This is a genomic window from Mesorhizobium sp. M0189, from assembly GCF_040322135.1.
Classification (GTDB): Bacteria; Pseudomonadota; Alphaproteobacteria; order Rhizobiales; family Rhizobiaceae; genus Mesorhizobium.
Genome location: NZ_JAMYSW010000006.1, coordinates 1 through 110,329 on the forward strand (window position 1 = coordinate 1; position 110,329 = coordinate 110,329).

Genomic DNA, 110,329 nt, shown 5'->3' on the forward strand with positions numbered 1-110,329 from the left:
CGCCGTGTGCCCGCCGCTCCGCTAAACACGGGGGCTGCGCGGCGGACACGCCGACGTCACAGCTACTGCCACGCCATTTTTGCAGAACTTGACGCACACAACTCACAAGGGGGGAGATCGGCAGCTTCGCCGGCGCCGCCTGCTCCGAAACGCCCTTCCCCGATCGCCAAACCCCTCAGAACTCTATCCCTTGCTGCGCCTTCACGCCGGCGGAGAAGTGGTGCTTGGTCACGCCCATCTCGGTGACCAGATCGGCTGCCTCGACCAATACCGGCTTGGCATTGCGGCCGGTGACGACGACATGCAGGCCCTCGCGACGCGCCTTCAGCGCTGCGACCACCTTTTCGAGGTCGAGATAATCGTAGCGCAACGCGATGTTGAGTTCGTCGAGCACCACGAGGCTGATCGACGGCTCGGCCATCAGCTCGAGCGCCTTGGCCCAGGCGGCCTCGGCCGCCGCGATGTCGCGCTTCAGGTCCTGCGTTTCCCAGGTAAAGCCCTCGCCCATGGCGTGCCAGACGACGCGGTCGCCGAAGCAGGCAAAAGCATCCTTCTCGCCGGTGTGCCATTTGCCTTTGATGAACTGGACGACGCCGACGCGCTTGCCGTAGCCGAGCATTCTGAGCGCCAGCCCGAAGGCGGCCGTGGTCTTGCCCTTGCCCGGACCGGTGTTGACGATCAACAGCCCTTTCTCGACCGTCTTGGCTGCAACCTCGGCGTCCTGCACCGCCTTGCGCTTGGCCATCTTCGCGCGGTGGCGTTCCTCGTCCTTGGGATCGATGTGGTCGGTATCAGCCATGTCATTTCACCCTGAGCGGCAGCCCCGCCACCATCAAAAGCACGGTGTCAGCGACGGCGGCAACGTCCTGGTTCAACCGGCCGGCCGCGTCGCGAAACCGTCTTGCCAGCGCATTCTCCGGCACGATGCCCTGGCCGACCTCGTTGGACACCACGAACCAGGGTCCACGCGGCCGCGACAGCACATCTGCCAGCCTTCGGCATTCGGCCTCGACATCATGTTCGGCCAGCATATGGTTGGTCAGCCACAGCGTCAGGCAATCGATCAGCACCGGCTGGCCGTCAGGCAGTGCCTCGATCACGCCGGCAAGGTCGAGCGGCGCCTCGATGGTCGTCCAGCCGGCGCTGCGGCGCGAGCGGTGCAGCGCGATCCGTTCGCGCATCTCCTCGTCATAGGCTTGCGCCGTCGCGATATAGCTCCATGGCGCCGGACAGGCACTCACCAGCCTCTCGGCATGCACGCTCTTGCCGGAGCGCGCACCGCCGATGATCAGGGTCAGCGCCCCGGCAGCGCGGTCAGGCAAAGCTGTCGCGCAGGCTGGTCGCCGTGCCGGTGAAGCGGCCGCGCACCACGCCGACGACCGCGCCGAGCACCAGCCAGAACACCAGATTGGTCAGCGTCACCGCCACCACGAACTGATGATGCAGGCCTTCCGGGATTGTCGTCTCGAAGCTGTCGGGCTGCGGCGCGCCGACAATATGCGGCGCCACCATCAACGCCACGGCAAGGACCGCCAGCGGCAGCGATCTGCGGAAGGCGAGCAGGCCGAGACCGGCGGCGGTCGCCACCACCGTTGCCCACCACCAGATCTGGCGTTGGACAAGGTCGGCCGCCGGCATTGCCGGCAATTCCGGCGGCAGGCCGAGGCCCGGCGCCAGCGTGAACACGGCAAAGCCGGCAAGCCCCCAGAACAGGCCCTGGCGCCAATTGCCGATGCCGCCGGCGAACTCCGAAACCGCAACCAGGACCAACGCGAAGCCGATGCCGGTGACGATATTGGCAACGACGCTGAAGGCAAAGCGTTCGAAACCGTCGGCCGGCGCCCAGCCTTCGTCCTCCGCCGGAGCCATTGCTTCAGCCGGTGCCGGCGCGGCGCTGCTTATAGCCATCGTGCCCCCGGCGTTTTCGACCGGTGCCGCAGGTGCCGCGGCATGGTCATGGCCGCCGCCGGCCTGTTCGTAGACTTCCGCGTTCAGGATCAGCGGCACCGTGGCATAGGCCTGCATGCAGGCGAGAACGACGCCGGCCACGAGCCCTGCGATCGCCGCGATGAACACGACGTTGCGAAACAGTGTCATGATGTCAGCCCCTTGTCAGTGGCAGGGAAAGCCCATCGAGTGGCGATAGTCGTGGGCGGCATTGTGGACCGCATCGATGTGCGAGAAGCCGACAAAGCCCATGACGAAAATGCCGAGGAATGCAGCAAGCGCCAGCTGCATGAAACGCGACTGCGAGGAGACGGAAGCGCCGAGCGAGACGGAAGCGGTATTCATGTCTTGTCCTTTCGCCCTCCACCCGAGGGCATAGAAGTCAGTTTCCTGTCGCCGGCAGGTCTCCTGGCTCGCGGATCAGCGCCCTTCCCCACCTTCCCGAAGAAAATCTTCAGTGGCATATGGAGAGGACTACCGCACACAGTTGCGGGGGCAGCCACGGCATTGGGCAAGAATTTCGCCCGCACCGCATTCCCTCTTGGTTCCAAACGGAACCGACGACATCAGCGACTATAGGCAGAATCGCCGCGCCCGGCAAACCAAATTCCGCCGGATCGTGTGGCGAATGCGCCGCCTCGCCAAGCTCGCCGGCCGGCGCCGCAATTGACAATTCTCACAGCCGGGTGTCGGCTGGCGGATGGGGAGGAAGCCGGCATGCAACCCAGCCCGAATGAGCGCGGTCCCTATAACGGCCTGACGCGGGCCGAGCCGACGCTGCCGTCATCGGCCTATTGGGACATCGCAGGCTATCAGCGCGATCTCGAGGCCATCTGGTATCGCAACTGGCTGCTGGTCTGCCGCGAGGCCGACCTTGCCCAGCCGCTGGCATTCAGGACGTTTCGCATAGGCACGCAGGAGATCGTCGTGCTGCGCGACGAGACCGGCGAATTGCGCGCCTTCCACAACACCTGCCGGCATCGCGGCTCGCAGCTTTGCCAGCAGAGCGAAGGACGGCTGAAGGCGCGGCTCATCACCTGCCCCTACCACGCCTGGTCCTATTCGCTGCGCGGCGATCTGGTGCGCGTGCCATCGAAATCGCTGCCGGACGGTTTCGACAAGGCCGATCATCCGCTCTACCGCGTAGCACTGTCGGTGTGGCGCGGTTTCGTTTTCGTCAACCTCGCGCAAGACGCTGCCGGTTCGGCTGAAACATCCTTCGATCCGGCATCCGGCAACCTCGCCAACTGGCCGCTGGAAACGCTGCTGAGCGGCCATGTGCTGCGCAAGGTTATGAACTGCAACTGGAAGATATTTTGGGAGAACTTCAACGAGTGCCTGCACTGCCCTGGCGTCCACAAGGACCTGTCGCGGCTGGTGCCGATCTATGGCCGCGGCCTGATGGGCCGGCACGACGACCCCGAATGGGCGCGCCACGCCGACAATGACGCGCCGGAATTTGCCGGCGGCTTGCGGGCCGGGGCCGAAACCTGGTCGCGCGACGGGCGCGTCCACGGCTCGGTCTTTTCGAGCCTGACGCCGGCCGAGCGTGCTGCCGGGCAGACCTATGCCACCAACTTGCCGTCGATGTTCGTCGTCGGCCATGTCGACTATGTCAGGACCGTGCGGCTGGTGCCGCTTGGGCCGGAGCAGACCGAACTCACCGCCGAATGGCTTTTTTCGCCCGAAGCGCTCGCCGATCCGGCAGCGGATATCGACAACATCGTCGCCTTCGGCACCCAGGTGCTGGAGGAAGATGCTGATATCTGCGAGGTCAACCAGAAGGGCCTGCGCTCGATGCGCCACAAGGCCGGCGTGCTGATGCCCGAGGAATATGACTTGCACCGCTTCCACAACTGGGTGCTCGAGCGGCATGCGGCGCTTGAACATCAAAGCGATTTGGGCAGATAGCGCCAGGTGACGAAGCCGCAGACCGCCGCCAGCAGGCCGAGCGTCGCGAAAACCGCGCCCAGGCCGCAGAACGCCAGCACCACCGAATAGACCAGCGGCGGCGTCAGCTCGGAAAAGTCGAGATAGGTGCGGTAGACCGCCGCCATCTGCGCCCGCTCATACGAGCGCACCGAGCGCATGAACGCGGTCGAGCCCAGCGCATCGAGCGCGATGGTGAAGAAGGCACCGCAAAGCAGCAACGCGCCGGTGACGAGCGGCGCGGCCTCGCCGACGGCGCCGGCCGCCAGCAGCGTCGCCGACATGGCGAAATAGGCAAACGTCATGGTGCGCCGGCCGCCGAAACGCTTTCCCGCCCTGCCCCAGAAGATGGCCATGAACAAAAGCGCATTGCCGGCCGAAATCAAGAGGCCGCCGGCGAGCTTGCCCTCGCCGGTGATCACCATGAACAGCGGCCCATAGACAAAGAACGTCGTCCAGAAGCAGGAACGGCCGAAGGCGATCAGCCAGGCCAGCCTCAGCCTTGGCTGCGCGACGAAGCGGCCGATATTGGCCAGCGGATTGACCGGCCGCGTCTTGCCCGGGCGGATCGACGGGTTGTCGCCAAGCCGGTAGGTCCAGAACAGCGCCAGCAGGGCCATGGCGAAGACGGCCACCGCGCTATGGGCGGCATAGATGCCGAAACGCGTGTAGAGGAAAATGCCGAGCGTCGGCCCGGCGGTCCAGGCAAGCATCGACCACGCCATGCGCAGCGACTCGGCCTGCATGAAATCGGTCTTGCGGATATGGTCCATGATGTAGAGGTTGAGCGTGATCGCCAGCGCGCTGGCGCCGATGACGCGGCAGAGCATGCCGACCGTTTGGCCAGCAAGCGTATGAGTGACGAAGAACAGCGAGCCGACGGCCAGCAGGCAGGCACCGGCGGTATAGACCCAGCGCCGGGCAAAGCGCCGGATCAGCATCGGCATGAACAGCGTCGCCGAGAGGCCGAGCATTGCCACGACCGTGTAGAGGATCGAGACGATCTGCTCGTTGTGCAGGATCTCATAGGCCTGGATCGGGATGACGCTGGAGACGGTGGCGCGCGCGAACGATTCGACCGCATAAAGCGAGGCGAAGGTGCGTGCATCCGCCGGCCGCAAGGCCGCAAGCCAGATAGGATGGCGCACATGGGTAGCCATTGCTTTCCCCGAACAGAATCGCCCAAAGCAGGGTTTGGAGCACAAATCTGCCGCGGCGATTCCTGGCCGGGTAACAGGAAACCGACGCCTTCACGGCAAAAAGCGAAGCCGGCCAAAGGCTTTCCGGCTCTGGCCTAAAGCGAGTTCTAATGCTGACCCGCGCCAACGCGACGCGAGGACTGCTTCTTTTGACGGTGGCAACCGTGATAGTCGTCTTGCCGGGGCTGAACCAAGACAGCGAGACCGATGAGCATCGCCACGCCGACCACCGCCGTTCAGGATCAACCGAAGGCGAAGCGCATCGCCGCCATCGACATCGCACGCGGCATCGCTTTGCTTGCCATGGCGAGCTATCATTTCACCTGGGATCTCGAATTTTTCGGCTACACCGATCCCGGCCTCACCGCCTTCGGCTGGTGGAAAATCTACGCGCGCTGCATCGCCTCGAGCTTCCTGTTCCTGGTCGGCGTCAGCCTCTATCTCGCCCATGGCAAGAAAATCCGCTGGACAGGCTTCTGGAAGCGCTTCGCCATGGTTGCCGGGGCGGCTCTCGCAATATCGCTGGTCACCCGAATCGCCACGCCCGACGGCTTCATTTTTTTCGGCATATTGCACGAGATCGCGCTCGCCAGCCTGCTCGGCCTGGCGTTCCTGCGGCTGCCGGCGCTGCTGACACTGCTTGTCGCGGCGTTTGTCATCGCGGCGCCCTTCTACCTCAGATCCGAGGCCTTCGATCATCCGGCTTTGTGGTGGGTCGGTCTATCGGCGACCAATCCGCACTCCAACGACTATGTTCCGCTGCTGCCCTGGTTCGGCGCCGTGCTTGCCGGCATCGCGGTTACCAAACTCGCCGCCACCTCCGGCGTGCTGACCCGGCTGTCGGCCATGACGCCAGGCCGCTGGGCAAACCCGCTGGTCTTCATCGGCCGGCACAGCCTTGCCTTTTATCTGATCCATCAGCCGCTGCTGATCGGCTCGGTCTGGCTGTTTTCGCAATTCATGCCGGCGCGGGTCGAAAGCAGGGAGGTGAACTTTCTGAAATCCTGCCAAATATCCTGCGAGCAGGCGCGCGACACCGAGTTCTGCTCCAGCTATTGTGCCTGCATGCTGGACACTCTCCAGGGCGAAGCCTCGCTTGACCGGCTCTACAGCGACGACCAGTCCCCGGAGTGGAAGGCGCATATTGGCGAGCTCGCCGGCACCTGCACCGCCCAAACCGAGACGGCGGAACCGAGAACGCGCTAATCGAGGGAGGACAACAATGAGCGACAGTCACCCGAAACCCGTGCAGCAAAATCCTGGGCAGCCGAAGCTGGGGCACATCCCATGGCCGCCGCTGATCTATATCGCCGCCATCATCGTCAGCGTCGCGCTAGGGTTTTTCTATCCACTGCCGTGGATCGGCGATCTTCTCGGCGACATCCTGTTCGCCGCCGGGCTTGTGGGGCTGTTGGCGGTCGCCGCGCTCTGGTTCACCGCGATCCGCATCATGATCCGCGCCAAAACGACGCTTAACCCCAACGGCGTGCCGGACCATCTGGTGACCACCGGACCCTTCGCCGTCAGCCGCAACCCGATCTACCTCGCCAACACATTGCTGCTGGTCAGCCTCGCCTTTGTCTCGGGGATCGCCTGGTTCCTGCCGCTGGCGGTCATCGCGGCGTTCCTGACGCAGAAGCTGACGATCGAGAGCGAGGAGAAGGTGCTGACGGCCAAATTCGGCAAGAAGTACCGGGACTACGCCAAAAGGGTGCGGCGCTGGATTTGAGCCGGGGCTGACACCGCGCTTACGTGGTGACGCCGAGTTCAACCAGCCGCTCGACGCAGGATTCCTCGGCCTGGTCGAGCTCGGCCAGGGTCTCCTCGAGGTCGCGGCGTTTCTGGCGAAGATCCTCGCGCTTTTCCTCGATGCGCTTGATCATCAGCTTGAGTTGGCCGACCTCGCCGGGCGGCTCCCTGTACATCTGGATGATTTCGCGGATCTCGTTGATCGAGAAGCCGAGCCTCTTGCCGCGCATGATCTGGCGGATGAGATGCCGGTCCGACGGACGGAACAGCCGGGTGCGGCCGCGCCTTACCGGCTGCACCAGCCCTTCGTCCTCGTAGAAGCGCAACGTCCGCGTCGACACGTCGAATTCGCGGGTCAGCTCCGTGATCGAATAATATTCCCGCATCGTCACTCCAATGCCCCGGCCACGCCGCGAGTTCCAACTGGCCGGCGCCGCCGGCGCCCAGGCGCGTACCAGAATCGGCGGACAAGGCACCTTTCAAAGCCTCGCATGGCATTTACGTAAAAGTCAATTGAGGTGCCGTTCAGCCTACGCCGAACCACCATGTGGCAAGCCCGAGAAAGGCAAAGAAACCGACGACATCGGTGACCGTAGTGACGAAAACCGCCGAAGCCACAGCCGGATCGATCTTGAAGCGGTCGAGCAGCAGCGGGATCAGGATGCCCGCCAGAGCCGCCACGAACATGTTGATGATCATCGCCGCCGCGATGATGCCGCCGAGATTGCGATCGTGGAACCAGGCAGCCGCGACGATGCCGATCAGGATGGCGAAGATGATGCCGTTGATGAAGCCCACCCCGATTTCGCGGCGGATGATGCGGCCGGCATTGTAGATATCGAGGTCCCTCGTCGCCAGCGCCCGCACGGTGACGGTCATGGTCTGCGAGCCGGCATTGCCGCCCATGCCGGCGACGATCGGCATCAGCACCGCCAGCGCCACGATATGCTCGATGGTGCGGTCGAACAGGCCGATCACCGAAGCCGCGAGGAAGGCCGTCAAAAGGTTGACCAGCAGCCACGGCACACGCGAGCGCGAAGTCGAAAGGATGCTGTCCGAGAGTTCTTCGTCGCCGACGCCGCCCATGCGCAGCAGATCTTCCTCGGCCTCCTGCTGGATGACGTCGACGACGTCGTCGATGGTCAGCACGCCGACCAGCCGCTCGTTCTCGTCGACGACGGCGGCGGACAGAAGATCGTATTGTTCGAATTCGCGTGCCGCCTCCTCCTGGTCCATGGTGGCCGGGATGGCATGCCTGGTCTCATGCATGACTTCTTCGACCTTGACCGAGCGCTTGGTGCGCAGGATCTGGTCGAGGTCGATGGCGCCGAGCAGCTTAAAGCTCGGATCGATGACGAAGATCTGGCTGAAACGGTCGGGAAGGTTGTTGTCCTCGCGCATGTAGTCGATGGTCTGGCCGATCGTCCAGAATGGCGGCACCGCGACGAACTCCGTCTGCATGCGGCGGCCGGCGGTCTCTTCGGGATAGTCGAGCGAGCGCCGCAGCCTGATCCGCTCGGTGAACGGCAGTTGCGACAGGATCTCGTCCTGGTCCTCCTGGTCGAGGTCCTCGAGAATGTAGACGGCATCGTCGGAATCGAGCTCCTGCACGGCCTGGGCGATCTGCGCATTGGGCAGATTGTCGACGATGTCACGGCGGATCGCCTCGTCGACCTCGGTCAGCGCGGAGAAATCGAAATCCTTGCCCAGCAATTCGACCAGGGCGCGGCGCTGTTCCGGGTGCAGCGCCTCGAGCAGGTGGCCGAGTTCCGACTGGTGCAGATCGTCGACTTCGCGCTTCAGCGTCAGCGTATCGCGATCGGCGATCGCGGCACCGATCTGAGCCAGAAACGACGACAGGATGACGCCGTCCTCGTCATAGATGTCGGCGCGGCGCTCCTCGGCGGCCCTGGTGCCGGTCATGTGTTCGTCCTGGCCTTCCACCAGCGCCTCCCGCCATCGGATTTCCGGATAAGGTGCCAGTCAGGTCTAGACCATGATCCTGAAAAGTGGAAACCGGTTTTCCGAAAAGATCATGGTCAAACACAAAAATGGAGCGGCGGCGCGATTGGCTTGAGAATCGGCCTCTCCGTGCGCAACGGACGGATATCAGACGACCTTGCGAGCTGCCGGTTGCCCAAGATTGATAATTCAAGATTGATAATTAGAGCATTCTAATTTAGCATCTCTATAATTACCGGTAATAAAGGGAGGGTGTTTATGGGGAAGTATCTGTTTACCAGTCTTGCGCTGATTTGTTCGGGAATACTTTTGAACCCGATTGCCGCCGATGCAAAGGCCTTCAAATCTTTTCAGGGCAAGGAATGCAAGCCTGACTACAAACGGCTTTGCCCAATGACACCGATCGGCAAATGCGACCTTCAGAGCATGATCGAGCAGTTGTCACCCGCCTGCAAGGCTTTCGTCGAGAAGCACCGGTAATCCAGCTCTGCCATCGCCGCCGACCAACCGCCGGGTAGTCCGCGACAACGCCAGGTGTGGTGTGCCCCGGTCGGGGAATCGGTCGCCCAACAACATTAGTCCCGGTGGTCGGGCAGAACGGCATATGCTGCACCGGGAATGAGGCGAGGCCGACGCTGCGACGGCCTCGCTGGATCGGGCTTAGAGGCCTGCCGATCAGGCAGCGTAGCGTTTGGCCTCAGCCGCGTAGGCGCCAAGGACACCACTCCAGCCACGCTCCGATTCGAAGGCCTGGCGCGCTGCTTCTGCGGTCTCGCCCATGTTCTCCAGAAGCCTGTGCTCGAGTTCCACCCGCGTCGAATTCTCGCCGAGCGCGACAAAGCGGATGTCGACCTCGGTCAGCAATGCCGGATCGTAGCGCCAGTCGGCCCCGATACGCCAGGCGAGCGTCAGCCTCGACGGCGGATCCCAGGCGAGAACCTCGCCCCAATCGCATTGTGACCCATCCTCGCCGATCTCGTACCAGCGGCCGCCGGCTTTCGGTTCGATCACCGCGGTCGTCAGGGCGGATTTGCCGATTGAGTGCGAAGCCGGCCACCACCGTCCGAACCCTGTCGTGAACACATCGAATGCCTTGTCGAGCGGCACCTCCACGGTCACCGACTTCCTGACCGGTGCGGGCTTGATCATAGTCGTCATTTCCTCTTCTCCTTGCTGTTGTCGACTTCCCGTTTGAAGGCGTCGAGCGCATCGCCCCACATGCGATCGAGCCAGGCGCGCATCTCGCCGAGCCCATGCGGGTCGAGATGATAGATATTGCTGGCGCCCTTGGGCTCGGCACGGACCAGTCGGGCTTCCTTCAGCACTTTGAGGTGCTGCGATACCGCCGGCTGCGAGACCGGAAGCACCCGCGTCAGATCGATGACCGAGCGCGGCCGATCGGCGATGAGCTCGAACACCTTGCGGCGTGTCGGATCGGCCAAGGCCACCATTCCTGCGTAATCATAAACCATGACTTATGATAAGCTAAAACTTATGATAGGTCAACCGAGGGAGTGGCGGGCCCGTGTTTAAGCACCGGCCGGTTCGACCCCGAGGCTCCGGGCAATTCCTTCGCGCGGGGCATGGACAGCAATGCGGATGCAAGATTGCTCAGGGAATCAATCCACCGCATGCGAGCCGGCAGGTGTCGACCACCGGGGAAAAGTAAACCTGACGGCAAGGTTTTTACCTTATCGGTGTATATGTCTCTCCGGCGAAACATTAAGAACGGGTAAATTGGCTTGGCCCTAACTACGGAAGCCTCTCGCCACAGGCCCTCAGCCATATGGCAATTGCGCCTCTCCTTGTTTATGGCAATGTACGTGTTAGGTGCATCTGCACTATATCCAGAAGTATTCCGTACATCAGCCCTAATCTATTCTCACAAGTTTCTTATTGGCATGCCGGTCTTGTTTATCGGTGGCGTCTGTTGTGCCGCGCTCATCCATGGCCGACGGCAACCGGTTCGCTACGCCCTGGATTTGGTTCAAGGGCGCTGGCGCGGCTGTCTGTTGGTGCTGCTGTTCTTCTTTGCCAGCTTGACCGCGTTCTCCACCTACAAGATCGCCATCCCGTCCGTCGTCCCATACTATGCCGACCACTGGTTAGCCGACGCTGATGAATGGTTGCACGGGATGCCGCCGTGGGAGATCGCCCATAAGCTCGACAGCAACGGGTGGTCGCTCGTCGTCTTCAACAGCTATGAAGTCATTTGGTTCTACCAGTGGTTCGGCACCATCCTTTTCGTGGCGCTCTGGTCGGACGAGATTGCGCGCATCCGCTATCTCAGCGCGGCAGCGCTGACGTTGTGCATCCTCGGAACTGTCTTGGCTTTGGCGCTGGCATCGGTCGGGCCGGTTTACTACCACCAGTTTGTTGGCGTGGATCGCTTCCACGGATTGAATGCCGCCTTGGACAGACTGGACCATAATTACATGGTGCGGGAACCCGCAGCATATCTCCTGATGGCTTACCGGAGTGGCCGGCCAAGCCTTGGCGGCGGCATCTCGGCCATGCCAAGCATGCATGTCGCCTTTGCCGCACTGAACGCCTATTTGCTGTCCTCGATCAATCTCTGGCTGGGCGCTCTGGGTTGGGCGTTTGCAGCCCTGATCCTGTACGGATCGGTGTACACTGGATGGCACTATGCCCTGGACGGCTACGTATCGATCGCTGCTGTATCTGTGATCTGGTGGGCAACCGGACGCCTGGTGCGCGAATAATTATCCACGCAAACCGCATATATGGCTACGCGCCGATGGCGTTTTCGCATCGGCCAAACTCGCGATCGCAGGCAAAAAAGCCTCGCGCCTGACAAAGACGCTCTTTGCCGTGCTCGAACTCAACGGGGCGCTTTCGAATTTAATGGTGCGGTCGAGAAGACTCGAACTTCCACGGGTTGCCCCACAGCGACCTCAACGCTGCGCGTCTACCAATTCCGCCACGACCGCACGTGGTAGGAGCCAGAACGAACCGGCCCGCGGCGTGTAGCAAATCGTTTCCGGTGAAACAAGTGCGCGGCCAGCAATAATCGGCCGGATATCGGCTTAACTCTGCAAAGCGCCGAACGTGCCCGGAACTGGACGTTTGTACCGATTGCCGCCATATGAGGGGCGAGACGAGATATCATGACAGAACGCAGCCAGATCGCCACGTCGTTCCTGCCCTCGCCCGGCTCGGCGCCGGTCGAATGGCGCATTGAGCCCGGGCTCACCGCCTATCCCGATGCGCTCGCCGTGATGGAGGCGCGCGCCGAAGCAATCCGCAGCGGCGCGGCTGGCGAGATGGTCTGGCTGGTCGAGCATCCGCCGCTCTATACCGCCGGCACCAGCGCCCGTTTCGAGGACCTGATCGAGCCGGACCGCTTCCCGGTCTTTGCCGCCGGGCGCGGCGGCGAATACACCTATCATGGGCCGGGCCAGCGCGTCGCCTATGTCATGCTCGACCTCAAGCGGCGGCGCGAGGATGTCCGCGCCTTCGTCGCGGCACTCGAACAATGGATCATCGGCACGCTGGCCGCCTTCAACGTACGCGGCGAACGCCGCGAGGACCGCGTCGGCGTCTGGGTGGTGCGGCCGGATCGCCCCGCTTTGCCCGACGGCTCGGTCGCCGAGGACAAGATCGCTGCCATCGGCATCAGGCTGAGGCGCTGGGTGAGCTTTCACGGCATTGCCATCAATGTCGAGCCGGATCTCGGCCATTTCAGCGGCATCGTGCCGTGCGGCGTCCAGGATCACGGCGTCACCAGCCTCATCGATCTCGGCCTTCCCGTAACAATGGCCGATCTCGACCTGGCGCTGAAATCAGCCTTCGAAGATGTCTTCGGCCCGGCAGCGCCTTTGCAGGTCGAGGCGGCCCGCAAAGTCGGCTGACAGAACCTCACTGAAGACCGTAGTCCTACGCTGCGCCCCTCGCCTCCGCGAAGAACGGGTCGTCAGCGTTCGAGCCATGTCTTTCAGCGCATCCTCACATCGCGCCGATCCAGATTGCCATGGAAATGAGGAACGTGCTCATGCACACCAGCGAAACGACATCCTGAACAAGATCGGTCATAACTCTCTCCTGTTGTTAGTATGTTCGTATTTTGTTCTAATTTTGTTCGAATGTCAACGATCGCAATCCCGGCATGGCCGGAATTGCGTGCGGTCAATTTCGGCAGGGTTAAGAAAGGGTTGAGAGGCAGATTGCCGACGGTTTCGGGCCGAGAGCGCGCACGAAAAATAGCGGACGGCGCACGCCAGTTCGCAGGCCGGCATCACCTCGGTCTTAGCACACCCTAAAGCGGGACGACCTTGCCGTCGGCAAGCGTCACGCGGCGATCCATGCGCGAGGCAAGCTCGTGATTATGGGTGGCGATCAGCGCCGCCAGGCCGGATTGCCGGACCAGCGCTGCCAGCGCCTCGAACACATAGGAAGCAGTCACCGGGTCGAGGTTGCCGGTCGGCTCGTCGGCCAAAAGCACCAGCGGTGCGTTGGCGACGGCGCGCGCAATGGCGACGCGCTGCTGCTCGCCGCCGGAGAGCTCGGAAGGGCGATGCTGCGCCCGCTTGCCGATCTGCATGTAGTCGAGCAATTGCGCCGCCCGCTCGGCCGCCTCCTTGCGCGCCAGCCCTTTTATCAGCTGCGGCATCATGATGTTTTCCAGCGCCGAGAATTCAGGCAGCAAATGATGGAACTGGTAGACGAAGCCGACATCGTTGCGGCGGATCGCCGTGCGCTCGTCGTCGGAAAGCCGGCCGCAGGCGCGCCCCGCCAGGATCACGTCGCCGGCGTCCGGCCGCTCCAGCAGCCCGGCGGTGTGGAGCAGCGTCGACTTGCCGGTGCCCGACGGCGCCACCAGCGCCACCATCTCGCCACGCTTAAGCGAAAAATCGGCGCCGTTCAGGATGGTCAGCTTGCGCGGCCCCTGCACATAGTGCCGTTCGACGCTCTTCAGCTCGATAATGGCCTCGGCCATCATTCGTACCTCAGCGCTTCGACCGGATCGAGCCTGGCGGCGCGCCACGCCGGAAACAGTGTCGCCAGGAACGACAGCGCCAAAGCCATGAGAACGACCGAGATCGTCTCGCTGGCATCCATGCGGGCCGGCAATTGGCTGAGGAAATAAAGCTCGGGATTGAACAGCCGCTCGTCGGCCAGCCAGGAGAAGAACTGGCGGATGCGCTCGACGTTGAGGCAGATCACGACACCGAGCAGCACGCCGGCGATGGTGCCCACAACGCCGATCGCGGCACCCGTCATCAGGAAGATGCGCAGGATCGCACCCCGCGTGGCGCCCATGGTGCGCAGGATGGCGATGTCGTGGCCCTTGTCCTTGACCAGCATGATCAGGCCCGAAATGATGTTGAGCGCCGCCACCAGCACGATCAGCGTCAGGATCATGAACATGACGTTGCGCTCGACCTGCAGCGCATCGAAGAACGTCTTGTTGCGTTGCCGCCAATCGACAAGGCTGATCGGCCGCTGCGCCGCCTCTTCGACCTTCGGCTTCAGCGCGTCGATATTGTCGGGGTCGTCGGCATAGATCTCGATCGTCTGCGCCCTTCCGTCCATGTTGAAATAAAGCTGCGCTTCCGAGAACGGCATGTAGACGATGGAGCTGTCATATTCCGACATGCCGACCTCGAAGATCGCGGTTATCGGATAGCCTTTCATGCGCGGCGTCGTGCCGAGCGGCGTGACGTCGCCCTCGGGCGAGATCAGCGTGATCGTATCGCCGAGCACAAGGCCGAGATTCTCGGCCATGCGGCTGCCGATGGCGACGCCCTCGCCGGTGTCGAAGCCGACGATCGAGCCCTCCTTGATGTTGTTGGCGACGATGGTGATCTTGCCGAGATCCTCGCCGCGTATGCCGCGCACCAGCGCGCCGGTGCCGCCGCCGACATTGCCTTGCGCCAGCACCTGTCCGTCGATCAGCGGAATGGCGTATTTGACACCGGGCAGGCCGTTGATGCGGCCGGCGACCTGGGCATAGTCCTCCAGCGGCATATCGGACGGCTGCACGATCAGATGGCCGTTGACGCCGAGAATGCGCGTCAGCAGCTCGGCGCGAAAGCCGTTCATGACCGCCATGACGACGATCAGCGTGGCAACGCCCAGCATGATGCCGAGGAAGGAGATCGAGGCGATGACCGAGATCACCGTCTCCTTGCGGCGCGAGCGCAGATAGCGCCACGCAACCATACGCTCAAAGCCGGAAAAGGGTCCTGCGCCCGAAGGTTTGGCTGCTGCCGCTTCGTTCATGCGGCGGCACCGAAACGCTTTTTCACGTCGCCGATCGGCAGCGTCTCGCGCTCGCCGGTCCTGCGGTTCTTGATCTCGACCTCGCCGGCTGCGACGCCGCGCGGCCCCACGATCACCTGCCACGGAAGTCCGATCAGGTCGGCGGTAGCGAACTTGCCTCCCGGCCGCTGGTCGGTGTCATCGTAGAGCACCTCCTTGCCGGCGGCGGCAAAGGCGGCATGCATCTCACCGCAGACGCGGTCGCATTCGGCATCGCCAGCCTTCATGTTGATCAGGCCGATGTCGAACGGCGCCACCGCTTCCGGCCAGATGATGCCGTTATCGTCATGGCTGGCCTCGATAATCGCCGCGACCAGCCGCGACGGACCGATGCCGTAGGAACCGCCAGAGACGAAATGATCCTTGCCGTCCGGCCCGGTCACCTTGGCGCCCATCGGCTTGGAATATTTGTCGCCGAAATGGAAGATATGGCCAACCTCGATGCCGCGCGCCGAGACCTTGTCGGCTTCGGAGAGCTTTTCCCATGCCGCCTCGTCATGCATTTCGTCGGTGGCGGCATAGGGCGTCGTCCATGTCTTGACGATCTCGGCAATCTCGGCGTCATTCGAAAAGTCGGTATTCGCCCCTGGTACATCAAGCGAGAGATAGTCGCGATGGCAAAACACCTGGCTCTCGCCGGTGTCGGCCAGGATGATGAACTCATGGCTGAGGTCGCCGCCGATCGGCCCGGTGTCGGCGCGCATCGGGATCGCCTGCAGCCCCATGCGCGTGAACGTCCTGAGATAGGACACGAACATACGGTTATAAGCGGCCTTGGCGCCTTCATAATCGAGGTCGAAGGAATAGGCGTCCTTCATTAGGAATTCGCGCGAACGCATGACGCCAAAGCGCGGGCGCACCTCGTCGCGAAACTTCCACTGGATATGATAGAGGTTGAGCGGCAGGTCCTTGTAGGACTTGACGTAGGAGCGGAAGATCTCGGTGACCATCTCCTCGTTGGTCGGGCCGTAGAGCATGTCGCGATCTTGCCGGTCCTTGATGCGCAGCATCTCCTTGCCGTAGTCTTCGTAGCGGCCGCTTTCGCGCCACAGCTCGGCCGATTGGATGGTCGGCATCAGGATTTCGAGCGCGCCGGCGCGATTCTGCTCCTCGCGAATGATCCGGCAGACCTTGTCCAGTACCCGCTTGCCGAGCGGCAGCCAGGAGAAGCTGCCTTGCCCCTGCTGGCGGATCATGCCGGCGCGCAGCATCAGCCGATGCGAGACGATCTCGGCCTCGCGCGGATTTTCTTTGAGGATGGGCAGGAAATAGCGCGACAAACGCATGAACTGGTCCGTGAGAGAGGATGGCGGCGCCGGAATCGGCGCAGCGCAGGCTTGCTTGCCCCGGCTTCATAGCCATTTCATGGCGGAATGGAAACCCGGCCCAGGCGCTGCACAGACGCCGCAATTGCCGCACACGGCTTGCTGGGCGTTTCGCAAGCAACGCCTGCCGTACTATTGTGCACTGCAGCACGAGATTGCCTGTTTCCGGGCAAAATTCTTCGTGACATTTTCACCCGCCTTAGGCTAGTGTGCCCCGATAACCGAGAGGGCGGAGAAAAATCTGCCCTCCTACGCGGTCAAAGTCTTGGGAGGATGCGATCTAGGCGCGGTAACTCGCTGCCGCCGGACACCGGAAACAGATCGGACGCGTTTAAATTGCAAGGCCTCGCGCCTTGCATTTTTTTTGTGCAATCATTTGGTTAGCAAGACAGATTGCCAAACTACATGACGTTGCGTCAGCCCAAATCCGGCCCACGGCCTTTACTTGGGTTGACCTTGCTGGCTGAGCTTGATTTCAGGGCGTCGGCATAGGTCTTGGATAGCAGGACATTGGGTAGCCGGCTAATGCGCTGGGCTCTGGTTGAAATCCGGCACGATGTGCGGGATGTCGTCGATGCCGAGACCAAGCCCTCTCGTGATGCCGTAGAAGATGCCCATCAGGACCAGTGTGGCGATCGTCGTGCGCAGTGCGGCGCGCACCATATGCGGTCCGCGCGGCGCGCTCGGAACCGTACCCAGCGTCACATCCTGGTCCTCGTCCTGCGTCCGCATGCTGAACGGCAGGACGGCGAACAACACCACCCACCATGTGGCGAAGAACAGGGCGATGAAAGAGACCCAGCTCATGCTTGCTCCAGTTCGACCAGCGTGCCGAAAAAGTCCTTGGGGTGCAGAAACAATACAGGTTTGCCATGCGCGCCGGTCTTCGGATTGCCATCGCCCAGCACGCGCGCGCCGCTGGCCTTGAGACGGTCGCGCGCCGCAACAATGTCGTCAACCTCGTAGCAGACATGGTGCATGCCGCCGGACGGATTCTTCTCGAGGAATGCCGCGATCGGCGAGCCTTCGCCGAGCGGCTCCAGCAACTCGATCCTGGTATTGCCGACGTCGACGAACACCGCCGTCACGCCATGCTCCGGCAGCGCCTGCGGCGCGGTCACGCGGGCGCCAAGCGTATCCCGATAGGCCGCCGCCGCCGCAGCCAGATCCGGCACGGCAAGCGCGACATGGTTGAGGCGTCCGAGCATTGACTGCGTCCTTAGGGCAGTAAGGCAATAGGGCAGTATGGGAGTAGGGAAAACTACTTTCTCCCCTACTGCCGTACTGCCGTACTGCCCTACTCCCCTATTCCCTTACCGCGTGACGAACACCGTCACCAGCGGCTTCTTGCCCCAGGCTTCGTTGGCCGCGCCGCGCACCGCGCGCCGCACCGCCTCCTGGACCAGGTCGAGGTCTTTTCGGCGCTGGCGGGGGATGGAGTCCACGGCGCCGATTGCCGCATCGATCATCAGGTCTTCCAGGCTCTCGCCGCTGCCATCGGCCTCGGCGACGCCGATGGCGACGAGATCGGGATCGCCGGCGAGTTCGTATTTGTCGTCGAGCACGACATTGACGGCGACGTGGCCGGCGAAGGACAGCTTGCGCCGGTCGCGAATGCCCATCGCCTGGTCGGTGCCGACCAGCCTTCCGTCCTTGTAGATGCGGCCGAACGGCACCTGGTCGATGATCGCAGCCGCACCCGGATAGAGCCTGAGCATGTCGCCATCGCGCACCTGCGCCACCTGGCCGATGCCGGACGTCGACATCAGCGAGCCCTGCGCCACCAGATGCGCCGCCTCGCCATGCACGGGAACGCCGATCTGCGGCCGCACCCATTCATACATCTTGCGCAATTCGCTGCGGCGCGGATGACCGGAGACATGCACCAGCGCATCGCCGTCCTCAATGATCTTGATGCCGAGATCGATCAGGCGGTTCTTGATCTCGAGGATCGCCTTCTCATTGCCGGGAATGGTGCGCGAGGAAAACACCACCGTGTCGCCGGCAGTCAGCGCCACCGACTTCATCTCGTCGCGCGACAGCTTGGCGAGTGCGGCAAGCGGCTCGCCCTGGCTGCCGGTACAGATGATGACGAGGTTTTCGCGCGGGATGAAGCCGTAATCTTCCTCGGCGATGAATTCCGGCAAGCCGTCCATATAGCCGAGTTCATCAGCCACATCGATGACGCGCTTCATCGAGCGGCCAAGCACCAGGCACTGGCGGCCGGCATCCCGCGCTGCCTTGGCGATGGAGACGATGCGCCCGACATTGGAGGAGAAGCTGGTGACGGCGACACGGCCCTTGGCGTTCTGGATGACGCTCTTGATGCCCTCGCCCACCGCCACTTCGGACGGCGATTCCCCTTCCCGCAACGCATTGGTGGAATCGCAGATCAGCGCCAGCACGCCCTTGTCGCCATAGGCGCGGAAGCGTGACTCGTCGGTCATCGGCCCCACCGTCGGCGCCGGATCGATCTTCCAGTCGCCGGTATGGATGACGACGCCGGCCGGAGTGGTGATCGCCAGCGACATCGGCTCGGGAATGGAGTGCGCGACGGGGATGGCCTCGATCTCGAACGGACCGACGGTGAATTTCTCGCCGGCCCGGTAGATCGTCACCGGAATTTTCGGCGCCCCTTGCTCGCCCTGCCGCTTGGCTTCCAGCAGGCCGGCGCTGAACGGCGTCATCCACACCGGCGCCTTGAGCTTCGGCCAGATGTCGTGCAGCGCACCGTAGTGGTCCTCATGCGCATGGGTGATGACGATCCCGCGCAGATTGGCGACATTCTCCTCGATGAAGCGCGTGTCGGGCAGCACCAGGTCGACGCCGGGCAGGGTTGCATCGGGAAAGGTGACGCCGACATCGACGACGATCCATTCGCGCGCATTGGCCGGGCCATAGCCGTAGAGGGCGAAGTTCATGCCGATCTCACCGACACCGCCGAGCGGCACGAAGACAAGTTCGGCGTTTTCCGCTTTCGCCATGATCTTTCCTTCCTTGCCCGTCAAACTCTTGGGCCGGTCAAATTCAAGCTGGTCAAATACAGGCCAGTCAAACGTATTGGCCAGTTAACCGCCGGCCGAGGCAACCGCGCCGAAATGCACGTCGCCGGCGGCGATCGTCAGAACCGAACCTTCATCGTCGCGGATCACGAAACGGCAGTCCTCGTCAATGGTCTCGAAGGTGCCGCGCACCACATTACCGTCAATTCTGACAGCAACCTGCCCGCCAAGCCCCGCCGCACGCGCCAGCCACCGCTGCCTGACGGCGGCAAGCCCACGCCCTTCGTTCCACAGCCGAGCATTCTCGCTCCATGCATCCGACAGCGCCAGAAACAGCGTCTCGGCATCGCAAGCAGACCCCAGCGCGTTGAGCGACGTCGCTGGATAGGGCAAATCCCTGGGATAAGCCACCACATTGACGCCGATGCCGACAGCCACTGCGGAACGGCCCCCCTCCAGCATCGCCGATTCCAGTAGGATGCCGGCGAGCTTGGCGCCCGAGGCAAGCACATCGTTCGGCCATTTCAGCTCGAAACGGTTCTTGCCTTGGCTCGCACCATCGAGGCCGATCGCGATCCTGCCCTTCGGCACGACAGCGTCGAGCGCGTCGGCCAGCGCCAGTCCGGCAACGAAGCCGAGCGTCGCGGCAAGCCGAAGCTCGGTGTTGGTGATCACCAGCAGCGTCGCTGCCAGATTGCCTTCGGGCGTCGCCCAGGCGCGGCCACGGCGGCCACGCCCGGCTTCCTGCTTTTTTGAGACGACCCAGAGCTTGCCCGGATCGCCGGCCCGCGCGTGCTCCAGCGCCAGCGCATTGGTGGAGCCGACCGTGTCGTGCGCCTCGAGCCGGAACCCTTCCGAAGCCGCGGTTGGAGCCAGCCTGAATGTCATTCCGTCAGTAGAAGGTCTTGGCTGCGGCAGCGGCATAGGTTCCGATCGGGCCGCCGATCAGCACATAGAACAGCACGAAGGCGCCGCAGACGCCGAGCACGACGCGCAGTTCGGTCGCCATCGGAACGAAGCCGCCGACCGGTTCGTCGAACCACATGATCTTGATGATGCGCAGATAATAATAGGCGCCCACCACCGAGGCCAGCACGCCGATGATCGCCAGCGCGTAGAGATTGGCATTGATGGCGGCAAGGAACACGTACCATTTTCCCCAGAAGCCGGCGAGCGGCGGGATACCGGCCAGCGAGAACATCAGGATGGTGAGGATCGTCGCCATGATCGGGTTGGTCGCCGACAGGCCGGCGAGATCGCTGATCTGCTCGACATTGCCCTCCTTGCGCCGCATGGCGAGGATGAAGGCGAAGGTGCCGAGCGTCATCACCAGGTAGATCAGCATGTAGATGGCGACGCCGCGCACGCCGTCCTGGCTGTTGGCGGCAAGGCCGACCAGCGCATAGCCCATATGGCCGATGGAGGAATAGGCCATCAGCCGCTTGATGTTGGTCTGGCCGATCGCCGCAAAGGCGCCGAGCGCCATCGACGCGATCGAGATGAAGACGATGATCTGCTGCCAGTCGGCGGCGATCGGCTTGAAGGCGCCCATGGTGACGCGCACCATCAGCGCCATCGCCGCCATTTTGGGTGCCGCCGCCAGAAAAGCCGTCACCGGCGTCGGCGCACCTTCATAGACGTCGGGCGTCCACATATGGAACGGCACCGCCGAGATCTTGAAGGCAAGGCCGGCCAGCACGAAAACCAGGCCGAAGACGAGGCCGAGCTGGCGCTCGCCGCCGCTCAGCGCCGCGGCGATCTCCTGGAAGCCGGTATTGCCGGTGTAGCCGTAGACCAGCGAGATGCCGTAAAGCAGCATGCCCGAAGACAGCGCGCCAAGGACGAAATACTTCAGGCCGGCCTCGGTCGAACGCAGACTGTCGCGGTTGATCGCCGCCAGCACGTAGATCGCCAGCGACTGCAGCTCGAGGCCGAGATAGAGCCCGATCATGCCGTTGGCCGAGATCATCAGCATCATGCCGAGCGTGCAGAGCAGGATCAGCACCGGATATTCGAACTTGTCGAAATGCTCCGCCTGGGCAAAGCGGACCGACATGACCAGCGTCACCGCCGAGCCGATTAGCGCCAACACCTTCATGAAGCGGGCGAACGGATCCTGGATGAAGGCTTCGCCATAGGCGTTGCCCTGCCCCGGGGAAAAGATCAGCCAGGCGCCAGCGATCACCAGCACGGCGACGGCAAGGCCGCTCACTGTGACGGTGGTGTTGGCGCGCGAATAGGCGCCGAGCATCAACAGCGCCAAGGCGCCGATGGCGAGGATCAGCTCTGGCGTCGAGAGCGACAGGCTGGAGAGAAGGTCCGGCGTCATGGTTCGCAAAACCCCAGTCAGTTCGCCGCCGCGGTCTGCGCGGCGCCGATGGATGCAGTGACATTGGTGACGAGCGCCTTGACCGATTCGGCCGTCGCGTCGAAGATCGGCGCCGGATAGACGCCGAAGAAGATGACCAGCGCGACCAGCGGATAGATGATCACCTTCTCGCGTGTCGACAGGTCCAGCAGGCCTTTCAGGCTTTCCTTGGTCAATGCGCCGAAGATCACCTTGCGGTAGAGCCAGAGCGCATAGGCCGCCGACAGGATGACGCCGGTGGCGGCGAAGAACGCCACCCAGGTGTTGACCCGGAACACGCCGAGCATGGTCAGGAACTCGCCGACGAAGCCGCTGGTGCCGGGCAGGCCGACATTGGCCATGGTGAAGATCATGAACACGGTTGCATATTTCGGCATGTTGTTGACCAACCCGCCATAGGCGTCGATGTCACGCGTGTGCATGCGGTCGTAGACGACGCCGACGCAGAGGAACAGCGCGCCTGAGACCAGGCCGTGCGAAAGCATCTGGAAGATCGAACCCTGGACGCCTTCCTGGTTCATCGCGAAGATGCCCATGGTAACGAAGCCCATGTGGGCGACCGACGAATAGGCGATCAGCTTCTTCATGTCCTCCTGCATCAGCGCCACCAGCGAGGTGTAGATGATGGCGACGACGGAGCGCGTGAAGATCAGCGGCGCGAACATTTCGGATGCGATCGGAAACATCGGCAGCGAAAAACGCAGGAAGCCATATCCGCCCATCTTGAGCAGGATGGCGGCCAGGATCACCGAGCCGGCCGTCGGCGCTTCGACATGGGCGTCCGGCAGCCAGGTATGCACCGGCCACATCGGCATCTTCACCGCAAAGGAAGCGAAGAAGGCAAGCCATAGCCAGGTCTGCATATTGGCCGGGAAGTTGTGGGTCAGAAGCGTCGGGATGTCGGTGGTGCCGGACTGGAAGAACATCGCCATGATAGCGAGCAGCATCAGCACCGAGCCGGCCAGCGTATAGAGGAAGAACTTGAACGAGGCATAGACGCGCCGCTTGCCGCCCCACACGCCGATGATAATGAACATCGGGATCAGGCCGGCTTCGAAGAAGACATAGAACAGGACGATGTCGAGCGCGCAGAACACGCCGATCATCAGCGTCTCGAGCAACAGGAAGGCGATCATGTAAGCCTTGACGCGCTTCTCGATCGATTCCCACGAAGCGAGGATGCAGAGCGGCATCAGGAAGGTGGTCAGGATGACGAACAGCATGGAGATGCCATCTACGCCCATATGGTAGGAGATGCCGGAATCCAGCCAGGCAAACTTCTCGACGAACTGGAAGCCGGGCTGCGAATTGTCGAAGCCGGTCCAGATGAACAGCGAAACCACGAAGGTGAAGGCGGTCGTGAACAGCGCAATGGCGCGGATGTTGCGGCGCGCATTGTCGCTGTCGTCACGCACGAAAAGGATGAGCAACACACCAACCAGCGGCAGGAAGGTGACCAGCGATAGGATCGGCCAGGCGGTCATCAGAGCATCATCCAGGTGACGAGTGCGGCAACGCCGATCAGCATGGCGAAGGCATAGTGATAGAGATAGCCGGTCTGCAGCTTGACGACGCGGTTGGTGACGTCGACGACGCGCGCCGAGATGCCGTCCGGCCCGAGCCCGTCGATGATAGTGCCGTCGCCGGTCTTCCACAGGAAGCTGCCGAGGCGCTTTGCCGGCCGCACGAACAGGAAGTCGTAGAGCTCGTCGAAATACCATTTGTTGAGCAGGAAGGCATAGAGCAGGCGATGGTTGGCCGCGACGCTCCGAGGCATTTCCGGCGCGCGAATGTAGAATTGCCAGGCTATCGCAAAGCCGATCAGCATGGCGATGAACGGCGCGAGCTCGACCCAAAGCGGCAGTTCGTGGATCTCGTGCAGGATGTGGTTGTCAGGCAGCGTGAACAGCGACACCTTCCAGAATTCGGCATAGCCCTCGCCGATGAAGGCGCCGTGGAAGATCACGCCGGCGAACAGGGCGCCTGCCGCCAGGATGAACAGCGGCACCAGCATGACCGGCGGCGATTCATGGACATGGTGCATCACCTCATGGCTGGCCCGCGGCTCGCCATGGAAGGTCATGAAGATCAGCCGCCAGGAATAGAAGGAGGTGAAGCAGGCGGCAACGACCAGCAATATGAAGGCAAACCCGGCGACCGCATTGTGGCTGGCAAAAGCGGCTTCGATGATGGCGTCCTTGGAGAAGAAACCGGCCGTGCCGATGATCGTCACCGGGATGCCGACGCCGGTCAGCGCCAACGTGCCGATCACCATCATCCAGTAGGTCGTCGGGATGAGCGTCCTCAGGCCGCCCATCTTGCGCATGTCCTGCTCGTCGGAGACGGCGTGGATGACCGAACCCGAGCCGAGGAACAGTAGCGCCTTGAAGAAGGCGTGCGTGAACAGATGGAAGATCGCCGCGCCATAGGCGCCGACGCCGAGCGCCACGAACATGTAGCCGAGCTGCGAACAGGTCGAATAGGCGATGACACGCTTGATGTCGTTCTGGACGAGGCCAACTGTCGCCGCGAAGAAGGCGGTGAAGGCGCCGATGAAGGTGACCACGGTCAGCGCCGAATGCGACAGCTCGAACAGCGGCGACAGCCGCGCCAGCATGAACACGCCTGCCGTCACCATGGTGGCGGCATGGATCAGCGCCGAGACCGGCGTCGGGCCTTCCATGGCATCCGGCAGCCAGGTGTGCAGCGGCACCTGCGCCGACTTGCCCATGGCGCCCATGAACAGGAGCAGGCAGACGACTGTCATCGCGGCTTGCTTATCAAGCGCATAGCCGAGGAAGGTCAGTACGGCCGGACCCTGCTGCGCGCCTTCGGCCGGAATGAACGTCGCCGCATTGGCGAAGATGGTGCCGAGATTGACCGAGCCGAAAAGCACGAACACGCCGAATATGCCAAGCGCGAAGCCGAAATCGCCGACGCGGTTGACGACGAAGGCCTTGATCGCAGCCGCATTGGCCGACGGCTTCTTGTACCAGAAGCCGATCAGCAGATAGGAGGCCAGACCGACACCTTCCCAGCCGAAGAACATCTGCACGAGGTTGTCGGCCGTCACCAGCATCAGCATGGCGAAGGTGAACAGCGACAGATAAGCGAAGAAGCGGGGCCGGTCCGGGTCGTGATGCATGTAGCCGATCGAGTAGATATGGACCAGCGCCGACACCGTATTGACGACGACCAGCATCACTACGGTCAGCGTGTCGATCCGCAGCGCCCACGACGCTTCGAGGCCGCCCGACTGGATCCAGCGCATCACCGGCACGGTGAACACCTCGCCGCCGCCGAAGCCGACCGAGAAGAAGGCAACCCACGACAGCACAGCCGCGATCACCAGGAAGCCTGAGGTGATGTATTCGGAAGCCTTGGCGCCGAGCGAGGTGCCGAACAGGCCGACGATCAGGAAGCCGAGCAGCGGAAGGAAGACGATGGCCTGATACATGGTGGTTCCGTCAACCCTTCATCATGTTCACGTCTTCGACCGCGATCGAGCCGCGGTTGCGGAAGAAGACGACGAGAATGGCAAGGCCGATCGCCGCCTCGGCCGCCGCGACGGTCAGCACGAACAGTGCGAACACCTGGCCGACCAGATCGCCGAGCGCCGCCGAAAAGGCGACGAAATTGATGTTGACCGCAAGCAGGATCAGCTCGATCGACATCAGGATGACGATGACGTTCCTACGGTTCAGGAAGATGCCGAACACGCCGAGCGTGAACAGGATCGCCGATACGGTCAGGTAGTGCGCGATGCCGACGACCATCTCAGACTCCTTCGCCCGTCTTGACCTTGCGGATTTCCACTCCGGTTGCCGGCGTGCGGCCGACCTGGGCGGCGATCGACTGCCGCTTGACGCCCGGCTTGTGGCGCAGCGTCAGCACGATGGCGCCGATCATGGCGACCAGCAGCACCAGCCCCGCCACCTGGAAGTAATAGAGGTAATCCGTATAGAGGATGTCGCCGAGCGCCGCCGTGTTGGAGCGCGCGGCCAGGTCCGGAATGGGCTTGGCGACCGTCGCCGCCAGTTTCGGCGCGAATGTATAGCCGCCGAGCACGACGATCAGCTCCGCCGCCAGGATCAGCCCGACCAGCGCGCCGATCGGTGCATATTGCAGGGCGCCTTCCTTCATTTCGGCGAAGTCGACGTCGAGCATCATGACGACAAACAGGAACAGCACCAGCACCGCGCCGACATAGACGACGAGCAGGATCATCGCCAGGAACTCGGCGCCGGTCAGCATGAACAGGCCGGCGGCGTTGAAGAAGGTCAGGATCAGGAACAGCACCGAATGCACGGGATTGCGCGCCGAAATGACCATGAACGCCGATGCCACCGCGACAAAGGCGAAGAGGTAGAAAAAGGCCGCCTCTAGTCCACTCAGCATGGGTTCCCCCGGGTTTCCTGTCCGAACAGGACATTCGTCCTGTTTTTTGCCACCGCCTCCGGCCGGCAAGTTGCGTGTTCCTTAAACGAGGCCCCTCGCCCCGTCCATGCGTCAAATATCAGCGGTAAGGCGCATCCAGCGAGATGTTGCGCGCAAGTTCACGCTCCCAGCGGTCGCCATTGGCCAGAAGCCTGTCCTTGTCGTAATAAAGCTCCTCGCGCGTCTCCGTCGCGAATTCGAAATTCGGCCCCTCGACGATAGCGTCGACCGGGCAGGCTTCCTGGCAGAAGCCGCAATAAATGCATTTCACCATGTCGATGTCGTAGCGCACGGTGCGCCGCGTGCCGTCATTGCGGCGCGGGCCGGCTTCGATGGTAATGGCCTGCGCCGGGCAGATCGCCTCGCACAATTTGCAGGCGATGCAACGTTCCTCGCCGTTCGGATAGCGGCGCAGCGCATGTTCGCCACGGAAGCGCGGGCTGACCGGCCCCTTCTCATGCGGATAATTGATCGTCTCCTTCGGCGCGAAGAACTGGCGCATCGACAGGAAGAAAGCACTGACGAAATCCTGCAATAGCAGTGACTTGGCGGCCTGGGACAATGCTGACATCAGGCAAACCCCGTGATCTTGAGGAAGGCGGCGGTGGCGACCACCATGAACAGCGAGATCGGCAGGAAGACCTTCCAGCCGAGCCGCATCAGCTGGTCGTAGCGATAGCGCGGCACGAACGCCTTCACCATCGAGAACATGAAGAACACCAGGCAGACCTTGAGCACGAACCAGATCAGCCCCGGCACCCAGGTGAACGGCGCGAAATTGAAGGGCGGCAGCCAGCCGCCAAGGAACAGGATGGTGGCCAGTGCGCACATCAGGACGACGGCGACATATTCGCCCAGGAAGAACAACAGGAACGGCGTCGAGGAATATTCGACCATATGGCCGGCGACGAGTTCCGATTCGGCTTCCACGAGGTCGAAGGGCGGACGGTTGGTTTCCGCCAGCGCCGAGATGAAGAAGACGATGAACATCGGAAACAGGGACAGCCAATGCCAGTCGAGGAAGGTATTGGGCAGGCCGATCCTCGTGCCCAGCCCATCCTGCTGCGACAAAACGATATCGGTCAGGTTGAGCGAGCCGACGCAAAGCAGCACGGTGACGATGACGAAACCGATGGAGACTTCGTAGGACACCATCTGCGCCGCCGAGCGCAGCGCACCGAGGAACGGGTATTTCGAATTGGACGCCCAGCCGCCCATGATCACGCCATAGACCTCGAGCGAGGAGATGGCGAAGACGTAGAGGATGCCGACATTGACGTTGGCGATGGCCCAGCCCTCATTGACCGGGATCACCGCCCAGGCTGAGATCGCAAGCACCGCCGACACCAGCGGCGCCAGCAGAAAAACGCCCTTGTTGGCGCCGGACGGAATCACCGGCTCCTTGAAGACGAATTTCAAAAGGTCAGCGAAGGCCTGCAGCGTGCCCCATGGGCCGACGACGTTCGGTCCGCGGCGCAATTGCACCGCCGCCCAGATCTTGCGGTCGGCGTAAAGCACATAGGCGACGAAGATCAACAGAACGACGATCAGCACGACCGACTTCAAAAGGATCAGCAGCGCCGGCAGCACGTAGAAGGAGAAGAAGGTGTCCATGTCTACTCCGCCGCCTGCCTGAAGCCGTTCTTCGCCAAAGCCGAGCACTCGGCCATCACCGCGGAAGCCCGCGCGATCGGGTTGGTCAGGTAGAAATCCTTGACCGGCGAGGTGAAGGTGCCCTTGTTCAGCCGCCCGCCGAGCTTGGCCACCCTGGCGATGTCGGCCGGGTCGCCGGCCGCGACATGGTCGATGCGGGCAAGATGCGGGTATTCCGCATAGAGCCTAGCGCGCAATTGCGGCAGCGAATCGAACGGCAGCTTCTTGCCGAGCACATCCGACAGTGCCCGAAGGATCGCCCAGTCCTCGCGCGCCTCGCCGGGCGCGAAGCCGGCCCGGTTGGTCTGCTGCACGCGGCCTTCGGTGTTGACGAAGGTGCCCGACTTCTCGGTATAGGCGGCACCCGGCAGGATGACGTTGGCGCGATGCGCGCCCTTGTCGCCATGCGTGCCGATATAGACGACGAAAGCGCCGCCGGTCTTGGCCATGTCGATTTCGTCGGCGCCGAGCAGGAACAGCACATCGGTCTCGCCCAGCATGCCGGCGACGTTCCTGCCGCCCTCGCCCGGCACAAAGCCGACATCGAGGCCGCCGACCCGCGCCGCCGCGGTGTGCAGTACGGCAAAGCCGTTCCAGTCGGCCCTTGCGGCGTTGACGGCGACGGCGAGCTTCGCCGCCTGGCCGAGCACGGCCGCGCCGTCCGGACGCGCCAGCGCACCCTGGCCGACGATGATCAGCGGATGCGTCGCCTTCTTCAGCAGTTGAAAGAATTTGCCGTTGCCATCGGCAAGATCCTTCAGCGATTCCGGCCCGGCGCCGAGCTGCTCGTAATCATAGCGCGTATCGCCGACATCGCCGATGACGCCGACCGGCAGATTACCGGCCCGCCAGCGCTTGCGGATGCGGGCGTTGAGCAAGGACGCCTCGAAGCGCGGATTGGCGCCGATGATCAGCACCGCATCGGCCTGTTCGATGCCTTCGATGGTCGGGTTGAAGACATAGCTCGCCCGGCCGAGCGACGGATCGAGTGCGGCACCGTCCTGGCGGCAGTCGGTGTTCTTCGAGCCAAGCGAAGCCATCAGAAGCTTCAGCGCGTAGATCTCCTCGACGGCGGCAAGATCGCCGGCAATGGCACCGATCTTTTCGGGTGCGGCATTCGACACCGCTTCCTTGATCGCGGCAAAAGCCTCGGCCCAGCTTGCGGGGGCCAGTCTGCCGTCCTTGCGCACATAGGGCCGGTCGAGGCGCTGCGTGCGCAAGCCGTCCCAAATGAAGCGGGTCTTGTCGGAAATCCATTCCTCGTTCACCGCCTCGTTGGTACGCGGCAGGATGCGCATCACTTCGCGGCCTCGGCTATCGACGCGGATCGCCGAGCCGACGGCGTCCATGACGTCGATGGATTCGGTCTTGGTCAGTTCCCACGGCCGTGCCTGGAAGGCGTAGGGTTTGGAAGTCAGCGCACCGACCGGGCAAAGGTCGATGACATTGCCCTGCAGTTCCGAAGTCATCGCGCTTTCGAGATAGGTGGTGATCTCGGCATCCTCGCCGCGGCCGATCAGACCGAGTTCCGATATGCCGGCAATCTCGGTGGTGAAGCGGACGCAGCGCGTGCAATGGATGCAGCGGTTCATGATCGTCTTGACCAGCGGCCCGATATACTTGTCTTCGACCGCCCGCTTGTTCTCGTGGTAGCGCGAGGAATCGACGCCGAACGCCATCGCCTGGTCCTGCAGGTCGCACTCGCCGCCCTGATCGCAGATCGGGCAATCCAGCGGATGGTTGATCAGCAGGAATTCCATCACGCCTTCGCGCGCCTTCTTGACCATCGGCGTGTTGGTGAAGATTTCCGGCGGCTCGCCGTTCGGGCCGGGGCGCAGGTCGCGCACGCCCATGGCGCAAGACGCCTGCGGCTTGGGCGGCCCGCCCTTGACCTCGATCAGGCACATGCGGCAATTGCCGGCGATCGACAGCCGCTCGTGGAAGCAAAAGCGCGGAACTTCCGCGCCGGCGTCCTCGGCCGCCTGCAGCAGCGTGTAATGGTCGGGTACAGTGATCTCTTTCCCGTCGACCTTGAGCTTTGCCATTTCGCCTCAAACCCCTGCGGACGTTCCGCAATCTTTCCTTCCGGACGCAGCCGAGACCGCGCACGATATTGAATTCACTTTTTGACCCCGGCCAACGCGGCCGCCTGACCGATCCAGCCGTCACGGCCGATGCGGCCCTTCAACGACAGGTAATCTTCGACCCAGGCGATCTCTTGCGGCGTCCACGCGGCGATCTGGGCGTATGTCCAGATGCCAAGGCCGTTCAGCACCTTTTCCAGTTTCGGCCCGATGCCCGATATCGCCTTGAGGTCGGCCGGCTCAGCTGGCCGGTCCATCGCTTTGGGCTGCTTGAAATCTTCCGGCATCAGCCCGGCCGAGGCATCCGCTGCAACGGTGCTCGCATTCGCCAAGCTCCGCGCCGCGGTGCTCGTCGCAATGTCGGTCACGTCATTGGCGAAGGACTGCGCCTCGGCAATCAGGGTTTTGGTCGCTGCGCGCGCCTTTGTCGAGGAGCTTTTGCCGGTCGCGGAAAAGCGTTCCGTCCTGGCCTCGAAATCCTCGGCGACCGGCTGCCAAAGCCGCTGCGAAGTTTCGGCCGCGCCCGAAAGCACGCCCATCCAGATGCCAAAGGCGTGGTTGGCAAGACCGATGCCGAGTGCCGCCATCGCCGCCGCACTCGCGACAGGATGCGCCAGGAGATTGACGGCATTGGCCATCTCCTTCGGCATCATCCTGGTCAGATCCTGGTTCATCTTCAACAACGGGTCCATATCGGGCGTAAAATCGTCGGGTGTCGAAAACAGCGACATAGGTGGTCTCCTGGTCGTTTCCGTCTGCCCCGCGCTCGTTTCCTCGTCTCGGACATTCGCCCGCATTTTTGAATTCTTCTATTCTGCCGCCGCCAGCACCGGTTCGGCGCGGTGTGCGTTGCGCGAAAACTCGTCGATGCGCCGCTCCACCTCGCCGCGGAAATGCCGCATCAGGCCCTGGATCGGCCATGCCGCCGCATCGCCAAGCGCGCAGATCGTGTGGCCCTCGACCTGCTTGGTCACGTCGAGCAGCATGTCGATCTCGCGCTTCTGCGCCTCGCCGCGCACCAGCCGTTCCATCACCCGCCACATCCAGCCGGTGCCCTCACGGCAGGGCGTGCACTGGCCGCAGCTTTCGTGCTTGTAGAAATAGGAAAGCCGCGCGATCGCTTTCACGATATCGGTCGATTTGTCCATGACGATGACAGCTGCCGTGCCGAGGCCCGATTTCAGGTCGCGCAGCGCGTCGAAATCCATCGGCGCGTCGATGATCTGCTCGGTCGGCACCAGCGGCACCGACGCTCCGCCCGGAATGACCGCCAGCAGATTATCCCAGCCGCCACGAATGCCGCCGCAATGCGTCTCGATCAGCTCGCGGAACGGGATCGACATCGCCTCTTCGACGGTGCACGGATTGTTGACGTGGCCGGAGATGCAGAACAGCTTGGTGCCGACATTGTTGGGCCGGCCGAAGGACGAGAACCAGGCGGCACCGCGGCGCAGGATGGTCGGCGCGACAGCGATGGACTCGACATTGTTGACCGTCGTCGGGCAGCCATAGAGGCCGACATTGGCCGGAAATGGCGGCTTAAGCCGTGGCTGGCCCTTCTTGCCCTCGAGGCTTTCGAGCAGCGCCGTTTCCTCGCCACAGATATAGGCGCCGGCGCCATGATGCATGTAGATGTCGAAATCATAGCCGGAGGTGTTGTTCTTGCCGATCAGCTTGGCCGCATAGGCCTCGTCGATGGCGCGTTGCAGCGCCTCGCGCTCGCGGATGAACTCGCCGCGCACATAGATGTAGGCGGCGACCGCGCCCATGGCGAAGCCCGCAAGCAGGCAGCCTTCGACCAGCGTGTGCGGGTCGTGGCGCAGTATGTCGCGGTCCTTGCAGGTGCCGGGCTCGGACTCGTCGGCATTGACGACGAGATAGCTCGGCCGGCCGTCGCTTTGCTTGGGCATGAACGACCATTTCAGCCCGGTCGGGAAGCCCGCGCCGCCACGTCCGCGCAGGCCGCTGGCCTTCATCTCATTGACGATCCACTCGCGCCCCTTGGCGATGATGCCGGGCGTGTTGTCCCAGGCACCGCGCGCCATGGCGCCGGCCAGCGACTTGTCGAAGCGGCCGTAGATATTGTTGAAGATGCGGTCTCTGTCCTGAAGCATTGCTCGTTCCTCAGACCGGCTTCTTGCCGGTCGGCCGGCTTTTGTTTCCGGGCGACGGCGTGGCCGCCTTGGCGGCAGTCTTCGCCGGTTTAACCTTGGCCTCCGGCGCTTTGAACGCAGACGCCGGCTCGGCCTTGTTCTTGGGGCCTTTGCGCTGTTTCGAGACGTCCTCGACCTGCGGCTCGGCCTTGTTGGCATTGGCGGCCGAATGCAGCGGCGCTGCAACGCTCGCCGCCTTTTCCGCCGCGGGCGCGACTTTTGTCGCCGATGGCGATTTCAGCGCCGGACTGGTCTCGACAGCGTCGGTCTTCGGCTTGCTGGCATTCGAGGGCGCAACCGGCGCCGGCGCGGCAGAAGCGGCTGGCGGGGCCGGCGCCGCGGGTGCTGCGGCGGCAGCCGCCGGCGCCGCTTCCTTGGCGGCCTTGGTCGCCGCCCTGGTTTCCCGGTCGCGGGTCGCCTTCAGGATCGCCTTTTCACTCTTGAGGGTCGTCAGGCCACTGGCCGGCTCTGAGGTGACGCGGCCGTTTTGCGGTCCTGGCGTCACCGAAGCACCCTTGCCGGCGTCATAGAGGTCGATGATCTCGGCAAGCCGCTCCGGCGTCAAATCCTCGTATGTGTCCTTGAAGACCATAACCATCGGTGCGTTGACGCAGGCGCCGAGGCATTCGACCTCCTCCCACGACAGCGTGCCCTTGTCGTTGGTGTGGAACTGGTCGTGATGGATCTTCGAGCGGCACACATCCATCAGCGATTCCGAGCCGCGCAGCATGCAGGGCGTGGTGCCGCAGACCTGGACATGCGCGCGGGTGCCGACCGGATTGAGCTGGTATTGCGTATAGAAGGTGGCGACTTCTAGCCCGCGAATATAGGGCATGCCGAGCATGTCGGAGATCGTCTCGATCGCCGCCTTGGTCACCCAGCCTTCCTGCTCCTGCGCCAGCATCAGCAAGGGGATGATCGCGGATTGCTCGCGCCCCTTCGGATATTGCTTGATCCACTGCTTCGCCGCTGCCGCATTCGCCCGGTTGAAGGCGAAGGAGGCTGGCTGGAGGCTGGCTTCTGCGAGACGGCGGACTGACATTTAGCGATCGACCTCACCAAAGACGTATAGGTTCGTCATCTTGCTGCGGCCTCCTTACAAAGTTTCGCCGTACCGTCGAAACATTGGAAAGTCGGCGAATTTGTCATGACAGGCGGGCAAACGCCGGATTTACCAGCCAAGCGAGCAACAAGCCGCGCGAACCCTGTTTTGCCGGAAGCGGCTGCCGATACCTCCGCCTTAGAGAAACTCGCGCCATCCGGCGCTGCGACGCTACACTCGCATGTATCTCTCTTGAAATAGAAAGCATCGACATCGGCGGATTCTGCTGTCGCACTTTCTTGCATGCCAAGCGTGACGTAGCTCAGCTTGAAGTGCTGCTTCACAAGATCGGAAGCATCGATAGACGCTCCGCACTCGATTGCATATGCAGGGTGCATTGCGACAGCAATGACGATTAACATGAGGCTCAGAATGCGATTCACCGATCGACCTCACCAAACACGATGTCGAGGGAGCCGAGAACGGCGGTGACGTCGGCCAACATGTGGCCGCGGCACAAAAAGTCCATCGCTTGCAGATGCGCAAAGCCGGGGGCGCGCAGCTTGCAGCGGTAGGGCTTGTTGGTGCCGTCGGAGACGAGATAGACACCGAACTCGCCCTTCGGCGCCTCGACCGCGGCATAGACCTCGCCGGCCGGAACGCGGTAGCCTTCGGTGTAGAGCTTGAAGTGATGGATCAGCGCTTCCATCGAGCGCTTCATCGCCGCGCGCTTCGGCGGCACCACCTTGCCGTCGAGGTTAGACACCGGCCCGCTGCCCTCCTTACCGAGCAACAGGTCGACGCACTGGCGCATGATTTTCGCCGACTGCCGCATCTCTTCCATACGCACCAGATAACGGTCGAAGCAGTCGCCGTTCTTGCCGATCGGAATGTCGAAGTCCAGCTCGGCATAGCATTCGTAGGGCTGCGATTTGCGCAGATCCCACGGCGCACCCGAGCCGCGCACCATGACGCCGGAAAAGCCCCAGGCCCAAGCGTCGGCCAGGGAGACGGTAGCGATGTCGACATTGCGCTGCTTGAAGATGCGGTTGCCGGTCAAAAGCGCGTCGAGGTCGTCGACCGACTTCAGGAACGGGTCGATCCACTTGCCGATGTCCTCGATCAGCTTCTGCGGCAGGTCCTGGTGGACGCCGCCCGGCCGGAAATAGGCCGCGTGCATGCGCGAGCCCGAGGCGCGCTCATAGAACACCATCAGCTTTTCGCGCTCGACAAAACCCCAGAGCGGCGGCGTCAGCGCGCCGACATCCATCGCCTGCGTCGTCACATTGAGGATGTGCGACATAATGCGGCCGATCTCGGAGTAGAGAACTCGAATAAGCTGCCCGCGCTTCGGCACCTCGATACCGAGCAGCCGCTCGGCGGCGAGCGCAAAGGCATGCTCCTGGTTCATCGGCGCGCAATAGTCGAGCCGGTCGAGATAGGGCACGGCCTGCAGATAAGTCTTGTGCTCGATCAGCTTTTCCGTGCCGCGATGCAAAAGCCCGATATGCGGATCGACGCGATCGACGACTTCTCCGTCAAGCTCCAGCACAAGGCGCAAAACGCCATGCGCAGCAGGGTGTTGCGGGCCGAAATTGATATTGAAGTTGCGAACGGAGGTTTCAGCCATTTACTGCTTTGCCTTCTCATCTCCCGGAAGCACGTAATCCGTACCTTCCCACGGAGACAGAAAATCGAAATTGCGGAATTCCTGCTTGAGCTCGACCGGCTCGTAGATGACGCGCTTGGCTTCGTCGTCGTAGCGCACCTCGACGAAGCCGGTCAGCGGAAAGTCCTTGCGCAGCGGATGGCCCTCGAAGCCGTAGTCGGTCAGGATCCGGCGCAGATCGGGATGGCCCGAAAACAGCACGCCATAGAGGTCGTAGGTCTCGCGCTCGAACCAGTCCGCGCCGGGATATATGCCGGTGATCGACGGCACCAGCGTCTCTTCGTCGGCCTGGACCTTGATGCGGATGCGGATATTCTGCCTCGGCGACAGCAGGTGATAGACCACGTCGAAGCGCTTTGCCCGCGACGGATAATCTGCGCCGCAAACGTCGATGATCGAAATGAACTGGCATTTCGGGTCGTCGCGCAGGAAGGTCACCACCTCGATCAGGTCGCGCGGCTCGACCGAGATAGTGAGTTCGCCATAGGCGAGCACCGCTTCGCCGATCCGGCCGGTCAGCTTCTCGCCAAGATAGGTCGAGAGGTCATTCAACGCCTGGGTCATGCCGCTCACCGTTCGATCGTGCCGGTGCGGCGGATCTTCTTCTGCAGCAGAAGGATGCCGTAGAGCAGCGCTTCAGCGCTCGGTGGGCAGCCGGGCACGTAGATGTCGACCGGCACGATGCGGTCGCAGCCGCGCACCACCGAATAGGAATAATGATAATAGCCGCCGCCATTGGCACAGGAGCCCATCGAGATGACGTAGCGCGGCTCCGGCATCTGGTCGTAGACCTTGCGCAGCGCCGGCGCCATCTTGTTGGTCAGCGTGCCGGCGACGATCATGATGTCGGACTGGCGCGGAGACGCGCGCGGCGCGACACCGAAACGCTCGCTGTCGTAGCGTGGCATCGAGGTGTGGATCATCTCGACGGCGCAGCAGGCGAGGCCAAAGGTCATGAACATCAACGAGCCGCTGCGCGCCCAGGTGATCAGCGCCTCGGTCGAAGTGACGAGAAAACCCTTGTCGGCGAGTTCGTTGTTGATCTCCAGGAAGAACGGATCATCCTCCCCCACCGGTCTGCCGGTGTTGGGGTCGATGAGGCCCTTGGGCTTCGGCGCGACGAGCGTGCCGGAACTGTCGTTCAATCCCATTCCAGCGCTCCTTTTTTCCATTCATAGGCAAAGCCGATGGTCAGCACCGCCAAAAACACCATCATCGACCAGAAACCGAGCATGCCGATCTGACTGAACGACACTGCCCAAGGAAACAGGAAGGCCACCTCCAGATCGAAGATGATGAACAGGATCGACACCAGGTAGAAGCGGATGTCGAACTTCATGCGGGCGTCGTCGAACGAGTTGAAGCCGCACTCATAGGCGGAAAGCTTTTCCGGATCGGGGTTGCGGTAAGCCACCAGGAACGGTGCGGCGAGCAGCGCCAGGCCGACGACCAGCGCCACGCCGATGAACAGGACGATGGGCAGGTACGAACCTAAAAGTGCGTTCATGCTGCAGTTTTCCGTTGGCGGCCAATCCACTCTGATTACAGCACCGGACCCACTTGCGGAAGCGTGACAGATTAACCACTGAACCGTTTTAAGGGGGCTCTATGCTGCAACGCGGCGAGGGTTAGCGCAGCGCTTTCGGCGAAGCAAGTCAAACCTTGTTCAAATCGCGGTGCTGGACGGCATATCCGGGAAAACTGGTCCGATCCGCTCCTGTTTGATTTCCTTCACTTTTCACTCCACTTTTCTCTCCTGACATAGATGCCGCCAAAACCTTGCTAGCATGGGGCGGAATCGCAGGTCATTTTCTCTGTCTAACATCGTCCGGATACCGCCTTCATGAAAGAAAAAATCTCGCTTGCCCTGGCCCGTCGCATTGCGCTTGCGGCACAGGGATTCAATGACCCGCGCCCCAGCGGCACGCCTGACCGCCGGCATCTGGCCCGGGTGCTTGCACGTACCGGCCTGCTGCAGATCGATTCCGTCAGCGCCGTGGTTCGCGCCCATTATATGCCGCTCTATTCGCGGCTTGGCCCCTACAAGCTGGCGCTGCTCGACGACGCCGCGGTGACACGCAAGCGCATGGTCTTCGAATATTGGGCGCATGAAGCCTCGTTCCTGCCCGTCGAGACCTATCCGCTGATGCGCTGGCGCATGCGGCGGGCCGAGCGCGGCGAGGAAATGTACAGCGGACTGGCAAAATGGGGCCGCGAGCACGCCGCCTACATTGAGGACATCTATCGCGAGGTCGCTGAACGAGGCCCGATCGCGGCGTCGGCTTTCGAAGGCCAGAAGGGCTCGGGCGGCTGGTGGGGCTGGAGCCATGCCAAGCATGCCTTCGAATGGCTGTTCTGGGCGGGCCGCATCACCACGGCGCACCGGCGTGGTTTCGAGCGGTTCTACGATCTGCCGGAGCGCGTGCTGCCGCTAACGGTACTCGCTTTGCCAGTTCCGTCCCCCGCGGACGCCCACCGCGAACTGCTGCGCATCTCCGCCCGCGCCCATGGCGTCGCCACGGCGGGCGATCTGCGCGACTATTTCCGCCTCTCGCCCGCCGACATCAAGGGCCGCATCGAGGAACTGGTCGAGGCTGGCGACCTGTTGCCGGTGAGCGTCGAAGGCTGGAGCAAAACAGCCTATCTCCACAAGGACGGCCGTTTGCCGCGCAGGATCGAGGCGCGCGCCTTGCTTGCGCCGTTCGATCCCGTCGTCTTCGAGCGGTCGCGCACCGAGCGGTTGTTCGACTTCCACTACCGCATCGAGATCTACACGCCGGCCGAAAAGCGCCAGTATGGCTATTATGTGCTGCCGTTCCTGCTCGGCGACAGCATCGTCGGGCGCGTCGACCTCAGGGCCGACCGCCCGGCCGGCGTATTGCGCGTCCATGCCGCCTATTCGGAGCCCGGCGCCCCGCCGCAAACTGCCGCCGCCCTTTTCGAGGAATTGAAGCAGATGCAGGGTTGGCTCGGGCTCGAGCGCATCGAGGTGACGGCTGCCGGCGACCTCGGCCAGCCGCTCGCAGATATCGCCGCGTCATAGACGTGCGTTGACACGACTGCCTTCACAAGCCTAAATCCGTTCCAGACGGTCCCCTGCCCGCAACGGCAAGGGCCAAGAGGGAATGCGGTGCGAAATCTCGATTTCAAATCCGCGGCTGTCCCCGCAACTGTAAGCGACGAGCCAAGGCCGAAAACCACTGGGATATTCCCGGGAAGGCGGCACCCAGGCGATGACCCGCGAGCCAGGAGACCTGCCGTCTAGGACATAAGAATCCGATCGCCTGGCGGGTTTTCCGGGCAAGGAGCCTGATTTGGAACGCGACAGCAGTTTTCCGGCTGAGACAGCGGATTTATTGTCCGGCCATGGTGATTCCCCGGCCGGCGTTACCGTCATCGTCTGCTCGTCCTGCCGTGACGAGACCGGTTCGGACGCTTATCCCCGCGCCGGCGAACTGCTCGCCGAGCACACGCGCCGCGCCGCTTCCAGCGAAAACATTAAAATCCGCACCGTCGAATGCCTCGGCAATTGCAAGCGCCGGCTCAGCGCCGCGATGCTGCGCGACGGCTGCTGGAGCTATGTCTTCGGCGACCTGACCACGACCAGCGGCACCGATCTGGTGACGGGGGCAAAGCTGTTCGCTACTTCGACGGACGGCCTCATTCCGTGGCGCGGCCGTCCCGATTGCCTGAAGCGCGGCTTGGTTGCCCGCATCCCTCCCCTCGACCTTTTGAAGGACTTGATATGACTTCCCCAGATTCGGCCGCCAACGTTTCGCGCGTCCCCTGCACCGTCGTCACCGGCTTTCTCGGCGCCGGCAAGACGACGCTGATCCGCCATTTGCTCGAAAACGCCAAAGGCAAGCGCCTGGCCATCATCGTCAACGAGTTCGGCGATATCGGCATCGACGGCGAGATCCTGAAGGGCTGCGGCATCGACACTTGCCCCGAGGAAAACATCGTCGAGCTGGCCAATGGCTGCATCTGCTGCACTGTCGCCGACGACTTTGTCCCCGCGCTCGACCAGATCCTGTCGCTGACGCCGAAGGTCGACCACATCCTGATCGAGACGTCCGGGCTGGCCCTGCCCAAGCCGCTGGTCCAGGCCTTCCAGTGGCCGTCGGTGAAAAGCCGCGTCACGGTCGATGGCGTCATCGCTGTCGTCGACGGGCCGGCGCTGGCTGATGGCCGCGTTGCCAACGACATGGACGCCCTGCAGGCGCAGCGCGCGCAGGACGAGACGCTCGACCATGACGATCCTGTCGAGGAGGTGTTCGAAGACCAGCTCGCTTGTGCCGACCTGATCATCCTGTCGAAGAGCGACCTGCTGGACGCAGCCGGCGCGGCGCGCGCCAATGCCGTCATCGGCAAGCATGTTGCGCGGGCGGTGAAGATCGTGCCGACCTCGCAAGGCAAGGTCGATCCGTCGGTGCTGCTCGGCCTTGGTCTCGCCGTCGAGGACGACATCGAGAACCGCAAGACCCATCACGACGACGAGCTCGACCACGAACATGACGACTTTGACTCGTTCGTCATCGACATTGCGTCGGTGTCCGACCCGGACGAGCTGGCACAACGCGTCGCCACGGCGGCGGAGGAAGAAAACGTATTGCGCGTCAAGGGTTTCGTCGACGTCGGCGGCAAGCCGATGCGGCTCTTGCTGCAGGCCGTCGGTCCGCGCGTCAACCACTATTACGACCGCGCCTGGACCGCTGAAGACGATCGCCGCTCGCGCCTCGTCGTCATCGGCCTGAAAGGGCTGAACCGCCCGGCGATCGAGCGTATCCTCGCCGGCTGATCCCAGGTACGAGCCGCGATGCACATCCTCACCACCACATCCGCCTCGCTCGACGATCTCGCCGAGCCTGTCGATCTCAGGCAAACGCCTGCGGATGTCGTGGCGCTGTCCTTCACCGACAGCGACCTCGCCGGGCTGGCGGCGGCGTGGAAGGCAGATGCGGACCGCCTGCCGTCGATGCGGCTCGCCGCCTTGCGCGACCTGCGCCACCCGATGTCCGTCGACCTCTGGATCGACAGCGTCGCCCGCCACGCCAAGATCGTCCTGGTCCGCATCCTCGGCGGTTACGACTGGTGGCGCTACGGCTGCGACCAGCTTGCCGTTGTCGCGCGAAATCGCGGTATTAAGCTGGCGCTCCTACCGGGCGAGAGCCACGACGAGGATTTGCGGCTGATCGAAGGCTCGACGCTGCCGCGCCAGGAACTTGATGGTCTGCTCGACTATTTCCGCGAAGGTGGCCCGGCGAATATGACGGCGCTGGTGCAGAGGTTGGCAAGTCTCGCCGGATCGGGTGCGGCGGTCGCTGAACCTGTCAGCGTGCCAAAGGCGGGATTTTACGAGCCGGGACGCGGCGTTATAGAAAGAATGGACTTATCAAGCGTCGGCATTCCTTCGCGCCCCCCTCTGTCCTGCCGGACATCTCCCCCACAAGGGGGGAGATCGGCTGTCACTGACCGTCTCGCGACTTCTGCAACATCGAACATTGACGAAGGCGACGATGACCAGGCGATCTCCCCCCTTGTGGGGGAGATGTCCGGCAGGACAGAGGGGGGCGCGACGGAACGCAGCCTAAACCTACCGTCCGCCGAACCCGCCCCCATCATCCCCATCCTGTTCTACCGCTCGATGCTGCTCGCCGCCGATGTCGCGCCCATCGATGCGCTTGTCGAGGCGCTCGGGCAGCGTGGCATAGCGCCGGTCCCCATCTTCGTCTCCAGCCTCAAGGACGCGGCATCGCTCGCCTTTGTCGAACCCGCGTTTGCCGCGCTGAACCCTGCCGCCATCATCACCGCCACAGCTTTCGCCTCGGGCGCCGAACCCGGCGTCGAGACGCTGTTCGACCGCGCCGGAGTGCCGGTGTTCCAGGTCGTCGTCGCGACCACCCGCCGCGACATCTGGCGGAACAACCAGCGCGGCCTGGCGCCCGCCGACCTTGCCATGCATGTCGTCCTGCCCGAGCTCGACGGCCGCATCCTGGCCGGCGCCATTTCCTTCAAGAGCGAAAGCGAGATCGATCCGGCATTGGCCTTCCGCGCCTTCGCCAACCGGCCAGAGCCTGACCGCGTGGCGCAGGTCGCGAACCGTATCGAGGCCTTCGTGCGTCTGCAGCGGACGCCGCGTGCGGAGCGCAAGCTCGCCATCCTGATCCCCGACTATCCGAGCGCGCCCGGCCGCACCGGCTATGCCGTCGGTCTCGACGTGCCGTCCAGCGTGCTGGCGATGCTGCACGACCTGAGCGAACAGGGCTACGCCGTTGAAGGGATTCCGCAAACGCCGCGTCAGTTGCTGGAGGTGCTGGAGCCAGCCGACCAGGGACTGGCTTTGCAGGATTATCTGACCTTCTCGAAGGAATTGCCGCCGGCGGCCATCGCTGCGGTGGAGGCCGCATGGGGGAATACGGATGATGAGACAGGTTCGCGCGAGGCACCCCCCTCTGTGCTGCCGGACATCTCCCCTTCAAGGGGGGAGATTGCGCTGTTGTCTCTGCTTTCGCCAACTACCAAGGGCGTTAAGGGAGAGCCGGCAGCCGAACTGCCAATCTCCCCCCTTGAAGGGGAGATGTCCGGCAGGGCAGAGGGGGGTGTCCAAGCGCCCACCACCGCAAAATTCCCCTTCCGCGCCGCCACCTTCGGCAATATCACCGTAGCCCTCGCCCCTGATCGCGGGCGCTCAGCCGACCGCCGCGCCGACTATCACGACCCGACACTGCCGCCGCGCCATGCACTGATCGCCTTTGGCTTGTGGCTGCGTAAGTCGCTCGGCATCCATGCAATTATCCATGTCGGCGCCCACGGCACGCTGGAGTGGCTGCCCGGCAAGACCGTGGCGCTCAGCGAAAACTGCTTTCCCGAAATCGTCACCGGCCCCCTGCCCGTCATTTATCCTTTCATCGTCTCCAACCCCGGCGAGGCAGCACAAGCCAAGCGACGCATTGCCGCCGTCACGCTTGGCCATCTGCCGCCGCCGCTGACCGGCGCCGGGCTGGACGAAGAGCAGCATAAACTCGAGCGACTGGTTGACGAATATGCCCAGGCCGACGGGCTCGACCGCCGCCGCCGCGACCGCCTGGCGAAGCTGATCGTCGAGACTGCGGAAAAGACCGGCCTCGCCTCAGAGGCCGGCGTCGCCAGGACCGACGCAGCCGACGAAGCCTTGCGCCGCATCGACGCCTGGCTCTGCGATCTCAAGGATTTCGCCATCAAGGACGGCCTGCATATCTACGGTCGCTCGCCTGAGGGCGAAACCGATCCTTTGCGCGAGCAGAGTGCGGCAGCCGAGAAAGTAGCACTCATCGCGGCCCTCGACGGCCGCCATGTCGCCGCCGGTCCGGCCGGTGCACCGGCGCGTGGCCGGCGCGATGTGCTGCCCACCGGCCGCAATTTGTTTACCGCCGACCCACGCACCATGCCGACGCCGACCGCCTATGATCTGGGCAAGGTGGCAGCGGAAGAAGTCGTCCGCAGCTACATGCAATCGCATGGCGACTGGCCGCGCTCGCTGGTCATCGACCTCTGGGGCTCGGCCTCGCTGCGCACCGGCGGTGAGGAGATCGCGCAAGGCCTGGCGCTGATGGGCTGCCGGCCGCAATGGGATTCCGCCACCGGCCGCATCACCGGCATCGAGGTGCTGCCGCCGGCAACGCTCGGCCGCCCGCGCGTCGACGTCACCTGGCGCATATCCGGCCTGTTCCGCGACATGTTCCCAACCCAGATCGCGCTGATCGATGCCGCCGCCAACGCCGTCGCGACCCGCGACGAGGACGATTCGGAAAACCCGCTGGCGGCGAGAACCCGTGCAGACGGCAAGATCAGCCCGCGCATATTCGGCACCTCGCCCGGCACTTACGGCGCCGGCATCGAGGACTTGCTATCAAGCGGCGACTGGGCCGCGCGCGAAGAGATCGGCCGCGCCTATCTCGCCGCCACCTCGCATGCCTATGGCGGCGCCGAGGGCGAAGGCATTTCGGCGCCCGGCGCTTTTGAGGGCCGCATCGCTGAGGCCGACCTTCTGGTTCATACCGGCGACGATCCCGGCCGCGACATCCTCGAAGGCTCGGCCGACGTCGCCTTTATCGGCGGCTTTTCGGCAGCGCTTGCCGCGCTCGGCAAAAACGCTGACGTGATCGTGCTCGACACCACGGATCCGCAAAAGCCCAAGCCACGCTCGGTTGGGGACGCCGTATCCCGCGTCGTACGGGCACGCGCCGTCAATCCGCGCTTCATTGCCGGCCAGATGCGCCACGGGCCGCGCGGCGCCTCGGAATTCGCCGAGACGGTCGACCGGCTTGTCGGCTTTGCCGAGACCACTCATGCCATATCTGGCGCGCTGATCGAGGCCGTGCACGACGCCTATCTCGGCGACCCCGTTGTCCGCGCCTTCATCCTGCGCGAGAACCCGTCGGCGGCGAAGGTCATGGCCGAACGTTTCATGTCGGCACGACGGCGCGGTCTGTGGCATCCGCTGCGCAATTCGATCGATGACGATCTCGCCGCACTGATTGCCGAAGCCCAGGCGCTTGGGGTGGCGGCATGAACGCTTTCTCCCGACGCAGCGCCTGCCCTGCTTTGTCGGCACCGATGCAAACCGGCGACGGGCTGCTGGTGCGGCTCAATCCGGTCGCTGGAGGACTGTTGCCGAAGTCGTTGATCGGACTCTGCGAATCCGCCCTGCGCCACGGCAACGGCATTATGGAAGTGACCGCCCGCGGCAGCTTGCAGATACGCGGCCTGACGCCCGAAAGCGCCCGGCTGCTGGCGATGGAGGTCGATGCGCTGGGTGTTGCCGTTCGCACCGGCGTGCCGGTCGAGACTGGTCCGCTGGCCGGGCTCGACCCGCAGGAAATCGCCGATCCGCGCCCGCTAGCGGAGCGGATTCGGGCGGCAATCGAGGACGCCGGCGTCACGCAGCGTCTTGGCCCGAAGGTCTCGGTGATTGTCGACGGTGGCGGACAGCTGACCTTGGATGCAGTGACGGCCGATGCCAGGCTGGCTGCGGTGCGGACCGATGCGGGGACGCAATGGCAGGTGGCTATCGCCGGCGGCGGTCAGACTGCGACGCTACTCGTCATGGCCGAGGAAGATGCGGCCTGCGACATCGCCGTTGCGATCCTAAGGATGGTTGCCGAAAAGGGGCGCGATGCCCATGCGCGGGATTTGACAGAAAGACAGCTGAGATCTCTGGCAAATTGGCGATCCTTCGCGCCCCCCTCTGTCCTGCCGGACATCTCCCCCACTTGGGGGGAGATTGCGCCCTCATCTCAGCTTTCGCCAATCGATAAGCATGCTAAGAGTGAGCCACCGGCGAAGCTGCCGATCTCCCCCCAAGTGGGGGAGATGTCCGGCAGGACAGAGGGGGGCGCGAAGGATCGCCGGCCCATCGGAGTTTTCGACTTGGCTGCAGCCGGAACCGCCCTCGGCATCGGCCTACCCTTCGGCAGCATGCCGGCGAACCAGATCATCGCTCTCGCGCAGAGCGCGCTGGCCCTTGGCGCCACCGAAATCCGCCTGGCGCCGGGCCGCGCGCTGGTTTTCCTCGGCCTCGCGCCAGCGGCCTGCCCGCCGCTCCACCAAGCCGCCGCAACCCTCGGCTTCGTCACCGACGCCGCCGACCCGCGCACCAGGATCGCCGCTTGCCCGGGTGCTCCCGCCTGTGCCTCCGGCCGCATCGCGACGCGCGAAATCGCCGAGACCATCGCCGTGGAAAACCGCGACATCTTCGATTCTTCCTTGACGCTGCACATCTCCGGCTGCGCCAAGGGCTGCGCCCATCCCGGTCCGGCGGCGCTGACATTGGTCGGTAGCGAAAACGGAGCCGGACTTGTCGTGGACGGGACGGCTAAGATGTTTCCTGCCGGATACAGGCCGGGCAATGACGCCTCGCGCGGCATCGGCGGCATTGCAGCGGCAATCCGCAGAAAACGACTTCGAGGCCAGACTGCCGCCGCCTGCCTTGCAAGGCTTGGCACGGCCGGCGTCGTCAAAGCTTACCGACAGGAATGAGCATGCCCGCCCAGAACCCCATCACCTACGACTATATTCATGATGGCACAGCGATCTATGAGCGCTCCTTCGCCATCATCCGCGCCGAGGCCGACCTGTCGCGCTTTTCCGAAGCCGAGGCCGACGTCGCTATCCGCATGATCCATGCATGCGGCCAGGTCGAGGCTGCGCGGCATTTCGTTTTCTCACGCGATTTCGTCGCCGCTGCGCGCACAGCGTTGAGCGCCGGCGCGCCGATCTTCTGCGACGCACAGATGGTCTCGCATGGCGTCACGCGCGCGCGGCTGCCGGCCGGCAACGAAGTGATCTGCACGCTGCGCGATCCGCGGACCGCCGACATCGCGAGAAAAATCGGCAACACCCGCTCGGCCGCGGCGATCGATTTGTGGGGCGAGCGCATGGCCGGTTCGGTCGTCGCCATCGGCAATGCGCCGACCGCCCTGTTTTATCTGCTGGAAAAGCTGCGCGATGGTGCGCCGAAGCCGGCGGCGATCATCGGTATGCCGGTCGGGTTTGTCGGTGCCGCCGAATCGAAGGATGCGCTGGCCGAAAATTCCTATGGCGTGCCTTACGCCATCGTGCGCGGCCGGCTGGGCGGCAGCGCCATGACCGCCGCCGCACTCAACGCACTGGCGAGGCCGGGCCTATGAATGCGATCGCAAGAGGTCGGCTGGTCGGCGTTGGCACCGGTCCTGGCGACCCAGAACTCTTGACGCTGAAGGCAGTGCGCGCGCTGGCGGAGGCCGATGTCGTTGCGCATTTCGCCAAGCGCGGCAACAACAGCAACGCGCGTGCCATCGTCGGAACCCATTTTCGCCCTGATTTGATAGAGTTGCCGCTGCTCTATCCGGTGACCACCGTGATCGACAAGGATCATGGCGACTACCGCTCGCAGATCACGGATTTCTACGAGCAGTCGGCCGAAAAGGTTGCCGAGCATCTCAGCGCCGGCAGGATGGTTGTGGTGCTCTCGGAAGGCGACCCGCTTTTCTACGGCTCCTACATGCATCTGCATGTCAGGCTGGCGCATCGCTTTCCGACCGAAGTCATTCCCGGCGTCACCGCCATGTCCGGCTGCTGGTCGGCGACCGGCCTACCGATCGTCCAGGGCGACGACGTGCTGACGGTGCTGCCGGGCACCATGAGCGAATTCGAGCTGACGCGCCGCCTCGCCGACACCGATGCCGCCGTAATCATGAAGGTCGGCCGCAACTTGCCCAAGATCAGGCGTGCGCTGGAGGCGACCGACAAGCTGCCGCGGGCCATCTATGTCGAGCGCGGCACCATGCCGGGCGGCGTCTCGATGCGGCTTGCCGACAAAAAGGACGACCAGGCGCCTTATTTCGCCATCGTGCTGGTCGCCGGCTGGTCGGGGCGGCCAAGCGCATTGGGAGCCGAAGCATGAGCGGCCGCCTGACCGTCATCGGCCTGGGGCCTGGCAACGCCGACCAGGTGACGCCGGAAGCGAACCGGGCCGTCGCCGAGGCGAAATTCTTCTACGGCTACAAGCCTTATCTTGACCGGCTTGATCTGCGTCCCGACCAGATTCGCGTCGCTTCCGACAATCGCGAGGAGCTAGCGCGCTCCAGGGACGCGCTGCTGAAGGCTGCGGAAGGCCACAATGTCGCGGTCGTATCGGGCGGCGATCCCGGCGTCTTCGCCATGGCGGCGGCCGTCTGCGAGGCGATCGAGGCGGGGCCGGTCGAGTGGCGCGCGGTCGACATCGCCATCGTGCCTGGCATCACCGCCATGCTCGCCGTCGCCGCCCGCATCGGCGCGCCGCTCGGCCATGATTTCTGCGCCATCTCGCTGTCAGACAATCTGAAGCCGTGGGATTTGATCGAGCTGCGCCTGCTGGCCGCGGCCGGCGCCGGCTTCGTCATCGCGCTCTACAATCCGATCAGCAAGGCGCGCCCCTGGCAACTCGGCCGCGCCTTCGAATGCCTTGCCGCGATCCTGCCGGGCACCACGCCGGTGATCTTCGGTCGCGCCGCCGGCCGTCCCGACGAGCGCATCGAAGTTTTCTTGCTGGCGGAAGCCGATGCGCAAAATGCCGACATGGCCACCTGCATCATCATCGGTTCACCGGAAACCCGGATCATCAAGCGCGGTGAAAAACCAGCGCTGGTCTACACGCCGCGGTCGGCAGCGGGCCCAAGAACATGACCGACCAGAAAATGATCGACCATCGCGGCAAGAGATTCGACCGTCTCAGCCGACGTGACGTCCGGCAACGCCGGCCTGCGGATCATGACCACCTCGATGCCGAGCGCCCGCGCTGCGGCGATCTTGCCGTAGGTCGCTTCGCCGCCGCTGTTTTTGGAAACGACGACATCGATGCGGTGCTCTTGAAGCAGCGAGTGTTCGTCCGGCTCCTGGAACGGCCCGCGCGCCAAGAGATAGGTCGCGTCGGGCACAGTAAGTCTTGGTTCGACCGGATCGACGCTACGGATGAGATAGTGGTGCTGGGGTGCAGCCTCGAAGGCAGTGATCTCCTGCCGTCCGAGCGCCAGGAACACGCGGCGCTGCGCCGATCCCAGCGCCGTCACCGAGCTGGTAACACCGTCGACCAGCGTCCACTGGTCACCTTCGGCAGGCTCCCAGCCTGGGCGCTTGAGCGCAACGATCGGCACGCCGGATCGGCGCGCTGCTTCCGCCGCATTGGCGGAGATCTGCGCCGCATAGGGATGCGTGGCGTCGATCAGCAGGTCGACGTCCGTCTCGTGGAGATACAACGCCAGCCCGTCGACGCCACCAAAGCCGCCAACCCGCACCGGCACGCCTTGCGCGGCCGGGTTTTCAGTGCGGCCGGCCAGCGACAGCGTAATCGCGAGATCGGAGCGCACCGAGAGTATTCCGGCCACCTGCCGGGCTTCGGTGGTTCCGCCGAGGATCAGAATGCGGTGGGTCATCATGCCTGCTGAAGGTCCGCGCGCCGCCGTGCTCACTCCAAAATGGCTCACGATCATCGGCATCGGCGAGGACGGTGTAGCGGGTCTCGGCGACGAGGCCAAGCAGTTGATCGCGGGTGCCGAATTCGTTTTCGGCGGCAAGCGCCACCTGGCCCTCGTCGCATCGCTCGCCAAAGGTGAAGCGCGCGCCTGGCCGACGCCTTTCGATGCCGAAATGCGCGACGTGCTGGCGCTCTCCGGCAGACGCGTCTGCGTGCTGGCCTCCGGCGATCCCTTCTACCACGGTGTCGGCGTCACCCTCGCCCGCAAGGTCGCGGCGGAGGATATGCGGGTGATCCCCGCGCCCTCGGCCTTCTCGCTGGCCGCCTCACGCTTGGGCTGGGCGCTACAGGACGTCGAGACCATTTCGCTGCATGGCCGCCCGCTCGACCTGATCCGGCCGTTGCTGCATCCTTGCACCCGCATTCTGGCGCTGACCTCGGATAGCGATGCACCGGAAGCGATTGCCCGTCTCATGACCGAACTCGGCTTCGGCGCCTCGCGGTTGACGGTTCTGGAGGCGCTGGGTGGGCAGAACGAAAGGCTGCGCTCGGCGAACGCCGGCGCTTTCGACCTCGAAAAGATCAACCCACTCAACGTGCTCGCAATCGAAGTTGATTCGACCCCGCAATCACGCGTCCTGCCGCTGACATCGGGCCTTGCCGATCATTTGTTCGAGCACGACGGCCAGATCACCAAGCGCGAAGTGCGCGCCGTCACCCTGTCCGCTCTCGCGCCAAGGCGCGGCGAACTGCTGTGGGACATTGGCGCCGGCTCCGGCTCCATCGGCGTCGAATGGATGCTCGCGCATCCCTCCATGCGCGCCATCGCCGTCGAAGGCGATCCGGCCCGCGCCGCGCGCATCCGACACAACGCCGCGGCCTGCGGCGTTCCCGGTCTCGCCGTCGTTGAAGGTTCGGCACCGCAAGCTCTTGCCGGACTGGAAACGCCGGCGGCGATCTTCATCGGCGGCGGCGGCAGCGATGCCGGCGTGCTGGAAAGAGCCATCGATGCCTTACCCGCCGGCGGCCGCCTCGTCGCCAACGCGGTGACGCTGGAGATGGAGGCACTGCTGCTTTCCCGTCACGCTGCGCTCGGCGGCGAGCTCACCCGCATCGCCATATCCCGTGCTTCGCCGGTCGGTTCGATGCAGGCTTGGCGGCCGGCTATGCCGGTCACCCAATGGAGCTGGGTGAAGCCATGATGGTCGCGGGCATCGGCAGCCGCAAAGGCGTCAGCGCACGCGACGTGCTTGCTGCGGTAGAAACCGCGCTGGAGGCGCACGGGCTTGCCCTGCCCGCGCTTTCGGCGCTCGCGACCGCGTCTCTCAAGCAGGATGAAGCGGCAATCTTCGCCGCCGGACGCGAACTCCGCCTTCCGGTGATCGTTGTCGAGCAGGACGAACTCAAAGCTGCATCTACAACCAGCCACTCCAACCTATCACAGGAGCACGCCGGCACGCCGTCGGTTTCCGAAGCCTCCGCGCTTGCCGCCGCCGGCAAAGGCGCAAAACTGCTCGGACCACGCACCGTGCTCGGTGCTGTCACCTGCGCCATCGCCATCAGCGGAGATGCGGTATGACCGTCCATTTCATCGGCGCCGGCCCGGGTGCCGCCGATCTGATCACCTTGCGCGGGAGCCGTCTGCTCGGCAGTTGTCCCGTCTGCCTCTATGCCGGATCGATCGTCGCGCCGGAGCTGTTGCAGCACTGCGCGCCCGGAACGATGTTGATCGACACCGCGCCGATGTCACTCGACGAGATCGAGGCCGAATATCTGGCAGCCCACGCGGCCGGCCATGATGTCACCCGCCTCCATTCTGGCGACCTTTCCGTGTGGAGCGCCGTTGCCGAGCAGATCCGCCGGCTGGAAAAGCACGGCATCCCTTACACGCTGACGCCGGGCGTGCCGTCTTTTGCCGCCGCGGCCGCCGCGCTGCGCCGCGAGCTGACCATTCCGGAAGTCGCGCAAAGCCTGGTGCTGACCCGCATCTCCGGCCGCGCCTCGAAAATGCCGCCCGGAGAAACACTGGCCGGCTTCGGCCGCACCGGCGCCACGCTCGCCATCCACCTCGCCATCCACGCTGTCGACCGCGTCGTCGCCGAGCTGACGCCCTACTACGGCGCCGACTGCCCAGTCGCGGTCGTCTTCCGCGCCTCCTGGCCGGACGAGCGGGTGTTGACCGGCACGCTGGCGACCATTGAGGCGCAGCTAGGCGCGGATCCGATGGAACGCACGGCGATCATCTTCGTCGGCCGCTCGCTGGCGGCGGAAGATTTTAGTGAAAGTTCACTTTACGACGCCCACTACCAGCGGCGTTTTCGCGGACGAGACGGATCGTGAGCGGCAGCAATAGAAACACTACTGTCGAGCAGGCGCTCACCCGGCTGAACTTCAAGCCGCGCCAGCTGGAGCCCGGACATGTCTGGCTGGCCGGCGCCGGCCCTGGCGATCCCGGCTGCCTGACGCTGGAAGTGCTGGCCGCCCTCGGACAGTGCGACGCGCTGGTTTATGACGCGCTGGTCTCGCCCGAAGTCGTCGCCGTCGCCGAGGGCGCGGAACTGTTCTATGCCGGCAAGCGCGGTGGCAAACCATCGATGAAGCAGGACGACATCACCGCTCTGCTGGTCCGGCTGGCGCGCGAGGGCCGGCGCGTCGTCAGGCTGAAGGGCGGCGACCCCTATATTTTCGGGCGTGGCGGCGAAGAGGCGCTGGCGCTGGCCGGGGAAACCATCCCGTTCCACATCCTGCCTGGCCTGACGTCCGGCCTCAGCGCGCTGGCCGCCACCGGCATTCCCGGCACCATGCGCGGCATCAACAAGGCGCTGATCCTGGCGACCGGTCACGCCGCCGGCACCGATGACGATCTCGACTGGGCGGCCATCGCCCGTACCGGCCAGCCGGTGGTCATCTATATGGGCATGGCCAATCTGCCGCTGATCGCCGCCTCGCTGCTTGAGGGCGGGCTGGCGCCTTCGACGCCCGCCGCGGTAATTGTCGCTGCGACGACACCGCAGGAACGGATCGTCGTCGCCACGCTCGCCACCATTGCGGAAGAGGCAGCGGCCGCCGGTCTGACCTCGCCGGCGCTGATCGTCGTTGGCGGCATCGTCGCGATGCGCGCGGCATTGGCGGGTGAGTCATGACCCGCGCCATCATCATCGGCGCGCCGCGCTCGGGCTCGGGCAAGACCAGCGTCACCATCGGCATTCTGCGCGCGCTCGCCCGGCGCGGCCTGAAGGTGCGCGGCGCCAAATCCGGCCCGGACTATATCGATCCCGGCTTCCACGCCGCAGCCACCGGCCTGTCCGGCGTCAATCTCGACAGTTGGGCAATGCCGCCTGCCCTGCTCAACGCGCTGGCTGGTGAAGCGAACGAGGATGCCGAATTTATCTTTCTCGAAAGCGCCATGGGCCTGTTCGACGGGATTCCGGCTGCTCCAGGACGGTCCGGCTCGGCTGCCGACCTTGCCCGGCTCTACGGCCTGCCGGTGCTGCTGGTGCTCGACGTTTCCGGCCAGTCGACCACGGCAGCGGCCGTCGCCAAGGGTTTTGCCACCTACGATCCGGATGTGCGCATGGCGGGGGTCGTGCTCAACCGGCTCGGCAGCGAGCGCCACCGCCGGCTATGCGGCGATGCCATCGAGGCACTCGGGCTGCCTGTCGTCGGCGCTATCTTGCGCGATCCCTCGCTCAACCTGCCCGAGCGCCATCTCGGCCTCGTCCAGGCCGGCGAATATGAGAATCTGATGGCGCACCTCGACCGGCTGGCCGACATGGTCGAGCGCTCGCTCGACCTCGACGCCATCATGGCGCTGGCGGCGCCATTCACGCCCGCGCCGGGCAATTTCGGCGACGCGCTGCCGCCCCCCGGCCAGCGCATTGCACTTGCCGAGGACGCCGCCTTCAGCTTCCTCTATCCGCATGTCGCCATGCATTGGCGCAAGGCCGGCGCCGAGATTATTCCCTTCTCGCCACTCGCCGACGAAGCACCAGGCGACAATTGCGATGTCTGTTGGCTGCCCGGCGGCTATCCCGAGCTTCACGCCGGTCGCCTCGCCGCCGCGGCGAATTTCAGAGCCGGCATGGCGCGGTTCGCCGCTACGCGGCCGGTGCATGGTGAGTGCGGCGGCTTCATGGTGCTCGGCGAGGCGCTCGAGGACGCGTCGGGCGAGACGCATCGAATGCTTAGCCTGCTCGGTCATTCGACCAGCTTCGCCAAGCGCAAGATGAATCTCGGCTACCGCGAGGCGCGGCTGCGTTCCGGGTGCCCGCTCGGCAGCCACGGCACGCTGATCCGCGGCCATGAATTCCACTACGCGCAGATGGTTGCGACCGGCAATGACGAACCGTTGGCCGACCTTGCCGACGGACAAGGCAATCCGCTTGGTGCGTCGGGCTACCAGCGCGGCAATGTCAGCGGCACCTTCTTCCACGCCATTGCGAGGGGCGAGAGCATGATCCCGAAAAGTGGTAGCCGGTTTTCGGAATAGATCATGCTCAAACTCCAGATCCCCTCGCAACGGCAGCTGCTCGACGACATCGCGCTTTGCCTCGTCTTCTTTACCCGGCTGCCGCTGCCGAGAGCCGACTTCCGTGGCCGCAGCCTTGCCGCTGCGATCTGGGCTGCACCCGTTGCCGGTCTCGCCGTCGCTCTGGCCGGTGCCCTGGTCTACGCCGTCGGCACGAGGCTAGGCCTAGCCGAGAGCCCTGCTGCAGCGTTGACCCTTGCCGCGATCCTGCTCGCCACCGGCTGCCTGCATGAAGACGGGCTTTCGGATGTCGCCGACGGCTTTGGCGGCGGCAAGACGCGCGACAGGAAACTGGAGATCATGCGCGACAGCCGCATCGGTGCCTACGGCGCCTGCGCACTCAGCATCTCGCTGCTGATCCGCTGGAGCGTGCTCTCTGGATTCGCCGGCCCGGCCCCTGTCTTCTGGGCTCTCATTGCCGCGCATGCCGCCTCGCGCGGCCTGCTCGGCGCCTTCATGCACCTTTTGCCGCCGGCTCGCAGCGACGGCCTCTCGGCCGAAGCAGGCTTGGTTACGACTGAGACCGCTGGCATCGGTGCCGTACTCGGTGCGGTCGCGCTGCTGGCGCTTGGGTTCGGCGCTGCTATCTTCGCGCTCATCCTGCTTGCGCTTTTGTTTGCCGCCTTCCGCGCGCTGTGCCTCAACCAGATCGGTGGCCAGACCGGCGATACGGTCGGCGCGCTGCAGCAGTTGGGCGAAATCACGATCCTGCTTGTCGCTTCCGTTTCCTTATCATGACTCGCTTTCGGAGAAATCTTTCCTATGTCATTCAAATCGCTTGGTGAACTGCGCGCGGCCTGCCTCGATCTGCCTGCCGGCAGCGACACCGCGGCGGCGGCCGTCGCCCGCCGTCAGGATACGCTGACCAAGCCGCAGGGCAGCCTCGGCCGGTTGGAAACCATAGCCGCCTGGCTGGCGCGCTGGCAGGGTCGCGACATGCCGAAGCTTGATCGCGTGAAAGTCTTCGTCTTTGCCGGCAACCATGGCGTCACCGCGCAGGGCGTGTCGGCCTTCCCGTCGGAGGTCACCGTGCAGATGGTGGCTAACTTCGCCGGCGGCGGTGCTGCCATCAACCAGCTTGCCCGCATCGCCGGCGCCGAGCTCGACGTCATCCCGCTCGAGCTCGACCACCCGACCGGCGACTTCACGCAACAACCGGCGATGGACGAAGAAACCTTCCTCGCCGCCGTTTCGGCCGGCTACGGCGCGGTGACCAAGGATATCGACCTCGTCTGCTTCGGCGAGATGGGCATCGGCAACACCACGCCGGCGGCTGCCATTTCAACCGCCCTGTTCGGCGGCGGCGCGGAAAAATGGACCGGGCGCGGCACCGGCGTCGACGATGCCGGCCTGAAGCGCAAGGTCACCGCCATCGAAGCGGGCCTGAAGCGCCACGCAGACGCCCTCGGCGACCCCCTGAGGATCGCCGCAACCCTTGGCGGGCGCGAACTCGCCGCCATCTTCGGCGCGACGCTGGCCGCACGCCGCAACAATGTGCCGGTGCTGCTCGACGGCTTCGTCTGCACCGCCGCCGCCGCACCGCTGGCCAGACTGCACCCCACCGGCCTCGCCCACACCATCGCCGCGCACGTCTCAGCCGAATCCGGCCATCGTCGTCTATTGGAGACGCTCGGCCTGCCGCCGCTGCTCGATCTCGGCATGCGGCTCGGCGAAGGCTCCGGCGCCTGCCTCGCCGTCAACATCGTCCGCTCGGCGCTGGAATGTCATGCGCGCATGGCAAGTTTTGCCGAGGCTGGGGTTTCGGAGAAGTAACCGCTCGCAAAGTTTGGGCTGCGTCGATGAACCAACCTTCACAAATTTTCGGAGACCCCAAACAGGGACTTCGAGATGTTTTTGCGCGGATTGTCAGAGATTTCGATCGCAAGTCCGGGGCCTTTGCCGGGCTGAACTATAGTTCGCCGTGGATGCTGGCCAGAGAGGATTGGGTAGAACGATCGGGCCACACGGTCGAGGAATTGTGTGACATGATTTCTCAGCAGCGGATTTCATACTTCTCAAAAGAACCGGTTGATCCAAGGATCACCCAGATTTTTGAAGATTTACGCCGCGCCGCGGAAGAGTGGAGAACGGAGACAGGCTACAGCGACCCGCCTACACATCTAACTCCCGAGATGACAAAATTCCCCAACTACAAGGAATTGAAAGCACACACCTGGAAGCTGTGGAATTCCATGGGTCTGAAGGAACCATCACACGACTATTTTGCTCGCGACCTCAGTTTTAGTGGGGCGATGGAAGACGTTTTTGGTCATAGGGTTACAGTCAGAATGACCATCAAGTTTGGATATGGCGGGTCAATCCGGTTGTATTTTCGCTTTCCTTATTATGCGAACGACGAGCCAACATTCTTTGACCATTCAATTCTGTCGGGTTGGGGACTGTGTCGCCAGCTTAGGTTGCCAAGGGCTCCTGAACTCGAATGGATCGCCGGCAAAAGCAGGGCAATCTTCACGGAGGTCGATGGCGTGTTGGCTATAACGCGCGCAATTCTAACCTATCTGCGCCCCACCATCCAATAAAGTCAGGTAAACCGATTGCCGCTGGCGGGAGACGTGCAAATCAGCGCCTCACGCTCTCCAGGGTCTTTCCACCAAGTCTTTGAAATCTTTGGTGGGTGCGCACAGGATTGAACTGTGGACCCGCTGATTAAGAGTCAGCTGCTCTACCAACTGAGCTACGCACCCACTCGGCCGGTAAAACCGGCGTCGGCGGGCATATAGCCGCCGATACCAGTCATGTCCAGCCCCGCCGGAATCATTTCCCGACAAATCGCCGAAGTGCCGCACAAGGTCAGATGAACAGCCTGCCCTCCGCCACCTTCACGGCATGGCCGCCAATGCGGGCAGTTGCCAGTTTGCCGCCTTCGACATTGAGTTCGAGGCGGATGCGCGACGGCCGGCCCATCTCCAGCCCCTGCTCGATCCAGAGCTGGGAAACACCGTCCGTCGGGCCGTCGAAATGCATGATTGCGCCGGCAAAGGCGGCGGCCGCCGAGCCGGTCGCCGGATCCTCGTAGGAGGGAGTGCCCGGCACGATCATGCGCGCATGGAAGGCACTGTCGTGGTGCACCGTCTCGCGGCAATAGACAAACGGGCTGGCGAAGGCCCACTCGCTCTTGCGCGGCGCCAGTTCCGACCATGCTTGGTTGTCCAGCCTTATCCGGGCTGCCGCCTCGAGATCGGCGACGGGAATGGTCACATAGGGCACGCCTGCCGACCAAAATGAAACGCGGTGGTTCTCGAAGCCGATCTCGTGCGGCCCAAGGCCAAGGGCCGCACCGATCGCCTCGGGATCGGCCGACAATTCCAGCTGCGCCGGCAGTTTCGCCAAGTCGAACTCGGCAAAGGTCGAACTATCGTGCTTGCTGACAGCGCAGCGCACCGGGCCGATATTCTCCTCGAGCACAAAGATGCCAGCGCCATTCTCGGCCCTTTCGGCCCCTGCCAATTCGGCCAGCGCTATCGCCGAGCCGACGGTTGGATGGCCGGCAAACGGCATTTCATAGTCGGGCGTGAAGATACGGATACGAGCCCGGTGTTTAGGATTATCAGGCGGCAGCACGAAGACGGTTTCGGACAGGTTGAATTCGCGCGCCATGGCCTGCATCGCCGCAAGGTCCAGCCCGTCACAGTCCAGCACGACGGCCAGCGGATTGCCGGCCAGCCGGGTAGTGGTGAATACGTCGTAAAGCAAGTAATTCCGCGGCTGCATTTCAGTAAGTCCTCTGCCTCATTCCCAACATGAGCGAAATTTAATTTGAATTTTGAACCATAAAGCCTGATTTGTGCACTGATGGGATATCACTGAACATAGGGGTCCGGCGTGGACCAGATTGTCAATCTGCCAAAGACGGAATCCGCTTCCGCCATCGAGACGGCGCTCGGGCTTGACCACCAGGGCCTGAAGACAAAACGCCGTCGCGGTTGGCTTTACGCGCTGCTTGCGCTGCTCGCCGTCGCCGCGGCGGTTGTCGGCTACCAGTGGTATTCAGGCTCGCCCGCCAAGATCGAATATACCACGACACTGGCCGCCATGGCCGATCTCACCGTCGCGGTTTCGGCTACCGGCACGCTGCAGCCCCTCACCCAGGTCGATATTTCCAGCGAACTCTCCGGCGTCGTCCGCTCGGTCTCGGTCAACGAGAACCAGCTGGTGAAGAAAGGCGATGTGCTGGCCGCTCTCGACACTGCCAAGCTGGAGGTACAGATCGAGCGCGCCCAGGCTTCCGCAAAGGCAGCAGCGGCGAGCGTCGAGGACGCCACCGTAACCCTCGCCGAAAACGAAATGGGTCTGGTGCGCGCGGTACAACTGACCAAGCGCGGCATGGCGACGGACCAGTCGCTTGAAGCGGCGACCGCCACGCGCGACCGCTCCAGGGCGGCGCTCGACATCGCCAGAGCCAACCTCGCCATCGCCAATGCCGATCTCAAGGCGCAGCAGACGGATCTTGCCAAGAGCACCATCTACGCTCCGATCGACGGCATCATATTGACGCGCTCGGTCGATCCCGGCCAGACGGTCGCCTCCTCGCTGCAGGCGCCGGTGCTGTTCGTCATCGCCGCCGACCTCAGGAACATGGAATTGAAGGCTGCGGTCGACGAGGCCGACATCGGCGCGGTCAAATCCGGCCAGCACGCCCGCTTCACCGTCGATGCCTTTCCCGAACGGCCTTTCGATGCCGAGATCCGCGACATCTCCTACGCCTCCGTGACCACCGACGGCGTCGTCACCTACGACGCGCGGCTCGAGGTCGACAACAACGAGCTTCTGCTGCGGCCCGGCATGACCGCCACCGTTTCGGTCGTCACCAGGCGGGCCAAGGGCGTGCTCACCGTGCCGGCCACCGCTTTCCGCTACCGGCCGGCGCAGACGGCGGAGCGCGGTTGGAGCCTCACCGACCTGTTCACTGGCCGCATGGGACGCCCCGGAGGCAACCGCCAGCGCCAGGCGGCGACGAAGCCCACCGACGGCTCGCGCACGCTCTACGTGCTGGAGAATGGGCGGCCGCATCCGGTCAACGTCAAGGTCGGCTCGACAGATGGCGAACTGACCGAGATCGTTTCCGGCCTCGAGGAAGGCGCGCAAGTCATTACCGCCTCGCAGCAGAGGAGCTGATCGTGGCATCCGGCGCGACCCTCATCGGCTTCGACAAGGTCTGCAAAAGCTATGGCCAGGGCGAAGCCCGGGTGCATGCGCTGGCCGGCGTCGACCTCGCCATCAGGCGCGGCGAATTCGTCGCCATCATGGGCCCGTCCGGCTCGGGCAAATCGACGGCCATGAACATCATTGGCTGCCTCGACACGCCGACGGCCGGGACCTACAGCTTCGAAGGCATCGACGCCGGCCGTCTCGACCGCAACCGCCGTGCTCAGCTGCGCAATCTTTATGTCGGCTTCGTTTTCCAGGGCTATAATCTGTTGCCGCGCACCACGGCGGCCGAGAATGTCGAACTGCCGCTGATCTATCGCGGCGTCGGTGCCCGCGAGCGCCGCGGCCTGGCCATGCAGGCACTTGCCGAGGTCGGCCTTATCGGCCGCGAGCATCATACGCCGGCCGAGCTGTCCGGCGGCCAGCAGCAGCGCGTGGCGATCGCGCGCGCCATCGTCACCAGGCCGACGCTGCTCGTCGCCGACGAACCGACCGGCAATCTCGACACCGCCCGCACGCACGAGATCATGGAGCTCCTGACGCAGTTGAATACCGAGCTCGGTCTGACCATCGCGATGGTCACGCACGAAGCCGATGTTGCCGGCTGTGCGCAGCGCACGATCCGTTTCCTCGATGGCCATGTCGCCTCGGACACAGCCAATCTCGAGATGGCCTAGCCATGATCTGGGAAACCGTTCGCCTCTCGCTCCGCTCCATCCGCCGCAACGTGCTGCGCTCGTTCCTGACACTGCTCGGCATCGTCATCGGCGTCGCCGCCGTTATCGCCATGCTGACCATCGGCTCGGGCACCACCGAGAAGGTCAAGTCCGACATTTCCAAGCTCGGCAGCAACCTGCTCGTCATTCGTTCCGGCCGGCCGGCCGGACCCGGCGGCCCGGGAGGGCTCGACCAGGTGGTCCGGCCTCTTGCCGACAAGGACTTCGCCGCGCTTGTCGCGCACCTGGACGGCGCGCGCGCCATCTCGCCGGCGTCGCAAAAGCAGGTGCGCGTCATTTTCGGCACCGAAAGCCTGACCTCGGGCGTCACCGGCACCGACAGCGCCTATCTCGATGCCCGCGACTGGAAGCTGGTCTCGGGCCGCCCCTTCAGCGATTCGGAAACCCGCTCCGGCACCGGCGTCTGCCTCGTCGGCGAGACGGTGCGCCAGCAGTTCTTCGGCGCCGGCGATCCCGAAGGCGAGATCATCCGCGTCAACCGCACCTCCTGCAAGATCATCGGCCTGCTCGAACCGAAGGGCTATACCGGCTTCGGCCAGGACCAGGACAATGTCGTGCTGATGCCGCTTGCCGCCTATCAGCGTCGCATTGCCGGTAATCGCGACATCGACTCGATCTATGTCGCCGCCGACGACCGTACGCTGACCACGGTGCTGCAGCAGCGCGTCGAGGACATCTTGCGCGACACACGCCGCATCACGCCCGACCGTGACGATGATTTCTCGATCCGCGACATGACCCAGATCGCCGATGCCATGGCCAGCGCGACCACCACCATGACTGGCATGCTCGGCGCCGTCGCCGGCGTCAGCCTGCTCGTCGGCGGCATCGGCATCATGAACATCATGCTGGTGTCGGTAACCGAGCGCACGCGCGAGATCGGCATCAGGCTCGCCATCGGCGCCCACGAAAAGCATATCCTCATCCAGTTCCTGGTCGAGGCAACCGTGCTGTCGCTGCTTGGCGGCATCATCGGCATCCTGATCGGCCTGGCGCTTGCCGGCCTTGCCTCGCTGACGCTGACGATCCCGTTTGCGCCAAGCCCGGCGGTCATCCTGCTTGCGGTCGGCTTCTCCGCGCTGATCGGAATGGTGTTCGGCTTCTTCCCGGCGCTGCGCGGCGCGCGGCTTAACCCGATCGACGCGCTGAGACATGAGTAGGCGTTGCAGCAAGTGTCGCCTCCAGACGCTGCCGATTTTTTATGCAACCTGCCCTTGTCGCAGCACATTCTGCAATGATAACAATGCTGTTGGGGACTAAGGGGGAACAATGGATGAGCAAGAAAGCGCGACTGGCTCTGGCGATTGTGATCGTCGAAGCCGCCTTGGCAGGGCTTTGGTGGAATTTGATCCTTTATGGGATGGAGAATCCCGATCGCGTCACCGCTGACTTCCAGCAGGTAATTGGGCAGACGATGGGAACGGCGATGGGGGCGCTCCTGGGTCTCGGCGTGCTGTTGTATTTTGTCGCCGCCCGCAACGACCGCAAGGCTATTGAAGGCAGGCTACGACGTTAGAGTCGGAAGCCTTGCTCGCTCGCAAAGTGCCATTCGATCAGCGGTCTCATATGCGGCATCAGCCCGTCCGGCAGATCGGCGGCATTGCGGATGATGACGGGGCCTTCGATTTCAGGCTCTGACTCGGCGGCGACGAAAGCGCTGATCCGCTGTGCCAGGTCGTCGGCGGAGGCCGTCTCGCGGTAGCGGCGAAAGATCACCGTGCCGCTTGCCGTCGACAGGGCGTAATGGTGCCTGCCGCGTGCCGCGCCTGATAGGTCGAGGCCGGTCTCTTCCCGCACCTCGCGGATCATGTTGAAGTCGACGTCGACAAGGCCGTCGTGGAAATCGGTTGGCTCGAACGAACCGGCGGCGAAGTAGACGCGCCCGGCATTGACCGTATGCGGCGCCATGCGGATCGCCACCAACGCGTTGTCGCCGGCGACCAGCATGGCGTGCGCGTAGGCATGTTCGGCGCCAGGCACCTGCCTATTGCTGCGCCAAAGCATGAAGGTCGAATAACGCACCGCATGGCAGCGGCCGACGAGGCGATTGTCGCGATAGCTGAGAGCGGAAAGCAGCACCACGGTGCCGTCAAAAAGCGCCGGCTTGGCTGCGGTCTCACGCCGCCAGTTTGCGGCGATCGCCTCGGCATTATCGCGCTCGAACGGATGTGGGCCGGGATCGAGCCTGACGTCGATGGCATCGACCGGCAGGATGACGTTGCGCGGCAGGTCGAAACTCACGCGTGTCTCACGCCATGTCGAGGGCAATTGCTACCGGGCAATGGTCGGATGCCTTGGGCCGGTCCCACCCGGCGCGTGGAAAGCGCTCGACCTCCTGGCCCGCCGGAAATATGGTCCGCCAGGGCTGGCCGTTGCGGATGATATCGGGAACGGCGGTGGCGTTCTGCCTGGCTAGCGCCCTCGACAAAAGGATGTAGTCGAGCTGGCAGAGATGCCGCTCTTCCGGTCCGCGCGTGTGATAGAAAGTCCAGCGATCCATTTCCGGCCGCCGCTCGACCGCGTTTTCGCAAAAACCGCCGGCAGTGAGCACGTCGATGCAGGACCGGGTCTCGTCGATGACCTCGAAGCGATAGCCGTCGACGGCATCGCCGGTAATCTTCACGCGCTGCCGGTAGTCGTTCATGTCGCCGCAGATTGCCCAGCGTTTGTCGGCGGCATGGTCCTTGCCGAAGCGCTCCTCAATGATCCGCCGCACCGCTTGCGCCTCGGCGATGCGCAGCGGCATTGTTGCTTCACGGCCGTCGAGGCCGTTGCGGGGAGAGCCCATCGACTTGAAATGCACGAGATAGAGTGTCAACGGCGCGCCAGCCACCGTCAGATCGATTTCCAGGCAGTCGCGCCGGAAGATGCGTTCATTGGCCTGATGTCCAAGCGCTGCCAATTCCGCCGTGTGCAGCCCGAATTGCTCGAACGTGACATAGGCGTAGCTGGTCATACGCACGAATTCGATCGGCTGGCCCTGCGCGGTCTCGTTGCGCATCATCACGGCGACGTCAATGCCGCGCGAATCATTGCCGGCGGTGGTGTATTTCTGCCGGTAGCCTTGCCCCACCATCTTGAACAGATAGCCATATTCGAAGGCCCTCAGCGCCTCGATATTGTCGACCTCCTGCATGCAGATGATGTCGGCGCGGGTGGCCGCGATCGCCAGTGCCGTCAACTGCCGCGTGTCGTCAGACTGCGCGATCGCCCGCGCCTGCTCGAGCATCTTGTATTCGGCCTCGCTCTGGATGTCGAAAAGCGCCAGCGTGCGATCTTCGTTGAGCTGATTGCGGTATCCGGAATAATCAAACCTGTTCATCAGGTTTTCGACGTTGAATGTGGCAAGGCGCAGCGACATGGCTTTGACCTTTGCCCGCAAGCGCGCTCGAAAACAAGGGCGTAGAACCCAGGCGGCCCCGATTGACCGCGCGCTCGTCATGGTTGATGGAACCTTTTTTGTTCATCCTCCGTTCAGATGGAAAGTTCCATGAATGGGCTCTTCCCTGGGTATTCTGGGCGTGGGGCCTGAATCTTAGGAGAGTGCGATGAAACCGCTCTTTTTATCTTCCGTCAGATCCGGGCTGATGGCCCTCGGTCTGATAGCCGGCCTCTCGGCCCCCTCGCTTGCCGGGCCGATGCCCAAACCCCTGCTGCCGGTGGCGGGCAATGCCGCCGACATCGTGCAAATTCGTGAAGATTGGGCAGGCGGCAACGACAGGCAGATCTGGCGTTGGCGCCATCGCGGCTTTCGGCAATGGCACGGCGACAATGATTGGAGATGGCGGTCCAACAATTTCCGCGGCCGTCATTTTTCGAGACACTGGGACAATGGCGGCTGGGACGACAGCTGGCGTAGGCGCCATTATCGCCGCCATTACCGTGGCGGCTACTATGATGATGGTGGTGCGGGCGCCGCGATTCTTGGCTTGGGCCTGGGGCTCGGCCTTGGCAGCCTGTACAACAACTACAACTACTACGACGCGCCGCCACCGCGGCGCTATTACCGGACACAGCGGCTGTCCAGCGCGCATGTCCAATGGTGTTACAATCGCTACCGGTCGTACCGCGCCTGGGACAACACGTTCCAGCCCTACAACGGCCCGCGCCAGCAATGCTATTCGCCCTATAGCTGAGCAGGCCGACAACAAGCATCATTCGGCGCCGTGCTTCGCGGCGCCTTTTTCTTTCAGCCAGGAATCGCGAAAATCGTCCAGCCTCCACCAGCGATAACGCTATTTTTATCAGCCAGGTCTAATAATCCTCCCGATCAGAACGCCCGAGACGCGAAAGATCGCTGGATTGCGTACGATGGCCGAGGACGAACAGAGGGACAAACGCCGGCAGCGCGTCTTGAAGGGCGCGGCGATCCTGACCGGCATGACCAACTCCGAGGTCACATGCACGCTGCGCAACATGCATGCCGGCGGTGCCGAATTGAAGGTCTCGATCGACGCGCGCGTGCCCGATGAGTTCCTGCTCTACGTTCCAACCGACGGCATTGCCTACAAGGCGGAGGTCCGCTGGCGCCGCGAGGACCGAATTGGGGTGATGTTCACCGGCACCGAACCAAAGCCCAGCTGGCACTACGGTTGAGGTTCCCGGCCCTATCCGGGTGGCAGGACTTGCAGTGTCTGCTCGTCAAACAGCGGCTCCTCCTGGCCAACGCGAATGAACAGAAGCTTTCGCAGCTCGGGTGATTGTACCTCGAAATACTGAATGCCGTCCGGGGCTTCGCCCCATTCGCCGCATGGCGGTTCGCCGACCTCGTCAGGGTCTGCAACGGCTTTCAATTCACTGAGATAAACGGCATCGGGACTGAAGACATACCGCAGGGTGCCCGTGGGCGTGACCCCTTCGGTGTAAGGCATGAGCACGCAACGTGTGCTGACAGCCTTCTCGGTCTTCTGCGAGTATATTCGCTGCAACGCGGCGCCAGCGGCCTCGCCCGGCAGCATATCGAAGACTTCGACGACGGGATCGGCCGGCCCGCCATCGCTGTATTTGATGGCAAGAGCATTGCCGCCAAGCTCGAAATGGATCTGGCGGAATCCGAAATCGCAGCGCTGTACCCAGGCAGCCAGCCCGACATCTCTGTCCGCCAGCCGTTCCCAGGTGCATTTGTCGACAGGCGGACGCGACGGCTTGCTTTGGTCGGCACGCGCCCCGATGGCCATGGCCAGAAGGACCGGCAGGGCGCAGATGCAGGCCGGCAGTCTCTTGCTATTCATCGCTGCAACCCGGCAAGGTAAAGGCATCCCAGGCCGAGCCATCGGGTTGGCTTTGGCGAAATCGGGCCATTCGGTAAAAATCGCGCCAAAGTCAGGCGGCAGCAACCCTGTTGGTGCCGGCGAGGCTTCGAGGGAGCTCAACTGCTCGGCACCGCCTGCGTTGAACGCATAGACCTGCCCATCCCACACTCTGCACAGCCCGGTGCCGTCCTCGAGACCCGCCTCACGATCGTCGTCGTTGCAGGTGTGCCGAATCGTCCCCACAGGAAACGAGTACTTGCCATTGGTCCAGGTGATGTCCGATGGCAGGCGAATGGGGGTATTGGGCACGATCAGCGAAAAGACCTCTGTCGTCAGCGCGGCCGGTTCGCGGTCGATGGGCCGGAACTGTATCGTCGCTCCCGAACGCGGCTCGCGATAGGTCGCGTGGCTGAGCGAACATTCTGTCGCGTTCGCTGCTTGCAACAGGCTCAGCATGCTCAGAAAAATAGCTGCTGCTTTGCGGATGATCATTTGAGTCCCTGGAGCAGCAGCATTGTGAAGTTTAAGCATCGATGCTTTAGCATGGCCCGAGGCCCGGTCGAAAGAAAGAAATCGATGATGCGAAATCTCTTGATGCTCATTTCGATCTTAACATTTTCGTGCGGCAGCGCCTTTGCCACGGAACCCTATGTGGGCACATGGTCCCGGGACAGATCGAACTGTACCGCCGTCGCGGATGTTCAACGCCAGACTGTTTACACATTGTACCCTGAGGCACTGTCGGTTCCTGCTTTCGGCTGCGAACACGCAACGTTTCGCAAGATATCCACGGGCTGGGTGGCGCGGGCCAGCCAATGCTACGGTTCTGATCCCACGATCGAAGAGCCGTTCTCGCGTCTCGTCCATATCGTTGGCAATGGCACGACGGTGAGATTGACCTGGCCTGGCTTCGACAGCGGAGTTCTTGTCAGATGCTGACGACAGGTGCCTTCTTCCGCTGGATATGCAGCATCTAGAACAGCAGCTTCAGATTACGCCTACCAGAAGCGCGGCTCCACCAAGGAAGCCAGCGGCGCAGATCCACAGTAGCCAAAGCCCACGCACCCTGCATTCGAGAACGGCTGCAGCCGGATTGGCGGGATCGTAGTAGACCTCGACCTTGTCGCCCTCGAGGTAGCGCTGCGATTGACCGCTGACGAGGCTCGGCAGCGACGCCGTCACGTTTGCGCCGAAAGCGATGCGATCGGCGGCGTAGCGCTGGCCGGCAACGCTATAGCTGTAGACGATGCGGGATTTGAAAACTGTGTGCCAAGGCCGATAGCCGCCTCCGGACCTGTCGCGGGTCTCGACTTTCTGCAGGCCCGAGGCGTCGATGCGTCCTGCCGTGATGGGCCACTTGGCCGCCTGTTCCGCAAGTGACTTCTGGGCAAAGCCCATGCGCAGGACAAACAATCCCATGAAAAGCAGCAGGGCCGCGGCGCCGAGGTTCTGCGGCTTGGGCAAAAACGGCCGGATCGCTTCCAGGACGCCGCCAACGGAGAAGACCAATACCAGCGCGCCGACCACCAACCCGGCCGAAAGCTGGACCATGAATTTGAAGGAACCGTCGGGCATGGTGCGTTCGATCACGGCCTTGGCTGGATCGGCCGGATTGTAGAAGACGGTTACGCCGGCCCCGTTTGGAAATTTCGCAAGGGTTTCCGCCACCGCAAAGTTTCCAAGGTTCTCCTGCACGCTGTAGTGCGAACTGCGAAACTTCTTGCCGTTCACCTTGTATTCGAAGGTGATCGCCGGGAAGTTGCGCATCTCGGTCGACCCTCTGCTGTCCGAACCGGATCCCGAACTGGTCACCTCGCGAGCCTCGACCCGCGACGAGATGATCTTTCCCTGCGTCGGAGACCAGCGGCTGACCGCCCTCACCTCCCACCACTTCAGCAAGGTGACGAGGGACAGCATGCCGGCAACCGCGCCGGCAAACCCGACCAACAGAAATTTGAGTTCCAACGCTCACCCCCTTGGCCATTTTGTGCCATGCCCTGCACACGCATACCACGACAGCGGGAATAGCGCGCCTGCTGAGAAATCAACGCAAAAAGGCCGGCGGATCGCTCCGCCGGCTTTCTTGATCGACAATGAAATTGCGATCAGTTCTTGGCCTTGTCGACCAGCTTGTTCTTGGAAATTCCCATGCGCCCGCAGGGCGAAGCCCGAGGACGCGTAACGAAACGAACGTGGATTTCCTTCAGTTCTTGGCCTTGTCGACCAGCTTGTTCTTGGAAATCCACGGCATCATCGCGCGCAGCTTGGCGCCGACTTCCTCGATCTGGTGGCTGTCGTTGTTGCGGCGGATGCCCTTGAAGCGCGACATGCCGGCGCGGTATTCCTGCATCCATTCCGAGGTGAACTTGCCAGTCTGGATGTCCTTGAGCACGCGCTTCATCTCGGCCTTGGTCTCGGCGGTGATGATGCGCGGACCCGAGACGTATTCGCCCCATTCGGCGGTGTTCGAGATCGAATAGTTCATGTTGGCGATGCCGCCTTCATAGATCAGGTCGACGATTAGCTTGACCTCGTGCAGGCACTCGAAATAGGCCATTTCCGGCGCATAGCCCGCTTCCACCAGTGTCTCGAAACCGGCGCGGATCAACTCGACCAGACCGCCGCACAACACCACCTGCTCGCCGAACAGGTCGGTCTCGCACTCCTCGCGGAAATTGGTCTCGATGATGCCCGAACGGCCACCGCCGACGCCGCAGGCGTAGGAGAGCGCCAAATCGAGCGCATTGCCCGAAGCGTCCTGGTTGACCGCGACCAGGCACGGCACGCCGCCGCCCTTCTGGTATTCGCCGCGCACCGTGTGGCCCGGGCCCTTTGGCGCGATCATGACGACGTCGACCGAGGCTTTTGGCTCGATCAGGCCAAAATGCACGTTGAGGCCGTGGGCGAAGGCGATCGCCGCGCCGTCGCGGATGTTCGGCGCGATCTCTGATCTGTAGATGTCGGCCTGCAGCTCGTCGGGCGTCGCCATCATCATCAGGTCGGCCCATTTGGCGGCATCGGCCACACTCATCACCTTGAGCCCGTCGGCCTCGACCTTCTTCGCGGTCGCCGAGCCGGCCTTGAGGCCAATGGCGATATCCTTGACGCCGGAATCCTTGAGGTTGAGCGCATGCGCCCTGCCCTGGCTGCCATAGCCGATGATGGCAACCTTCTTGCCTTTGATCAGGTTGAGATCGGCGTCGCGATCGTAATAGACACGCATTTTTCTTCCTTCCCGTTTTGAATTCAGAGGCCCTGCGGCCCGGTTTTTGCCCCGTAAAGAGCGAGAAACTGCTGCGTCGCCCGGACGGCATCGCCGCCGATCGCCGCATCAGTCAATTCCAGCCGGTCGCCGAGCAGCAGGCGGATCTGCACGTCGCGGGCGACCAGCCCGAAAAAGGTGCGGAAAGCCATCTCAGCGTCGGAAAACTCGAGGAAACCAGCTTCCTTGCCTGCCTCCAGCACCGGCTTCAGCCGCCTGGCCAGCGCGAAGCGGCCGTTCTCCAGCACGATGGCGCCGAGATCGTCCTTCCCCGAACTAGCATGGCCGACCGCCACCCGGTTCAGCGCGATCGAGGTGTCGCTCGAAATTACCCTGAGCCAGTCCGAAGCGAAGCGTTCGAGGCTCGCCGTCAGCGAGGCAAGATCGAGTCCCTTGCGGTCGACCGGCACTACCCGCACCTTGGACGCCTGCCATTGCACCGTTGCCGTCAACAGCCCGTCGCGATCGCCGAACCATTTGTAGAGCGTCTCCTTCGAGCAGCTCGCCCGCCGCGCCACGGCGGTCATGGTCAACTGATCGCCCTCTTCGACCAGCAGGCGAAGGGCGGCGTCGAGCACGGCCTTCTGCCGCTCCGTCAGCGTCTCGCTGGTGTCGATGTCGGTCACAGCGTGCAACACAGTCTTTCCTCAGGAGGCGAACTCACCCGCAGTTCAGATACGAACTCGACCGCGTACCGTACGTTACGGTTCGGCTTTATGGCGTATTGCCCGACCCGGCGCAAGCCTTATTTCTGTAGCTTGCTCCATGCGGGGCATTACGGGAGACACGGATCATGCTCGCCGGATTGCTTGCCTTGACCGTTGCCGCTGTGTTTGCAGGCGCGGCTATCTACGTCAGCGTCGCCGAACAGCCGGCGCGGCTTCGCCTCGATGACAAGGCATTGCTGCAGGAATGGCAGCCTTCCTACAAGCGCGGCGCCGCCATGCAGGCCTCGATCGCCGTCATCGCCTGTATTCTGGGCCTCGTCGCGTGGTGGCAGACCGGCAATCTCGCTTATCTGGCCGGCGCCGTGCTGATCATCCTGCCTTGGCCATGGACGCTGCTGGTGATGATGCCGGCAAATCGGCTGCTGGAGGTGATGGACGCTAACACCGTCAATCCTGAGGCTCGGACAATGATCGTCAAATGGGGCAATCTGCATCTGGTCCGCGTCGGGCTTGGGGTTCTGGCGACATTGGCATTCCTTTGGGGCAGTGCCTGACCTCGCAGATCCGCGCCATCTTCGGCACGAAGGCGTGTCACGCCAGGGCGGGCGGATCTCGCAGGCGCCCAAGCAGAGCCGACAGCGTGTCCAGATCATCGTTGGAAAGCTGGGAGCCGACCAACTCCGATATCGAGCGGCCGTAGACGACCCACATGCGGCGGCGCGTCTCGCGCCCCTTGCCGGTGATGCGGATGGTTTGCCCGCGGCCGTCATCGGCAACTGGAAGCTTCTCGACCTGCCCGTCGGCTTCGAGCCGCGCCAGCAGCCGCGAGATGTTGTATTGCGCAAACAGGGTGCGCTCGGTGAGTTGGAACGGCCGCAATCCGCCCTCGCCCGCCTCGGCAAGCTCATGCAGCACGTCGTACCAGGCAAGCGGCGGCAGGCCACTGTCCTTCAGCGCGTCCTCGGCACTTTCCAACAACTGGCGCGAAACCCGCATCAGGCGGGCCCAGGCTTTGATTGCTGGAGGTGAAGGAATCCCGGTCATGATTACATCGTAGGCGATAGATGCAACTGCATCAAGCTTGACGATCGATGCAAATGCATCTATATAGATGCAATCGCATCAATCATGAAAGGCAATTCCGATGAAGCATGAAATCTGCAGGATCGCCGACATTCCGGAAACAGGCAGCCTGATCGCTCCGTTTTTCGGCCGCGAGGTCCATGTCTACCGCAGCGGCGAGCGTATCCGCGCCGCCGCCAACGTCTGCCTGCACTTCGGTGGCCCGCTCGACTGCAAGGACGGCAAGCTCGTCTGCCAATGGCACGGCGCCTCGTTCGACATGGCGAACGGTGATCGCCTCGAAGGCCCAGCGCCGAAGGGCTCCCGCCTGATGTTCCTCTCCACCCGCGTCGAGAACGGCGCCTTGAACTATGTCTGGGGAGAGTGAGATGACCGACAAGCTCATCCTCGTCAGCCACCATCTTTGTCCCTATGTGCAGCGCGCGGCGATTTCGCTTCGCGAAAAGGGCGTGCCGTTCGAGCGCATCGCCGTCGATCTCGCCAACAAGCCTGCCTGGTTCAAGGCGATATCGCCGCTCGGCAAGGTGCCGCTGCTTCGCGTTGAGCATGACGGCCAGGAAACGGTGATCTTCGAATCGCTCGTCATCCTCGAATTCCTCGAGGAAACCCAGCCCAATCCGCTGCATCCCACCGATCCCTATGCCCGTGCCCGACATCGCGCCTGGATCGAGTTTGGCTCGGCAATCCTCAATGCCATCGGCCGCTTCTATTCAGCGCCTACGGAAGCCGCGTTGCTCGCCGAAAGCGAGGCGCTATCGGCGGTGTTCGATCGCCTGGAAGTGGAACTGGCGAATGGCGCGGTTGGGCCGTGGTTCGCCGGTGAGCGCTTTTCACTGGTCGACGCGGTCTACGGGCCGATTTTCCGCTATTTCGACGTCTTCGACCGGATCGGCGATTTCGGCATCCTGGACGGAAAGCCGCATGTCCAGGTGTGGCGCGAGGCGTTGCGCAAACGCCCATCCGTGAAGGACGCGGTCGCTCCCGATTATCCGCAACGCCTCCATACATTCCTACAGGCGAAGGGCTCGCACCTTTCGGAAATCATCCGCCGAAACGATCCGGCCACCGGGCTTCCGCAAGCCCGATCGGCTTGAATGGATTGATCACAGTGCCTGTAATCATCGAGGCAAGGATATTCGTTTCCGGCGGAATGCTTGCCACTGGCCACCAGCCTGTCGCGGACGCAAGCCTCCAGCGCAGTATCGATACGTCCGTTCCGATGAGCGCGTAACTGATCGCCGCGCCGGCAATCGCGATGTCCAGAGAATTGCCCATTTGCCCGACCCGACCCAGGCCGGACAATCCTTCAGCGTTGTCGCTAAATCAAGCCGCTGTCTCGGCCTTGAGACTCAGCCTTCGGCAGCATCGAAAACCTTCCGCGCCTCGCGTACAGCGCCGTGATTGAGCTCGGCCCATTGGATCAGCTGGTGCAAGGGTCCAAACATCGAGCGCCCGAGATCGGTGAGGCTGTATTCAACGCTCGGCGGTTTGGTCGGAAAAACCTCGCGATGCACATAGCCGTCGCGCTGCAGATCGTGCAGCGTCTGGGTGAGCATGCGCTGTGAAATATCGGGCACGAGGCGCCGCAACTCGCCAAAGCGGTACGGCTTCTCGGCCAAGGCCTCCATCAGCAGCGAACTCCATTTGTTGCTTATGCCCTGGATCACGTCGCGAACCGGGCAATCCGCAAGGTTTCCGCCACCGCTGCCTGCTTTGTAGATCTCGAGCTTCGATCTCAGATTGACGATCTTGCCGTCCATGGCTGGTTCCCTGGCTGTGCCTACCTCCCGCAAAACTGCCTTCTTTACGAGGATGGGTCAATTCCTATTTTAGTGCTGGTCTCTTTTTGAGACTAACATATGCACCCGCCGCTCCGGCGCAACGTCAGGACCTTTCATGACCGACACCCTTCTCGTCACCGGCGCCTCCGGCCAGCTTGGCCGCGGCGTCATCAATCATCTGCTTGACACGCTCAAGGTCTCCCCTCAGCGCATCATCGCCGCTACCCGCAATCCGGAAAATCTGGCCGATCTGGCAGCCCGAGGCGTCACCATCAGGACGGTCGACTTCGACGACACCGCATCGTTGGCCAGTGCATTTACCGGCGCCGACAGGGTTCTGATCATTTCGACGAACGAGCTCGCCATTCCGGGCAAGCGCCTGAAGCAACATGAGACTGCGGTCGCCGCAGCAAAAGGCGCGGGTGTTTCGCATCTGCTCTACACATCGATGCCCAATCCGGAGCCAGGATCGCCGGTGCTGTTTGCGCCCGATCACCACGGCACCGAGCAGGCGATCAAGGCGAGCGGTATCCCCTCCACCATCTTCCGCAACGGCTGGTATCAGGAGAACCTGTTCCTGGCGCTGCCGCACGCCATCGCCTCTGGGCAGTGGTACACGTCCGCTGGAGACGGCCGCATTGCCCACGGCGCGCGCGACGATATGGCTGCCGCGATTGCCGCCGGCCTCGCTTCGACCGCAACCGAAAGCACGACATACACGCTGACCGGCCCCAAGGCCCACACGATGGCCGAGATTGCAGCCCTCGTCACCGAGGTCACCGGCAAGCCGATCGACGTTGTCCAGCTTTCGGATGAAGCGCTGACCGAGGGATTGAAGGCAGCCGGCGTTCCCGAAGCTTTTGCGCCCGTGATCGTTTCCTTCGATACCAACACCCGCTCCGGCCGGATCGGCATGGTGACCGACGCGGTCGAGACTCTGTCCGGCAGGAAGCCGCAGCCGCTGAAGGAATTTCTTGAAGCAAACAAGGCGGCTCTGGTGAACTGAGCCTCACAAATGGCCGTGCCCTTCGAAGGGCATGGCCGCTTGTTCAAATAGCCACCTGCGTCCCGATCTCGACGACGCGTCCGGTCGGGATCTGGAAATATTCCGTCGCATCGGCCGCCGAGCGCGCCAGGCCGATGAACAGCTTGTCCTGCCAGACCGGCATGCCGGAATTGGGCGAGGCCTTGAGCGAGCGCCGCGACAGGAAGAAGGATGTCGTCATGATATCGAACTTCCAGCCCTGCTTGCGGCAGATCGCCAGCGCACGCGGGATGTTGGGCTGCTCCATATAGCCGAAGGTCAGCGTCACCCGCATGAACAGTTCGTTGACCGTCTCCATCTTGACGCGCTCGCTGTCGGGCACAACCGGCTGCGGTGCCGTCACCACCGAAAGGATGACATTCTGCTCGTGCAGCACCTTGTAGTGCTTGAGGCTGTGCATCAGCGCGGTCGGCGCGCTCAGCGGATCGCTGGTCAGGAACACTGCGGTGCCCGACACCAGATGCGGCTTCTTCTTCAGCAGATTGCCGGCAAGGAAATCGAGCGGAATCTCGTTCCGGCGGGTCTTTTCGAACAAATAGCGGGTGCCGCGGATCCAGGTCCACATGGTCAGCACAATAACCGCGGCAATGGCAAGCGAGGACCAGCCCCCTTCAAACACCTTGACTATGTTGGCTGCAAAGAAGCCGGTATCGACGAAGGCGAACACCGCCATCAGGGCGACCGCGACGCCGAGCGGCCATTTCCAGATGCGCGTCATTACAACAAAAAGCAGTATGTTCGTCACCAGCATGTTGCCGGTCACCGAAATACCGTAGGCCGAGGCCAGGCGGCTGGATTCGCCGAAGCCGACCACCAGCAACATCACCACCAGCGCCAGCATCAGGTTGATGCGCGGCAGATAGATCTGGCCCGACTGTTTTTCCGACGTGTGCTGGATGACGAAGCGCGGCAGCATATTGAGCTGCACCGCCTGTCTGGTCAGCGAAAAAGCGCCGGAGATCACCGCCTGGCTGGCGATCACGGTCGCCGCCGTCGCCAGCACGACCATCGGAATAAGCGTCCAGCCCTGGTTCATCTCGAAGAATGGATGACCGACAACGCCGCCATTTGCCAGCACGAAGGCGCCTTGCCCGACATAGTTGAGCAACAGACAAGGGAACACGATTGCCAGCCAGGCGAGCACGATCGGCTTGCGGCCGAAATGGCCGAGATCGGCATAGAGCGCCTCGGCGCCGGTAACGGCGAGGAAGACCGCACCAACCGTGACGAAGGCGACGTCGGGCGAGTTGACCAGGAACGACACGATGTAATGCGGGCTGATTGCCAGCAGAATTTCCGGATCGGCGATGATGTGGTTAATGCCGGAAAGGCCGATGGCCAGGAACCATAGCGCCGTGACTGGCCCGAACACCAATCCTACGCCGCCGGTGCCGAACCGCTGTACCGCAAACACGATCGCCAGGATGGCCAGCGTCAGCGGCACCACATAGGGTTGGAATGTCGGCGTGACGACATTCATGCCTTCGACCGCCGACAGCACCGAGATCGCCGGCGTAATGACTGCGTCGCCGAAAAAAAGCGCCGCGCCGACGATGCCGATGCCGAGGATCACCGCCGAGCGGGTCGGGAAACTGTTGCGCGCCAGCGCCATCAGCGACAGCACCCCGCCCTCGCCGCGATTGTCGGCACGAAGCACGAACATGATGTATTTGATGGTGACGGTGATCGTCAGCGACCAGATGATCAGCGAGAGTACGCCCAGGATGTCGCCACGGTTGGCGACGTTGCCACCGGCTGATGCATGCAACGCCTCTCGGAATGCATAGATCGGGCTGGTGCCGATATCGCCGTAAACCACACCGAGTGCGCCCAGCATCAGCACCTTGGTGCTGTGCTGCTCGACCTCAGAATGGCTCGATTGTTCGACAAGTTCTGCCTCGTTACCAGCATTGGTAAGGGCCATGGACGACACTCCGATAAGCGGGCGGTGCTCTACGCTTGCTCGGCTGCAATATCAAGTGCCGTCACGTAATGGCTCCGTCCCGATATTGCGAGTCCTCCACGACTTGGCAGACTCAGTCCCATCGGCAGACTACCTGGAATGTCGCAACGGACACGTTTTCAAATAGCCACCTGCGTCCCGATCTCGACCACCCGTCCGGTCGGGATTTGGAAATATTCCGTCGCATCGGCCGCCGAGCGCGCCAGGCCGATGAACAGCTTGTCCTGCCAGACCGGCATGCCGGAATTGGGCGAGGCCTTGAGCGAGCGCCGCGACAGGAAGAAGGATGTCGTCATGATATCGAACTTCCAGCCCTGCTTGCGGCAGATCGCCAGCGCACGCGGGATGTTGGGCTGCTCCATATAGCCGAAGGTCAGCGTCACCCGCATGAACAGTTCGTTGACCGTCTCCATCTTGACGCGCTCGCTGTCGGGCACAACCGGCTGCGGTGCCGTCACCACCGAAAGGATGACATTCTGCTCGTGCAGCACCTTGTAGTGCTTGAGGCTGTGCATCAGCGCGGTCGGCGCGCTCAGCGGATCGCTGGTCAGGAACACTGCGGTGCCCGACACCAGATGCGGCTTCTTCTTCAGCAGATTGCCGGCAAGGAAATCCAGCGGAATCTCGTTCCGGCGGGTTTTGTCGAACAAATAGCGGGTGCCGCGGATCCATGTGGACATGATCAGCCCCATGGCGCAAGCGACTGTTATCGAGACCCACCCGCCTTCGAGGATCTTGACGATGTTTGCGAGGAAAAATCCGGTATCGATCGTGCCAAACAGCAGTGTGAGCGCCGCCGCCAGTGCAAGCTGCCATTTCCACCGGAACCGCATCACGACAAACAGCAGGATGGTTGTCATCAGCATTTCGCCAGTCACCGAAATGCCATAGGCGGAAGCCAGCGAACTCGAACCGCCAAAGCCGACCACCAGCAACATCACGCCCAGCGCAACCACCAGATTGACGCGCGGCATGTAGATCTGGCCGGATTGCATTTCGGACGTATGCTGCACCTCGATGCGCGGAAGCAGATTGAGCTGCACCGCCTGGCGGGTCAGCGAGAAAGCGCCGGAGATCACCGCCTGACTGGCGATCACGGTCGCTGCCGTGGCCAGCCCAACCATGGGCATCAGCGCCCAATCAGGCAGCATCTGGAAGAATGGATTGGTGGGTTTGCCGCCGTTGGCCAGAACGAACGCGCCTTGTCCGAAATAGTTGAGGAGCAGACAAGGGAACACCACGGAAAACCATGCCAGCACGATCGGCCTGCGCCCGAAATGACCGAGGTCGACATAGAGGGCTTCGGCCCCGGTGACCGCCAGGAACACCGCCCCGACCGTGACGAAGGCACCGGTGGGCGTATTGGCCAGATAAGCGACCGCGTAATAGGGATTGATCGCCAGCAGGACCGACGGGTCGTCCAGCAGATGGTACACCCCGGCGGCGCCGATCGCCAGGAACCACACTGCCGTCACCGGTCCGAACACGGCCGCCACCCTGCCGGTGCCAAAGCGTTGCACGGCAAAAAGCATTGCCAGGATGACCAGCGTGATCGGAACCACATAGGTTTCCAGCGTCGGGGTCACCACTTCCAGGCCTTCGACCGCCGAAAGCACGGAGATGGCCGGCGTTATAATGGCGTCGCCGAAAAACAGCGCCGCGCCGCACAGCCCGATCCCCAGGATGAGCTTGGCTCCATTGGGATAAGCGCTGCGCGCAAGCGACATCAGCGACAGCGTGCCGCCCTCGCCCTTGTTGTCGGCTCTGAGAACGAAAGCGACGTACTTTATCGTGACGATGATCGTCAGCGCCCAGACGATAAGCGACAGCACGCCAAGGACGTCGTTGCGGGCTACCGGTCCCGACGATGCGTGCAGCGCTTCCCGAAATGCATAGATTGGGCTGGTGCCGATATCGCCGTAAACCACGCCCAGCGCGCCCAGCATCAGCACCTTGGTGCTGTGCTGCTCGACGGTGGAGTGGCTGGATTGCTCGATGGGTTCTGCCTCGCTACCGGCGTGAGCAAGGGCCATGGACGACACTCCCATAGACGTGCGGTGCTCTATGCTGCGGGGTGGAAAGGACGCGCTGCCATGCCGGGAACGCACGGCCTATCGGCTCGCCTCTCTCTACCAGCCACAAGCCTTCAGAAACCGCCTGACCGTTGCGGCCATGCCATACTCCAACGCATCGGCTGTCAACCCATGTCCGATCGACACTTCGGCCAATGCCGGGATGCGCCTGGCCAGTGCCGGCAAATTGCTCACCACAAGGTCGTGCCCGGCATTGACCTGGAGCCCTGCAGCAAGTGCGGCATCCGCCGTCTTTCCCAATTTCTCCAATTCCTTCGCCGCTTTTGCCGAATCGGAATGATAGCTGCCATATGGACCCGTGTAGAGTTCGATCCGGTCGGCGCCGGTGTCGCGAGCGGCTTTCACGCCATCGGGATCCGGATCGGAAAAGAGCGATACGCGAAAGCCTCCCTTCTTCAGGCGCTTGACGACCGGTGTCAGGAACGCAGCCCCGGCGGCGAAGTTCCAGCCATGGTCGGAAGTCGCCTGCACCGGGTCGTCGGGCACCAGCGTCACCTGTTCCGGCTGATGCTTTTCCACAAGCGCCAGGAACTCCTCGGTCGGATAGCCCTCGATGTTGAATTCCGCACTCGGGAACTCGTCGTCGATCAGCGCCCTGATCTCAGGCAGATCGGAATGCCTGGTGTGCCGCTCGTCGGGTCGCGGGTGCACCGTCAGCCCATGCGCACCGGCGGCAAGGGCGATGCGTCCGAGCCCCGTCACGCTTGGCCACGGCAGGTCGCGCCGGTTGCGCAGCATGGCGATGGCATTGAGGTTGACGGAAAGCTTTGCAGGCATTTGCACGGTTCCAGGCTGATCTCGGCGCGCATCTATAGCGCCTTTAAGGGGAACAGACAGAGGGTTTCAGGTGTTCCAGGGGAACGAAGAAAATCGAGCGCAAGGAGTTTCCTGTTGAATTTTCTCGATGCCGTGCCGGCGATCCGCCGCATCGATACCGATCGCGAAGACCTCTTCGCCATCGATGTCGTCGGCCATGTCGCAGCGGCTGATGCCGAAAACCTGTTCGGATTGCTGGAGGCAGCCTACGCGCTGCACACGAAAATCGACGTGCTGGTGCGCCTGATCGATCATGAGGGTGTCGACTGGACCGACGTATCGGACGAGACGATCGAACAGGGCATAGCTCACGCGGTGGAGCATATCGGCCGCTGCGCGGCGGTCGGTGAGCCGAACTGGATAGCGGAGGCAAGAGCCTTCTTGCCAGCCTCTTTGCCTATCGAACTCCGGCATTTCGAGGCTAAGGACGAAACCGCCGCCTGGGAATGGCTTGGCGCCAGACCGATCGCCCAGCGCTGATACGGCCGCCCTATCGGACGATCGTCAGCCGTTCGGCCGCGCGCGTGATGGCGGTGTAGAGCCAACGCTGCCGGGTTTCCTTGAATGCCCAGCTTTCGTCGAAAAGCACGATCTCGTTCCACTGCGACCCCTGCGCCTTGTGCACGGTCAGCGCGTAGCCATAATCGAAATCGTCGAAGCGCTTCTTCTGCTGCCAGGGAATGTCGGCGTCCGGATCTTCGAACGCCGCCTTGAGCAGTTTGATCTTGGCGACGCCGCGATCCGGATCGTCTTCCTCCGGCGAGACCAGCAGATTGATGCCGGGCTTGACCGTCTCGCGCGACGAGGTCATCACCTTCCACAGCGAGCCGTTGAGCAACCCCTTGGCTGGATCGTTGCGCAGGCAGACCAGCTTGTCGCCGGCTTGCGGATAATCGGCGTTGAACCCCTTCAGCTCGCGCAGCCGCTGATTATAGCGACGGCGCGTGCGGTTGGTGCCGACCAGCACCTGGTCCGCCTTCAGCACCAATTCCTGGGTGACGTCTTCCTTGCCGATCACTTGCGCCGCGCCATAGTCGCCGCGCATGAACTCGCGGCCCTCGCGCACATCGAGCGCAAGCCGGATGATCGGGTTGTCGCGCGCCTGGCGATGGATTTCGGTGAGCAGAATGTCCGGCTCATGGTCGGTGAAGAAGCCGCCGCCGGAGATCGGCGGCAACTGGCCGGGATCGCCAAGCACCAGGATCGGCGTGCCGAAGCTCATCAGGTCACGGCCAAGCTGCTCGTCGACCATCGAGCATTCGTCGATGACGACGAGCTTGGCCCGCGAGATCGGGCTCTGCCGGTTGAGCGAAAAGGTCGGCGACATCGAGGTTTTGCCGGTCACCTCGTCCGCTACCGATTCCTCGCCTTTCGGCCGGTAGATCAGCGAATGGATTGTGCGGGCATTGACCGCGCCCTTGGAACGCAGCACCTGCGCCGCCTTGCCGGTAAAGGCGGCGAACTGCACCTGGCCGTCGACATGCTCGGCGAAATAGCGCGCCAGCGTCGTCTTGCCGGTGCCGGCATAGCCGAACAGCCGGAACAGCTGCGGCTTGCCGGCTTTCAACCAGCCGGCCACCGCCTTCAGCGCCTCGTCTTGTTGAGGGGAGAATTCCATCAGCGCGACAGACCGGATTCGCGAGGGAAAGACAAGGTGACTGCCGTCACCATCAACTTCATCGCCTGCAATTACGCTGCTGCGACAGGGCCAGGCTATCAGCGACGAAGAGGAACGTAAAGAGAACAACGCCGGGCGACGACAGCTTACCCAGCCCGCTGTGGATCGTTCTCCAGCAGGATCGGCTTGCCATGCGGCGTAGCATGCGCGGCCCGTTCCCAGGCAGCAGCAAGGCTGTCGACGTCGCTCCTACCGGCAACGCCTTTGGCCGAAAGCAGCTTTTCTAGCGCGGCCAGCCAGTGCTTGTAATAGTCATGACCGTCGCGCGCGGCGCCCGGCCGCTTCACCTCGGCCGACAAGGCGTCCGCCCATTCGCTCCACGAAAACAGCCCGTTGTCGTGTAGCGCCACCGTCATGGCGAAGGCCTCTGCTTGCCACGGCTGGGCGAAGACTGGCGCCTCGACACCGGCGGGCAGCGCGATGGCGACTGAGCCCGTCTCACGCCGCTTCAAGATAGCTCTCCCAGGCATCGATCGACACGACAAGTGTCGGGTCGGCGCCCTCGCCCCAGATTTCGCTGCCGGTGAAGGCCACCGTATAGACCCATTGCGGGTTTTCGCCCTGGCCGTGCGCATTGGTGTCGGGAAAAACGAAGCCGTCACGCATGGCCTCGATGACGCCTCGCTTGCCACGCGCGTAACGCGGCAGCCTGGTGTGGCCGGTCGGATGAAAGTTCTTGGTTCGCACGAGGTCGCCTGCCTTGAATCGCGGCGGGACGGCGACCGGCCGGTCGCAAGGCCCGCCCTTGGCCAGCACCGCCGAAACGTCTTGCGCCTTCAGGACCCGCTTGGGTGTCGCTACCGGGTCGACCGCATCGCCCCTGGCCAGATCGCGGTCGCTGACGAAACCATGGCGTTTGAGTAACACCTCCAGCGCCTTGATCTTTCGTAATAACTCGACGCATAGTAGTCGGCCGGGTGCAGCGATTCCCGCGCGTGCCGGCTCTCGTCGATGTTCCAGGCGCCCATGGCGCCGGCGCACAACGTCACGCCCAGCGCCCGCCTTTCCCAATCGGCATGGAAATAGGGTTCGTCCTGTTCAGGCGCGACCGGCCCGAAACCCATCTGGCCGCCGAGATCCTGCGGCCCGTTCATGCCGGTTCCCGCGCCAGCGCCGTGCCGATCATGGCATCGCGCGTCACCAGATCGGCGAGCCGCGCCTCATCCCAGCCCTCTGTGTCCCTGGGCCGCATCGGCACCACCAGATAGCGCAGCTCGGCGGTCGAATCCCACACCCGGATTGCCGTCGTCGCCGGCAAGGTCAGCCCGAATTCGTCGAGCACGCCGCGCGGATCGATCACCGCGCGCGAACGGTAGGGCGGCGCCTTGTACCAGACCGGCGGCAGGCCGAGCACCGACCATGGATAGCAGGAGCATAGCGTGCAGACGACGAGGTTGTGCGTGTCGGCCGTGTTGAACACCGCCTGCATGTGTTCGCCTTGCCGGCCGGTGTGGCCGAGCGATTCGATGGCCGCCGTCGCATCACGCTTCAGCCATGCGGCAAACCCGGGATCAACCCAGGCCTTCGCCACCACCTTTGCGCCGTTGCGCGGCCCGACCTTGGTTTCGTAGGTATCGACGATGACGTCGATCGCCGCTGGATCGATCAGCCCCTTGCGGGTGAGAATCGTCTCCAGTGCGCGCACACGCGCCGCAAAAGCATCAAGCTCGTTGTCGTGGTCGTGATTGTGCAGCATGGCATCAAATTACGATCGCGGACCTCCGGCCGCAAGCACCACGGCTTGGGCCAGTGCTATTCGGCTGCCGCCTTCTGCGGCACCGGTTCTTCCTCGTCGTCGAACAGTGACGGCTGGTCGACCGCCTCGACCGGGCTCGGCTCGCCCCGGTGCCCCGCCCATACGCTGACGAGCCAGCCGGAAAAATGCTCCATGTAGACGTAGATGACGGGCGTGACGAACAGCGTCAGTGCCTGCGAGGCGACAAGGCCGCCGACCACCGCCACGCCGAGAGGCTGGCGCAATTCCGCGCTGGCGCCGGTGCCGAGCGCGATCGGGATGGTACCCATCAGCGCGGCAAGCGTAGTCATCATGATCGGCCGGAAGCGCATCAGGCAGGCCTTGTGGATGGATTCGACAGGCGACATCCCCTCGCGCCTGAGTTCCAGCGCCACGTCGATCATCATGATGCCGTTCTTCTTGACGATGCCGATCAGCATCAGGATGCCGATCACCGCGATCACCGACAGATCCATCCCCGCCAGCCGCAACGCCACCAGCGCGCCGAGCACCGCCGATGGAAGCCCGGTCAGGATGGTGAGCGGATGGATGAAGCTCTCATAGAGCATGCCGAGCACGATATAGATGGTCAGGATCGCGCCGCCGATCAGCAGCCCCTGGTTGGAAAGCGAATCCTGGAACGTCTTCGCCGTGCCCGAGAAGGCGGTCGAGATCGTCGGCGGCATGCCGATCTTGTCCTTCAGCGCGTTGATGTGGCTCACGCTGTCGCCGAGGGCCACGCCCTGCGGCAGATTGTAGGAGATGGTCACAGCCGGAAGCTGGCCGAGCTGGTTGACGGTCAAAGCACCGGCGGTCCGATCGACGCGAGCGAACGCACCGAGCGGCACCAGGCTGCCGCTCGCCGTTCTCACCTTGATGGCCAGCATCCGCTCGGGCGACCACTCGATCTTCGGGTCGAGCTCCATGATCACGTCGTAGCTGTCGGCCGAGCCGAAGATGGTCGACACCTGCTGGGTGCCGAAACCGCCATAGAGACTGGAGCGCAGCGTGTCGGTATCGACGCCGAGGTTCGCCGCCTTGTCGCGGTCGATCACCAGCGTCGCCTGTAGCGCGTTGTTCTGCAGGTCATTGGTCACGTCGGTGAAGGCGGCATGATCGGCGGCCATTGCGTCCGTCAGCCTTTGCGCCCAGACGTTCGTCAGGCCGGTATCGAGGCCCTGCACGGCAAGCTGGTAGGCACTCGCCGAAGAACGCGCGCCGAGCCGCAGGTTCTGCACCGGCTGCATGTAGGTTTCGATGCCGGGCACATTGGCAAGCTGGCGCCGCAGATCCAAAAGCACCTTGTCGATGTTGGGGCGCTGGTCCTTGTCCTTCAGCTGCACAAAGAGCTGGCCCTGGTTGAGCGCATTGTTTCCGCTGCCCGCCGACCAGCCGACATGCGCGACATAGGGCGAATGGGTGAAGACATCAGCCACTTGCCCCTGCAGCTTCACCATGGCGTCGAACGAAATGTCCTGGCGCGCGATGGTCGTCACCGAGACCTGGCCGATATCCTCCTGCGGGAAGAAGCCCTTCGGCGATATCTGGATCAGCCACACCGACAGCCCGGCGGTTACCAGGAAGACAAGGAAAACCAGGAAATTGTGGCGCAGGCAGAATGTCAGCAGCCGGTCATAGCCCCGCATGAAGACGTTTTGTCTATGGCCTTCACCGTGCGCTGCTTTCTGCTCGGCTTTCGATAACGACAATAGCCGCGAGCACAGCATCGGCGTCAGCGTCAGCGAGACGAACATCGATGCCAGGATGGCGACCGTCACCACCACCGCGAACTCGTTGAAGATGCGCCCGATCACGCCGCCCATCAAAAGCACGGGAATGAACACGGCGACCAGCGAGATCGAGATCGAGATGATGGTGAAGCCGATTTCGCGGGCGCCCTTGAGCGACGCCTCCATTGCCGAGAGCCCATCCTCCTCCATATGCCGGAAGATATTTTCCAGCATGACAATGGCGTCGTCGACGACAAGGCCGACCGCCAGCGTCAGTCCCATCAGCGAGATGTTGTCGATGGAAAAGCCGAACAGGTACATCACGCCCAGAGTGGCGATGAGCGAAATCGGCACCGCCACGGCCGGGATCACCGTCGCCGTCACCCGGCGCAGGAACAGGAAGATCACCATCACCACCAGCGCGATAGTGAGCAGGAGCGTGAACTGCACGTCGTCGACCGCCTCGCGGATCGATGTCGAGCGATCGTTGAGCAACTGGATGCTCGCAGCTGCCGGCATCTGACCCTCGAAGGAAGGCAGCATCGCCTTGACGCGGTCGACGACATCGACGGTATTGGCATCCGGCTGACGCTGCACCGCCATGATGATGGCGCGGGTGCCGTCATACCAGCTTGCCGTCGTCGTGGTCTCGACCGAATCGATGACGCGGGTCACCTCGCCGAGCCGCACCGGATGGCCGTTCTTGGTGGCGATGATGATGTTGGAGAATCCCGCCGCGTTGGTCAGCTGCGTGTTCGCCGTGATGGTCAGCTGCTGTTTGTTGTTCTTGAGCACACCGAGCGGCGTGTTGCTGTTGGCCGAGGCAATGGCCGTCTGCAGCTGGTCGATCGAGATGCCGCGTGCGGCGAGCGCCGTCGGATCGATCTGGACGCGGACGGCATATTTCTGTTGGCCGTAGATCGAAACCTGCGCAACGCCGTCGATCGTCGACAGCGACGGCGAAATCACATTCTCGGCAAAGGCATCGAGATCGGTCAGCGGAATGGTGTCGCTGACCAGCGACATCAGCAGGATCGGCGCGTCGGCTGGATTGACCTTGCGATAGCTCGGCGGGCTGGTCATCTCCGGCGGCAATTGTCGTTGCGTGCGTGCGATCGCCGCCTGCACATCGGCGGCGGCTGCATCGATGTCGCGGTTGAGCACGAACTGAATGGCGATCGAGGTCGTGCCGAGCGAATTGGTCGTCGAGATCGAATCGATGCCGGCGATAGTGGCAAACTGCTTGATCAGCGGCGTTGCCACCGAGGTCGCCATGGTTTCCGGCGAGGCCCCAGGCAGCGAGGCCGAGACGTTGACAACCGGAAATTCCGCGCTTGGCAGCGCCGCGACCGGCAGGAATTTGTAAGCAAATAGCCCGCCCAGAACCAAGGCGAACGACATGAGCAGCGTGGCGACGGGCCTGCGGATGCAGAATTCGGAAATCATGGCTGTGTTCCGCCCGTCCTGTCGGCCTCCGCGACCTTCGGAGTCGCCTGGTCGTCGGTACCGGTCGAGGCCTTGCCTTCGCGGACCGCCGCGCCGTTTTTCAGCTTGGTCTGGCCTTCGACGACGACACGCTCGCCGCTTTCCAATCCTTGGCTGATCGCGGTGTTGGCGCCTTCTGTCAGCGCGACCTGCACGGGCCGCATTTCAACGGTGTTGTCCGGCTTGATCACATAGACGAACGGCCCCTTCTGGCTGGGCTGGACGGCGACCGTCGGAACGGACGTCATTTGCGGCATGATGCCGGCATCGAGCACAACATTTACATATTGGCCCGGCCACAGCGAAAGATCGGCGTTGGGCACGCTGGCCCGCGTTGCGATGGTGCCGGATGCCGTGTCCACGCTGGAATCGACGAAATCCAGCGTTCCCTTGCCGATCGGCTTCGGGTCGCCGTCCTTGGTCAGTGTCACCGCGCCTTGCTGCGGCGCCGCCAGCGCCTTGTGCAGTAAGGCAAGATCGCTTTCCGGAAGATTGAAGTTCACCTGCAGCGGGTCGACCTGCGTGATCGTCACCAGCGGCGTCGACGTGCTGCTGCCGTTGCTGGTGGTGACGAGGTCGCCGACCGCGACGCTGACCGCGCCAAGCCTGCCGGAAATCGGCGCTTTGATCGTGGCAAAGCCAAGCTGGACCTCGTCCGCATCGATCGTCGCCTTATCGGCGTCGACAGTGGCCGCGGCGGATTTCTGCGCCGCGACGGCCTGATCATAGGTCTGCTGTGTTCCGGCCTGCCTGGCGACGAGATTTTTGGCGCGCTGAAGATCGGCCGTGGCGCTGGCAAGCAGCGCCTGGTCTTTTGCGAGCGTCGCCTGATCGCGTGCCAATTGGGCCTTCAATGAGCGATCGTCCAGCGAGAACAGAAGGTCGCCGGCCTTCACCATCTGTCCGTCCTTGACCGCGATTGCGACGATCTGGCTTGAGACCCGTGCGTTGATGCTGACCACGGCGGGAGAGGACACAAAGCCGATGGCATAGCGCCGGACCGGGAAATCGGCCGTCGAGGCGGTGGCGGCAACCACCGAAGTCGAACGCGCGGCATTTGCCGCTGCAGCGGGCTTGTCCGCCGCCGCCGTCGTCTGCTTCGCCGACAGCATCTGCTGAAGACCGCTCATTGCGGTGGGCGAATGATAAAGCCACGCCGCCGCGGCAACGCAGGCTGCAGCAATCACCGCAAATACGATCTTTCCGCGCATCGACAAAAGGCCTCTCGATCCGACACGCCGCTATCCGGTGGCCGCAGTCTAGCTCAACTCGCAGCCTCTTGCCGCGCTTTTGCCAGATAATAGAGAATGCCGAAGGCGAAAAAGGGCCAAAAGCCGTCATTACGAAGATTTAATGTGCAGTGCACAATAAAACGGCAGCTAACGCAGCATCGGCCACAGCGTCGCCGCAAGCATCACGCCCATGGCGATGTTGAACCATTTGAGCCGCACCGCATCAGCCAGAAAACCGCGCAGCGCCATGCCGAAACCGGCCCAAGTCGAAATGCTCGGCAGCATGACGACGGCGAAAGCGGCCGCGATCAGCACCACGGACACAAACGGGCGTTCCGGATTGGTATAGACGGCCATGGCCGTAATCGCCATCACCCAGGCCTTAGGATTGACCCACTGGAAAGCCGCAGCCTCGATGAAGCGCATCGGCTGGCCCTTCGCCTCGCCTTCGCCGCCGAGCGAGCGCGACATGGCGATCTTCCAGGCCAGATAAAGCAGGTAGAGGCCGCCGGCGATCTTCAACCCGGTATGCAGCACCGGAAAGGCCGTCAACACGGCCCCAAGCCCGAAGCCTACGGCAAGCAACAGCACGAGGAAGCCGAAGCCGATGCCGAGCATGTGTGGCACGGTCTTGACCAAGCCGAAGTTCACACCCGAGGCCAAAAGCATGAAATTGTTCGGACCCGGCGTGATCGAGGTCACGAAGGCATAAACCAGCAGGGCGAAGAATGCGTCGAAGGTCATGCCGTTCCCCTAATCAATGCGAGCAGGACGATTACATCCCCTGCGGGCCGCGGTTCATCGCCGCCACTCCGGTACGGCAGATTTCGACCAACCCGAGCGGCTTCATGATGGCGATAAACTGATCGAGCTTCGAACCCTTACCGGTGATCTCGAAGATGAAATGCTCGGTGTTGGCGTCGATGACGCTGGCGCGGAATGCATCGGCGAGCCTGAGCGCCTCGACGCGGGATTCGCCGGTGCCGGCGACCTTGACCAGCGCGAGCTCCCGCTCCAGTGGCCGCTCCTGTCCGAATTCCTGCGATCGCACAGTGAGATCGACGACACGATGCACCGGCACGATGCGCTCGAGCTGGTGCTTGATCTGCTCCAGCACGTGCGGCGTGCCGCGCGTCACGATGGTGATGCGCGACAGGTGCTTTTCGTGCTCGGTTTCCGAGACCGTCAGGCTCTCGATGTTGTAGCCACGTCCGGAGAACAGGCCGATGACCCGGGCAAGCACGCCCGGCTCGTTGTCGACGAGGACCGAAAGCGTGTGGTTCTCTGGTTTTTCCGTCTCCTTGGCGATGAAATAGGCGGAGCCGGTCGGTTGCAACTGTGCGTTCATGACATGAATCTCGATTTCAAACTTTTGTGCTAATCTGCTGTTTCCGCACAGCTTCCTTGAACCAGGCTACACCAGTTCCCTGCCCTTGGCGTCGATCGCGTTGGCGACAGCTTCGTCGGTCGCCTCATCAGGCAACAGCATCTCGTTATGCGCCTTGCCGGACGGGATCATCGGGAAGCAGTTGGCGAGCGTCGCCACGCGGCAATCGAACAGGACGGGCTTCTTGACCGCGATCATCTCCTTGATGGCGTCATCGAGCTCGTCCGGCTTGTCGCAGCGAATACCGTGGCCGCCATAGGCTTCGGCGAGCTTGACGAAATCCGGCATCGCCTCGGTATAGGAATGCGACAGCCGGTTGCCGTGCAGCAGCTGCTGCCATTGCCGCACCATGCCCATGTACTGGTTGTTGAGGATGAAGATCTTGATCGGCGCCTCGTGCTGTACCGCCGCGCTCATCTCCTGCATCGTCATCTGCACCGAAGCGTCGCCGGCGATATCGATGACCAGCGCATCCGGGTGCGCGATCTGCACGCCGAGCGCGGCCGGCAGGCCGTAGCCCATCGTGCCCAGCCCGCCGGAGGTCATCCAGCGGTTCGGCTTCTCGAAATGATAGTGCTGCGCCGCCCACATCTGGTGCTGGCCGACCTCGGTGGTGATGTAGGTGTCGAGGTCTTTGGTCAGCGCATAAAGCCGCTGGACGGCATATTGCGGCATGATCACCTCATGGTTCATCTTGTAGGCGAGTGAATCGCGCGCGCGCCATTTGGCGATCTGCTCCCACCACGGGTGAAGCGCCTTCTTGTCGGCCTTGGCGGTTGCCCGCCACAGTCGCACAAGATCCTCCAGCACACGGCCGACATCGCCGATGATCGGCACGTCGGTATGGACGTTCTTGTTGATCGAAGACGGGTCAATGTCGATGTGGATCTTCTTCGAATTCGGCGAAAACGCTGTCAGCCGCCCGGTGATGCGGTCGTCGAAGCGCGCGCCGATGCAGAGCATGACGTCGCAATCGTGCATCGCCATGTTCGCTTCATAGGTGCCGTGCATGCCGAGCATGCCCATCCAGTTCTTGCCCGACGCCGGATAGGCGCCAAGGCCCATCAGCGTCGAGGTGATCGGGAAGCCGGTCAGGTCGACCAGCTCGCGCAGCAGATGGCTCGCCTCCGGGCCGGAATTGATGACGCCGCCGCCCGAATAGATGATCGGCCTCCTGGCGCCGGCCATCAGCTCGACCGCCGCCTTGATCTTCTCCAGGTCGCCCTGGACCTTCGGCTGGTAGCTGGTGCGCGGCGCCGTCTGCGGCGGGACATAGATGCCCTTGGCGAACTGAACGTCCTTAGGGATGTCGACGACGACCGGACCGGGGCGCCCTGTCGTTGCCACATGGAAGGCCTCGTGGATCGTTGCCGCGAGTTGGTTGACGTCCTTCACCAGCCAGTTGTGCTTGGTGCAGGGCCGCGTGATGCCGACCGTGTCGCACTCCTGGAACGCATCCGAGCCGATCAGAGAGGTCGGCACCTGGCCGGTCAGGCAGACCAGCGGGATCGAATCCATCAGCGCATCCTGCAATGGCGTCACCGCATTGGTGGCGCCCGGCCCGGAGGTCACCAGCATGACGCCGGCCTTGCCGGTCGAGCGCGCATAGCCTTCCGCCGCGTGGCCAGCGCCCTGCTCGTGGCGAACGAGGATGTGCTCGACCTCGTCCTGCTGGAAGATTTCATCGTAGATTGGCAGAACCGCGCCGCCCGGATAGCCGAAAACATGCTTGACGCCATTGTCCTTCAGCGCCTGCACCACCATTTCGGCGCCAGTCATCTCGGTTCTTGGCGTTTCGCGCCGCTCATTCTGTCCACTGCTCATCGGTCTGGTCCCGTACTGTTCGCCATCGGGCGATTGCTGGTCGTTTAGTCGTGTTTCGGGCAATAAAAAAGGCCCCCGAGGGAGCCTGTGTCTTGCGCATGGGAGGTCACCGCCTGGCGGTTACACCGCCTTGCCCACGCGCTTTCCTACGAGAATGAGTGCCGTTTTCATGGTCGCGGACAATAGAATTGGTTTGATGGTGCTGTCAACGGCGAATGTGCGCGGGCCGGGACTGTACCAATGCGCTTCCAGTAGATGAGGGTGCCTGTCAGCCCGCCATGCGGCTTCAGCGCATAATCCGGTATTTCGCCGCCCAGCGTGAAGCCGAGCTTTTCATAGAGGCCGGAAGCCCCCTCCTCTTTTGCCGTGTCCAGCACCAACAGCGTGCGGCCTTTCTCCATGGCAACGGCTTCCGCCGCCTCCATCAGGCGGGTTGCGACGCCCTTGCCGCGATAATTGAGGCGGGTCATCAGCTTGGCGATCTCGGCCCGGTGCGGCTGGTTGGGAGGGCAGTCGAGCAGCACGGTGACGGTGCCGATCAGAGCCTCGCCGTTCCAGGCCCCGAGCACCGCCCTTTCGCCTCTGGCGACCGCCTGAAGCGACTTGTTCCAGAAGGCTGCAGCCATCTCCGGCGCCAAGGGATGCATGAAGCTGACCGAGCCGCCCGCGGCAACCGTTCCGATCAGCAAATCGACCAGCATTTTTTTCGTTCCGGCAGTATTGCTGAGCAGGTTGATTTCTATTGAATCCATGTGGTCTCCTCTGCGTGCAACGGGAACGGCAGTGCATCGAGCGGCAGCTTGGCCTGCACCGTCAGCCGAAATGACTGGTCCGCTTCCGCTTCCCGGCTCGGCGGATTTCCCCGATGCGCTCGGCGTCTTCCTCTTGCAGATGCCGCCCGCGTTCCAGCAGTTCGAGCGTGTACTCCTCATAAGTCAGGCCCAGCCGCTCGGCCTTGTCCAGCCGCATCAGCATGATCTCGCGGCTCGGCACTTTCCATGCCTGGGCATGGTCGGTCCGCCAGGCAAGAAAGATATAGGGGTCTCCCTTGCCCCAAGGCGGACGGTCGTGGTCGTCGAGCGGCGGACCGCCATTGTCGGAACGTTTCGGACGGCGCGCCATCGTCTCAGCTCCTGGCCAATGCAACCAGATAGTCGGCGGCGTCCGGCCCCGGAGCGTGGAAGACGCAATCGGATGGCGCGCCGAGCGCCAGGCAGTCGCCGGGCTCGAGCCTGTGAATGACGTCGCCCTCGACGAATTCCAGCTGCCCGGAGATCAGCCAGATCTGTTGTCTGATGAAGGCATAGGAGGCCGCCGGGAAGCTCACCTTGGCGCCCGCCGGCAGTTGGACCCGGATCAGTTCGAGCGGCATGTCCGAAACCGGCGAAAGGTGCCGCCGCACATAACCCGTAGCCGGATCGCGCCAGACCGGCTGGTCACGTTCGCGAAGCAGGCCACCGCCTTGCAACTCCGCCCTTGCGATCAAAGTGGAAAGCGTCATGCCGAACGCGGCCGCAATGCGCACGAGGAGTGCCGCCGTCGGGCTCGTCATGCCGCGCTCGATCGTGCTCAGCATGGCTTTCGAGACATCGGACTGCTCCGCCAAATCCGCCAGGGACCAGTTGCGAGCCACCCTTTCGGCGTGTATCCTTCTGCCGATAGTCGATGAGATATCGTTCGCTATATTATCCATTCATCCACTATAGCGAAATCCGCGCTCGGGCAACGGCCGTTTCATCCAGTTTTCGCAAACCCCTTAACGTCCGCTAAACCATCCGGCCTCACCCCACCTTAACCCCGTCCGCCTAGGCTCATTGTTTGGGAAAAGGGGATCGGCCTGTCCATGCTCGTCGAACGCGAAACCTCCATTGGAGAACCGACTTTGCTGGAGCGCCGCAGGGCGGAGCAGAACGACAAGCGGATTCTGGGCAATGTCGTGCAATGCGATGGCGCGCGCGCCACCATCAGCGCCTATGCCGACGATATCGAAGGCACGGTCACCGGCCTATGGAGCGTCGGCAAGATGATCTCGATCAATCTCGGTACATCACGAACCGTCGGACTGGTCTACGAAATCGGCAAGTCGGATCGTGCCTGGAGCAGCGAGGGCCAGAATCCGATCGAGGTCAGCATCGAATTGATTGGCGAGGTGCGCGACGGCGCCGAACCCGGCGCCAAGCCGGTATTCGACCGCGGCATCACGACCTATCCGCATATCGGCGCCATTGCCCATCGTATCCGCAGCCGCGACCTACAGGCCGTCTACGATCTCGCCGGGCGTCATTCGATTACCATCGGCACGCTGTCGCAGGACGAGGCCATCGACGCCAATATTGCCATCGACGATACGCTGGCGCGCCATTTCGCCATTGTCGGCACGACCGGGGTCGGCAAATCGACCGCCGTCTCGCTGCTCTTGCGCAAGTCGATCGCCGCCCGGCCCGACCTGCGCGTGCTCATCCTGGATCCACACAACGAGTTCGCCGCGTCCTTGCCCGAATATTGCTTTAGGGTCGATTCGACGACGCTCGACCTGCCTTTCTGGATGTTCAAACTCGAGGAATTCGCCGAGGTGCTGTTTCGCGGCCGCGAGACGGTGCCGGAAGAGGTCGACGCCTTGCGCGATCTCATTCCCGCGGCCAAGAACCTCTATCGCAATCCGAACACCGGCAACTACCTGCGGCGCAGCACCGACGCGCTGACCGCCGACGCGCCGGTACCCTATCGCATTGCCGACCTCATCAAGCTGGTCGACGAACGCATGGGATTGCTGGAAAGCAAGAACGATCGTCCAACCCTCAGGTCACTGAAGACACGTATCGAATCGGCGGCATCCGATCCGCGCTACCGTTTCATGTTCAACTCGCGCCTGATCGAGGACACCATTCACGAGACGATCGGCAACATTTTCCGCGTGCCGCATCACGGCCGCCCGGTGACCTGCTTCGAAATGGCCGGTATGCCGTCCGAGGTGGTCAATTCCGTATGCTCGGTGCTGGCGCGGCTGGCGTTCGACCTGGCGTTGTGGAGCGAAGGCCGCTTGCGGCTGCTCTTCCTGTGCGAGGAAGCGCATCGCTATATGCCGGCCGATCCGCGCCTCGGTTTCGCGCCGACCCGGCACGCGCTGTCGCGCATCGCCAAGGAAGGCCGCAAATATGGCTGTTATCTCGGCGTCGTCACCCAGCGCCCGGGCGAGCTTGATCCGACCATCCTGTCGCAGTGCTCGACGTTCTTCGCCATGCGGCTCGCCAATGAGCAGGACCAGGCGATCATCCGCTCGGCGATCGCCGATTCCTCGGCTTCGACGCTGGCGTTCCTGTCTTCCATGGGGCAGCGCGAGGCCATTGCCTTCGGAGAAGGCGTGGCGACGACGATGCGGATGAAATTCGAAAAACTCTCCGAGGATTTGATCCCCGGCACGGCTAAGCGCGAGGACGCCTTGCCCTCCGAAACCGGCGACGAGGTCGACCTCGTGGCGATCGTCGAACGGCTGCGCAACGTGCCGAAATCACAACAGGCAATGCCTTTCGCGGAAGTCGTCGATCCGGGCCGGCAGGCCGGCGACTCGGACTATCGAAAACCGCCGGCCGCACGCACCCAGCGGAGCGACGATTTCGACTTGCGCTACGGCCTCAAGCCGGCGACCTTCGGGCTACGCCCGCAAAACGAATGAGTCGGCGACTTTTAGGCAGACCTCATCGGTGCGGCCGCAGGTATCAAAGCTGAGCTTCGATGGCTGCCCTGTCTATAACTGACCACACCTGGCGAATTTTCCCTCTCTGAAACTCATAGAATACGTTCTCGGCAAACGAAATTCTCTTCCCGCTTACATCAAGCCCAAGGAACGTTCCCCTTGGCGCGCAGTCGAAGCTTAGCCGGCTCGCTATATAAGGCGGATCGGCAACCAATAGCCGAATGTCGAAATAAAGGTCCGGAATTTCATCGAAGTCTCTCTCCAACATTTCGAGGTACCCGGATAATCCGAGCGGCCGACCGTTGTGGATCACTTCATCATGAACAAACTGCCCCAGAATTGGCCAATCCTGCTTGTTCAGACATGCAATATAGCCTCGGTAAAGATCGGAGAGGTCGGATTTGATCACGGCAACACCTCTATCTCCCACAAGCCTTGCAAGGCGCCGTCTCAGCCTACTTGGCGACGTCGGTCTGCGAGCGCCGGAAGCGCAGAAAACGGCACCAGACGGCCAGCATCCCGAATTTCCAGCATCACGAATTTAATGACGGGATTCAGGCGCAGACGCGGTTGCGGCCTTGCCTCTTTGCCTCATAGAGCTGGCGGTCGGCGCGGCGATAGAACTCCTCGGCGGTTTCCTTGCGGTCCCAGACGGCAAGCCCGACGCTGGTGGTGATTTTCAGTCGGACATTGCCTGTCAGCACCGACATGCTGGCGATCGCCTTGCGGATGCGCTCGGCGAATTTGGATAGCAGCTCGGCGTCCATATTGGGCGTGACCACCGCGAACTCCTCGCCGCCCAGGCGCGCCACCACGTCGTGATAGCGTGTCATGTCCTTGAGACAGTTGGCGACGGCCCGCAACACCTCGTCGCCGACATCGTGGCCGTGGCTGTCGTTGACCTGCTTGAAGTGGTCGAGATCGAGGATCATCAGCCCGACTGGTTTTTCGATGCGGCGAAACTCCTCGAGATATTCTTTCAGCGCATCGTCGAAATAGCGCCGATTCTGCATGCCGGTGAGGCTGTCGGTCAGCGCCGCATGCTCCAGCGTCTCCGAGCGCGCACTGAGTGAAACTGTCATCGCGCGCAGCTTGCCTTCTTCCGTCGCCTGCTTTCGGATCAGCGGATAGATGAAGAAAATGCCGAAGAACAGCGCAGTCGCCAGCAGCACGCCGATCGCAAACAGCAGCTTGTTGAGATAGACGATTTCATCGAGTTCCGAAGGCGTATTGCTAATGTCGGCCGCCAGGGTTTGCAGGAGTCCATAGGCGTAAAGCGTCACCAGGCCGGCGGCCAGGATCACAAAAATAAAGACGAAAAACGCTGATTCCGCCTTGTGGAAATGCATCTGCTCCCCGTTGAAAAGTTCCTATCGATCTTATGGCATGCGGGAGCTTACGGACAGTTAACCTGGACAACTTCAACGCGAAATGTCCCCTCGATGTCGACTTTTCAGGTTGCGCTCGAAGGAGGGGGTGAGATCACCCAGTTGATCCCCTCACCGGGACGCAACCTGTGCCATTCCGGACCCAATTGGTGCCTGAACCAGGTCGCCTGCCGCTTTGCATATTGCCGCGTCGCGATCTTCGCACGCTCGATAGCCTCGGGAAAACTGATGGCGCCGGCCAGCGCGGCCTGAAGCTCGCGAACACCGATTGCCTTCATCGCCGGCAGGTCGGGATCGAGGCCGAGCACTGAAAGCTGCTTCACCTCGTCCAATGCCCCCTTGTCCAGCATGCGGTCGAAGCGGCCATCGATCCGCTCCACCAGCGCCGCCCGCTCCGGCTCGATGACGAAAAAGCGCGCGCTGCTTCTGTCGATCAACGGCTGGCCACGCGCGGCCTGCCAGTCCAGGATGGAACGGCCCGACGCGTCGAGCACTTCCAGCGCCCGCACGATGCGCTGGCCATCCGTCGGCTTCAGCACCATGCCGGCCGCAGAATCCTCGCGCAACAGGATGCGGTGCAATCTCACCGCGCCCTGTTCCTGGAGCTCGTAGCGCCAGCGCTCGCGGATCGACTGCGGAATGTCGGGCATCTCCGAAATACCTTCCGTGAGTGCCCGGAAATAAAGCCCGGTGCCGCCGACGAAAATCACTTGCCGCGCCGAAAGCGTGCCGTCGTCGATCAGCTTCATGACATCACGCAACCAGGCGCCGGTGGAATAGGCGGTGGACGGATCGACGTGTCCATAAAGAAAGTGGGGGACGCGGGCGAGTTCGGCAGGACCAGGCCGCGCCGTCAGCACGTCGAGCACCGAATAGCCTTGCATGGAATCGGTGCTGACGATGACACCGCCATTGCGCTCGGCGAGGTCGAGTGCGAGCGCCGACTTGCCGCTGGCGGTCGGCCCGGCTATCAGGATCGCGTTCTTCACGCGGCCTTCGCCCGCCTGTCCGCTGGAATTTTCGATGCTGATCGCCACGCTTCTATCCCATCCCGCCGGCCGCGCATTGACGCCGACGCTAGCGAATATGGCGTCTGGGTCTGTCGGCGCAAGCGCTGTTCGCTGGCTGGCCGAAGGCATCGCCTGCGAGCTCGATTTGCCGGAGACCGCCGAAGCTTCCGAAATAACGGCCCGCCTGCATGCCGCGCTTGCTTCCGAACCCATCGACGTGGCCGTCCAACCGGCTGAGAACAGGCGCAAGAAGGTCCTGATCGCCGACATGGATTCGACGATGATCGAGCAGGAATGCATCGACGAGCTTGCCGACGAGATCGGCGTCAAGGATCGCGTCGCCGCCATCACGGCGCGATCGATGAACGGTGAGATCGCATTCGAGCCGGCCTTGCGCGAGCGCGTGGCGCTGCTTAAGGGTCTCGATGCCGCAATCATCGACCGCATCATCGACAATCGCCTGACGCTTGCCTCCGGCGGTCGCACGCTCGTCCAGACAATGGCGGCCAACGGCGCGTGGACGGCGCTGATTTCCGGTGGTTTCGACATCTTCACCACCCGCATCGCAGCATTGCTCGGTTTTCACGAAAATCGCGCCAATCGGCTGATCGAGCAGGATCGCCGCTTCACCGGCTTGGTCGCCGAGCCGATCCTCGGCCGCGCCGCCAAGGCCGAAGCCCTTATCGAGATTTCCGCCCGCCTCGGCCTGACGCCTGCCGATGCCATTGCCGTGGGTGACGGCGCCAACGATCTCGACATGATCCGTCTTGCCGGCATCGGCGTCGCCTTGCACGCCAAGCCGGCCGTGGCAGCCGAGGCAAAGATCCGCATCGACCACGGCGACCTCACCGCCTTGCTTTATCTGCAGGGTTATCGCCGGGAGGAATTTGTCGAGTGACGCCGATCCGCACCGAACGCCTGATCCTGCGCAACTGGGAAGATCGTGACCGCGAGCTCTTCCATCGCATCAATTCCGACGAGCGCGTCATGGAATTCTTTCCGTTTCGGCGCGACCGTGCCCAGTCGGATGCCAAGATGGAGGAGTTGCGCGCCGCTATCGATCGCAACGGCTTCGGCTTCGCGGCCGCTGAGATCACAGCCACAGGTGAATGCATCGGCTTCGTCGGCATAACCCGAACCGATCATTTGCCATTCCTGCCGCCCGGCACGATCGAGATCGGCTGGCGGCTGGCACCCGAATTCTGGGGCCGCGGCTATGTCATCGAAGCAGCCGATGCCTGGCTCACCTATGGCTTTGAAAGACTTGGCCTCGACGAAATCGTGTCCTTCGCAGTCAAGGATAACAGCCGGTCCACTGCCGTCATGGAGCGCCTGAACATGATCGCCGACCCGGCCTCCGATTTCGACCATCCCGGCGTTCCGGACAGCCACACCGCACTCAGGCGACATGTCTTCTACAGGCTGTCACGCACAGACTGGCAAGCAAGAAAAAGGGCGGCCCGCTAGCCGCCCTTTTTCTTTTCAAGATCAGAGTGTTACAGGCTCTTCCGGACTCAATCCATCCGGATTGTCACAAACCTCAGCTCGCCGGTCTTCGACGCCAGCATCAAAAGCGCGTTCTTGCGCCCTTGCTCCTTCAGCGCGCCGATCCGGTCCATGACGTCCTTGGGCGTGGCGACCGATTCCTGCGCGATCTCGGTGATCACCTCGCCCGGCTGGATGCCGCGTTCGGCAGCGGCTGAATCCTTGGTGACGTCGGTCACGACGACGCCGGAGACGTCGGCGGCGATGCCGAATTTCGTGCGCGTCTCGTCGTTGAGCTCGCCGATCGTCATGCCAAGCACGGCAGCCGTCGAAACGGCAGGCGCCTTGTCGGCATCGTCCTGGTCGGTGTTGCCGTTTTCACCGCCGCTGGCAAGCTTTTCGCCGTCCTCGAGTCGGCCGAGCGTCACCTTCACGGTCTGCTCGACCCCCTTGCGCACGATGATCACGTCGACCGCCTTGCCGACCGGGCTTTCCGCCACGACGCGCGGCAGGTCGCGCATTTCATGGATGTCCTTGCCGTCGAACTTGATGATGACGTCGCCGGCCTGGATGGTGCCGTTGTCGACCGGTCCGCCCTTGATGACGCCGGCGACCAGCGCGCCCTTGGCGGTCGCCATGCCCAGGCTTTCGGCAATGTCGTCGGTCACCGGCTGGATGCGCACACCGAGCCAGCCGCGCCGCGTCTCGCCGAACTGGCGAAGCTGGTCGACGACGCCCGAGGCGAGCTGCGACGGAATGGAGAAGCCGATGCCGATCGAGCCTCCCGACGGCGAGATGATTGCCGTGTTGATGCCGATGACCTCGCCGCTGCTGTTGAACAGCGGTCCGCCGGAATTGCCGCGGTTGATCGCGGCATCGGTCTGGATGAAGTCGTCATACGGGCCGGAATTGATGTCGCGATTGCGCGCCGAGACGATGCCGACCGTCACCGTGCCGCCGAGACCGAACGGATTGCCGATCGCCATCACCCAGTCGCCGACACGCATCGTATTGGAATCGCCGAACTTCACCGCTGTCAGCTTGTGCCCTTTCGGATCGACCTTCAGCACCGCGACGTCGGTCTTGGTGTCGGTGCCGACCAGCGTCGCCTTGAGCGTCACCCCGTCGGAGAAATTCACCTCGATGTCGTCGGCATCGGCAATGACGTGGTTGTTGGTCACCACGATGCCCTGCTCGGCGTCGACCACGAAGCCGGAGCCCAGCGACTGCACCTTTTGCCCGCCGCCGCCCTTGTCGCCGCCGCGGTTCTTGAAGAAATCGTCGAAGAAGTCCTGGAAGGGTGAGCCTTCCGGGAGCTGCGGCATCGGCACGGCGCCCGGACCCTCCGTGCCCTTCACCGTCTGCGAAGTCGAGATGTTGACCACCGCGCCGAGCAGGCCGGCGGCGAGATCGGCAACCGAGGGTGGCCCGTCGGCTGCCACTGTCGGCGTCACGAACGACGGAACGGCAACGGCGCCGACCAGAAGCGCAGCGGCCCCGGCGATGAACGTCCGCCTCGCTGCACGCAGAAGGGTGGTGGATGTCATCGAAAGGCCTCCGGGTGTTCTAAAAAAGCGCTTCGGCAAAAACGCCGCGTCGCGTCATGTTGGCAAGAAATAAGGCACGTTTGCGGCTACGGCTACCGCCAGAGGATAAATCCTCCATTACGCCGGCTTCCCCTGCACCGGCCCTACTGGCCGGTGCCTGGCTGTGCCGCTGGCGCGGCGGGAGCGGGCGGCGCTGGCGGTGGTGCCGCCGGTGCCGCGAGCGTTTCCTTGCTGTTCGGGTCGCGGAAAAAGCGGAAGAACTCGGAATTCGGCGACAGCACCATCGTCGTTCCGGTGCTGTTCAGCGCCGTGCCATAGGCATTCATCGATCGATAGAAATCGAAGAAGGCCGGATCGCGCTGATAGGCCCCGGCAAACGTCGCGCTGCGCTGGGCTTCACCTTCACCACGCAGGATTTCAGACTCTTTTTGCGCTTCGGCGACGATTTCCACCACTTCACGGTCGGCGCGGGCCCTGATCCGCTGCGCTGCCTCATTGCCTCGCGCCCTCAGCCGCTCGGCTTCGGCGAGACGTTCGGCCTTCATGCGGTCGAAGGTCTGCTGCGAGACCTCAGCCGTGAGATCGGTGCGGCGGATGCGGACATCCTCGATCTGCAGGCCAAGCGAGGTGGCGTCGGGCCTCAGTTGATCGCGTACCTCGCGCATCATCACGGCGCGCTCTTCCGAGAGTGCCGCCTCGAAGTCGCGCAGGCCGTAGACGCGGCGCAAGGCGGCGTCGAGACGCGTCCTCAGCCGGGCCTCGGCCAGTTCGATCTGGCCGGAGACCGCGGCGCGAAACACGCGCGGATCCGAGATACGATAGGCGATAAAGGCATCGACCTCATAGAACTTGCCGCCCGAAACCTGGACGCGGATGTTATCGAGGTCGAAGCGCAGGACCCTGTTTTCGATCAGCTGCACGGTGTCGGCATCGAAGAAGGAGAACGGCGCCTTGAAATAGATGCCTGGCTGGTTCTTGACGTCGACGATTTCGCCGAACCTGAGCACCAGCGCCTGCTGGCGCGCATTGACGACGAAGACAGACGAATAGAGCAGGAACAGGATGACCGCGGCGATGACCGCAATGACGGGAAGACGGTTGGCCATCACTGGTTTCCTCCGGCGGCCGGTGCCGGCGCCTTCTGCTGCAATGCGGGCAGCGGCAGGTAGGGAACGACCCCTTGCCCATTGCCTTGCTCGACGATGACCTTGCTCGAATCCTTCAGCACCCTCTCCATTGTTTCCAGGTAAAGCCGCTTGCGCGTCACCTCCGGCGCCTTTGCATATTCGTCATAGACCGAGATGAAGCGCTGCGCCTCGCCTTCGGCCTCCTGCACGACCCGGTTCTTGTAGGCGGCCGCGTCTTCGCGGATCTGCGCGGCAGCGCCGCGCGCCTGGCCGAGCTTCTGGTTGGAATACTGATTGGCCTGCTCGACGAACTTGTCCTCGTCCTGTTCGGCCCGCTGCACCTCGTCGAACGCGTCCGCCACCTCGCGCGGCGGCGCGGCATCCTCGATCGAAATGGCGTTGACGTTGAGGCCGGCCTTGTAGCCGTCCAGCGTCGTCTGGATGATCTCACGCACCGACGCCGCAATTCCTTGCCGGTCGTCGCGGAAAATGTCCTGCGCCGGGCGCCGGCCGACCGCTTCACGCATCGCGCTTTCGGCGACCTGCTGCAGCATGCCGCCGGGGTCGGACACGTCGAACAGATAGGCCTTCGGGTCGGAAACCTGATAGGCCACAGAGAATTGCACGTTGACGATGTTCTGATCGCCGGAAAGCATCAGACCATTGCCGCTGGTGCTGCCGCCACCGATGCTGACAAGCTGCTCGGCGATGTTGGCGGTCTCGACCGTTTCAATGGGCCACCAATGGAAATGCAGGCCAGGCTGCGAGAGTTCCGCCTTCGGCTTGCCGAACCTGAGCTCCACCGCAACTTCGTCGGGCTGCACGGTGTAGACCGCCTTGAACGCCCACAGCACCACCAGCGCCGCAGCAATCAGCCCGAACACCGCCGGGCTCGCGCCACCGCCGCCCGGCAGTGCGCGCCGCAACCTATCCTGCCCACGCCGGATGATATCCTCGAGATCAGGAGGCGAGCCCTGCGGGCCGCTGGGTCCCTTGGGTCCCTGTCCCCAAGGTCCCTGATTGTTGCCGCCGCCCCACGGGCCGCCGCCGCTCTTGTCGTTCCAGGGCATGAATGTCCTTTCGCTTGGAATTCCCTCAAGCGCCGGCTCACCGGCGCAAAATCCAATATTATTCTTCTATAGGGATGCAACGGCACGCTTTCAACGCGATCGGCTGCCGTCACAGTCCGCCTTTGGGTCCATTTAGACCTGTCGCGACGCTTTGTCGTCTTCAATTCACATCGCGGCGCCGCTCGTAAACCGAATAGCGTGTCGCATGGCTGTCCTTCTCACCGGCCTCAACCTCCTGTGAGTAGACTATCCGCCACAGTGCCGGGTCGATCGGCGGGAAATGAGCGTCGCCGTCGACCGCGGCCAGCACATGGGTGACGTGCAGCCGATCGGCCAGCGGCAGCGCCTGAGCATAGATCTCGCCGCCGCCGATGACGCAGATCTCGTCGGCGCCTGCCATGCAGCGCCCGCGCACCGTCGCCAGCGCGATTGCGTCCTCGATCGAGTGCGCGACTTCTACGCCCTCGGCGCGCCATGCCCTGTCCCGCGTCACCACGATGTTGAGCCTGCCCGGCAACGGCCGGCCGATGCCTTCATAGGTCTTGCGGCCCATGATGATAGGCTTGCCCATCGTATCGGCCTTGAACCGCTTGAGATCGGTGGAAAGCCGCCACGGCAACCCACCCTCGCGCCCGATCACGCCGTTCTCGGCGATGGCGACGTAGATCGCGAGGTCCATCAGCCGCCGTTCCCGCCATCGGATGGCTCCAGCAGCAATATGTCAACGTCGCGCTCGGGGTAGAAGTTCTGCGCCTTCATCTCGAACGTCGTCGGTCCGATCTTCCTGACGTTTTCGCCGCAAAACGAGACCAGGTTCTTCGGATCGCCCTTGTCGACGGTCAGCTTGAACGTGCCGATGTTTCCCGACGCCCAGTTGCCGCCCGTGGTCAGGATATAGGCGATGCGGTTCTCGAAATATTTGGGGTAGCCGTCGGGATCGTCCTTGGCTGCCTTGCGCACGGCGTTCTCGAACGTGTCATCCATGCAGTAGCGAGTCTTGTAGGGGGCATACTGGCCCTGGAACTGGCCGTCATAGAAGAAACTGACCGAGGAGGTGCCGCCGACGCTCGGCTTGTAGCGATGCGAGACATGCACCGCCTTGTTGGCCGGAAAGGTCGAGCGCCACCAATAGGTCGAGCGCAATTGCCAGAACGGCGTATAGACGGTCTTCATGCCCGAACCGTCATCGGCAGTGTCTTCGATGATGATGCCGCGGTTGACCCAGTCGTCGGTGACCGCTTGCGGCAGCTTTGCCAGCGCTGCCTTGGCCGCATCGCCGAATGGATAGAAAGGCACGCCCTGCGCCTCCAGGTCGGCGCCGATGTCGATGGCGAGCGCGAACACCTTCTGCTCGAGCTGCGGCTTTGCCGGCACCCCGTCGATCGTCACTTCGAAGCCGAGGAAATTGTCGCTCTGCGCCTCGGGAATCGCCGGTATTTCTTCGGGGTCGCCTTCGATGTCGGGCATCGGAAAGGCGACGATCGCATCGACATCCTTGTCGGTGTTGTTGCGGAAGACGTAATCGACCGTCACCTTTTCCGGCGAGATGTAGAGATCCTCGCTTTCCATCGCCACCGCATCGCTGCGCGACAGGATCAGCCCACCGGTGCCGAGTTCGGCGACCGAATCATTGGCGAGTGCGGGCGTAGCCGAGAGCGCCAAGGCTGCGGTCAGGACGTAACGGAACATGGAAACTCCCCCGGCGAAAATGCCAACATGACTCTAGCCGTTCAATGTGGCGTTTCAAAGCCTTTCGGCAAACGCGCCGGCGCGTGCCGGCTTGTCGTGTCGGTCTAGACACGCCGGTCTCGATCGGGCAGGAGTTCGCTCATGCGCAAGCTTCTTGTCATCGGCATCGGCGCCGGCAATCCGGAGCACATGACGGTCCAGGCCATCAACGGCCTCAATCGGGCCGACGTGCTGTTCATCCCCGACAAGGGCGCGAAGAAGAACGATCTCGCCGAATTGCGCCGCCAGATCTGCGACCGCTTCGTCATCAATCCGAACTCGCGCCGCGTTGAATTCGATGTGCCGGTGCGCGCCGAGCCGGCGCCTTCCTACCGCTCGACCGTCGACGACTGGCACGAGGCGATCGCCGCGATCTATGAAGGCCTGATTCGCGGCGAACTCCCCGAAGATGGCTGCGGCGCCTTCCTGATCTGGGGCGATCCTTCGCTCTATGACAGCGCGCTGCGTATCCTGGAGCGCGTGCGCCTCAGAGGCAATGTCGCGTTCGAACTGGAGGTCATCCCTGGCATCACCGCCATCCAGGCACTCGCAGCCAGTCACAAAATGGCATTGAACCGCATCGGCGACGCCATTTTGATCACCACCGGCCGCCGGCTCGCCGAGGAAGGTCTGCCCGAAAACGCCGGCAGCACCATCGTCATGCTGGACGGCAAATGCGCCTTCAACACGCTGGCCGACAAGGACGTTAGCGTCCACTGGGGCGCCTATCTCGGCACACCCGACGAGATCATCATCTCGGGCCGGATTGGCGACGTCAGCGACGAGATCGTCAGCACTCGTGAGGAGGCCCGCCGGAAAAAGGGCTGGATCATGGACACCTATCTGCTGCGCAAGCCGGGCGAGCCTGAGGAGTGACAGGGATTGAGCGCGGCATGAATTCCGCCGAGTTCACGCAGCATCGATCTCGGCCTGCAGCGCCTCCATATGCGCCGCCGCTGCTGAAGACGCAGCCCGCTCGATGGCGCGGAAGCGGCTGACCACCGCAAGCCCGACCGACGTCAATTGGGCGCCACCGCCTTTCTTGCCGCCCGTCTGTGCCGCAACCAGCGGCTTGCCGAACACGCGGTTCATGTCCTCGACCAGATCCCAAGCGTGCTTGTAGGACATCTCCATGCCGCGCGCCGCGGCCGAAATCGAGCCGAAGGCAGCGATCTGTTCCAGAAGCTCGATCTTGCCCGGCCCGATGCGGCCATCTGGATCGAGATTTATCCGCAAGCTCAGTGACGGCATTTGCTCCTCCGCGGTCACGCCATTCTACAAGTTCTCCAGCGATACCGCTATTCCAACACGATATAGCGAATCATCGGCCGTTCACCCATCCGCCTCGGCGGGGAGGCCGGCGCCGGTATTTGCCCGGTCGAAGCTCACCGTCTTGACCACCGCGAAGACCTTTCGACCAAGCTGGAGCCCTAGCGTCTGCCGCGACTGTTCAGTGATGCGGGCAAGCACGGTTGCGCCATTGCAGTCGATGCCGATCTCGACCGTAGGCCCTTCGCCCGGCTTTATCGCCATGATCGCGCCCGGGAATATGTTGAGCGCGCTGAGGCCAACCGGCTGCTCGGTGGCGATCATCACGTCGCGGGCGCGGATGCGGACGCGCACCGGCGCACCGACCGGCGTTGCCAGAAGCGGCACACGGATCTCGCCCGCCGCCGAGCCAAGCACGGTCATGCCAAACGCCTCGTCGTGGCGCAGAACCGCGGTATCCAGCACGGCACCGCCCTCGCCGCGCTCTTCGGCCGGCAATAGATCCAGACGCTGCATGATCACTCCGGTTGGACCGGAAGCAGCGACCTTGCCCTGCATCAGTACCACGACGTCGCTCGCCAACCGCGCCACTTCGGCGATCGAGTGGCTGACATAGACGATCGGGATTTTCGTCTCGTCGCGCAGCCGCTCGATATAAGGCAAGATCTCGGCCTTGCGCGCCTCGTCGAGCGACGCCAGCGGCTCGTCCATCAGCAGCAATTTCGGACTGGCAAGCAGCGCCCTGCCGATTGCCACGCGCTGCTTCTCGCCACCGGAGAGTTTTGCCGGCCGCCGGTCGAGCAAATGGCCGATCCCGAGCAGTTCGACCACGCCATTGATATCCGCGTAGCGCTCAGCAGCCGGCGTGAACCAGCGGCCATAGCGCAGATTGCTCGCCACGCTCATATGCGGAAACAGCCGCGCGTCCTGGAACACCATGCCGATCCGCCGCTTGTGCTTCGGCATGAACAAGCCGGCATCGCTATCGACCAGCACACGGCCGTCGGCCGCGATACGGCCTTTGTCCGGGCGGATCAGCCCGGCAATCAGGTTGATCAGCGTCGTCTTTCCGGAGCCGGAAGGCCCGAACAGCGCAGTCAGCCGCCCGGCGCTTTCGAAGCGGGCATTGACGGCGAAATCGCCAAGCCGGTGGCTGATGTCGACCTGAACCGTCATTCGATGTCCATCCGCCGGCCGACGCGTCGCGCCAGCACTTCCGAGGCGACCAGTGCCGCCATCGAGATGACGATCGAGATCAGCGTCAGCCTGAGCGCGCCGGCGTCGCCGCCGGGAACCTGCGTGAAAGTGTAGATCGCCGACGGCAGCGTCTGCGTCTCGTTCGGAATGTTGGAGACGAAGGTGATCGTCGCGCCGAATTCGCCCATCGCCTTGGCGAAGGAGAGGATCGCACCGGCGATCAGGCCGGGCAGGATCAGCGGCAGCGTGATCGTGCCGAACACCCATAATGGATTGGCGCCGAGCGTGCCGGCGGCCGCCTCGATTTTGCGGTCGACCGCTTCGATCGACAGCCGGATCGCCCGCACCATCAGCGGAAAACCCATCACGCCGCAGGCGAGCGCGGCGCCGGTCCAGCGAAAGGAAAAAACGATGCCGAAATGTTCGGCCAGGAAAGCTCCGGCCGGACCGCGCTTGCCGAAAGTCAAAAGCAGCAAATAGCCGGTCACCACCGGCGGGAGGATCAGCGGCAGATGCACCAGCCCGTTGAGCAGCGTCTTGCCCCAGAACTGGCCGCGGGCGAGCACAAGAGCGATCGCTACGCCCGGCGGCAGGCTGGCAATCATCGCCACGGTCGCCACCTTGATGGACAGTCGGACCGCATTCCATTCGTCGGGAGCGAGATCCAGCAGCCAGCTCATGCTCAGGGCCGTTCGTCAGTTGCTCGGCGCAAGCACGGTAAAACCTTGCGCCTTGAAGAGTTCGCCAGCCTTGGCGGATTGCAGGCATTTCAGGAATGCCGGGGTATCCTTGCCCTTCGAATCCGCAAGCTGGGCAACCGGATAGATGATCGGCGGATGTGTATTGTCGGGGAAAGTGCCGACCACCTTCACGCCAGGCTCGGCATGCGCGTCGGTGGCATAGACGATGCCGAGTGCTGCCTCGCCGGTCGACACCAGCTTTAGGGCGGCGCGCACATTCTCGGCCTGCGCCACGTTGCCTTCGACGGAAGACCAGACACCGAGCGATTCGAGCGCCGCCTTGCCGTATTTGCCTGCCGGCACCGCCTTGAAATCGCCCATGGCAAGTTTGCCGTCACCCACGAGCCCGGCAAGATCGAAACCCTTTTCAATCCTGGTTTCAACCTTGGAATCCTGCGGCGCGATCAGCACGATCTGGTTGCCGAGCAATTTCACTTCGGTGTCGGGCTTGGTCAGCTCCTTGTCGGAAAGATATTTCATCCAGTCGAGATCGGCCGAGATGAACACGTCCGCCGGCGCGCCGCTTTCAATCTGCTTGGCCAGCGCCGAGCTCGCCGCGTAGGAAATGGTTGCCGCCTCGCCGACACTGGCCTCGCAGGCCTTGTTGACGGCATCGAGCCCGTCCTTCAGGCTCGCCGCGGCAAACACGACCACCTTGTCATCGGCATGGGCCGCCGGCACCGCGGCCATCAGCATGGCAGCGAGACCCGCGATGGCAATCGTCGTCGAACCTTTGCGCGCCAGCATGAACTCTCCTCGTCTCGGATCGCCCGAAGCCGTCCATCGATATATCCATGTGAACATAACAAGGAAAGGCTCTTTACCAGGCGACGGCATTCTGAGCTGCGGTTTTCTCCGCCTGCGATAACCTCCTTTAGATACAGCGGTATCGAGGTCGAAGAAAATATCGCATGGAATCTGTTGCGCGCACCACAGACGTCGGTCGATCAAGATGGATGCTGACAACGTCCGAGGGCGTAGCCGCAGTAGGCAATTTCGATATGCACAGTCAGGTAGGGTGCTAAACCGCGATCGGCGCCTTGATCGTCGCGTCGGCGAAATAGTTGTCGAGCCGGAAATCCTCGAAGCCGAAGGCAAAGAGATCCTTCACCTCGGGATTGATCCATAGCGTCGGCAACGCCTTGGGCGTACGCCGCAATTGTTCGCGCGCCTGCTCGAAATGGTTCGAGTAAAGATGCGCGTCGCCGAGCGTGTGGATGAAATCGCCGGGTTTCAATCCGGTCACCTGCGCCACCATCAGCGTCAGCAACGCATAGGAAGCGATGTTGAAGGGCACACCGAGAAAGATGTCGGCGGAGCGCTGATAGAGCTGGCAGGAAAGCTTGCCTTCCGAAACATAGAACTGGAATAGGCAGTGGCAGGGCGGCAACGCCATGGCCTCTACCTCGGCAGGGTTCCACGCCGAAACGATCAGCCGCCGCGAGTTAGGATTTTTGCGTATCTCCTTCAGAAGATTCGCAATCTGGTCGATGGCGCCGCCATGGCCGTCCGGCCACGAACGCCATTGCTTGCCATAGACCGGGCCGAGATCGCCATTCTCGTCGGCCCACTCATCCCAGATCGAGACGCCGTGATCGTTGAGATATTTGATGTTGGTGTCGCCGGCCAGGAACCACAAAAGCTCATGGATGATCGACTTGAGGTGCAGCTTCTTGGTGGTGGTGACCGGAAAGCCGCGGGCCAGGTCGAAGCGCATCTGGTAGCCGAATATCGAGCGTGTTCCGGTGCCGGTACGGTCGCCGCGATCTGCGCCGTTTTCCAGCACATGCTTCAGAAGGTCGAGATACTGGCGCATCGGCTCCGGTCCGATTCGGGTTGTCAGCCATCATAGCCGAATGACCGTCGGCCGAACACAGCAAAGCGAGACAATTCCAGCAGAAGCCTCGCCAGCATCAGCGGCGAGTTTGTTCAGAGCGAGCCGAGCATGCCCAGATCCTTGGCGACAAGATAATAGAACGTCACCCGGCTCTTGCTGTTGTCGGCCGCCATCGCCTTGCAGGTCTTTTCGATAGCCGCATCCGCCTTGGCGCCGTCGGTGACACCGAGCTTGCCAGCGACCCAGCTGTTCCTGACGCGCTTCAGTTCCTCCGGGTCGGTGCAGGACACCAGCGAGGAATCGCGGTTCCTGAGCGCGATGCCCAGATGCTTGACGATCTTGGCGACCGCGTCGGCATCCGCCGCCGCATCATATTTTTTTACGTCTGCGAGATAATCGGCCATCGAATTTCCCCTCGTCGGCGCCACGGGATCCGGTCGATGAGGATTGTGGCGCGCTGCCGCAACTGTGCGCTGGGTCTCCTCACCGCCACAAAGCTTCGGTTGAGACCGGCTGCAAGTCAACCCCTTGATGATCCACTTTGACACGGACGAAAGTGGCATTCCGGCCTTTCATTTTCCACCGCCAGTCCCTATATTCGCCTCGTCGGCTCGACCGACTATGGTGATAAACAGGCGATGAAATAAGCCGTTCGGACCCGGGGGCGGTACCCGGCGCCTCCACCAAAAACCGCTGCTCAAGAGCGGCTTTTGCTGGGGGCGAAATAGGATCGACGAAGGTGTAAAGATCGTACTTTTGCCCGGCATTGTACCACCGTTATCGGGCTAAACTTATAGTTGCCAACGACAACTATGCGGAAGCACGTCTCGCCGCGTAAGCGGTGCGATAGCTTCAATTCAAGCCCTAGTGGTTCGCACTTCTAGGCGGGGTTCGGAGGTACCTGGCAACAGAAACCTCCATTTCTTCTTTTTTGATATGTGCAGCTGCAGGCCTCGCCGGCTGGGCTTTTTATGCGCCCTGATACGCTCAAGACGCCGCGGCGTTTATACCAGCCCCTGGCTGACCGCGTCGATCGCACCGGCGAATGTTTCACCAGTAGCCTCATCGGGCAACAGCATCTCATTGTGCCCTCTGCCCGTCCGGATCATCGGAAAACAATTGGCGAGCTTGGCAACACGACAGTCGAGGAGCACCGGCCGGTCCACGTCGATCATTTCCTGTATCGCATCGTCAAGGTCGGCTGGTTTGTCACAGCGCAGGCCGACCGCTCCGAACGCCTCGGCCAATTTGACAAAATCGGGCAAGGCCTCGGAATAGGAATGCGCGAGGCGGTTGCCATGAAGGATTTGCTGCCACTGGCGAACCATGCCCATATATCCGTTGTTCAGGATGAATATCTTGATCGGCGCGTCGTACTGGACTGCCGTCGACAGCTCTTTCATGGTCATCTGAACCGACGCGTCGCCGGCGATATCGATGACGAGGCTGTCCGGATGAGCGATCTGCACGCCGAGCGCCGCCGGCAGGCCGTAACCCATCGTCCCCAGGCCGCCCGAACTCATCCAGCGGTTCGGCTTTTCGAAGCCGTAGAATTGGGCCGCCCACATCTGATGCTGGCCGACTTCAGTGGTGATGTATGTGTCGCGATCCTTCGTCAGCTCGTAAAGGCGCTGCACCGCATATTGCGGCATGATCACGTCGTTGTTCATCTCATAGGAGAACGAATTGCATGCGCGCCAGGCGGCGATCTTTCTCCACCAGTCCTGAAGGCGGCTTCCATCCGGTTTCTGAGATAATGCGCGCCATAGACGAACCATGTCACCCAGAACATTGCCGACATCGCCTTGTATGCCGATATCGGCGTGGACGTTCTTGTTGATCGAGGACGGATCTATATCGATATGTATCTTCCTGGAGTTGGGCGAAAAAGCATCCACACGCGAGGTCACGCGGTCATCGAAGCGCGCGCCGATACAGATCATGACGTCGCAATCGTGCATCGCCATGTTCGCCTCATAGGAACCATGCAGACCGACCATCTTGAGCCAGTTCTTGCCGGAGGCGGGGTAAGCTCCAAGGCCCATAAGCGTCGAGGTGACCGGAAAGTCGCTCAGTTGAACCAGCTCCCGGAGCAATGTCGATGCTTTCGGGCCGGAATTGACGATGCCGCCGCCGGCATAAATAACGGGACGGCTGGCATTGGCCATCAGCGCTATCGCCTGGCCGATCTTGTTGATGTCGCCCTGCAGCTTCGGTTGATAATTTTTCAGCGCAGCAACGTCCGAACGCGGCGTGTACATGCCGGACGCAAACAGAACGTCCTTTGGCATGTCGACGAGAACAGGCCCCGGTCGCCCCGACTGGGCGATGTGGAACGCCCTATGGATCGCTGACGCTAAGTCATCGACGTCTTTGACCAAAGAGTTGTGCTTGGTGCAGGATCGCGTGATGCCGATCGTGTCACATTCCTGAAAGGCATCGGAGCCGATCAATGTTGTCGGCACTTGTCCGGACAGACAGACGATCGGCACTGAATCCATCAGTGCGTCCTGCAGGGGCGTCACGGCATTCGTCGTGCCTGGGCCTGACGTGACCAGCATCACGCCGACCTTGCCCGTGGACCGGGCATAACCCTCGGCGGCATGGCCGGCGCCCTGTTCGTGGCGCACAAGGATATGCTTGAGATCGTCCTGCTGGAATATCTCGTCATAGATCGGCAAAATAGCCGCGCCGGGATAGCCGAAAATATGCTCCACACCATTGTCTTTGAGTGCGCGGAGAACGATCTCCGCTCCTGTCATGCGGTTGCTCGTATCCTGAATGGAATTATCGCTTGTCATGGTTCTGTCCCGTAGCGTGATGAGGATGGGTTGACGGGGCATCGCCGAAATCGGGCGTAAGAAGAATTTCGGGCATAAAAAAAGGCCCCCGTCAGGAGCCTGTTTGTCGCGCACGGGTGGCTGTCGCCGGATGGTTACACCATCCTGCCCATGCGCTTTCCTACCACTGCAAGAACCATAGCGATCTTCATGATCATCGCTGCTAACACAGAAAATCGCGCATCGTCAACGTCTCAGGCTAAGGCGTCTCAGGCCGAGGCGAAAACCCAAGGGCTTCCCTTCATCGGAATTTCCGATGGCAGCATTCGTATCTTCCCGTTTCCCTTCTCCCCTGCCTTTGTCGAACAAGGCTTCAGTTTCTCGCCGCGTGTCGGTCACGCCCCGCGAGCTACCTGATGGAGAAAAGATGAACCAGGAAACCACACCAACACCCGAACGCATCCTGATCGTTGGCGGCAGTTCCGGCATGGGGCTGTCGCTTGCCGAACAGCAGCTTGCTGCCGGCGCCGAGGTTACGATCGTCGGCCGCTCCGAGGACCGGTTGTCGGCCGCACGGCAGCACTTGCCTCACCCGGAAAGGCTGAGGACGATCGCAGCCGACGTCACAAGCGAGGACGAGGTCCAGCGCCTGTTCGAGGACGTCGGTACGCTCGACCACATCGTCTCGACCGCCGCAGACATCATCGGCGTCTATGTGTTGCTTCCCGAGATGGACGTCTCGATAGCGCGGAAAGTGATGGATTCCAAAGTCGTCGCGCCGCTTCTTCTCGCCAAACACGGCGCGCCTCGTCTGACGCCCAGGGGGTCGATCACGCTGACCTCGGGCATCGCCGCCTATCGTCCGGCGGCGAAAGGCTCGGTGGTGGCAGCCGTTAATGGGGCCCTTGGCTCACTCGCCTACGCGCTTGCCGTCGAACTGGCGCCGATCCGCGTCAATGTCGTCTCGCCGGGCTGGGTCGACACGCCGATTTGGGATGCCGTCGTCGGCAGCGGAAAGACGGTCGCGCTGGACGCCACGGCAAAGCGTCTGCTCGTCGGCCGGATCGGCCGGGCAGCCGACATCGCTCAAGCCATCACGTCCCTGATGCATAACGGCTTCATCACCGGAACCGTGCTTCATGTCGATGGTGGCCAGCGATTGGTCTAGTGATGGCCAGACCTCGCGAACCATTGCGAGGAACAGCCGCAAGACCGGCGCTTGAATGCGCCGGTGGCGCCATACCATGGTGACCGGCGTCACCGGGCTGCTTCCAACCCAAGGCAGCACGACGATATTGGCATCAGCTGCAGAAGCCACGAGACGTGGGACCAGCGCGGATCCAAGACCGGCTGCAACAAGGCTCCGTATCGCGCCCATGCTGGCGAACTCGCCGACTAGTTTTGGACGGTCAGGCAACGTTGCGGCAAACGTTTCGTCGAACATCCGCCTATAGACGCAACCGGGCTGGGTGACGAGGAAGGCCTCGTCAGCCAGATTGTCGGGCGTTATAGCAGAATATCCGGCCAACCGGTGATTTGCCGGCATTATGATGACGAGCTCTTCTTCTGCCACCTGCTCGCTTCGCAGCTCCGGCGCCGCCATCGGGGCGGCCCCGAAAAGCAAAGACACGTCCAGCGCACCGCTGGCCACGCCGGCACGCAACCGGCTGCTATCGCCCGCCTGGAGGTTCAGTTCCACGTCTGGATAGCGCCGGTGGAATTCGCTCAGCAAGGCTGGCAAGCGCGTAACGCAAAGCGTCTCCAGGCCGCCGACCGTCAGGCGACCGGCAACCGTACCGCTCGCGTCGGCGACAGCGGAACGGGCTTCGTCCGCAAGGTCGAGGAGATCGTTTGCGTAGTCCAGCAGGCGCTGTCCTGCCGCCGTCAGCTTCAAGCCACGCCGTGACCTGTCGAACAGCGACGTGCCCAGATCGGCTTCCAGCGCCTGGATCTGTTCGGTCACGCTCGATTGGGCAAGATGAACCCGCTCGGAGGCGCGCGTGATGTTCAAGGTGGTGGCGACCGCCACGAAGGTCTTGAGATGTCTAAGCTGCATGTCTTGAACCCGTCATATAGGCAAAGGCTGCTTTGAACCGGGACCGCAAACGTGAAAAGGCCGGGAACATCGCCCGGCCTTTTTGTCTCGATAGGTGAAGCTTACTCCGCCGGCGCTTCCGCAACGTCCCGGCTGCGGCCGAGCGTTATCTTGGCCAGTGTG

Annotated in this window: 111 protein-coding genes, 2 tRNA genes, 1 other RNA gene, 3 pseudogenes and 2 riboswitches (1 of these 119 cut by a window edge); of the genes and pseudogenes, 40 read left to right on the forward strand and 77 right to left on the reverse strand. The window is 62.9% G+C overall.

Going from position 1 to position 110,329, the window contains the following annotated elements; all coding sequences use genetic code 11:
• Positions 1-175: 175 nt before the first annotated feature.
• The 4 genes from cobO to NKJ09_RS13315 are packed head-to-tail and all read right to left on the reverse strand — an operon-like array spanning position 176 to position 2,292.
• Complete coding sequence (gene cobO / locus NKJ09_RS13300; RefSeq protein WP_352483070.1) at positions 176-799, reverse strand: cob(I)yrinic acid a,c-diamide adenosyltransferase; 624 nt, start codon at positions 797-799, stop codon at positions 176-178.
• Position 800: 1 nt separating this feature from the next.
• Complete coding sequence (gene cobU, locus NKJ09_RS13305; protein ID WP_352495934.1) at positions 801-1,322, reverse strand: bifunctional adenosylcobinamide kinase/adenosylcobinamide-phosphate guanylyltransferase; 522 nt, start codon at positions 1,320-1,322, stop codon at positions 801-803.
• The gene (locus NKJ09_RS13310) at positions 1,315-2,097 is read right to left on the reverse strand and encodes a CbtA family protein (RefSeq protein WP_352495933.1); all 783 of its coding nucleotides are present in this window, start codon (positions 2,095-2,097) and stop codon (positions 1,315-1,317) included. Before NKJ09_RS13310 ends, cobU begins: the two co-directional genes overlap by 8 nt.
• Positions 2,098-2,112: 15 nt before the next feature.
• A complete protein-coding gene (locus NKJ09_RS13315; protein ID WP_023720718.1) occupies positions 2,113-2,292 on the reverse strand; it encodes a CbtB domain-containing protein in 180 nt (59 codons plus the stop codon).
• A gap of 36 nt (positions 2,293-2,328) precedes the next feature.
• Positions 2,329-2,524, reverse strand: a riboswitch (cobalamin riboswitch).
• Positions 2,525-2,664: 140 nt separating this feature from the next.
• Between NKJ09_RS13315 and NKJ09_RS13320 the strand changes: the two genes are divergently transcribed.
• A complete protein-coding gene (locus NKJ09_RS13320; protein WP_352495932.1) occupies positions 2,665-3,858 on the forward strand; it encodes an aromatic ring-hydroxylating oxygenase subunit alpha in 1,194 nt (397 codons plus the stop codon).
• On the opposite strand, the gene NKJ09_RS13325 is transcribed toward NKJ09_RS13320, so the two are convergent.
• Complete coding sequence (locus NKJ09_RS13325) at positions 3,837-5,036, reverse strand: MFS transporter (protein ID WP_352495931.1); 1,200 nt, start codon at positions 5,034-5,036, stop codon at positions 3,837-3,839. The two genes, NKJ09_RS13320 and NKJ09_RS13325, sit on opposite strands and share 22 nt — an antisense overlap.
• A gap of 246 nt (positions 5,037-5,282) precedes the next feature.
• Here NKJ09_RS13325 and NKJ09_RS13330 point away from each other — a divergent pair, with 246 nt between their 5' ends.
• Together NKJ09_RS13330 and NKJ09_RS13335 are read left to right on the forward strand one after the other, a co-directional pair.
• Positions 5,283-6,281 carry a heparan-alpha-glucosaminide N-acetyltransferase gene (locus NKJ09_RS13330; protein ID WP_352495930.1) on the forward strand — a complete coding sequence of 333 codons (999 nt, stop codon included), beginning with the start codon at positions 5,283-5,285 and terminating at the stop codon, positions 6,279-6,281.
• Positions 6,282-6,297: 16 nt separating this feature from the next.
• On the forward strand, positions 6,298-6,804 hold the full coding sequence (locus tag NKJ09_RS13335; protein WP_352495929.1) for a methyltransferase family protein: 507 nt from the start codon (positions 6,298-6,300) through the stop codon (positions 6,802-6,804).
• Between the two features lie 19 nt (positions 6,805-6,823).
• On the opposite strand, the gene NKJ09_RS13340 is transcribed toward NKJ09_RS13335, so the two are convergent.
• Both NKJ09_RS13340 and mgtE read right to left on the reverse strand, forming a co-directional pair.
• Positions 6,824-7,210: a MerR family transcriptional regulator gene (locus NKJ09_RS13340; RefSeq protein WP_023676566.1), complete on the reverse strand. Its 387-nt coding sequence runs from the start codon at positions 7,208-7,210 to the stop codon at positions 6,824-6,826.
• A gap of 139 nt (positions 7,211-7,349) precedes the next feature.
• Entirely contained in the window at positions 7,350-8,747 is a 1,398-nt protein-coding gene (mgtE, locus tag NKJ09_RS13345) for a magnesium transporter (protein ID WP_352495928.1), read from the reverse strand.
• Positions 8,748-9,044: 297 nt separating this feature from the next.
• Here mgtE and NKJ09_RS13350 point away from each other — a divergent pair, with 297 nt between their 5' ends.
• Positions 9,045-9,266, forward strand: coding sequence for a hypothetical protein (locus tag NKJ09_RS13350; RefSeq protein ID WP_352495927.1), 222 nt, complete (start codon positions 9,045-9,047; stop codon positions 9,264-9,266).
• A gap of 195 nt (positions 9,267-9,461) precedes the next feature.
• Here the strand turns inward: NKJ09_RS13350 and NKJ09_RS13355 are convergent, their stop codons facing one another.
• Both NKJ09_RS13355 and NKJ09_RS13360 read right to left on the reverse strand, forming a co-directional pair.
• On the reverse strand, positions 9,462-9,944 hold the full coding sequence (locus tag NKJ09_RS13355; RefSeq protein ID WP_352495926.1) for an SRPBCC family protein: 483 nt from the start codon (positions 9,942-9,944) through the stop codon (positions 9,462-9,464).
• Complete coding sequence (locus tag NKJ09_RS13360; RefSeq protein WP_023720727.1) at positions 9,941-10,258, reverse strand: ArsR/SmtB family transcription factor; 318 nt, start codon at positions 10,256-10,258, stop codon at positions 9,941-9,943. The genes NKJ09_RS13355 and NKJ09_RS13360 overlap by 4 nt, the downstream gene beginning before the upstream one ends.
• Before the next feature lie 429 nt (positions 10,259-10,687).
• On the opposite strand from NKJ09_RS13360, the gene NKJ09_RS13365 reads away from it, so the two are divergent.
• Positions 10,688-11,509 (forward strand): phosphatase PAP2 family protein, encoded by an 822-nt coding sequence (locus NKJ09_RS13365; RefSeq protein ID WP_023720728.1) that lies wholly within the window; start codon positions 10,688-10,690, stop codon positions 11,507-11,509.
• A 143-nt stretch (positions 11,510-11,652) separates the two neighbouring features.
• Here the strand turns inward: NKJ09_RS13365 and NKJ09_RS13370 are convergent.
• Positions 11,653-11,737 (reverse strand) — tRNA-Leu (locus NKJ09_RS13370).
• 177 nt (positions 11,738-11,914) lie between these two features.
• Here NKJ09_RS13370 and lipB point away from each other — a divergent pair.
• A complete protein-coding gene (lipB, locus tag NKJ09_RS13375; protein ID WP_352483062.1) occupies positions 11,915-12,658 on the forward strand; it encodes a lipoyl(octanoyl) transferase LipB in 744 nt (247 codons plus the stop codon).
• A gap of 404 nt (positions 12,659-13,062) precedes the next feature.
• Here the strand turns inward: lipB and NKJ09_RS13380 are convergent, their stop codons facing one another.
• From NKJ09_RS13380 to NKJ09_RS13490, 23 genes are all read right to left on the reverse strand, one after another.
• Positions 13,063-13,746, reverse strand: coding sequence for an ABC transporter ATP-binding protein (locus NKJ09_RS13380; protein ID WP_023720730.1), 684 nt, complete (start codon positions 13,744-13,746; stop codon positions 13,063-13,065).
• Positions 13,743-15,029 carry a lipoprotein-releasing ABC transporter permease subunit gene (locus NKJ09_RS13385; protein WP_023720731.1) on the reverse strand — a complete coding sequence of 429 codons (1,287 nt, stop codon included), beginning with the start codon at positions 15,027-15,029 and terminating at the stop codon, positions 13,743-13,745. Before NKJ09_RS13385 ends, NKJ09_RS13380 begins: the two co-directional genes overlap by 4 nt.
• The gene (gene proS / locus NKJ09_RS13390) at positions 15,026-16,354 is read right to left on the reverse strand and encodes a proline--tRNA ligase (RefSeq protein WP_352483058.1); all 1,329 of its coding nucleotides are present in this window, start codon (positions 16,352-16,354) and stop codon (positions 15,026-15,028) included. Before proS ends, NKJ09_RS13385 begins: the two co-directional genes overlap by 4 nt.
• 561 nt (positions 16,355-16,915) lie before the next feature.
• The gene (locus tag NKJ09_RS13395; protein ID WP_023720733.1) at positions 16,916-17,200 is read right to left on the reverse strand and encodes a DUF1467 family protein; all 285 of its coding nucleotides are present in this window, start codon (positions 17,198-17,200) and stop codon (positions 16,916-16,918) included.
• Positions 17,197-17,601: a methylmalonyl-CoA epimerase gene (gene mce, locus NKJ09_RS13400; protein WP_352495925.1), complete on the reverse strand. Its 405-nt coding sequence runs from the start codon at positions 17,599-17,601 to the stop codon at positions 17,197-17,199. Before mce ends, NKJ09_RS13395 begins: the two co-directional genes overlap by 4 nt.
• Positions 17,602-17,706: 105 nt before the next feature.
• Positions 17,707-19,377: a ribonuclease J gene (locus NKJ09_RS13405; RefSeq protein WP_023720735.1), complete on the reverse strand. Its 1,671-nt coding sequence runs from the start codon at positions 19,375-19,377 to the stop codon at positions 17,707-17,709.
• Positions 19,378-19,461: 84 nt separating this feature from the next.
• Positions 19,462-20,283, reverse strand: a complete 822-nt coding sequence (locus tag NKJ09_RS13410; protein WP_023720736.1) for a biotin--[acetyl-CoA-carboxylase] ligase — start codon at positions 20,281-20,283, stop codon at positions 19,462-19,464.
• A 4-nt stretch (positions 20,284-20,287) separates the two neighbouring features.
• Positions 20,288-21,724, reverse strand: a complete 1,437-nt coding sequence (gene nuoN / locus NKJ09_RS13415; RefSeq protein WP_352762872.1) for an NADH-quinone oxidoreductase subunit NuoN — start codon at positions 21,722-21,724, stop codon at positions 20,288-20,290.
• Positions 21,725-21,741: 17 nt separating this feature from the next.
• Positions 21,742-23,247, reverse strand: coding sequence for an NADH-quinone oxidoreductase subunit M (locus tag NKJ09_RS13420; protein ID WP_352762873.1), 1,506 nt, complete (start codon positions 23,245-23,247; stop codon positions 21,742-21,744).
• The gene (gene nuoL / locus NKJ09_RS13425) at positions 23,247-25,220 is read right to left on the reverse strand and encodes an NADH-quinone oxidoreductase subunit L (RefSeq protein WP_023720739.1); all 1,974 of its coding nucleotides are present in this window, start codon (positions 25,218-25,220) and stop codon (positions 23,247-23,249) included. Before nuoL ends, NKJ09_RS13420 begins: the two co-directional genes overlap by 1 nt.
• Positions 25,221-25,230: 10 nt before the next feature.
• Positions 25,231-25,539, reverse strand: coding sequence for an NADH-quinone oxidoreductase subunit NuoK (nuoK, locus tag NKJ09_RS13430; protein ID WP_023676620.1), 309 nt, complete (start codon positions 25,537-25,539; stop codon positions 25,231-25,233).
• Between the two features lies 1 nt (position 25,540).
• A complete protein-coding gene (locus NKJ09_RS13435) occupies positions 25,541-26,161 on the reverse strand; it encodes an NADH-quinone oxidoreductase subunit J (protein WP_023720740.1) in 621 nt (206 codons plus the stop codon).
• 118 nt (positions 26,162-26,279) lie between these two features.
• Positions 26,280-26,771, reverse strand: coding sequence for an NADH-quinone oxidoreductase subunit NuoI (nuoI, locus tag NKJ09_RS13440; protein WP_023676622.1), 492 nt, complete (start codon positions 26,769-26,771; stop codon positions 26,280-26,282).
• Positions 26,771-27,814 carry an NADH-quinone oxidoreductase subunit NuoH gene (nuoH, locus tag NKJ09_RS13445; RefSeq protein ID WP_352483051.1) on the reverse strand — a complete coding sequence of 348 codons (1,044 nt, stop codon included), beginning with the start codon at positions 27,812-27,814 and terminating at the stop codon, positions 26,771-26,773. The genes nuoI and nuoH overlap by 1 nt, the downstream gene beginning before the upstream one ends.
• A gap of 2 nt (positions 27,815-27,816) precedes the next feature.
• Positions 27,817-29,898: an NADH-quinone oxidoreductase subunit NuoG gene (gene nuoG, locus NKJ09_RS13450; RefSeq protein ID WP_352483050.1), complete on the reverse strand. Its 2,082-nt coding sequence runs from the start codon at positions 29,896-29,898 to the stop codon at positions 27,817-27,819.
• Between the two features lie 74 nt (positions 29,899-29,972).
• Positions 29,973-30,668, reverse strand: a complete 696-nt coding sequence (locus NKJ09_RS13455; RefSeq protein WP_352483048.1) for a helix-hairpin-helix domain-containing protein — start codon at positions 30,666-30,668, stop codon at positions 29,973-29,975.
• Positions 30,669-30,746: 78 nt separating this feature from the next.
• Positions 30,747-32,051: an NADH-quinone oxidoreductase subunit NuoF gene (gene nuoF, locus NKJ09_RS13460; RefSeq protein ID WP_352496387.1), complete on the reverse strand. Its 1,305-nt coding sequence runs from the start codon at positions 32,049-32,051 to the stop codon at positions 30,747-30,749.
• A 10-nt stretch (positions 32,052-32,061) separates the two neighbouring features.
• Entirely contained in the window at positions 32,062-33,132 is a 1,071-nt protein-coding gene (nuoE, locus tag NKJ09_RS13465; protein WP_352496386.1) for an NADH-quinone oxidoreductase subunit NuoE, read from the reverse strand.
• 35 nt (positions 33,133-33,167) lie between these two features.
• Positions 33,168-33,575 carry a hypothetical protein gene (locus NKJ09_RS13470; protein WP_352483044.1) on the reverse strand — a complete coding sequence of 136 codons (408 nt, stop codon included), beginning with the start codon at positions 33,573-33,575 and terminating at the stop codon, positions 33,168-33,170.
• Positions 33,572-34,762 (reverse strand): NADH-quinone oxidoreductase subunit D, encoded by a 1,191-nt coding sequence (locus tag NKJ09_RS13475; RefSeq protein WP_023720747.1) that lies wholly within the window; start codon positions 34,760-34,762, stop codon positions 33,572-33,574. The genes NKJ09_RS13470 and NKJ09_RS13475 overlap by 4 nt, the downstream gene beginning before the upstream one ends.
• Positions 34,763-35,365, reverse strand: coding sequence for an NADH-quinone oxidoreductase subunit C (locus NKJ09_RS13480; RefSeq protein WP_023720748.1), 603 nt, complete (start codon positions 35,363-35,365; stop codon positions 34,763-34,765). It lies immediately after the preceding gene.
• Between the two features lie 5 nt (positions 35,366-35,370).
• A complete protein-coding gene (locus tag NKJ09_RS13485; protein ID WP_023720749.1) occupies positions 35,371-35,952 on the reverse strand; it encodes a NuoB/complex I 20 kDa subunit family protein in 582 nt (193 codons plus the stop codon).
• Positions 35,943-36,308: an NADH-quinone oxidoreductase subunit A gene (locus tag NKJ09_RS13490; RefSeq protein WP_023720750.1), complete on the reverse strand. Its 366-nt coding sequence runs from the start codon at positions 36,306-36,308 to the stop codon at positions 35,943-35,945. The genes NKJ09_RS13485 and NKJ09_RS13490 overlap by 10 nt, the downstream gene beginning before the upstream one ends.
• Before the next feature lie 336 nt (positions 36,309-36,644).
• Here NKJ09_RS13490 and NKJ09_RS13495 point away from each other — a divergent pair, with 336 nt between their 5' ends.
• The 8 genes from NKJ09_RS13495 to NKJ09_RS13530 all read left to right on the forward strand — a co-directional run bounded on the left by NKJ09_RS13495 (position 36,645) and on the right by NKJ09_RS13530 (position 46,984).
• Entirely contained in the window at positions 36,645-37,844 is a 1,200-nt protein-coding gene (locus tag NKJ09_RS13495) for a winged helix-turn-helix domain-containing protein (RefSeq protein ID WP_352762878.1), read from the forward strand.
• Between the two features lie 29 nt (positions 37,845-37,873).
• Positions 37,874-38,077, forward strand: a riboswitch (cobalamin riboswitch).
• Between the two features lie 38 nt (positions 38,078-38,115).
• The gene (locus NKJ09_RS13500) at positions 38,116-38,550 is read left to right on the forward strand and encodes a DUF1636 family protein (protein WP_023720752.1); all 435 of its coding nucleotides are present in this window, start codon (positions 38,116-38,118) and stop codon (positions 38,548-38,550) included.
• The gene (gene cobW / locus NKJ09_RS13505) at positions 38,547-39,599 is read left to right on the forward strand and encodes a cobalamin biosynthesis protein CobW (RefSeq protein ID WP_023720753.1); all 1,053 of its coding nucleotides are present in this window, start codon (positions 38,547-38,549) and stop codon (positions 39,597-39,599) included. The genes NKJ09_RS13500 and cobW overlap by 4 nt, the downstream gene beginning before the upstream one ends.
• A gap of 18 nt (positions 39,600-39,617) precedes the next feature.
• Entirely contained in the window at positions 39,618-43,352 is a 3,735-nt protein-coding gene (locus tag NKJ09_RS13510) for a cobaltochelatase subunit CobN (protein WP_352496384.1), read from the forward strand.
• Positions 43,349-44,818, forward strand: a complete 1,470-nt coding sequence (cobG, locus tag NKJ09_RS13515; protein ID WP_352496383.1) for a precorrin-3B synthase — start codon at positions 43,349-43,351, stop codon at positions 44,816-44,818. The genes NKJ09_RS13510 and cobG overlap by 4 nt, the downstream gene beginning before the upstream one ends.
• Positions 44,815-45,468: a precorrin-8X methylmutase gene (locus NKJ09_RS13520; protein WP_156948158.1), complete on the forward strand. Its 654-nt coding sequence runs from the start codon at positions 44,815-44,817 to the stop codon at positions 45,466-45,468. Before cobG ends, NKJ09_RS13520 begins: the two co-directional genes overlap by 4 nt.
• Positions 45,465-46,223, forward strand: a complete 759-nt coding sequence (locus NKJ09_RS13525; protein WP_352762882.1) for a precorrin-2 C(20)-methyltransferase — start codon at positions 45,465-45,467, stop codon at positions 46,221-46,223. Before NKJ09_RS13520 ends, NKJ09_RS13525 begins: the two co-directional genes overlap by 4 nt.
• Positions 46,220-46,984, forward strand: coding sequence for a precorrin-3B C(17)-methyltransferase (locus tag NKJ09_RS13530; protein WP_023720758.1), 765 nt, complete (start codon positions 46,220-46,222; stop codon positions 46,982-46,984). The genes NKJ09_RS13525 and NKJ09_RS13530 overlap by 4 nt, the downstream gene beginning before the upstream one ends.
• Here the strand turns inward: NKJ09_RS13530 and NKJ09_RS13535 are convergent.
• Positions 46,948-47,730, reverse strand: a complete 783-nt coding sequence (locus NKJ09_RS13535; protein WP_023720759.1) for a cobalt-precorrin-6A reductase — start codon at positions 47,728-47,730, stop codon at positions 46,948-46,950. The two genes, NKJ09_RS13530 and NKJ09_RS13535, sit on opposite strands and share 37 nt — an antisense overlap.
• 1 nt (position 47,731) lies before the next feature.
• Between NKJ09_RS13535 and cbiE the strand changes: the two genes are divergently transcribed.
• The 8 genes from cbiE to NKJ09_RS13575 are packed head-to-tail and all read left to right on the forward strand — an operon-like array spanning position 47,732 to position 54,839.
• Positions 47,732-48,973 (forward strand): precorrin-6y C5,15-methyltransferase (decarboxylating) subunit CbiE, encoded by a 1,242-nt coding sequence (gene cbiE, locus NKJ09_RS13540; protein WP_352496382.1) that lies wholly within the window; start codon positions 47,732-47,734, stop codon positions 48,971-48,973.
• Entirely contained in the window at positions 48,970-49,350 is a 381-nt protein-coding gene (locus NKJ09_RS13545) for a cobalamin biosynthesis protein (RefSeq protein ID WP_023720761.1), read from the forward strand. Before cbiE ends, NKJ09_RS13545 begins: the two co-directional genes overlap by 4 nt.
• Complete coding sequence (gene cobM, locus NKJ09_RS13550; protein ID WP_352496381.1) at positions 49,347-50,111, forward strand: precorrin-4 C(11)-methyltransferase; 765 nt, start codon at positions 49,347-49,349, stop codon at positions 50,109-50,111. Before NKJ09_RS13545 ends, cobM begins: the two co-directional genes overlap by 4 nt.
• Positions 50,108-50,914 carry a uroporphyrinogen-III C-methyltransferase gene (gene cobA / locus NKJ09_RS13555; protein ID WP_352496380.1) on the forward strand — a complete coding sequence of 269 codons (807 nt, stop codon included), beginning with the start codon at positions 50,108-50,110 and terminating at the stop codon, positions 50,912-50,914. Before cobM ends, cobA begins: the two co-directional genes overlap by 4 nt.
• Complete coding sequence (locus NKJ09_RS13560; protein ID WP_352496379.1) at positions 50,911-52,260, forward strand: cobyrinic acid a,c-diamide synthase CobB; 1,350 nt, start codon at positions 50,911-50,913, stop codon at positions 52,258-52,260. The genes cobA and NKJ09_RS13560 overlap by 4 nt, the downstream gene beginning before the upstream one ends.
• 3 nt (positions 52,261-52,263) lie before the next feature.
• A complete protein-coding gene (gene cobS, locus NKJ09_RS13565) occupies positions 52,264-53,037 on the forward strand; it encodes an adenosylcobinamide-GDP ribazoletransferase (RefSeq protein ID WP_352496378.1) in 774 nt (257 codons plus the stop codon).
• Between the two features lie 24 nt (positions 53,038-53,061).
• Positions 53,062-54,072: a nicotinate-nucleotide--dimethylbenzimidazole phosphoribosyltransferase gene (gene cobT, locus NKJ09_RS13570; protein ID WP_352496377.1), complete on the forward strand. Its 1,011-nt coding sequence runs from the start codon at positions 53,062-53,064 to the stop codon at positions 54,070-54,072.
• Between the two features lie 26 nt (positions 54,073-54,098).
• A complete protein-coding gene (locus tag NKJ09_RS13575; protein WP_352515707.1) occupies positions 54,099-54,839 on the forward strand; it encodes a hypothetical protein in 741 nt (246 codons plus the stop codon).
• A gap of 89 nt (positions 54,840-54,928) precedes the next feature.
• On the opposite strand, the gene NKJ09_RS13580 is transcribed toward NKJ09_RS13575, so the two are convergent.
• Positions 54,929-55,004: transfer RNA gene (locus NKJ09_RS13580), tRNA-Lys, on the reverse strand.
• Positions 55,005-55,110: 106 nt separating this feature from the next.
• Positions 55,111-56,031: a PhzF family phenazine biosynthesis protein gene (locus NKJ09_RS13585; RefSeq protein ID WP_352495194.1), complete on the reverse strand. Its 921-nt coding sequence runs from the start codon at positions 56,029-56,031 to the stop codon at positions 55,111-55,113.
• Positions 56,032-56,142: 111 nt separating this feature from the next.
• Between NKJ09_RS13585 and NKJ09_RS13590 the strand changes: the two genes are divergently transcribed.
• The 4 genes from NKJ09_RS13590 (at position 56,143) to NKJ09_RS13605 (ending at position 59,721) form a co-directional block, all read left to right on the forward strand.
• A complete protein-coding gene (locus tag NKJ09_RS13590) occupies positions 56,143-57,435 on the forward strand; it encodes an efflux RND transporter periplasmic adaptor subunit (RefSeq protein ID WP_352495193.1) in 1,293 nt (430 codons plus the stop codon).
• Between the two features lie 2 nt (positions 57,436-57,437).
• Positions 57,438-58,145 carry an ABC transporter ATP-binding protein gene (locus NKJ09_RS13595; RefSeq protein ID WP_352495192.1) on the forward strand — a complete coding sequence of 236 codons (708 nt, stop codon included), beginning with the start codon at positions 57,438-57,440 and terminating at the stop codon, positions 58,143-58,145.
• A gap of 2 nt (positions 58,146-58,147) precedes the next feature.
• Entirely contained in the window at positions 58,148-59,365 is a 1,218-nt protein-coding gene (locus tag NKJ09_RS13600) for an ABC transporter permease (protein WP_352495191.1), read from the forward strand.
• Between the two features lie 113 nt (positions 59,366-59,478).
• Positions 59,479-59,721, forward strand: coding sequence for a hypothetical protein (locus NKJ09_RS13605; protein WP_023720771.1), 243 nt, complete (start codon positions 59,479-59,481; stop codon positions 59,719-59,721).
• Here NKJ09_RS13605 and NKJ09_RS13610 read toward each other — a convergent pair.
• Positions 59,718-60,446 carry a hypothetical protein gene (locus NKJ09_RS13610; protein ID WP_023720772.1) on the reverse strand — a complete coding sequence of 243 codons (729 nt, stop codon included), beginning with the start codon at positions 60,444-60,446 and terminating at the stop codon, positions 59,718-59,720. The two genes, NKJ09_RS13605 and NKJ09_RS13610, sit on opposite strands and share 4 nt — an antisense overlap.
• Before the next feature lie 7 nt (positions 60,447-60,453).
• Positions 60,454-61,566, reverse strand: coding sequence for an endonuclease/exonuclease/phosphatase family protein (locus tag NKJ09_RS13615; RefSeq protein ID WP_023720773.1), 1,113 nt, complete (start codon positions 61,564-61,566; stop codon positions 60,454-60,456).
• A 187-nt stretch (positions 61,567-61,753) separates the two neighbouring features.
• On the opposite strand from NKJ09_RS13615, the gene NKJ09_RS13620 reads away from it, so the two are divergent.
• Entirely contained in the window at positions 61,754-62,341 is a 588-nt protein-coding gene (locus tag NKJ09_RS13620; RefSeq protein ID WP_352495190.1) for a BA14K family protein, read from the forward strand.
• Between the two features lie 175 nt (positions 62,342-62,516).
• Complete coding sequence (locus NKJ09_RS13625) at positions 62,517-62,801, forward strand: PilZ domain-containing protein (protein WP_352483022.1); 285 nt, start codon at positions 62,517-62,519, stop codon at positions 62,799-62,801.
• Between the two features lie 11 nt (positions 62,802-62,812).
• Here NKJ09_RS13625 and NKJ09_RS13630 read toward each other — a convergent pair whose 3' ends face one another.
• From NKJ09_RS13630 to NKJ09_RS13645, 4 genes are all read right to left on the reverse strand, one after another.
• Positions 62,813-63,949: a hypothetical protein gene (locus NKJ09_RS13630; RefSeq protein WP_352495189.1), complete on the reverse strand. Its 1,137-nt coding sequence runs from the start codon at positions 63,947-63,949 to the stop codon at positions 62,813-62,815.
• A 495-nt stretch (positions 63,950-64,444) separates the two neighbouring features.
• A complete protein-coding gene (locus tag NKJ09_RS13635) occupies positions 64,445-65,422 on the reverse strand; it encodes a DUF3592 domain-containing protein (RefSeq protein WP_352483017.1) in 978 nt (325 codons plus the stop codon).
• Between the two features lie 238 nt (positions 65,423-65,660).
• The gene (gene ilvC, locus NKJ09_RS13640; protein ID WP_352483016.1) at positions 65,661-66,680 is read right to left on the reverse strand and encodes a ketol-acid reductoisomerase; all 1,020 of its coding nucleotides are present in this window, start codon (positions 66,678-66,680) and stop codon (positions 65,661-65,663) included.
• A gap of 23 nt (positions 66,681-66,703) precedes the next feature.
• Positions 66,704-67,357 (reverse strand): TetR/AcrR family transcriptional regulator, encoded by a 654-nt coding sequence (locus NKJ09_RS13645; protein WP_023720781.1) that lies wholly within the window; start codon positions 67,355-67,357, stop codon positions 66,704-66,706.
• Positions 67,358-67,512: 155 nt separating this feature from the next.
• Here NKJ09_RS13645 and NKJ09_RS13650 point away from each other — a divergent pair, with 155 nt between their 5' ends.
• Positions 67,513-67,941, forward strand: coding sequence for an anthrone oxygenase family protein (locus NKJ09_RS13650; protein WP_023720782.1), 429 nt, complete (start codon positions 67,513-67,515; stop codon positions 67,939-67,941).
• 37 nt (positions 67,942-67,978) lie between these two features.
• On the opposite strand, the gene NKJ09_RS13655 is transcribed toward NKJ09_RS13650, so the two are convergent.
• Positions 67,979-68,431: a MarR family winged helix-turn-helix transcriptional regulator gene (locus NKJ09_RS13655; RefSeq protein WP_352495188.1), complete on the reverse strand. Its 453-nt coding sequence runs from the start codon at positions 68,429-68,431 to the stop codon at positions 67,979-67,981.
• A 100-nt stretch (positions 68,432-68,531) separates the two neighbouring features.
• Here NKJ09_RS13655 and NKJ09_RS13660 point away from each other — a divergent pair, with 100 nt between their 5' ends.
• Complete coding sequence (locus tag NKJ09_RS13660) at positions 68,532-68,837, forward strand: Rieske (2Fe-2S) protein (protein ID WP_352495187.1); 306 nt, start codon at positions 68,532-68,534, stop codon at positions 68,835-68,837.
• A 1-nt stretch (position 68,838) separates the two neighbouring features.
• A complete protein-coding gene (locus NKJ09_RS13665) occupies positions 68,839-69,564 on the forward strand; it encodes a glutathione S-transferase family protein (protein WP_036245317.1) in 726 nt (241 codons plus the stop codon).
• A 255-nt stretch (positions 69,565-69,819) separates the two neighbouring features.
• Here the strand turns inward: NKJ09_RS13665 and NKJ09_RS13670 are convergent, their stop codons facing one another.
• The gene (locus NKJ09_RS13670) at positions 69,820-70,230 is read right to left on the reverse strand and encodes a winged helix-turn-helix transcriptional regulator (protein WP_023720786.1); all 411 of its coding nucleotides are present in this window, start codon (positions 70,228-70,230) and stop codon (positions 69,820-69,822) included.
• 136 nt (positions 70,231-70,366) lie between these two features.
• Between NKJ09_RS13670 and NKJ09_RS13675 the strand changes: the two genes are divergently transcribed.
• The gene (locus NKJ09_RS13675; protein ID WP_352495186.1) at positions 70,367-71,257 is read left to right on the forward strand and encodes an SDR family oxidoreductase; all 891 of its coding nucleotides are present in this window, start codon (positions 70,367-70,369) and stop codon (positions 71,255-71,257) included.
• 43 nt (positions 71,258-71,300) lie between these two features.
• Here the strand turns inward: NKJ09_RS13675 and NKJ09_RS13680 are convergent, their stop codons facing one another.
• From NKJ09_RS13680 to NKJ09_RS13690, 3 genes are all read right to left on the reverse strand, one after another.
• Entirely contained in the window at positions 71,301-73,220 is a 1,920-nt protein-coding gene (locus NKJ09_RS13680; protein WP_352495185.1) for a potassium transporter Kup, read from the reverse strand.
• A gap of 158 nt (positions 73,221-73,378) precedes the next feature.
• A complete protein-coding gene (locus NKJ09_RS13685; protein WP_352495184.1) occupies positions 73,379-75,292 on the reverse strand; it encodes a potassium transporter Kup in 1,914 nt (637 codons plus the stop codon).
• 96 nt (positions 75,293-75,388) lie between these two features.
• Positions 75,389-76,129: a pyridoxine 5'-phosphate synthase gene (locus tag NKJ09_RS13690; RefSeq protein WP_023720789.1), complete on the reverse strand. Its 741-nt coding sequence runs from the start codon at positions 76,127-76,129 to the stop codon at positions 75,389-75,391.
• A gap of 114 nt (positions 76,130-76,243) precedes the next feature.
• Between NKJ09_RS13690 and NKJ09_RS13695 the strand changes: the two genes are divergently transcribed.
• Positions 76,244-76,648: a SpoIIAA family protein gene (locus tag NKJ09_RS13695; RefSeq protein ID WP_023720790.1), complete on the forward strand. Its 405-nt coding sequence runs from the start codon at positions 76,244-76,246 to the stop codon at positions 76,646-76,648.
• A gap of 10 nt (positions 76,649-76,658) precedes the next feature.
• Here NKJ09_RS13695 and NKJ09_RS13700 read toward each other — a convergent pair whose 3' ends face one another.
• From NKJ09_RS13700 to NKJ09_RS13755, 12 genes and pseudogenes are all read right to left on the reverse strand, one after another.
• On the reverse strand, positions 76,659-77,786 hold the full coding sequence (locus NKJ09_RS13700) for an ATP-dependent DNA helicase (RefSeq protein ID WP_023720791.1): 1,128 nt from the start codon (positions 77,784-77,786) through the stop codon (positions 76,659-76,661).
• A gap of 146 nt (positions 77,787-77,932) precedes the next feature.
• Positions 77,933-78,298, reverse strand: coding sequence for a nitrile hydratase accessory protein (locus NKJ09_RS13705; RefSeq protein WP_352483010.1), 366 nt, complete (start codon positions 78,296-78,298; stop codon positions 77,933-77,935).
• Positions 78,285-78,940 (reverse strand): annotated as a pseudogene (nthB, locus tag NKJ09_RS13710) (nitrile hydratase subunit beta). The gene NKJ09_RS13705 and the pseudogene nthB overlap by 14 nt, the downstream one beginning before the upstream one ends.
• Positions 78,937-79,542, reverse strand: coding sequence for a nitrile hydratase subunit alpha (nthA, locus tag NKJ09_RS13715; protein ID WP_023720794.1), 606 nt, complete (start codon positions 79,540-79,542; stop codon positions 78,937-78,939). The pseudogene nthB and the gene nthA overlap by 4 nt, the downstream one beginning before the upstream one ends.
• 56 nt (positions 79,543-79,598) lie before the next feature.
• Complete coding sequence (locus NKJ09_RS13720; RefSeq protein ID WP_352495183.1) at positions 79,599-82,757, reverse strand: efflux RND transporter permease subunit; 3,159 nt, start codon at positions 82,755-82,757, stop codon at positions 79,599-79,601.
• The gene (locus NKJ09_RS13725) at positions 82,754-84,007 is read right to left on the reverse strand and encodes an efflux RND transporter periplasmic adaptor subunit (RefSeq protein ID WP_352483005.1); all 1,254 of its coding nucleotides are present in this window, start codon (positions 84,005-84,007) and stop codon (positions 82,754-82,756) included. The genes NKJ09_RS13720 and NKJ09_RS13725 overlap by 4 nt, the downstream gene beginning before the upstream one ends.
• Positions 84,008-84,175: 168 nt before the next feature.
• Positions 84,176-84,772 carry a LysE family translocator gene (locus NKJ09_RS13730; RefSeq protein WP_352483004.1) on the reverse strand — a complete coding sequence of 199 codons (597 nt, stop codon included), beginning with the start codon at positions 84,770-84,772 and terminating at the stop codon, positions 84,176-84,178.
• Positions 84,773-84,803: 31 nt separating this feature from the next.
• A complete protein-coding gene (gene ilvN / locus NKJ09_RS13735; protein WP_023720797.1) occupies positions 84,804-85,376 on the reverse strand; it encodes an acetolactate synthase small subunit in 573 nt (190 codons plus the stop codon).
• 66 nt (positions 85,377-85,442) lie between these two features.
• On the reverse strand, positions 85,443-87,239 hold the full coding sequence (locus tag NKJ09_RS13740) for an acetolactate synthase 3 large subunit (RefSeq protein ID WP_352495182.1): 1,797 nt from the start codon (positions 87,237-87,239) through the stop codon (positions 85,443-85,445).
• A 167-nt stretch (positions 87,240-87,406) separates the two neighbouring features.
• Entirely contained in the window at positions 87,407-87,991 is a 585-nt protein-coding gene (locus tag NKJ09_RS13745; RefSeq protein WP_352483001.1) for a GNAT family N-acetyltransferase, read from the reverse strand.
• 61 nt (positions 87,992-88,052) lie between these two features.
• Entirely contained in the window at positions 88,053-88,361 is a 309-nt protein-coding gene (locus tag NKJ09_RS13750; RefSeq protein WP_352483000.1) for a hypothetical protein, read from the reverse strand.
• 4 nt (positions 88,362-88,365) lie between these two features.
• A complete protein-coding gene (locus NKJ09_RS13755; protein ID WP_352762895.1) occupies positions 88,366-88,932 on the reverse strand; it encodes a helix-turn-helix domain-containing protein in 567 nt (188 codons plus the stop codon).
• A 150-nt stretch (positions 88,933-89,082) separates the two neighbouring features.
• Here NKJ09_RS13755 and NKJ09_RS13760 point away from each other — a divergent pair, with 150 nt between their 5' ends.
• The gene (locus NKJ09_RS13760; protein ID WP_352515709.1) at positions 89,083-90,912 is read left to right on the forward strand and encodes an ATP-binding protein; all 1,830 of its coding nucleotides are present in this window, start codon (positions 89,083-89,085) and stop codon (positions 90,910-90,912) included.
• Positions 90,913-90,955: 43 nt separating this feature from the next.
• On the opposite strand, the gene NKJ09_RS13765 is transcribed toward NKJ09_RS13760, so the two are convergent.
• The 3 genes from NKJ09_RS13765 to miaA all read right to left on the reverse strand — a co-directional run bounded on the left by NKJ09_RS13765 (position 90,956) and on the right by miaA (position 93,358).
• On the reverse strand, positions 90,956-91,342 hold the full coding sequence (locus tag NKJ09_RS13765) for an ester cyclase (protein WP_352495179.1): 387 nt from the start codon (positions 91,340-91,342) through the stop codon (positions 90,956-90,958).
• Between the two features lie 145 nt (positions 91,343-91,487).
• Complete coding sequence (locus NKJ09_RS13770; RefSeq protein WP_023720804.1) at positions 91,488-92,282, reverse strand: GGDEF domain-containing protein; 795 nt, start codon at positions 92,280-92,282, stop codon at positions 91,488-91,490.
• Between the two features lie 104 nt (positions 92,283-92,386).
• Entirely contained in the window at positions 92,387-93,358 is a 972-nt protein-coding gene (gene miaA, locus NKJ09_RS13775; RefSeq protein ID WP_352495178.1) for a tRNA (adenosine(37)-N6)-dimethylallyltransferase MiaA, read from the reverse strand.
• Between the two features lie 49 nt (positions 93,359-93,407).
• On the opposite strand from miaA, the gene serB reads away from it, so the two are divergent.
• Both serB and NKJ09_RS13785 read left to right on the forward strand, forming a co-directional pair.
• Positions 93,408-94,229 (forward strand): phosphoserine phosphatase SerB, encoded by an 822-nt coding sequence (gene serB, locus NKJ09_RS13780; protein ID WP_352495198.1) that lies wholly within the window; start codon positions 93,408-93,410, stop codon positions 94,227-94,229.
• Complete coding sequence (locus tag NKJ09_RS13785; protein ID WP_352495177.1) at positions 94,226-94,798, forward strand: GNAT family N-acetyltransferase; 573 nt, start codon at positions 94,226-94,228, stop codon at positions 94,796-94,798. Before serB ends, NKJ09_RS13785 begins: the two co-directional genes overlap by 4 nt.
• 47 nt (positions 94,799-94,845) lie before the next feature.
• Here NKJ09_RS13785 and NKJ09_RS13790 read toward each other — a convergent pair whose 3' ends face one another.
• The 5 genes from NKJ09_RS13790 to NKJ09_RS13810 form a co-directional block, all read right to left on the reverse strand.
• On the reverse strand, positions 94,846-96,363 hold the full coding sequence (locus NKJ09_RS13790) for a DegQ family serine endoprotease (RefSeq protein WP_023720807.1): 1,518 nt from the start codon (positions 96,361-96,363) through the stop codon (positions 94,846-94,848).
• Between the two features lie 143 nt (positions 96,364-96,506).
• Positions 96,507-97,469, reverse strand: coding sequence for a protease modulator HflC (gene hflC / locus NKJ09_RS13795; protein WP_023720808.1), 963 nt, complete (start codon positions 97,467-97,469; stop codon positions 96,507-96,509).
• On the reverse strand, positions 97,469-98,560 hold the full coding sequence (gene hflK / locus NKJ09_RS13800) for an FtsH protease activity modulator HflK (protein WP_352495176.1): 1,092 nt from the start codon (positions 98,558-98,560) through the stop codon (positions 97,469-97,471). The genes hflC and hflK overlap by 1 nt, the downstream gene beginning before the upstream one ends.
• 160 nt (positions 98,561-98,720) lie before the next feature.
• Positions 98,721-99,239, reverse strand: a complete 519-nt coding sequence (locus NKJ09_RS13805; RefSeq protein WP_023720810.1) for a dihydrofolate reductase — start codon at positions 99,237-99,239, stop codon at positions 98,721-98,723.
• Positions 99,239-100,249, reverse strand: a complete 1,011-nt coding sequence (locus NKJ09_RS13810) for a DUF4424 domain-containing protein (RefSeq protein WP_352495175.1) — start codon at positions 100,247-100,249, stop codon at positions 99,239-99,241. Before NKJ09_RS13810 ends, NKJ09_RS13805 begins: the two co-directional genes overlap by 1 nt.
• Before the next feature lie 141 nt (positions 100,250-100,390).
• Here NKJ09_RS13810 and cobF point away from each other — a divergent pair, with 141 nt between their 5' ends.
• A complete protein-coding gene (gene cobF / locus NKJ09_RS13815; RefSeq protein WP_023720812.1) occupies positions 100,391-101,164 on the forward strand; it encodes a precorrin-6A synthase (deacetylating) in 774 nt (257 codons plus the stop codon).
• Between the two features lie 33 nt (positions 101,165-101,197).
• On the opposite strand, the gene NKJ09_RS13820 is transcribed toward cobF, so the two are convergent.
• From NKJ09_RS13820 to NKJ09_RS13845, 6 genes are all read right to left on the reverse strand, one after another.
• The gene (locus NKJ09_RS13820) at positions 101,198-101,539 is read right to left on the reverse strand and encodes a winged helix-turn-helix domain-containing protein (protein WP_023676697.1); all 342 of its coding nucleotides are present in this window, start codon (positions 101,537-101,539) and stop codon (positions 101,198-101,200) included.
• An 81-nt stretch (positions 101,540-101,620) separates the two neighbouring features.
• Complete coding sequence (gene modC, locus NKJ09_RS13825; RefSeq protein ID WP_023720813.1) at positions 101,621-102,733, reverse strand: molybdenum ABC transporter ATP-binding protein; 1,113 nt, start codon at positions 102,731-102,733, stop codon at positions 101,621-101,623.
• Entirely contained in the window at positions 102,730-103,434 is a 705-nt protein-coding gene (gene modB / locus NKJ09_RS13830; protein WP_352495174.1) for a molybdate ABC transporter permease subunit, read from the reverse strand. Before modB ends, modC begins: the two co-directional genes overlap by 4 nt.
• Positions 103,435-103,449: 15 nt before the next feature.
• Positions 103,450-104,241, reverse strand: coding sequence for a molybdate ABC transporter substrate-binding protein (modA, locus tag NKJ09_RS13835; RefSeq protein ID WP_031194508.1), 792 nt, complete (start codon positions 104,239-104,241; stop codon positions 103,450-103,452).
• 274 nt (positions 104,242-104,515) lie between these two features.
• Positions 104,516-105,310, reverse strand: coding sequence for a thymidylate synthase (locus NKJ09_RS13840; protein WP_352482986.1), 795 nt, complete (start codon positions 105,308-105,310; stop codon positions 104,516-104,518).
• 113 nt (positions 105,311-105,423) lie between these two features.
• Entirely contained in the window at positions 105,424-105,735 is a 312-nt protein-coding gene (locus NKJ09_RS13845; protein WP_023676702.1) for a DUF2853 family protein, read from the reverse strand.
• A 162-nt stretch (positions 105,736-105,897) separates the two neighbouring features.
• Between NKJ09_RS13845 and ssrA the strand changes: the two genes are divergently transcribed.
• Positions 105,898-106,253: a transfer-messenger RNA gene (gene ssrA, locus NKJ09_RS13850) on the forward strand.
• Positions 106,254-106,335: 82 nt separating this feature from the next.
• On the opposite strand, the gene NKJ09_RS13855 is transcribed toward ssrA, so the two are convergent.
• Entirely contained in the window at positions 106,336-108,132 is a 1,797-nt protein-coding gene (locus NKJ09_RS13855) for an acetolactate synthase 3 large subunit (RefSeq protein WP_352495197.1), read from the reverse strand.
• 406 nt (positions 108,133-108,538) lie between these two features.
• On the opposite strand from NKJ09_RS13855, the gene NKJ09_RS13860 reads away from it, so the two are divergent.
• The gene (locus NKJ09_RS13860) at positions 108,539-109,279 is read left to right on the forward strand and encodes an SDR family oxidoreductase (protein ID WP_352495173.1); all 741 of its coding nucleotides are present in this window, start codon (positions 108,539-108,541) and stop codon (positions 109,277-109,279) included.
• A 66-nt stretch (positions 109,280-109,345) separates the two neighbouring features.
• On the opposite strand, the pseudogene NKJ09_RS13865 reads toward NKJ09_RS13860, so the two are convergent.
• Positions 109,346-109,852, reverse strand: a pseudogene (locus NKJ09_RS13865) (LysR family transcriptional regulator substrate-binding protein); the annotation flags it as partial.
• Between NKJ09_RS13865 and NKJ09_RS13870 the strand changes: the two are divergent.
• Positions 109,826-110,017 (forward strand): hypothetical protein, encoded by a 192-nt coding sequence (locus NKJ09_RS13870; protein ID WP_352495199.1) that lies wholly within the window; start codon positions 109,826-109,828, stop codon positions 110,015-110,017. The pseudogene NKJ09_RS13865 and the gene NKJ09_RS13870 sit on opposite strands and share 27 nt — an antisense overlap.
• A gap of 24 nt (positions 110,018-110,041) precedes the next feature.
• Here NKJ09_RS13870 and NKJ09_RS13875 read toward each other — a convergent pair.
• Together NKJ09_RS13875 and NKJ09_RS13880 are read right to left on the reverse strand one after the other, a co-directional pair.
• Positions 110,042-110,167: pseudogene (locus NKJ09_RS13875) on the reverse strand (LysR family transcriptional regulator); the annotation flags it as partial.
• 101 nt (positions 110,168-110,268) lie between these two features.
• Positions 110,269-110,329 carry the end of a multidrug effflux MFS transporter gene (locus NKJ09_RS13880; protein WP_023676705.1) on the reverse strand. The gene runs 1,145 nt beyond the window's last position, so 61 of the gene's 1,206 nt are visible here — the last part of the coding sequence; its start codon lies beyond the right edge, outside the window; its stop codon occupies positions 110,269-110,271.

What these genes read in the sequence shown, in the direction of transcription:
- cobO (WP_352483070.1), bottom strand. Translation starts at nt 799, where the DNA reads ATGGCTGATACCGACCACATCGATCCCAAGGACGAGGAACGCCACCGC.
- NKJ09_RS13310 (WP_352495933.1), bottom strand. Translation starts at nt 2,097, where the DNA reads ATGACACTGTTTCGCAACGTCGTGTTCATCGCGGCGATCGCAGGGCTC.
- NKJ09_RS13315 (WP_023720718.1), bottom strand. Translation starts at nt 2,292, where the DNA reads ATGAATACCGCTTCCGTCTCGCTCGGCGCTTCCGTCTCCTCGCAGTCG.
- NKJ09_RS13320 (WP_352495932.1), top strand. Translation starts at nt 2,665, where the DNA reads ATGCAACCCAGCCCGAATGAGCGCGGTCCCTATAACGGCCTGACGCGG.
- NKJ09_RS13325 (WP_352495931.1), bottom strand. Translation starts at nt 5,036, where the DNA reads ATGGCTACCCATGTGCGCCATCCTATCTGGCTTGCGGCCTTGCGGCCG.
- NKJ09_RS13330 (WP_352495930.1), top strand. Translation starts at nt 5,283, where the DNA reads ATGAGCATCGCCACGCCGACCACCGCCGTTCAGGATCAACCGAAGGCG.
- NKJ09_RS13335 (WP_352495929.1), top strand. Translation starts at nt 6,298, where the DNA reads ATGAGCGACAGTCACCCGAAACCCGTGCAGCAAAATCCTGGGCAGCCG.
- NKJ09_RS13340 (WP_023676566.1), bottom strand. Translation starts at nt 7,210, where the DNA reads ATGCGGGAATATTATTCGATCACGGAGCTGACCCGCGAATTCGACGTG.
- mgtE (WP_352495928.1), bottom strand. Translation starts at nt 8,747, where the DNA reads ATGACCGGCACCAGGGCCGCCGAGGAGCGCCGCGCCGACATCTATGAC.
- NKJ09_RS13350 (WP_352495927.1), top strand. Translation starts at nt 9,045, where the DNA reads ATGGGGAAGTATCTGTTTACCAGTCTTGCGCTGATTTGTTCGGGAATA.
- NKJ09_RS13355 (WP_352495926.1), bottom strand. Translation starts at nt 9,944, where the DNA reads ATGACGACTATGATCAAGCCCGCACCGGTCAGGAAGTCGGTGACCGTG.
- NKJ09_RS13360 (WP_023720727.1), bottom strand. Translation starts at nt 10,258, where the DNA reads ATGGTTTATGATTACGCAGGAATGGTGGCCTTGGCCGATCCGACACGC.
- NKJ09_RS13365 (WP_023720728.1), top strand. Translation starts at nt 10,688, where the DNA reads ATGCCGGTCTTGTTTATCGGTGGCGTCTGTTGTGCCGCGCTCATCCAT.
- lipB (WP_352483062.1), top strand. Translation starts at nt 11,915, where the DNA reads ATGACAGAACGCAGCCAGATCGCCACGTCGTTCCTGCCCTCGCCCGGC.
- NKJ09_RS13380 (WP_023720730.1), bottom strand. Translation starts at nt 13,746, where the DNA reads ATGATGGCCGAGGCCATTATCGAGCTGAAGAGCGTCGAACGGCACTAT.
- NKJ09_RS13385 (WP_023720731.1), bottom strand. Translation starts at nt 15,029, where the DNA reads ATGAACGAAGCGGCAGCAGCCAAACCTTCGGGCGCAGGACCCTTTTCC.
- proS (WP_352483058.1), bottom strand. Translation starts at nt 16,354, where the DNA reads ATGCGTTTGTCGCGCTATTTCCTGCCCATCCTCAAAGAAAATCCGCGC.
- NKJ09_RS13395 (WP_023720733.1), bottom strand. Translation starts at nt 17,200, where the DNA reads ATGAGCTGGGTCTCTTTCATCGCCCTGTTCTTCGCCACATGGTGGGTG.
- mce (WP_352495925.1), bottom strand. Translation starts at nt 17,601, where the DNA reads ATGCTCGGACGCCTCAACCATGTCGCGCTTGCCGTGCCGGATCTGGCT.
- NKJ09_RS13405 (WP_023720735.1), bottom strand. Translation starts at nt 19,377, where the DNA reads ATGGCGAAAGCGGAAAACGCCGAACTTGTCTTCGTGCCGCTCGGCGGT.
- NKJ09_RS13410 (WP_023720736.1), bottom strand. Translation starts at nt 20,283, where the DNA reads ATGACATTCAGGCTGGCTCCAACCGCGGCTTCGGAAGGGTTCCGGCTC.
- nuoN (WP_352762872.1), bottom strand. Translation starts at nt 21,724, where the DNA reads ATGACGCCGGACCTTCTCTCCAGCCTGTCGCTCTCGACGCCAGAGCTG.
- NKJ09_RS13420 (WP_352762873.1), bottom strand. Translation starts at nt 23,247, where the DNA reads ATGACCGCCTGGCCGATCCTATCGCTGGTCACCTTCCTGCCGCTGGTT.
- nuoL (WP_023720739.1), bottom strand. Translation starts at nt 25,220, where the DNA reads ATGTATCAGGCCATCGTCTTCCTTCCGCTGCTCGGCTTCCTGATCGTC.
- nuoK (WP_023676620.1), bottom strand. Translation starts at nt 25,539, where the DNA reads ATGGTCGTCGGCATCGCGCACTACCTGACCGTATCGGCGATCCTGTTC.
- NKJ09_RS13435 (WP_023720740.1), bottom strand. Translation starts at nt 26,161, where the DNA reads ATGCTGAGTGGACTAGAGGCGGCCTTTTTCTACCTCTTCGCCTTTGTC.
- nuoI (WP_023676622.1), bottom strand. Translation starts at nt 26,771, where the DNA reads ATGTCAGCATTGTCCCAGGCCGCCAAGTCACTGCTATTGCAGGATTTC.
- nuoH (WP_352483051.1), bottom strand. Translation starts at nt 27,814, where the DNA reads ATGGACACCTTCTTCTCCTTCTACGTGCTGCCGGCGCTGCTGATCCTT.
- nuoG (WP_352483050.1), bottom strand. Translation starts at nt 29,898, where the DNA reads ATGGCAAAGCTCAAGGTCGACGGGAAAGAGATCACTGTACCCGACCAT.
- NKJ09_RS13455 (WP_352483048.1), bottom strand. Translation starts at nt 30,668, where the DNA reads ATGTCGCTGTTTTCGACACCCGACGATTTTACGCCCGATATGGACCCG.
- nuoF (WP_352496387.1), bottom strand. Translation starts at nt 32,051, where the DNA reads ATGCTTCAGGACAGAGACCGCATCTTCAACAATATCTACGGCCGCTTC.
- nuoE (WP_352496386.1), bottom strand. Translation starts at nt 33,132, where the DNA reads ATGTCAGTCCGCCGTCTCGCAGAAGCCAGCCTCCAGCCAGCCTCCTTC.
- NKJ09_RS13475 (WP_023720747.1), bottom strand. Translation starts at nt 34,762, where the DNA reads ATGGCTGAAACCTCCGTTCGCAACTTCAATATCAATTTCGGCCCGCAA.
- NKJ09_RS13480 (WP_023720748.1), bottom strand. Translation starts at nt 35,365, where the DNA reads ATGACCCAGGCGTTGAATGACCTCTCGACCTATCTTGGCGAGAAGCTG.
- NKJ09_RS13485 (WP_023720749.1), bottom strand. Translation starts at nt 35,952, where the DNA reads ATGGGATTGAACGACAGTTCCGGCACGCTCGTCGCGCCGAAGCCCAAG.
- NKJ09_RS13490 (WP_023720750.1), bottom strand. Translation starts at nt 36,308, where the DNA reads ATGAACGCACTTTTAGGTTCGTACCTGCCCATCGTCCTGTTCATCGGC.
- NKJ09_RS13495 (WP_352762878.1), top strand. Translation starts at nt 36,645, where the DNA reads ATGAAAGAAAAAATCTCGCTTGCCCTGGCCCGTCGCATTGCGCTTGCG.
- cobW (WP_023720753.1), top strand. Translation starts at nt 38,547, where the DNA reads ATGACTTCCCCAGATTCGGCCGCCAACGTTTCGCGCGTCCCCTGCACC.
- NKJ09_RS13510 (WP_352496384.1), top strand. Translation starts at nt 39,618, where the DNA reads ATGCACATCCTCACCACCACATCCGCCTCGCTCGACGATCTCGCCGAG.
- cobG (WP_352496383.1), top strand. Translation starts at nt 43,349, where the DNA reads ATGAACGCTTTCTCCCGACGCAGCGCCTGCCCTGCTTTGTCGGCACCG.
- NKJ09_RS13520 (WP_156948158.1), top strand. Translation starts at nt 44,815, where the DNA reads ATGAGCATGCCCGCCCAGAACCCCATCACCTACGACTATATTCATGAT.
- NKJ09_RS13525 (WP_352762882.1), top strand. Translation starts at nt 45,465, where the DNA reads ATGAATGCGATCGCAAGAGGTCGGCTGGTCGGCGTTGGCACCGGTCCT.
- NKJ09_RS13530 (WP_023720758.1), top strand. Translation starts at nt 46,220, where the DNA reads ATGAGCGGCCGCCTGACCGTCATCGGCCTGGGGCCTGGCAACGCCGAC.
- NKJ09_RS13535 (WP_023720759.1), bottom strand. Translation starts at nt 47,730, where the DNA reads ATGACCCACCGCATTCTGATCCTCGGCGGAACCACCGAAGCCCGGCAG.
- cbiE (WP_352496382.1), top strand. Translation starts at nt 47,732, where the DNA reads ATGCCTGCTGAAGGTCCGCGCGCCGCCGTGCTCACTCCAAAATGGCTC.
- NKJ09_RS13545 (WP_023720761.1), top strand. Translation starts at nt 48,970, where the DNA reads ATGATGGTCGCGGGCATCGGCAGCCGCAAAGGCGTCAGCGCACGCGAC.
- cobM (WP_352496381.1), top strand. Translation starts at nt 49,347, where the DNA reads ATGACCGTCCATTTCATCGGCGCCGGCCCGGGTGCCGCCGATCTGATC.
- NKJ09_RS13560 (WP_352496379.1), top strand. Translation starts at nt 50,911, where the DNA reads ATGACCCGCGCCATCATCATCGGCGCGCCGCGCTCGGGCTCGGGCAAG.
- cobS (WP_352496378.1), top strand. Translation starts at nt 52,264, where the DNA reads ATGCTCAAACTCCAGATCCCCTCGCAACGGCAGCTGCTCGACGACATC.
- cobT (WP_352496377.1), top strand. Translation starts at nt 53,062, where the DNA reads ATGTCATTCAAATCGCTTGGTGAACTGCGCGCGGCCTGCCTCGATCTG.
- NKJ09_RS13575 (WP_352515707.1), top strand. Translation starts at nt 54,099, where the DNA reads ATGAACCAACCTTCACAAATTTTCGGAGACCCCAAACAGGGACTTCGA.
- NKJ09_RS13585 (WP_352495194.1), bottom strand. Translation starts at nt 56,031, where the DNA reads ATGCAGCCGCGGAATTACTTGCTTTACGACGTATTCACCACTACCCGG.
- NKJ09_RS13600 (WP_352495191.1), top strand. Translation starts at nt 58,148, where the DNA reads ATGATCTGGGAAACCGTTCGCCTCTCGCTCCGCTCCATCCGCCGCAAC.
- NKJ09_RS13605 (WP_023720771.1), top strand. Translation starts at nt 59,479, where the DNA reads ATGAGCAAGAAAGCGCGACTGGCTCTGGCGATTGTGATCGTCGAAGCC.
- NKJ09_RS13615 (WP_023720773.1), bottom strand. Translation starts at nt 61,566, where the DNA reads ATGTCGCTGCGCCTTGCCACATTCAACGTCGAAAACCTGATGAACAGG.
- NKJ09_RS13620 (WP_352495190.1), top strand. Translation starts at nt 61,754, where the DNA reads ATGAAACCGCTCTTTTTATCTTCCGTCAGATCCGGGCTGATGGCCCTC.
- NKJ09_RS13625 (WP_352483022.1), top strand. Translation starts at nt 62,517, where the DNA reads ATGGCCGAGGACGAACAGAGGGACAAACGCCGGCAGCGCGTCTTGAAG.
- NKJ09_RS13630 (WP_352495189.1), bottom strand. Translation starts at nt 63,949, where the DNA reads ATGATCATCCGCAAAGCAGCAGCTATTTTTCTGAGCATGCTGAGCCTG.
- ilvC (WP_352483016.1), bottom strand. Translation starts at nt 66,680, where the DNA reads ATGCGTGTCTATTACGATCGCGACGCCGATCTCAACCTGATCAAAGGC.
- NKJ09_RS13650 (WP_023720782.1), top strand. Translation starts at nt 67,513, where the DNA reads ATGCTCGCCGGATTGCTTGCCTTGACCGTTGCCGCTGTGTTTGCAGGC.
- NKJ09_RS13655 (WP_352495188.1), bottom strand. Translation starts at nt 68,431, where the DNA reads ATGACCGGGATTCCTTCACCTCCAGCAATCAAAGCCTGGGCCCGCCTG.
- NKJ09_RS13660 (WP_352495187.1), top strand. Translation starts at nt 68,532, where the DNA reads ATGAAGCATGAAATCTGCAGGATCGCCGACATTCCGGAAACAGGCAGC.
- NKJ09_RS13665 (WP_036245317.1), top strand. Translation starts at nt 68,839, where the DNA reads ATGACCGACAAGCTCATCCTCGTCAGCCACCATCTTTGTCCCTATGTG.
- NKJ09_RS13670 (WP_023720786.1), bottom strand. Translation starts at nt 70,230, where the DNA reads ATGGACGGCAAGATCGTCAATCTGAGATCGAAGCTCGAGATCTACAAA.
- NKJ09_RS13675 (WP_352495186.1), top strand. Translation starts at nt 70,367, where the DNA reads ATGACCGACACCCTTCTCGTCACCGGCGCCTCCGGCCAGCTTGGCCGC.
- NKJ09_RS13680 (WP_352495185.1), bottom strand. Translation starts at nt 73,220, where the DNA reads ATGGCCCTTACCAATGCTGGTAACGAGGCAGAACTTGTCGAACAATCG.
- NKJ09_RS13685 (WP_352495184.1), bottom strand. Translation starts at nt 75,292, where the DNA reads ATGGCCCTTGCTCACGCCGGTAGCGAGGCAGAACCCATCGAGCAATCC.
- NKJ09_RS13690 (WP_023720789.1), bottom strand. Translation starts at nt 76,129, where the DNA reads ATGCCTGCAAAGCTTTCCGTCAACCTCAATGCCATCGCCATGCTGCGC.
- NKJ09_RS13700 (WP_023720791.1), bottom strand. Translation starts at nt 77,786, where the DNA reads ATGGAATTCTCCCCTCAACAAGACGAGGCGCTGAAGGCGGTGGCCGGC.
- nthA (WP_023720794.1), bottom strand. Translation starts at nt 79,542, where the DNA reads ATGCTGCACAATCACGACCACGACAACGAGCTTGATGCTTTTGCGGCG.
- NKJ09_RS13720 (WP_352495183.1), bottom strand. Translation starts at nt 82,757, where the DNA reads ATGATTTCCGAATTCTGCATCCGCAGGCCCGTCGCCACGCTGCTCATG.
- NKJ09_RS13725 (WP_352483005.1), bottom strand. Translation starts at nt 84,007, where the DNA reads ATGCGCGGAAAGATCGTATTTGCGGTGATTGCTGCAGCCTGCGTTGCC.
- NKJ09_RS13730 (WP_352483004.1), bottom strand. Translation starts at nt 84,772, where the DNA reads ATGACCTTCGACGCATTCTTCGCCCTGCTGGTTTATGCCTTCGTGACC.
- ilvN (WP_023720797.1), bottom strand. Translation starts at nt 85,376, where the DNA reads ATGAACGCACAGTTGCAACCGACCGGCTCCGCCTATTTCATCGCCAAG.
- NKJ09_RS13740 (WP_352495182.1), bottom strand. Translation starts at nt 87,239, where the DNA reads ATGAGCAGTGGACAGAATGAGCGGCGCGAAACGCCAAGAACCGAGATG.
- NKJ09_RS13745 (WP_352483001.1), bottom strand. Translation starts at nt 87,991, where the DNA reads ATGGATTCAATAGAAATCAACCTGCTCAGCAATACTGCCGGAACGAAA.
- NKJ09_RS13750 (WP_352483000.1), bottom strand. Translation starts at nt 88,361, where the DNA reads ATGGCGCGCCGTCCGAAACGTTCCGACAATGGCGGTCCGCCGCTCGAC.
- NKJ09_RS13755 (WP_352762895.1), bottom strand. Translation starts at nt 88,932, where the DNA reads ATGGATAATATAGCGAACGATATCTCATCGACTATCGGCAGAAGGATA.
- NKJ09_RS13760 (WP_352515709.1), top strand. Translation starts at nt 89,083, where the DNA reads ATGCTCGTCGAACGCGAAACCTCCATTGGAGAACCGACTTTGCTGGAG.
- NKJ09_RS13770 (WP_023720804.1), bottom strand. Translation starts at nt 92,282, where the DNA reads ATGCATTTCCACAAGGCGGAATCAGCGTTTTTCGTCTTTATTTTTGTG.
- serB (WP_352495198.1), top strand. Translation starts at nt 93,408, where the DNA reads ATGGCGTCTGGGTCTGTCGGCGCAAGCGCTGTTCGCTGGCTGGCCGAA.
- NKJ09_RS13790 (WP_023720807.1), bottom strand. Translation starts at nt 96,363, where the DNA reads ATGACATCCACCACCCTTCTGCGTGCAGCGAGGCGGACGTTCATCGCC.
- hflC (WP_023720808.1), bottom strand. Translation starts at nt 97,469, where the DNA reads ATGGCCAACCGTCTTCCCGTCATTGCGGTCATCGCCGCGGTCATCCTG.
- hflK (WP_352495176.1), bottom strand. Translation starts at nt 98,560, where the DNA reads ATGCCCTGGAACGACAAGAGCGGCGGCGGCCCGTGGGGCGGCGGCAAC.
- NKJ09_RS13805 (WP_023720810.1), bottom strand. Translation starts at nt 99,239, where the DNA reads ATGGACCTCGCGATCTACGTCGCCATCGCCGAGAACGGCGTGATCGGG.
- NKJ09_RS13810 (WP_352495175.1), bottom strand. Translation starts at nt 100,249, where the DNA reads ATGTTCCGTTACGTCCTGACCGCAGCCTTGGCGCTCTCGGCTACGCCC.
- cobF (WP_023720812.1), top strand. Translation starts at nt 100,391, where the DNA reads ATGCGCAAGCTTCTTGTCATCGGCATCGGCGCCGGCAATCCGGAGCAC.
- NKJ09_RS13820 (WP_023676697.1), bottom strand. Translation starts at nt 101,539, where the DNA reads ATGCCGTCACTGAGCTTGCGGATAAATCTCGATCCAGATGGCCGCATC.
- modC (WP_023720813.1), bottom strand. Translation starts at nt 102,733, where the DNA reads ATGACGGTTCAGGTCGACATCAGCCACCGGCTTGGCGATTTCGCCGTC.
- modB (WP_352495174.1), bottom strand. Translation starts at nt 103,434, where the DNA reads ATGAGCTGGCTGCTGGATCTCGCTCCCGACGAATGGAATGCGGTCCGA.
- modA (WP_031194508.1), bottom strand. Translation starts at nt 104,241, where the DNA reads ATGCTGGCGCGCAAAGGTTCGACGACGATTGCCATCGCGGGTCTCGCT.
- NKJ09_RS13840 (WP_352482986.1), bottom strand. Translation starts at nt 105,310, where the DNA reads ATGCGCCAGTATCTCGACCTTCTGAAGCATGTGCTGGAAAACGGCGCA.
- NKJ09_RS13845 (WP_023676702.1), bottom strand. Translation starts at nt 105,735, where the DNA reads ATGGCCGATTATCTCGCAGACGTAAAAAAATATGATGCGGCGGCGGAT.
- NKJ09_RS13855 (WP_352495197.1), bottom strand. Translation starts at nt 108,132, where the DNA reads ATGACAAGCGATAATTCCATTCAGGATACGAGCAACCGCATGACAGGA.
- NKJ09_RS13860 (WP_352495173.1), top strand. Translation starts at nt 108,539, where the DNA reads ATGAACCAGGAAACCACACCAACACCCGAACGCATCCTGATCGTTGGC.